This window comes from Morganella morganii H1r, assembly GCF_000633515.1.
Lineage (GTDB): Bacteria > Pseudomonadota > Gammaproteobacteria > Enterobacterales > Enterobacteriaceae > Morganella > Morganella morganii_B.
On the sequence record NZ_AYMP01000014.1, the window covers coordinates 1 to 115,343 of the forward strand.

Annotated in this window: 99 protein-coding genes and 1 riboswitch (1 of these 100 running past the window's edge); of the genes, 50 read left to right on the forward strand and 49 right to left on the reverse strand. The window is 50.8% G+C overall.

What is annotated here, in order from left to right:
• The first annotated feature begins 122 nt into the window (after positions 1–122).
• The 4 genes from U868_RS25455 to U868_RS0107030 are packed head-to-tail and all read left to right on the forward strand — an operon-like array spanning position 123 to position 2,552.
• Positions 123–383: a PAAR domain-containing protein gene (locus U868_RS25455; RefSeq protein WP_029990819.1), complete on the forward strand. Its 261-nt coding sequence runs from the start codon at positions 123–125 to the stop codon at positions 381–383.
• 2 nt (positions 384–385) lie between these two features.
• Positions 386–1,219 carry a TagK domain-containing protein gene (locus tag U868_RS0107020; protein ID WP_025152675.1) on the forward strand — a complete coding sequence of 278 codons (834 nt, stop codon included), beginning with the start codon at positions 386–388 and terminating at the stop codon, positions 1,217–1,219.
• A gap of 18 nt (positions 1,220–1,237) precedes the next feature.
• A complete protein-coding gene (locus U868_RS0107025) occupies positions 1,238–2,068 on the forward strand; it encodes a type VI secretion system accessory protein TagJ (RefSeq protein ID WP_025152676.1) in 831 nt (276 codons plus the stop codon).
• A complete protein-coding gene (locus tag U868_RS0107030; RefSeq protein ID WP_025152677.1) occupies positions 2,058–2,552 on the forward strand; it encodes a type VI secretion system baseplate subunit TssE in 495 nt (164 codons plus the stop codon). Before U868_RS0107025 ends, U868_RS0107030 begins: the two co-directional genes overlap by 11 nt.
• A gap of 44 nt (positions 2,553–2,596) precedes the next feature.
• Here the strand turns inward: U868_RS0107030 and U868_RS23510 are convergent, their stop codons facing one another.
• Positions 2,597–3,427, reverse strand: coding sequence for an FkbM family methyltransferase (locus tag U868_RS23510; RefSeq protein WP_025152678.1), 831 nt, complete (start codon positions 3,425–3,427; stop codon positions 2,597–2,599).
• Between the two features lie 552 nt (positions 3,428–3,979).
• Here U868_RS23510 and U868_RS0107040 point away from each other — a divergent pair.
• The 10 genes from U868_RS0107040 to U868_RS0107090 all read left to right on the forward strand — a co-directional run bounded on the left by U868_RS0107040 (position 3,980) and on the right by U868_RS0107090 (position 16,699).
• Positions 3,980–5,386, forward strand: coding sequence for a hypothetical protein (locus U868_RS0107040; protein WP_025152679.1), 1,407 nt, complete (start codon positions 3,980–3,982; stop codon positions 5,384–5,386).
• 425 nt (positions 5,387–5,811) lie between these two features.
• Positions 5,812–7,173 (forward strand): nucleobase:cation symporter-2 family protein, encoded by a 1,362-nt coding sequence (locus U868_RS0107050; protein ID WP_025152680.1) that lies wholly within the window; start codon positions 5,812–5,814, stop codon positions 7,171–7,173.
• Between the two features lie 139 nt (positions 7,174–7,312).
• Positions 7,313–9,205: a bifunctional glutathionylspermidine amidase/synthase gene (gene gss / locus U868_RS0107055; RefSeq protein WP_025152681.1), complete on the forward strand. Its 1,893-nt coding sequence runs from the start codon at positions 7,313–7,315 to the stop codon at positions 9,203–9,205.
• A 201-nt stretch (positions 9,206–9,406) separates the two neighbouring features.
• Positions 9,407–9,655: a type B 50S ribosomal protein L31 gene (locus U868_RS0107060; protein ID WP_024474782.1), complete on the forward strand. Its 249-nt coding sequence runs from the start codon at positions 9,407–9,409 to the stop codon at positions 9,653–9,655.
• A gap of 18 nt (positions 9,656–9,673) precedes the next feature.
• Positions 9,674–9,799 carry a type B 50S ribosomal protein L36 gene (gene ykgO, locus U868_RS0107065; protein WP_004237696.1) on the forward strand — a complete coding sequence of 42 codons (126 nt, stop codon included), beginning with the start codon at positions 9,674–9,676 and terminating at the stop codon, positions 9,797–9,799.
• Positions 9,800–9,801: 2 nt separating this feature from the next.
• On the forward strand, positions 9,802–10,446 hold the full coding sequence (gene zinT / locus U868_RS0107070) for a metal-binding protein ZinT (RefSeq protein ID WP_025152682.1): 645 nt from the start codon (positions 9,802–9,804) through the stop codon (positions 10,444–10,446).
• Positions 10,447–11,015: 569 nt separating this feature from the next.
• The gene (locus U868_RS0107075) at positions 11,016–12,107 is read left to right on the forward strand and encodes a PfkB family carbohydrate kinase (RefSeq protein WP_004237698.1); all 1,092 of its coding nucleotides are present in this window, start codon (positions 11,016–11,018) and stop codon (positions 12,105–12,107) included.
• Positions 12,104–13,036, forward strand: a complete 933-nt coding sequence (locus U868_RS0107080; RefSeq protein ID WP_025152683.1) for a pseudouridine-5'-phosphate glycosidase — start codon at positions 12,104–12,106, stop codon at positions 13,034–13,036. Before U868_RS0107075 ends, U868_RS0107080 begins: the two co-directional genes overlap by 4 nt.
• 129 nt (positions 13,037–13,165) lie before the next feature.
• Positions 13,166–14,428 carry a NupC/NupG family nucleoside CNT transporter gene (locus U868_RS0107085; protein WP_025152684.1) on the forward strand — a complete coding sequence of 421 codons (1,263 nt, stop codon included), beginning with the start codon at positions 13,166–13,168 and terminating at the stop codon, positions 14,426–14,428.
• Positions 14,429–14,734: 306 nt separating this feature from the next.
• Positions 14,735–16,699 (forward strand): FAD-dependent oxidoreductase, encoded by a 1,965-nt coding sequence (locus U868_RS0107090; RefSeq protein ID WP_025152685.1) that lies wholly within the window; start codon positions 14,735–14,737, stop codon positions 16,697–16,699.
• Positions 16,700–16,772: 73 nt separating this feature from the next.
• Here the strand turns inward: U868_RS0107090 and U868_RS0107095 are convergent, their stop codons facing one another.
• The 11 genes from U868_RS0107095 to kbaZ all read right to left on the reverse strand — a co-directional run bounded on the left by U868_RS0107095 (position 16,773) and on the right by kbaZ (position 30,095).
• Complete coding sequence (locus U868_RS0107095) at positions 16,773–18,254, reverse strand: nucleobase:cation symporter-2 family protein (RefSeq protein ID WP_025152686.1); 1,482 nt, start codon at positions 18,252–18,254, stop codon at positions 16,773–16,775.
• Between the two features lie 1,628 nt (positions 18,255–19,882).
• Positions 19,883–21,055 carry a MalY/PatB family protein gene (locus U868_RS0107110; RefSeq protein ID WP_025152687.1) on the reverse strand — a complete coding sequence of 391 codons (1,173 nt, stop codon included), beginning with the start codon at positions 21,053–21,055 and terminating at the stop codon, positions 19,883–19,885.
• 12 nt (positions 21,056–21,067) lie between these two features.
• Complete coding sequence (malX, locus tag U868_RS0107115) at positions 21,068–22,639, reverse strand: maltose/glucose-specific PTS transporter subunit IIBC (RefSeq protein WP_025152688.1); 1,572 nt, start codon at positions 22,637–22,639, stop codon at positions 21,068–21,070.
• 138 nt (positions 22,640–22,777) lie between these two features.
• Positions 22,778–23,635, reverse strand: a complete 858-nt coding sequence (gene kbaY, locus U868_RS0107120) for a tagatose-bisphosphate aldolase subunit KbaY (protein ID WP_025152689.1) — start codon at positions 23,633–23,635, stop codon at positions 22,778–22,780.
• Between the two features lie 2 nt (positions 23,636–23,637).
• The gene (locus U868_RS0107125; protein WP_025152690.1) at positions 23,638–24,807 is read right to left on the reverse strand and encodes an SIS domain-containing protein; all 1,170 of its coding nucleotides are present in this window, start codon (positions 24,805–24,807) and stop codon (positions 23,638–23,640) included.
• Between the two features lie 283 nt (positions 24,808–25,090).
• Complete coding sequence (gene nagA / locus U868_RS0107130; protein WP_025152691.1) at positions 25,091–26,230, reverse strand: N-acetylglucosamine-6-phosphate deacetylase; 1,140 nt, start codon at positions 26,228–26,230, stop codon at positions 25,091–25,093.
• Positions 26,227–26,661, reverse strand: a complete 435-nt coding sequence (gene agaF, locus U868_RS0107135) for a PTS galactosamine/N-acetylgalactosamine transporter subunit IIA (protein WP_024474789.1) — start codon at positions 26,659–26,661, stop codon at positions 26,227–26,229. Before agaF ends, nagA begins: the two co-directional genes overlap by 4 nt.
• Positions 26,662–26,676: 15 nt before the next feature.
• Positions 26,677–27,552, reverse strand: a complete 876-nt coding sequence (agaE, locus tag U868_RS0107140) for a PTS N-acetylgalactosamine transporter subunit IID (protein WP_025152692.1) — start codon at positions 27,550–27,552, stop codon at positions 26,677–26,679.
• Positions 27,542–28,321 carry a PTS N-acetylgalactosamine transporter subunit IIC gene (gene agaW / locus U868_RS0107145; protein WP_004237713.1) on the reverse strand — a complete coding sequence of 260 codons (780 nt, stop codon included), beginning with the start codon at positions 28,319–28,321 and terminating at the stop codon, positions 27,542–27,544. The genes agaE and agaW overlap by 11 nt, the downstream gene beginning before the upstream one ends.
• 10 nt (positions 28,322–28,331) lie before the next feature.
• A complete protein-coding gene (agaV, locus tag U868_RS0107150) occupies positions 28,332–28,805 on the reverse strand; it encodes a PTS N-acetylgalactosamine transporter subunit IIB (RefSeq protein ID WP_025152693.1) in 474 nt (157 codons plus the stop codon).
• A 15-nt stretch (positions 28,806–28,820) separates the two neighbouring features.
• The gene (gene kbaZ, locus U868_RS0107155; protein ID WP_025152694.1) at positions 28,821–30,095 is read right to left on the reverse strand and encodes a tagatose-bisphosphate aldolase subunit KbaZ; all 1,275 of its coding nucleotides are present in this window, start codon (positions 30,093–30,095) and stop codon (positions 28,821–28,823) included.
• A gap of 259 nt (positions 30,096–30,354) precedes the next feature.
• Between kbaZ and U868_RS0107160 the strand changes: the two genes are divergently transcribed.
• A complete protein-coding gene (locus U868_RS0107160; RefSeq protein ID WP_025152695.1) occupies positions 30,355–31,164 on the forward strand; it encodes a DeoR family transcriptional regulator in 810 nt (269 codons plus the stop codon).
• Positions 31,165–31,249: 85 nt separating this feature from the next.
• On the opposite strand, the gene U868_RS0107165 is transcribed toward U868_RS0107160, so the two are convergent.
• Positions 31,250–32,899 carry an alpha-keto acid decarboxylase family protein gene (locus U868_RS0107165; protein WP_025152696.1) on the reverse strand — a complete coding sequence of 550 codons (1,650 nt, stop codon included), beginning with the start codon at positions 32,897–32,899 and terminating at the stop codon, positions 31,250–31,252.
• Between the two features lie 138 nt (positions 32,900–33,037).
• Between U868_RS0107165 and U868_RS0107170 the strand changes: the two genes are divergently transcribed.
• Positions 33,038–33,946, forward strand: coding sequence for a LysR family transcriptional regulator (locus U868_RS0107170; protein WP_025152697.1), 909 nt, complete (start codon positions 33,038–33,040; stop codon positions 33,944–33,946).
• Between the two features lie 4 nt (positions 33,947–33,950).
• On the opposite strand, the gene U868_RS0107175 is transcribed toward U868_RS0107170, so the two are convergent.
• From U868_RS0107175 to U868_RS0107200, 6 genes are all read right to left on the reverse strand, one after another.
• A complete protein-coding gene (locus U868_RS0107175) occupies positions 33,951–34,517 on the reverse strand; it encodes a DUF2786 domain-containing protein (protein ID WP_025152698.1) in 567 nt (188 codons plus the stop codon).
• Positions 34,518–34,722: 205 nt separating this feature from the next.
• Positions 34,723–35,685 carry a substrate-binding domain-containing protein gene (locus U868_RS0107180; protein WP_240182697.1) on the reverse strand — a complete coding sequence of 321 codons (963 nt, stop codon included), beginning with the start codon at positions 35,683–35,685 and terminating at the stop codon, positions 34,723–34,725.
• A gap of 266 nt (positions 35,686–35,951) precedes the next feature.
• Positions 35,952–36,992 (reverse strand): ABC transporter permease, encoded by a 1,041-nt coding sequence (locus U868_RS0107185; protein ID WP_025152700.1) that lies wholly within the window; start codon positions 36,990–36,992, stop codon positions 35,952–35,954.
• A gap of 40 nt (positions 36,993–37,032) precedes the next feature.
• The gene (locus U868_RS0107190) at positions 37,033–38,532 is read right to left on the reverse strand and encodes a sugar ABC transporter ATP-binding protein (protein WP_025152701.1); all 1,500 of its coding nucleotides are present in this window, start codon (positions 38,530–38,532) and stop codon (positions 37,033–37,035) included.
• Complete coding sequence (gene xylB / locus U868_RS0107195) at positions 38,529–40,040, reverse strand: xylulokinase (protein WP_025152702.1); 1,512 nt, start codon at positions 40,038–40,040, stop codon at positions 38,529–38,531. Before xylB ends, U868_RS0107190 begins: the two co-directional genes overlap by 4 nt.
• 3 nt (positions 40,041–40,043) lie before the next feature.
• On the reverse strand, positions 40,044–41,081 hold the full coding sequence (locus tag U868_RS0107200; protein ID WP_025152703.1) for an NAD(P)-dependent alcohol dehydrogenase: 1,038 nt from the start codon (positions 41,079–41,081) through the stop codon (positions 40,044–40,046).
• A gap of 211 nt (positions 41,082–41,292) precedes the next feature.
• Here U868_RS0107200 and U868_RS0107205 point away from each other — a divergent pair, with 211 nt between their 5' ends.
• Together U868_RS0107205 and U868_RS0107210 are read left to right on the forward strand one after the other, a co-directional pair.
• A complete protein-coding gene (locus U868_RS0107205) occupies positions 41,293–41,838 on the forward strand; it encodes a D-lyxose/D-mannose family sugar isomerase (RefSeq protein WP_025152704.1) in 546 nt (181 codons plus the stop codon).
• A gap of 112 nt (positions 41,839–41,950) precedes the next feature.
• Positions 41,951–42,952, forward strand: a complete 1,002-nt coding sequence (locus U868_RS0107210) for a LacI family DNA-binding transcriptional regulator (RefSeq protein WP_025152705.1) — start codon at positions 41,951–41,953, stop codon at positions 42,950–42,952.
• Positions 42,953–43,423: 471 nt separating this feature from the next.
• On the opposite strand, the gene U868_RS0107215 is transcribed toward U868_RS0107210, so the two are convergent.
• The 7 genes from U868_RS0107215 to U868_RS0107240 all read right to left on the reverse strand — a co-directional run bounded on the left by U868_RS0107215 (position 43,424) and on the right by U868_RS0107240 (position 49,943).
• Entirely contained in the window at positions 43,424–43,852 is a 429-nt protein-coding gene (locus U868_RS0107215) for a hypothetical protein (protein ID WP_025152706.1), read from the reverse strand.
• Entirely contained in the window at positions 43,846–44,214 is a 369-nt protein-coding gene (locus U868_RS25685) for a peptidoglycan recognition protein family protein (protein WP_240182686.1), read from the reverse strand. Before U868_RS25685 ends, U868_RS0107215 begins: the two co-directional genes overlap by 7 nt.
• On the reverse strand, positions 44,151–44,369 hold the full coding sequence (locus U868_RS26330; protein ID WP_205275493.1) for a peptidoglycan recognition protein family protein: 219 nt from the start codon (positions 44,367–44,369) through the stop codon (positions 44,151–44,153). Before U868_RS26330 ends, U868_RS25685 begins: the two co-directional genes overlap by 64 nt.
• Before the next feature lie 226 nt (positions 44,370–44,595).
• Positions 44,596–44,904, reverse strand: coding sequence for a hypothetical protein (locus U868_RS0107225; protein ID WP_025152707.1), 309 nt, complete (start codon positions 44,902–44,904; stop codon positions 44,596–44,598).
• 83 nt (positions 44,905–44,987) lie between these two features.
• Positions 44,988–46,112, reverse strand: a complete 1,125-nt coding sequence (locus U868_RS0107230; RefSeq protein ID WP_025152708.1) for an ABC transporter permease — start codon at positions 46,110–46,112, stop codon at positions 44,988–44,990.
• A 1-nt stretch (position 46,113) separates the two neighbouring features.
• On the reverse strand, positions 46,114–48,873 hold the full coding sequence (rbbA, locus tag U868_RS0107235) for a ribosome-associated ATPase/putative transporter RbbA (RefSeq protein WP_025152709.1): 2,760 nt from the start codon (positions 48,871–48,873) through the stop codon (positions 46,114–46,116).
• Complete coding sequence (locus tag U868_RS0107240; RefSeq protein WP_025152710.1) at positions 48,870–49,943, reverse strand: HlyD family secretion protein; 1,074 nt, start codon at positions 49,941–49,943, stop codon at positions 48,870–48,872. The genes rbbA and U868_RS0107240 overlap by 4 nt, the downstream gene beginning before the upstream one ends.
• A gap of 677 nt (positions 49,944–50,620) precedes the next feature.
• Between U868_RS0107240 and U868_RS0107250 the strand changes: the two genes are divergently transcribed.
• From U868_RS0107250 to U868_RS0107265, 4 genes are all read left to right on the forward strand, one after another.
• Positions 50,621–51,616 (forward strand): HlyD family secretion protein, encoded by a 996-nt coding sequence (locus U868_RS0107250; RefSeq protein WP_025152711.1) that lies wholly within the window; start codon positions 50,621–50,623, stop codon positions 51,614–51,616.
• Between the two features lie 67 nt (positions 51,617–51,683).
• A complete protein-coding gene (locus U868_RS0107255; RefSeq protein ID WP_240182687.1) occupies positions 51,684–53,882 on the forward strand; it encodes an ABC transporter permease in 2,199 nt (732 codons plus the stop codon).
• Positions 53,883–54,023: 141 nt separating this feature from the next.
• Entirely contained in the window at positions 54,024–55,343 is a 1,320-nt protein-coding gene (gene rimO, locus U868_RS0107260) for a 30S ribosomal protein S12 methylthiotransferase RimO (protein WP_025152713.1), read from the forward strand.
• Entirely contained in the window at positions 55,340–56,326 is a 987-nt protein-coding gene (locus tag U868_RS0107265; RefSeq protein WP_025152714.1) for a sugar-binding transcriptional regulator, read from the forward strand. Before rimO ends, U868_RS0107265 begins: the two co-directional genes overlap by 4 nt.
• Before the next feature lie 54 nt (positions 56,327–56,380).
• On the opposite strand, the gene U868_RS0107270 is transcribed toward U868_RS0107265, so the two are convergent.
• The 4 genes from U868_RS0107270 to mtnK form a co-directional block, all read right to left on the reverse strand.
• Positions 56,381–56,737, reverse strand: a complete 357-nt coding sequence (locus tag U868_RS0107270; RefSeq protein ID WP_025152715.1) for a hypothetical protein — start codon at positions 56,735–56,737, stop codon at positions 56,381–56,383.
• Between the two features lie 125 nt (positions 56,738–56,862).
• Complete coding sequence (locus U868_RS0107275) at positions 56,863–57,510, reverse strand: L-fuculose-phosphate aldolase (RefSeq protein ID WP_025152716.1); 648 nt, start codon at positions 57,508–57,510, stop codon at positions 56,863–56,865.
• A 2-nt stretch (positions 57,511–57,512) separates the two neighbouring features.
• Complete coding sequence (gene mtnA, locus U868_RS0107280; RefSeq protein ID WP_025152717.1) at positions 57,513–58,622, reverse strand: S-methyl-5-thioribose-1-phosphate isomerase; 1,110 nt, start codon at positions 58,620–58,622, stop codon at positions 57,513–57,515.
• Positions 58,623–58,648: 26 nt separating this feature from the next.
• Complete coding sequence (gene mtnK / locus U868_RS0107285) at positions 58,649–59,914, reverse strand: S-methyl-5-thioribose kinase (RefSeq protein ID WP_025152718.1); 1,266 nt, start codon at positions 59,912–59,914, stop codon at positions 58,649–58,651.
• Positions 59,915–60,412: 498 nt separating this feature from the next.
• Here mtnK and U868_RS0107290 point away from each other — a divergent pair, with 498 nt between their 5' ends.
• The 9 genes from U868_RS0107290 to tehB all read left to right on the forward strand — a co-directional run bounded on the left by U868_RS0107290 (position 60,413) and on the right by tehB (position 69,721).
• Positions 60,413–60,631, forward strand: a complete 219-nt coding sequence (locus U868_RS0107290) for a helix-turn-helix domain-containing protein (RefSeq protein WP_025152719.1) — start codon at positions 60,413–60,415, stop codon at positions 60,629–60,631.
• A 116-nt stretch (positions 60,632–60,747) separates the two neighbouring features.
• Entirely contained in the window at positions 60,748–61,596 is an 849-nt protein-coding gene (locus tag U868_RS0107295; protein WP_025152720.1) for a glycosyltransferase family A protein, read from the forward strand.
• A gap of 803 nt (positions 61,597–62,399) precedes the next feature.
• Positions 62,400–62,951, forward strand: coding sequence for a cytochrome b (locus tag U868_RS0107310; protein ID WP_025152722.1), 552 nt, complete (start codon positions 62,400–62,402; stop codon positions 62,949–62,951).
• Positions 62,952–62,990: 39 nt separating this feature from the next.
• Positions 62,991–63,566 (forward strand): YceI family protein, encoded by a 576-nt coding sequence (locus U868_RS0107315; protein WP_025152723.1) that lies wholly within the window; start codon positions 62,991–62,993, stop codon positions 63,564–63,566.
• A gap of 105 nt (positions 63,567–63,671) precedes the next feature.
• Positions 63,672–64,442 carry a hypothetical protein gene (locus tag U868_RS0107320; protein ID WP_025152724.1) on the forward strand — a complete coding sequence of 257 codons (771 nt, stop codon included), beginning with the start codon at positions 63,672–63,674 and terminating at the stop codon, positions 64,440–64,442.
• A gap of 467 nt (positions 64,443–64,909) precedes the next feature.
• The gene (locus U868_RS0107325; RefSeq protein WP_025152725.1) at positions 64,910–66,100 is read left to right on the forward strand and encodes an EmrA/EmrK family multidrug efflux transporter periplasmic adaptor subunit; all 1,191 of its coding nucleotides are present in this window, start codon (positions 64,910–64,912) and stop codon (positions 66,098–66,100) included.
• 75 nt (positions 66,101–66,175) lie between these two features.
• Positions 66,176–67,636: a DHA2 family efflux MFS transporter permease subunit gene (locus U868_RS0107330; RefSeq protein WP_045137874.1), complete on the forward strand. Its 1,461-nt coding sequence runs from the start codon at positions 66,176–66,178 to the stop codon at positions 67,634–67,636.
• A gap of 72 nt (positions 67,637–67,708) precedes the next feature.
• Positions 67,709–68,788, forward strand: a complete 1,080-nt coding sequence (locus U868_RS0107335; protein ID WP_025152727.1) for a linear amide C-N hydrolase — start codon at positions 67,709–67,711, stop codon at positions 68,786–68,788.
• A gap of 69 nt (positions 68,789–68,857) precedes the next feature.
• Complete coding sequence (gene tehB, locus U868_RS0107340) at positions 68,858–69,721, forward strand: SAM-dependent methyltransferase TehB (protein WP_025152728.1); 864 nt, start codon at positions 68,858–68,860, stop codon at positions 69,719–69,721.
• A 6-nt stretch (positions 69,722–69,727) separates the two neighbouring features.
• On the opposite strand, the gene clcA is transcribed toward tehB, so the two are convergent.
• Positions 69,728–71,128 (reverse strand): H(+)/Cl(-) exchange transporter ClcA, encoded by a 1,401-nt coding sequence (clcA, locus tag U868_RS0107345; protein ID WP_025152729.1) that lies wholly within the window; start codon positions 71,126–71,128, stop codon positions 69,728–69,730.
• 216 nt (positions 71,129–71,344) lie between these two features.
• On the opposite strand from clcA, the gene U868_RS0107350 reads away from it, so the two are divergent.
• Entirely contained in the window at positions 71,345–72,724 is a 1,380-nt protein-coding gene (locus tag U868_RS0107350) for an alanine/glycine:cation symporter family protein (protein WP_025152730.1), read from the forward strand.
• A 69-nt stretch (positions 72,725–72,793) separates the two neighbouring features.
• Here U868_RS0107350 and U868_RS0107355 read toward each other — a convergent pair whose 3' ends face one another.
• The 5 genes from U868_RS0107355 to U868_RS0107375 form a co-directional block, all read right to left on the reverse strand.
• Positions 72,794–73,951 carry an ABC transporter substrate-binding protein gene (locus tag U868_RS0107355; RefSeq protein WP_025152731.1) on the reverse strand — a complete coding sequence of 386 codons (1,158 nt, stop codon included), beginning with the start codon at positions 73,949–73,951 and terminating at the stop codon, positions 72,794–72,796.
• Between the two features lie 15 nt (positions 73,952–73,966).
• Positions 73,967–76,108, reverse strand: coding sequence for a TonB-dependent receptor family protein (locus tag U868_RS0107360; RefSeq protein WP_025152732.1), 2,142 nt, complete (start codon positions 76,106–76,108; stop codon positions 73,967–73,969).
• 235 nt (positions 76,109–76,343) lie between these two features.
• On the reverse strand, positions 76,344–76,754 hold the full coding sequence (locus U868_RS0107365) for a hypothetical protein (protein WP_025152733.1): 411 nt from the start codon (positions 76,752–76,754) through the stop codon (positions 76,344–76,346).
• A 29-nt stretch (positions 76,755–76,783) separates the two neighbouring features.
• Positions 76,784–77,218 (reverse strand): hypothetical protein, encoded by a 435-nt coding sequence (locus U868_RS0107370; RefSeq protein WP_025152734.1) that lies wholly within the window; start codon positions 77,216–77,218, stop codon positions 76,784–76,786.
• Complete coding sequence (locus U868_RS0107375) at positions 77,212–77,829, reverse strand: peptidoglycan recognition protein family protein (protein WP_036411573.1); 618 nt, start codon at positions 77,827–77,829, stop codon at positions 77,212–77,214. Before U868_RS0107375 ends, U868_RS0107370 begins: the two co-directional genes overlap by 7 nt.
• Before the next feature lie 247 nt (positions 77,830–78,076).
• On the opposite strand from U868_RS0107375, the gene hcp reads away from it, so the two are divergent.
• From hcp to U868_RS0107395, 4 genes are all read left to right on the forward strand, one after another.
• Positions 78,077–79,729 (forward strand): hydroxylamine reductase, encoded by a 1,653-nt coding sequence (gene hcp / locus U868_RS0107380; RefSeq protein ID WP_025152736.1) that lies wholly within the window; start codon positions 78,077–78,079, stop codon positions 79,727–79,729.
• A 65-nt stretch (positions 79,730–79,794) separates the two neighbouring features.
• Complete coding sequence (gene hcr, locus U868_RS0107385) at positions 79,795–80,802, forward strand: NADH oxidoreductase (RefSeq protein ID WP_025152737.1); 1,008 nt, start codon at positions 79,795–79,797, stop codon at positions 80,800–80,802.
• A 127-nt stretch (positions 80,803–80,929) separates the two neighbouring features.
• A complete protein-coding gene (locus U868_RS0107390) occupies positions 80,930–81,319 on the forward strand; it encodes a nuclear transport factor 2 family protein (RefSeq protein WP_025152738.1) in 390 nt (129 codons plus the stop codon).
• An 87-nt stretch (positions 81,320–81,406) separates the two neighbouring features.
• Positions 81,407–81,579: riboswitch (M-box (ykoK) riboswitch) on the forward strand.
• Positions 81,580–81,654: 75 nt separating this feature from the next.
• On the forward strand, positions 81,655–82,716 hold the full coding sequence (locus U868_RS0107395) for a magnesium transporter (RefSeq protein WP_025152739.1): 1,062 nt from the start codon (positions 81,655–81,657) through the stop codon (positions 82,714–82,716).
• Here U868_RS0107395 and U868_RS0107400 read toward each other — a convergent pair.
• On the reverse strand, positions 82,697–83,248 hold the full coding sequence (locus tag U868_RS0107400; RefSeq protein ID WP_025152740.1) for a SprT family zinc-dependent metalloprotease: 552 nt from the start codon (positions 83,246–83,248) through the stop codon (positions 82,697–82,699). The two genes, U868_RS0107395 and U868_RS0107400, sit on opposite strands and share 20 nt — an antisense overlap.
• Before the next feature lie 109 nt (positions 83,249–83,357).
• Here U868_RS0107400 and U868_RS0107405 point away from each other — a divergent pair, with 109 nt between their 5' ends.
• Genes U868_RS0107405 through U868_RS0107415 form a run of 3 tightly spaced genes read left to right on the forward strand, consistent with a single transcriptional unit; the run spans position 83,358 to position 84,522 of the window.
• Positions 83,358–83,675 carry an ArsR/SmtB family transcription factor gene (locus U868_RS0107405; protein WP_025152741.1) on the forward strand — a complete coding sequence of 106 codons (318 nt, stop codon included), beginning with the start codon at positions 83,358–83,360 and terminating at the stop codon, positions 83,673–83,675.
• Position 83,676: 1 nt separating this feature from the next.
• Positions 83,677–84,087, forward strand: a complete 411-nt coding sequence (locus tag U868_RS0107410; RefSeq protein WP_025152742.1) for a YeeE/YedE family protein — start codon at positions 83,677–83,679, stop codon at positions 84,085–84,087.
• 9 nt (positions 84,088–84,096) lie between these two features.
• A complete protein-coding gene (locus U868_RS0107415) occupies positions 84,097–84,522 on the forward strand; it encodes a DUF6691 family protein (protein ID WP_025152743.1) in 426 nt (141 codons plus the stop codon).
• 75 nt (positions 84,523–84,597) lie between these two features.
• Here U868_RS0107415 and metK read toward each other — a convergent pair whose 3' ends face one another.
• Positions 84,598–85,752, reverse strand: coding sequence for a methionine adenosyltransferase (metK, locus tag U868_RS0107420; RefSeq protein WP_025152744.1), 1,155 nt, complete (start codon positions 85,750–85,752; stop codon positions 84,598–84,600).
• Between the two features lie 667 nt (positions 85,753–86,419).
• On the opposite strand from metK, the gene speA reads away from it, so the two are divergent.
• The 3 genes from speA to U868_RS0107440 all read left to right on the forward strand — a co-directional run bounded on the left by speA (position 86,420) and on the right by U868_RS0107440 (position 90,283).
• Positions 86,420–88,324, forward strand: coding sequence for a biosynthetic arginine decarboxylase (speA, locus tag U868_RS0107430; RefSeq protein ID WP_025152746.1), 1,905 nt, complete (start codon positions 86,420–86,422; stop codon positions 88,322–88,324).
• Positions 88,325–88,399: 75 nt separating this feature from the next.
• The gene (gene speB, locus U868_RS0107435) at positions 88,400–89,323 is read left to right on the forward strand and encodes an agmatinase (protein ID WP_025152747.1); all 924 of its coding nucleotides are present in this window, start codon (positions 88,400–88,402) and stop codon (positions 89,321–89,323) included.
• Positions 89,324–89,503: 180 nt separating this feature from the next.
• Positions 89,504–90,283, forward strand: coding sequence for an acetoin reductase (locus tag U868_RS0107440; RefSeq protein ID WP_025152748.1), 780 nt, complete (start codon positions 89,504–89,506; stop codon positions 90,281–90,283).
• 255 nt (positions 90,284–90,538) lie between these two features.
• Here the strand turns inward: U868_RS0107440 and U868_RS0107450 are convergent, their stop codons facing one another.
• The gene (locus U868_RS0107450) at positions 90,539–93,205 is read right to left on the reverse strand and encodes a M66 family metalloprotease (protein WP_025152749.1); all 2,667 of its coding nucleotides are present in this window, start codon (positions 93,203–93,205) and stop codon (positions 90,539–90,541) included.
• A 536-nt stretch (positions 93,206–93,741) separates the two neighbouring features.
• Positions 93,742–95,160 carry a PLP-dependent aminotransferase family protein gene (locus tag U868_RS0107455; protein WP_025152750.1) on the reverse strand — a complete coding sequence of 473 codons (1,419 nt, stop codon included), beginning with the start codon at positions 95,158–95,160 and terminating at the stop codon, positions 93,742–93,744.
• A gap of 99 nt (positions 95,161–95,259) precedes the next feature.
• Between U868_RS0107455 and U868_RS0107460 the strand changes: the two genes are divergently transcribed.
• The gene (locus U868_RS0107460; protein WP_004237785.1) at positions 95,260–95,754 is read left to right on the forward strand and encodes a YbaK/EbsC family protein; all 495 of its coding nucleotides are present in this window, start codon (positions 95,260–95,262) and stop codon (positions 95,752–95,754) included.
• A gap of 21 nt (positions 95,755–95,775) precedes the next feature.
• Positions 95,776–96,324: a GNAT family N-acetyltransferase gene (locus tag U868_RS0107465; protein WP_025152751.1), complete on the forward strand. Its 549-nt coding sequence runs from the start codon at positions 95,776–95,778 to the stop codon at positions 96,322–96,324.
• A gap of 73 nt (positions 96,325–96,397) precedes the next feature.
• Here U868_RS0107465 and fabV read toward each other — a convergent pair whose 3' ends face one another.
• The gene (gene fabV / locus U868_RS0107470) at positions 96,398–97,597 is read right to left on the reverse strand and encodes an enoyl-ACP reductase FabV (RefSeq protein WP_025152752.1); all 1,200 of its coding nucleotides are present in this window, start codon (positions 97,595–97,597) and stop codon (positions 96,398–96,400) included.
• A gap of 234 nt (positions 97,598–97,831) precedes the next feature.
• On the opposite strand from fabV, the gene U868_RS23520 reads away from it, so the two are divergent.
• Positions 97,832–98,290, forward strand: a complete 459-nt coding sequence (locus U868_RS23520; RefSeq protein WP_025152753.1) for a DUF6122 family protein — start codon at positions 97,832–97,834, stop codon at positions 98,288–98,290.
• Here U868_RS23520 and U868_RS0107480 read toward each other — a convergent pair.
• The 8 genes from U868_RS0107480 to leuA form a co-directional block, all read right to left on the reverse strand.
• The gene (locus U868_RS0107480) at positions 98,238–99,164 is read right to left on the reverse strand and encodes a hypothetical protein (protein WP_025152754.1); all 927 of its coding nucleotides are present in this window, start codon (positions 99,162–99,164) and stop codon (positions 98,238–98,240) included. The genes U868_RS23520 and U868_RS0107480 overlap by 53 nt on opposite strands.
• Positions 99,165–99,386: 222 nt before the next feature.
• Positions 99,387–100,637, reverse strand: coding sequence for a bifunctional glucose-1-phosphatase/inositol phosphatase (gene agp, locus U868_RS0107485; RefSeq protein ID WP_025152755.1), 1,251 nt, complete (start codon positions 100,635–100,637; stop codon positions 99,387–99,389).
• A gap of 89 nt (positions 100,638–100,726) precedes the next feature.
• Positions 100,727–101,413, reverse strand: coding sequence for a DNA mismatch repair endonuclease MutH (gene mutH, locus U868_RS0107490; protein WP_025152756.1), 687 nt, complete (start codon positions 101,411–101,413; stop codon positions 100,727–100,729).
• A gap of 560 nt (positions 101,414–101,973) precedes the next feature.
• Positions 101,974–103,638, reverse strand: coding sequence for an HTH-type transcriptional regulator SgrR (gene sgrR, locus U868_RS0107495; protein ID WP_025152757.1), 1,665 nt, complete (start codon positions 103,636–103,638; stop codon positions 101,974–101,976).
• A gap of 264 nt (positions 103,639–103,902) precedes the next feature.
• On the reverse strand, positions 103,903–104,505 hold the full coding sequence (gene leuD, locus U868_RS0107500) for a 3-isopropylmalate dehydratase small subunit (RefSeq protein WP_025152758.1): 603 nt from the start codon (positions 104,503–104,505) through the stop codon (positions 103,903–103,905).
• An 11-nt stretch (positions 104,506–104,516) separates the two neighbouring features.
• The gene (gene leuC, locus U868_RS0107505; protein ID WP_025152759.1) at positions 104,517–105,929 is read right to left on the reverse strand and encodes a 3-isopropylmalate dehydratase large subunit; all 1,413 of its coding nucleotides are present in this window, start codon (positions 105,927–105,929) and stop codon (positions 104,517–104,519) included.
• A gap of 1 nt (position 105,930) precedes the next feature.
• Positions 105,931–107,022, reverse strand: a complete 1,092-nt coding sequence (gene leuB / locus U868_RS0107510; protein WP_025152760.1) for a 3-isopropylmalate dehydrogenase — start codon at positions 107,020–107,022, stop codon at positions 105,931–105,933.
• Positions 107,023–107,024: 2 nt separating this feature from the next.
• Positions 107,025–108,638: a 2-isopropylmalate synthase gene (gene leuA / locus U868_RS0107515; RefSeq protein WP_025152761.1), complete on the reverse strand. Its 1,614-nt coding sequence runs from the start codon at positions 108,636–108,638 to the stop codon at positions 107,025–107,027.
• Positions 108,639–109,500: 862 nt separating this feature from the next.
• Between leuA and leuO the strand changes: the two genes are divergently transcribed.
• The 5 genes from leuO to cra form a co-directional block, all read left to right on the forward strand.
• Positions 109,501–110,448, forward strand: coding sequence for a transcriptional regulator LeuO (leuO, locus tag U868_RS0107525; protein WP_025152762.1), 948 nt, complete (start codon positions 109,501–109,503; stop codon positions 110,446–110,448).
• Between the two features lie 210 nt (positions 110,449–110,658).
• Positions 110,659–112,467, forward strand: coding sequence for an AMP-dependent synthetase/ligase (locus U868_RS0107530; protein ID WP_025152763.1), 1,809 nt, complete (start codon positions 110,659–110,661; stop codon positions 112,465–112,467).
• A gap of 286 nt (positions 112,468–112,753) precedes the next feature.
• On the forward strand, positions 112,754–114,475 hold the full coding sequence (ilvI, locus tag U868_RS0107540; protein WP_025152765.1) for an acetolactate synthase 3 large subunit: 1,722 nt from the start codon (positions 112,754–112,756) through the stop codon (positions 114,473–114,475).
• Positions 114,476–114,477: 2 nt separating this feature from the next.
• Entirely contained in the window at positions 114,478–114,969 is a 492-nt protein-coding gene (gene ilvN / locus U868_RS0107545) for an acetolactate synthase small subunit (protein WP_025152766.1), read from the forward strand.
• An 83-nt stretch (positions 114,970–115,052) separates the two neighbouring features.
• Positions 115,053–115,343: the start of a catabolite repressor/activator gene (cra, locus tag U868_RS0107550; protein WP_025152767.1), read on the forward strand. It continues 714 nt past the right edge of the window; 291 of the gene's 1,005 nt are visible here — the first part of the coding sequence; it begins with the start codon at positions 115,053–115,055; its stop codon lies beyond the right edge, outside the window.

Consider the following 115,343-nt stretch of genomic DNA (forward strand, 5'->3'; position numbering starts at 1 on the left):
GAACCGACGACACCGGAACCAACGACACCGGAACCGACGACGACTCCGATTATTACCGGGGAGCCTTGAGTTACCACAGCCCCTCAGGGGGCTGTATCAGATAGTGGATATAAGGAGACAATATGTTACCAGCAGCAAGAATGGGCGACTTAGCCTGCCATTGCGGTGTGGTGGAACTGGGTTCATGTAACGTGTTTACCAACTGTATCCCGCAAACCTTCCTGGGGGCGCCGGTATGTTGTGCTATTCATGTTAAAAGTTGCATATGCACCGCATCCTGTACCGTCTTTGTCAATAATATCCCGGCGGCACGCGCCGGGGATTGTGGTGGCTGCGGGACAGTGGTATCAACGGGTTCATGTAATGTATTTATCGGCCCCTAATCATGCTATTGCATTTTAACTGGCCGACCCGTAAAGGGTCGGTCAAACTGACAGAGCTGAACACCATCGATAATCCGGTGGTGATTAATGCGTTTACTGCGGATGTTACATTACATGCCGGTGAATCGCAGGATACCGATGTTCTGTTTTATTACACCAACACCGGTCCTGTTTTGCAGAATATCTGCCGAGAACTGGTTTGCGTAGTCAATAAACAGCAGGTCGCATTTGGTTCAAAAATCCGGCTGATATACGGTTCTGCCATTCAGATTGGTCATTTTTCACTGACCTTTGTCGCGGCGGAAAATAATCAGTCAGCATCAGTTATAGAAGCATTAACAGAACTGACACCGACAAAGGTTGATTTCACTAATCTTGAAATTAATGAAATATTACCGCAGGGTGCGGGATTTATTTCCATAGAATATGCCGCAGAAGAGAGCAGAAAAAGCGGTGATGAATTAAAAAAACTGGAAATAGAGTATAAAAAGTTCCTGTTATGGGGGGAAATTGATTCCCCGCAAACTGAAAATCATGCAGTCACTGAAGAGGCAAAATTATCTGCCGCGGATGATGACGGCAGTTTTGATTCACTCTGTGAGCAGATAAAAGATCTGAATCTGACAGAGTGTATTTTTGAAACGTCGGCATTTATGGATCGTGTCTGGCGTGAATTGTCCACAATGGAAGAAGTTGATTTAACACAGGACGAGCATGAGGTCTATGACATTCTGAGAATGCTGGCGCCGAACGGAATTATTCCGTATGCAAAAGACTCTGTTTCCTCACTTGTTTCAAAGGAACTTTATAAATTAGGCTTAGACAGCCGTTTATAATCACTTAAGGATTTTTACATGGCCACAACACAAAAACTCTCCGATATTCTTGCCAACTCATCGCTGGATGAATTTTTTGATGACACTCTCAATAAGGTAAAACAGAAGCCGAACGACTTAGTTATTCGTGAGACTTTATTTAAATTGTGTTGCCTGAAAGGTTACTGGGAAAAGGCAATGGTTCAGCTGGAAACCTGGTCATTAATTGATGGTCAGGATGATGACCGTCAGCTTGAGTTGTATAAAAACCTGGTATTCAGTGAAATTCTGCGCGAAGAGATCCTGAAAGGAAAACGTGAGCCGATGACATTACAGCAGGAATTACCTGAATGGATGAAATCGGTCTGGGAAGCCAATAAATTACTGATTGAGAATAAGCCGGATAAATCGGAGGCACTGCGCTTACAGGCATTTGAAAATGCCCCGGCAGCCGGCGGCAACGGTGAGAAAATCGGTGATTTTGCCTGGATGGCAGATAATGACAGCCGCCTGGGACCTATCTGTGAATTTATTGTCGCCGGCGGCTACCGCTGGGTACCGTTTGCGGATATTGAAACTATCAATATTGTTAAACCGCGGGATTTACTGGATCTGGTTTGGATTCATGCCCAGGTTAAAGTAAAAAATGATATTTTTTACGGCTATATTCCGGCCCGTTATCCTGTCCGTGATACAGACAGTGACAAAATTAAGCTGGGTTTTGAAACACAATGGGAGCAGGTATCAGAATATTTCCTGACAGGGAAAGGCGGAAAAATGGTCATTACTGACCAGGGAGAATATCCGTTATCTGAACTGAATAAGGTTTCCATGACAATGGCCGGTGCTGAAACTGAACATGCAGGATAATAAAAAGCAATATATGCCTGCATTGCTTGACCGGCTGATTGATGATCATCCGAAAGAGCGGCGTGAGCCTGCCGATAAATTCTATTTCGATTCACGCAAAATGCGTGAGGTGATATTGCGTGATCTCCTGACGATTTTCAGTACTGAAAATACAGAAGGTGAATTACAGCGTTACAGCAAATCACCGGTTGTCGACTCAGTCATTAATTATGGTATTGCGCCGTTAACCGGCGTCTATGCCAGACAGCTGAGCTGGGAACAGGTTGAGGAGAAGTTGCGCCGGGCTATTCTGCGTTTTGAAAGCCGGGTTATTCCTGACTCTCTGATTATTACGCCGCTGGCGGGAAAAGATCAGTATGCGCAGTATGGTATTATTGTTTTTGAAATAAGAACACTGGTTTACTGGGATCCTTATCCGCTGGATCTGCGTATCAAAGGTTCTTATGATATGGAAACTCAGCAGGTTAGTCTGAATTACCGCTGAAATAAGAAGGAAGCATCAGCTTCCTTTTTATTTTTCAATGCAGATCAGAGGCTTAAAAAATCCATACCAAACTGTGATGTCTCACGTTTTACAATATAACCGTTTGGTGTCATTACCAGTTTTCCGCCTTCATTGTTTTTATGCTGAGCAACAAAGAAATTCTCTATCTGAAGCAACTCATACCCCATTTCATCCTGTAATAAAGAAAAAAGGTGTTTATTTTTCTCTATGGTGGATTTCATATAGTCGCCCCATGTGGTGAAAATAATGTAAGGGTAACCGGATGCCTGTATCCATTTTCTGCCGCCTTTCAGAACCTCCAGTTCCAGGCCCTGGGCATCGATTTTAATCAGGCTGGCATGTGGCATATTCAGTGTATCCAGTGTATTGATTGTCCTTTTTTCTGTGGGAAATTCTGAGCCGCAGCGTTGCTCCAGGAAGATGGTTTTATCCAGGGAGACGGCACCGAGGTTATTGTCGGTACACGGATCCGGTACCGGGACATCGATTTCACCATCATAATCGCCAAGGGCGGAGTTAAAGGTATAACAGTTTTTCAGTTTATTCAGATAGATATTACCACAGAGCTGATTATAGACCTGACGCTGAGGCTCAAAGGAATAAACAATACCATTACGGTGCTGAAAATAATGGCCCACCGGGATTGTCCAGGAGCCGAGGTTGGCACCAATATCATAAATAACCGGTGCCGCCGAAAATTCCAGCAGGCGCTGACTGATATTGATTGAGGTTGCATTCCAGAGTTCTCCGCCGCGTAATATACCACTGATGTAATCGGGGCCGGAAGTCAGCAGGAACCGGTGGTCACCGCGGGTTGTACAGATTTCAAATTCAGATAATTTTTTATTTTCCATAATGTTATCGCCCGGATATTCAGAGGGTAATGAGATTTCTGTTCAGAAATTTATTATTCAGAATGCTATCACTATATCAGAGAGAATAAAAATGGCTTACAGACGGCAGACGGATTATAAGATAAGTCCTGATAATGTTACTTTTTAAAAATAGACATTGTCTTTTGTTTGTAGTGTTATATTCCGGCGGTATGATTTAGGAGAGTAAATTTTTATTTTTAATACATCTGCATGTTATTTTTTATTGTTGGTGAAAATATAATTTTCATGCGTGAGAGTGTCAGGTTTTATATTTAAGAATAATCGGAATGTTCAAAGAGTAAAACATTATTCAATTCACGTTATATTGTCGGTAATATTAATGCCATTGTTATTGCAGACCGTTATTGTGAACCATCGTCAGATATCCGGTATTTATCTCATTTTATGTTCATTTTTCATTTCCGGATAATGATGCAGGGTAATTTCTGAGTCAGGGATTAAGCAGAATTTATTGTTCTGAAATAGGTTCGGTGAGCACCTGCTTCATTTTATATACAGGAGTTATGTAATATGCCTATCGTTATCGGTGTTGTTGATAAAGCAACGCGCGTGACAAAAAAAGCAGTAACCTCAGTCAAAGACGGGGTTAATGTGCTGAAAGCCGTTCCGGGAGTGGATTATGTGCTGGTCGATAAACAAACCGGAACAGCACCGCAGAAAGCGATCATGATCCGCGACGGTAATAACCTGAAATTATTTCTGATGGGTGAAGAAGATCCGTCGGTGGTCATTGAGGATTATTATCTGGTTCCCGGCCAGATTATCGGCGAAGCCGCGGATAAACAGGTGCATGACTACACGCCGCAATCTGCGGTGGAGCATGACAATATCGGCAGTATGGCCGATAAACAGGCGGCGGTTCAGCAGCCGGGAGAAAAACTGCTGGCGCCGATTACCTGGGAATCTTCCGGTTTGAGCTGGGAAGTGCTGACCTTTCTGGGGCTGGCAGTCGCCGGAGGAACTGCTGCGGTAATCGCCAAAAATAATAATTCAGATGATGATCATAAAAATAATGATTCATCCGCTGATAACAAAGATAACGGCAATACCAATGCCGGTGAGAAAGATAACGGAAATACCGGTACTGATGATACCGGCAACGGCAATGCCGGTACGGATGATAAAGGCAACAGTAACGCCGGAACAGAAAACAGCGCTGGCGGTAACACGGGTACAGACAATAAAGGTAACAGCAATACCGGAACAGAAAACACCGGAACAGAGACCGGCGGTAACAGTCACACCGGTTCGGATGAGCAGGGTAACAATAATACCGGCACAGATGATAACGGTAATACTGTGGCGGATGATCAGGAGAGTACAGATGTGCCGGCTGATATTACCGCGATTGCCGCCATTGATGATGTTGCGGATTCTGCCGGGGCTGATCCTGAAAACCTGTCAGCAATGACACCGGTGTTGACCGGCCATCTGAACAGTGCCCCGGCGGAAGGCCAGGTGGTGGTAATCTCCCGTGATGGTCATGTGGCGGGGTATGCCACGGTGGAGAGTGACGGTAAATGGACATTCAATGATACCACCGTCGATTTTGAGCAGGGACAGACTTACCATTACACCGCGCGTGTTGAAGGTAATGGTGTGAGCGGCGCGGAATCTGATCCGTTCAGCATTCACTATGACACCACCGGTCAGCACGATGGAACAGATATGTCTGCGTTGCCGGGGTCTGAAGATGCAGCTGCACTGGCTGCCACCGGGCTGCTCTCCGGTCATGACGGCTCCGTGAACCTGGACAAACTGCTGAGTCAGTTACCGGAACAGGATATCCCGGCGGAAAGCCACAATGCGGCGGTCAGCACAGCAGATTATCTGCAGCCGTCTGCGGAATTTACCGCGCATGAGATGGTGCACCCGGAACTGGTGTCACTGACCGAAACGCAGACCACACTGTTCTGATCTGCTGAACTATCTGCCAAACGGGCTGCCTGTCATCATGACCGGCGGCCCGTTTTGTTATACGGAGCCGGAAACGCCCGGTGATACGCCGCTATCAATGTGATAACCGGAATTATTAAATTGAGAAGGCAATCGATTGTCACGGCGTATGGCCTGAAAAATGACATCTTACAAGTGTCATAAAAATGCGGCAGGTATCTCGTTTTCAGCGGGAAAATACCTGAAAAAACCGGAAACCGGTCACGAAACACAGCATTTATGCTGACAGAAAATCGCGCTGGTCTGAATTTTGCTCAATCGTTTAAATGATGAACCGATACCCGGGCCGGGTTCGTCATCATAGTGAGACACCCTGACGCCAGGGGTCATTTTCCGAGATCTTCGAATCGAAGCCGGGGAGCCCCGGTTGTAAGGGAGTCTGTTTCATGAGCAATCATAGTGTGGATCAAGCACAGGAACCGGTTAAGCCCGTTATTGACGAAGTTGAAGAAATATTGCCCGCGGGAAAACTGATGATGCTGGGATTACAGCATGTGCTGGTGATGTATGCCGGAGCGGTGGCGGTTCCGCTGGTTATCGGTGACCGGCTGGGGCTGAGCAAGGAAGTGGTGACACTGCTTATCAGTTCGGATCTGTTTTGCTGTGGTATCGTGACACTGTTGCAGTGTATCGGTATCGGAAAATTTGCCGGTATCCGTCTGCCGGTGATTATGTCTGTGACGTTCGCGGCAGTGACACCGATGCTGGCCATCGGTGCCAACCCGGATATCGGCCTGATGGGGATTTTCGGCGCCACCATTGCGGCGGGGGTGCTGACAACGCTGATAGTCCCGCTGATGGGAAAACTGATGCCGCTTTTCCCCAATATGGTTACCGGTATTGTGATCACCTCTATCGGACTGAGTATTATGCAGGTGGGGATCGACTGGGCCGCCGGCGGTAAAGGTAACCCGGAATATGGTCACCCGCTCTACCTCGGTATTTCATTTGCGGTTCTGCTGTCTATCCTGTTTATCACCAAATTCTGTAAGGGTTTTCTCTGTAATATCTCGGTATTACTGGGGATTATCTTTGGCTTTGTACTATCGCTGATGTGCAATGAGGTCAGTTTTGACGGTTATGCGGATGCCCCCTGGTTTAAACTGGTTACCCCGATGGCGCTGGGTACACCAACGTTTGAGCCGATCTCCATTATCACCCTCAGCGTGGTGCTGCTGATTGTCTTTATTGAATCGATGGGGATGTTTCTGGCGCTCGGGGAAATCGTCGGCCGCCCGGTCGGAAAAGATGACATTGTACGCGGGCTGCGGGTAGACGGGATCGGGACAGTTATCGGCGGTCTGTTCAACAGTTTCCCGCATACCTCATTTTCCCAGAACGTCGGGCTGGTGGGGGTGACAAAAGTTCACAGCCGCTGGGTGTGTGTGGTCTCCGGATTTATCCTGATTATCTTTGGTCTGCTGCCGAAAATGGCGGTGGTGATCGCCTCTATTCCGCAGTTTGTGCTCGGCGGGGCGGGGCTGGTGATGTTCGGCATGGTGCTGGCGACAGGGATCCGCATTCTGTCCCGTGTTGATTACAGCGGTAATAATTACAACCTCTATATTGTGGCGATAAGCCTGGGCATCGGGCTGACGCCGACACTCTCCGGTAATTTCTTTGCCAAACTGCCGATGTTCTTACAGCCGCTGCTGCACAGCGGGATCCTGCTGGCAACGGTCAGCGCGGTGATCCTCAACCTGTTCTTTAACGGTTATCATCCTAAAAAGGAAAGTCCGGCAACGTGATGTGAATCACTAAGCATTACCCGGGGGCTGATTGACACCGATGCAGAAAAGCATCGGTGTTTTTTTATGGACGGGCGTATACTGAATTATCAGTAAGCACAATTATTGGCAACCTAAATCATATCAGTAAGGCCGTACTATGAGTGGAATCATCACGGAGCATGAACCTTTCGGCACATTACTGGGCTATGCGCCCGGCGGTGTGGCTATCTATTCCTCTGACTACGATACCATCACGGAAGCAGAGAAAGAGGATGATATTTCCTTCCGCAGTTATATCGGAAATGAATATATGGGATACAAATGGCAGTGTGTGGAATTTGCCCGCCGCTTCCTGTATCTCAATTACGGTGTGGTGTTTACCGATGTCGGTATGGCGTATGAGATTTTTTCCCTGCGTTTTCTGCGTCATGTGGTGGATGACAGCATTCTGCCGCTGCGGGCGTTTAAAAATGGCTGTCAGCAGGCACCGGTAGCCGGGGCATTGCTTATCTGGCAGGAGGGAGGAGAGTTTAAACGCACCGGTCATGTGGCGGTGATAACCCAGGTGTGTGCGGATAAAGTCCGGATTGTTGAACAGAATGTCATTCATCATAAACTGCCGCGCGGTCAGCAATGGACCCGTGAGCTGCCGATGCATGTCAAAGACGGTTATTACACCCTGTCCGATACGTTCCCGGATACGCAGATCCTCGGCTGGATGATCCAGACAATTGATGATGAGTATGCGTGGACCGAACCGGCGGTGAACCCGGCGCTGATGACACTGCATGCCGCCCGCCTGGACGAGAAAGCCGATTTCACCGGTAAATGGCTGGATGAGTCGGATCCGATGGAAAAAGCCTATGTCAAAGCGAATCACGGTCACAATCTGAATGCGGATCCGCACGAGTATTTCACCATTTCGGAAACCGCCGAAAATGCCCTGATGCAGGCGACCAACGAAGTTCATCTGATGTATCTGCATGCCACCGAAAAAGTGCTGAAAGATGATAATCTGCTGAAATTATTTAATATCCCGGAAATCCTCTGGCCGAGACTGCGGCTCTCCTGGCAAAACCGCCGTCACGATATGGTAACCGGCAGACTGGATTTCTGCATGGATGAGCGCGGGCTGAAGGTGTATGAATACAATGCAGATTCAGCTTCCTGCCATGCGGAAACCGGGCGGATTATTGAAAAATGGGCGAAACAGGGCGGGCTGACAGAAGGCCGGGATCCGGGGGAACGCCTGTCAGACATGCTGGCCGATATCTGGAAGCATACCTCGGCCAAGCCGTTTATCCATATCATGCAGGATAAAGACAGCGAAGAGGATTATCATGCCCTCAATATGGCGCAGGCCATCACGGCGGCAGGGTACGGATACCGGATCATTCACGGGCTGGATGAACTGAGCTGGAACGAAAGCGGACAGGTCATCGACGGCGAAGGGCGTGTGCTCAAATGTGTCTGGAAAACCTGGGCGTGGGAAACGGCGCTGGAACAACTGCGTCAGGAAAGCGAAAGCGACCGGACATACTCCGCGCTGCCTATCCGTACCGGCCATCCGCGCCATGAAGATGATGTGCGGCTGATTGATGTGCTGCTGCGTCCGGAAATCCGTGTATTTGAACCACTGTGGACGGTGATCCCGGGCAACAAAGCGATTCTGCCGATCCTGTGGTCGCTGTTCCCGCATCATCCATATCTGCTGGATACGGAGTTTGAACTCAGTGATGAACTGCGGCAGACCGGTTACGCGGTTAAACCGATCGCCGGACGCTGCGGCAGCAATATCGGGCTGGTGGATCACCGTGATGAAGTGCTGGATGAAACCTGCGGCCGTTTCGGTGAGCAGGAAAACGTCTATCAGCAGCTCTGGTGTTTACCGAAAGTGGCAGGCCGCTATATCCAGATGTGCACCTTTACGGTCGGTGGTCACTACGGTGGTGTCTGTCTGCGCTCAGATCCGTCTCTGGTTATCAAAAAAGAGAGTGATATTGAGCCGCTGCGGGTACTGGAGGATAAGGACTTTCTGGCAGAGAACTGATTTCTTACTGTGATACTTTTCCCGGGCAGCCCCCGTATTCACCGGTGGCTGCCCGTTTTTATATCCTTTTGATCTGATTTATATTTCCTTTCTTTCCGCGAACGCACTCCTTTCCCGTATAAAAATCAGGGTTAAAAAACAGTGGTCAACCGCAATAAAAATCATTATTGTTATATTATAACATAACAAAATGAGGCAACCATGAAACCCGATATTCATCCGGATTACCGGACTGTCATCTTCCACGACACCGCCGCAGACGTGTATTTCAAAGTCGGATCCACCATCAGAACGGAAAGAACCATTGAGTTTGAAGGGCAGACTTATCCTTATGTCACTCTGGATGTCTCATCTCATTCTCACCCGTTCTATACCGGCAAACAGAAAACACACTCTCAGGAAGGGAATGTGGCCCGTTTTACCAAGCGTTTCGGGCGTTTTGTCCATTAAAAGAAGAGGAAAAAACCGATGCAGGTATTAAGTTCACTGAAAAGTGCGAAACAGCGCCATCCGGACTGTAAAATTGTCCGCCGTCGCGGCCGTATTTATGTGATTTGTAAGTCCAATCCGCGTTTTAAAGCCGTACAGGGGTGATTATGACAGTTAAATCAGTTCTCCCGTTATTGTTACTGGCGGGATTATTCAGCGGTGCGGCAGCGGCACACGGACACCACCACGACAAACCGCAGACAGAAGCACAGCGCAAGGCCGCAGAAGGGATTTTTGCGGATAAGGATGTCAAAGACCGGCAGCTGAGTGACTGGGACGGAGTCTGGCAGTCTGTTGCACCCTATCTGGCCAGCGGCGGGCTGGACCCGGTGATGCAGGCGAAAGCCGCGAAGAACGGCGATAAAACTGCAGAAGAGTATCGCGCTTATTATACAAAGGGATATAAAACCGATGTGGATATGATTGGTATTGAAAATAATATCATCGAATTCCATCGCGGGGATAAGGTGGATCAGTGTGAGTATCAGTATGCCGGTTACCGGATCCTGAATTACACCTCCGGCAAGAAAGGGGCGCGTTATCTGTTTGAGTGCAAAGATAAAAATAGTCATGCACCGAAATATATCCAGTTCAGCGACCATATCATTGCGCCGGAAAAAGCAGGTCATTTCCACCTGTATATGGGCAATGAATCCCAGGAGGCTCTGCTGACTCAACTGGATAACTGGCCGACGTATTACCCTTATACGATGAGCGGAAAAGATATTGTTCACGACATGCTGCACCACTGACAGCAAAGCGGCACAGCACTATAAAACCGGCAGCCCGGAAACAGATAGTGTTTCCGGGCTGTTTTGTTATTTCATTAACAAATTAATATAAAACTTGATTAATCGTGTCAGTTCAAAATAAAATAAGAATAAGCGATTCAGCTAATCAGTTTAAACAGATTTACCACAATAAACACCCGATGTTTTCTGGTTTTATTCCGGACTGATTTATTTGATATCAATCACAGTATGTATGTAACGATAAAACAGATATTTCAATATTATTATTCTAAGATCATGAAAACAAACACATGTTTGATGATATGACAACCAGTGCATAACAGATTGATAGATATGAAAATTATTTTTAATTAAATCCTCTATTTTTGAAGGTTATTATTTTGTGTTTTTTATTTTATTTTTGAAGATATAAAAAACATGATCTCCTTCCGGTTTTTCTGCTGAAAACTCATACCCTGCATTTTACGATCATGACTCAAATTCCGGTGAAATCTTTATTTCAGCGCTTTACTTTGTCGCGGGCAAAAAATAAAACAAGCACATGTTTAATAACTAACAAGTGTCCGCTTATGACCAGTCGAGAAAAACAAATCCTTCAGATCCTCCGGCGTGACCCGCTCATTCCGCAGCAGGAACTGGCCGGCGTATTAGGTATCAGCCGCTCTGCGGTGGCCGGACATATCATGAATCTGATGAATAAAGGCTACATCAAGGGTAAGGGATACATCCTCTCCGAGCACCGCTATGTGGTGACTGTCGGTTCAGCCAATATGGATGTTTGTGGTTATTCTGACCTGAATCTGGTGTATGAAGATTCTAATCCCGGTCACATTAAATGTTCACCCGGCGGGGTCGGACGCAATATTGCCCAGAATATTGCCCTGCTGGGCTGCGAATCTCATTTTATCTCTGTTATCGGTGATGATTTCTACGGTAACACTCTGTATGAGCAGGCAAAACTGGCCGGTGTGAATGTCAGTAATCTGCATCGTCTGCACGGGGAAACCACGTCAACCTATCTGTCACTGCTGGATCCGCAGGGTGAAATGATCACTGCCATCAATGACATGCGCATCCTGGAAAAACTGACCCCGGCGCTGCTGGCGACTTCCCGCGACCTGATCCGGCACGCCGGTGTGCTGGTGGCGGACTGCAATCTGTCAGAAGGCGCGCTGGAGTGGCTGTTTACCAATGCGGGCAATGTCCCGGTCTTTGTCGATACCGTTTCCGCGTTCAAAGCAAACAAAATCAAGCCGTGGCTCAGCCATATCCACACCCTGAAACCGAACCGCTTTGAGGCGGAAATTCTCACCGGTATCAAAGTGGAGAATAAACAGGATGTGGTACGTGCCGCCAATGCTCTGCATGAGCAGGGTGTGCAGCGCATTGCCCTGAGTATGGGCGGCGAAGGTGTTTATTACAGCGAGGCAGGCGGCGAAAACGGCTGGTCGAAGCCGTTCAGTGTCCACATTGTCAATGTGACCGGTGCCGGTGACGCCATGATGGCAGGCCTCGCCCGCTGCTGGCTCGAAGGCGAGCCGCTGTCACAGAGTATCCGTTTTTCCCAGGGCTGCTCCGCCCTGACGCTCGCCAGCGAGCTGACAAATAATCCCGGTCTGTCAAAAGACAGTGTTCACAAACTAATGGAATCACAAGCATGAAAACTCAACAACTGAACGCAGAATATCTGGATATTTCCCCTGAGGTTGCACAGGCGCTCGCGGAGAAAAAGCCGGTTGTGGCACTGGAATCCACCATTATTTCTCACGGCATGCCGTATCCGGACAACGTGAAAATGGCACTGGAAGTTGAACAGCGTATCCGTGACAACGGTGCGATCCCGGCGACGATTGCGGTGATTAACGGCCGCATGAAAGCAGGCCTGTCTCATGATGAGATTGAGATGCTCGGCAAAGAAGGCCACAAGGTGATGAAAGTGAGCCGCCGCGACCTGCCGTTTGTGATAGCCCAGGGTATCCACGGTGCGACGACCGTTGCCTCCACCATGATTATCGCGGAAATGGCCGGGATTGCTGTTTTTGCCACCGGCGGGATCGGCGGTGTGCATCGCGGCGCGGAACACACCTTTGATATCTCAGCGGATTTACAGGAACTGGCACAAACCAATGTCGCGGTTGTCTGCGCGGGTGCCAAATCTATCCTGGATCTGGGGCTGACCACCGAGTACCTGGAAACTTACGGTGTACCGGTTGTCGGTTATCAGACGGATAAATTACCGGCATTCTTCTGCCGTGAAAGCGAATTCCCGGTCACTATCCGCATGGAAACCCCGGAAAATGTGGCAAAAGCACTGCACGCCAAGTGGGCGACCGGCCTGAACGGCGGCATGGTAATTGCCAACCCGATCCCGCATGAGTTCGCCATGCCGGAAGAAACCATCAACAGCGCGATCGCACAGGCAGTACGCGAAGCGGACGAGCAGGGCATTAACGGCAAAGCAAGCACACCGTTCCTGCTGGCCCGTGTGGCAGAGCTGACCGGCGGTAACAGCGTGAACTCCAACATTGAACTGGTCTTTAATAACGCGAAACTGGCTGCCCGTATCGCCTCCGCTTATCAGCAACTGTAAGCGGCTGACCGGTAACCGGTCATAACAACGGATGAAATACCAGACCCGGTAAGGTGCTGATCTCACAATCAGCCTTTACCGGGCATTGCAGCATACAACTGATGAGTATAATAACCACGGGGCCGGATTATGGATTTATTACGGAGTTTGGCGGGGATCGGCGTTTTATTACTGATAGCATTTATCTTTTCGGTGAATAAGCGGAAAATCAGTCTGCGCACTGTCGGCGCGGCACTGCTGTTACAGGTGGCACTCGGTGCCATCATGCTGTATATCCCGGCGGGGAAATGGTTTATTCAGACCATCGCATCGGGCGTGAACAATGTTATTGCCTACAGTGATGCGGGCAGTTCCTTTATTTTCGGCAGCCTGGTCGGCCCGAAAATGGATGTGTTATTTGACGGCGCCGGGTTTATCTTTGCATTCCGCGTTTTACCGGCCATTATCTTTATCACTTCTCTGATCGCGATTTTGTATTACCTCGGCATTATGCGCTGGGTGATCAACATTCTGGCGTATGTCTTCCAGAAGACCATGAAAATCAGCAAGATCGAATCCTTTGCGGCAGTAACCACTATTTTCCTCGGTCAGAATGAGTTACCGGCGGTACTGAAACCCTTTGTCAGCCGGATGAATAACAATGAATTATTCACCGTGATTTGCAGCGGTATGGCTTCCATCGCCGGGTCAATGCTGGTGGGTTACGCCGGGCTGGGCGTACCGATTGAATATCTGCTGGCGGCGTCTCTGATGGCGATCCCGGGCGGGATCCTGTTTGCGCGGATGTTAAGTCCGGCGACACAGGAATCCACCGTGGAATTCACGGAAATCTCTTTCAGTGAAAAACGCCCTGCCAGTATTATTGAGGCGGCAGCGGGCGGGGCAATGCTCGGGCTGAAAATTGCCGTTGGTGTGGCAACGGTGGTGCTGGCGTTTGTGGCCCTGATTGCCCTGATTAACGGGCTGATTGGCGGCCTCGGCGGCGTTATGGGTTTTGAGGGCGTCAGCCTGCAAAGCCTGTTCGGCTATATTTTTTCACCACTGGCGTATCTGATGGGGGTGAGCAGTGAGCACATTGCGCTGGCGGGCAGCCTGATCGGCGAAAAACTGGCGATCAACGAGTTCGTGGCCTATGTGGATTTCTCCCCGCATTTACATGACGGCACGCTGGATGCCAAAACGATTGCGGTGATCTCTTTTGCCTTATGCGGTTTTGCCAACTTCGGCTCGATTGCGGTGGTGGTCGGGGCGTTCAGTGCGGTTGCACCGGAGCGGGCACCGGATATCGCCCGTGTCGGGATCCGCGCACTGCTGGCAGCGACATTATCCAACCTGATGAGTGCCACTATTGCCGGATTGTTTATCGGCCTGGCCGTGGCGCCGGGTGTCTGACCGGTTCAGATGATTGCCCGGTACTCACTCACAGCCGCTTTCTTTAACGGAAGCGGCTGTTACCAGCTGATACGATTCAATTTTTTTTATTCCGCTTAAGACCGTGTCAGGTCAAAAAAACAAATCCCGCTCCCCGTTAAAGTAAAAAAAATCCGGTAGCCCTGTTGCGTGTGTGTTATTGCCTTCCTGCATCCGCAGAATTTGACCCGCCCCGCAAAATGACCATAAAACAGACTACGATGGGCCGAATGTGCCCGGTTATTGCATGGTTACCAATACCGAAAACCCGGAAAGCGATAGGTGAACATGAACAAATGTATAGTTACGGACAGCCGGAAATGCATCGGATGTCACGCCTGCGAAATTGCCTGCGTTGTCGCGCATAATGATCACCACTGGCCACATGACAGCCGTGATTACGCCCCCCGTATCCGCGTCATGTTCAAAGAGAGTGACAGCCTCGCTGTCACCTGCCGCCAGTGTGAAGACGCCCCCTGTGCCGCTGCCTGCCCGGTGGATGCTCTGTATATGGCGGACAATATTGTCAAACTGGATCAGGAAAAATGTATCGGCTGTAAAAGCTGTGTGCTGGTCTGTCCGTTCGGGGCGATGGAAATGGTGATGACGTTCGATCACTCGCACGAACTGGCGCAGAAATGCGATTTATGTGATACCACCGGCGGGTCGCCCGCGTGTGTGGCTAACTGCCCGACCAGTGCGCTCAGCATCCTGGATGAACATAAACTGGTGATCCTGCGCAATGACCGCCTGATGCGGGCGGCCACCGGTGCATACAATCAGGCGCGTCAGTCGGAAATCCGTTTTGAGATCCTCAAACGTCCGCCGCGTGAAGGGACAAAGAAACAGAGTGCGGCTCTGCGTAAAAATCATTTCGGCGAAATTTATATCGGGCTGAATGAACAGTGTGCCGGTTATGAAAGTGAGCGCTGTCTGTACTGTTCACAAAAGGCAATGTGTAATATGTCATGCCCGCTGCATAACGCGATTCCGGATTTTGTCCGTCTGGTGCGCGAAGGCAAAATTATTGAGGCGGCGGAGCTGAGTAACTCCACCAGCTCACTGCCGGAAATCTGCGGCCGTGTCTGCCCGCAGGACAGATTGTGCGAAAGCCGCTGTACGCTGCGTAACCACGGCGGCGCGGTCACTGTCGGGAATATTGAACGCTATATCACGGATACCGCCTTTGAGATGGGCTGGCGTCCGTCCGTGGCGGAGGATGTGGTTCCGCGCCCGGAACGTGTCGCGATTATCGGTGCCGGGCCAGCCGGACTGGGCTGTGCGGATGTGCTGACCCGTGCCGGGGTGAAGGCCGAGGTGTTTGAGCGCCATCCGGAAATCGGCGGATTGCTGACCTTCGGGATCCCGCCGTTCAAGCTGGACAAACAGCTGATGGCACAGCGGCGGCAGATTTTCACGGATATGGGGATCACCTTCCGCCTGAACTGTGAGGTCGGTAAAGATATCCCGTTCAGCCGTCTGATGAGTGAGTATGACGCGGTACTGCTGGGTGTCGGCACCTACGGTATGATGAAAGCCGGGCTGGAGCATGAGGATTCCCCGGGCGTGGTGCAGGCGCTGCCGTTCCTGATCGCCAGTACCCGCGACGTGATGGGGCTGCCGGTGGCGGATGAATACCCGTGGATTGATGCGGAAGGGAAAAAAGTGGTGGTACTCGGCGGCGGTGATACCGCAATGGACTGTGTCCGTACTGCTGTCCGCCGTGGTGCTGAGAGTGTTATCTGCGCCTACCGCCGTGATGAGGCGAGTATGCCGGGCTCGAAGAAAGAGGTCATCAACGCCCGTGAAGAGGGTGTGGAATTCCTCTATAACGTACAGCCGCAGTTTATTGACCGCACTGAGCAGGGGGCGGTCAGCGGTATTGGGCTTATCCGCACGCAACTCGGTGAACCGGGGCCGGATGGCCGCCGCCGTCCGAAACCGGTGGAAGGGTCTGAATTTATCCTTGATGCGGATGTGCTGATTATGGCGTTCGGCTTTCAGTCTCATCCGATGCCGTGGCTCAGTGGTTATAATGTTCAGCTGGATAAATGGGGACAGATTAAAACCGGCGGCAACGGTCGTATGAGTAATCAGACCACCAACCCGAAAATTTTTGCTTCCGGTGATGCGGTGCACGGCGCGGATCTGGTGGTCACCGCTATGGCTGCCGGTCGTCAGGCCGCCCGCGAGATGCTGAGTATGTTCGATGAACAGGCACAGGCACCGCAGGCGATGGTCAGTAACGCATAACGGAGAGCCATAAAAACAAAACCGCGATAATGATTATTATCGCGGTTTTTTTACGGGCAAAAATCAGAGGGGGTCAGATAACACGTTTGTTCTCCGCACTCATGGCCATATCCGGCAGGTCACGCTCTGTATCCGGGATATCCGGCATTGCCCCGAGCTCCTCTGCCGGCATATCCGGCTCTTCCTCATTGGCTGCACCACGCGGTTGTCCGACCGGGATCAGCAGATTCAGAATAATCGCCGTCAGACCGCCGACACAAATCGGGTTCTCGGCAAGGATATATAAAGACGGCGGCAGAATACTGAAGATCTGCGGATCATAAGAAACCCCCAGCCCGAGACCCAGGGATGTTGCCACAATCAGGGTTTCGCGGCGGCGCAGGCCGTTGGAGATAATAATGCGCAGCCCGGCAATGGCGATCATGGAGAACATCAGTGTCATTGCCCCGCCCAGTACCGGTGCCGGAATGGTGGTAAAGAACCAGCCGATACCCGGGAACAGGCCGAGGAACACCAGGATAACAGCAATAAAGCGCCCGATATAACTGGAGGCCACACCGGTCATCTGGATCACACCGTTGTTCTGGGCAAAGGTGGTCAGCGGCAGTGAGCCGAGAGCTGACGCGATAACGGACACCACACCATCCGCCATCACACCGCCTTTCAGCCGGTTCTGGTACACCTCACCGTTAATCGGCTGATTGGATACCATGGCTGTCGCTGTCAGGTTGCCGACCGCTTCCAGCACGCTGAGCATATAAATAATGGCGACCACCAGGAAGTGGGTGAAATTAAATGAGAAGCCGAATTTAAACGGCACCGGTACCGTAATAAACGCAGTGTTCTGATAAGTGCTGAAATCCACCAGTCCGAGGAACAGTGAAGCAATGTAGCCCGCCACCAGGGCAATGGCGATCCCGCCCATCCGCAGCAGCGGACTTTTGCAGCAGTTAAAACCAATCACCACCAGCAGGACCAGTAATCCCACACCGATATTTTCATAGTTGCCGTATGTACCGGCCGATTTGGCGGAGAAACCGCCGCCGAAGTCGATAATCCCGACCTTGATAAGGCTCAGACCGATCATCAGCACCACCACGCCGCTGACAGTCGGGGTGATTATCCGGCGCAGATAAGGCAGCACAAAAGAGGAACCGACAACCAGGAAAGCACCGGCAAAAGAGACGCCGAGCAGAGAGGACAAAATCAGTTCTTCATGGATCCCGTCACTGCGCATGGCGGTACCGATGGCAATCATGGCAGTCACAAATGAGAAATTGACGGACTGAATAGATAACAGGCCGGAGCCCATCGGCCCGTAGCGGTGAACCTGTATCCAGGTACCGATGCCGGAGGCAATCATCACCATAGAAACCAGATAGGCTGTGGTATCGGCGGATAAATCCAGGGCTTTACCCACAATCAGGGCAGGCATCACCATCGGAACAAACAGGGCCAATAAATGGGTTACCGCACCAAGAAGGGCCTGGAAAAACGGGGGCTTGTCGTCCAGCTGATAGATTAGATCAGAGGTTGGATGATTGAGATCTGACATCCTTCTCTCCTTTATAATAAATGGAATGAGAGGTCATACGTCGGCCTCAGCGGATCGTTTGGTACAGGGAATAAAGCAATAACTGAACCAGCGGCGCGACAAAGAAATAAAAATGTGAGAGATCTCTTAAATCATCTGCGATTTGTGAAATGTATCACCGGGATTTGCGAAGGGCTTTCCGCTACGGTCAGCCGGACCGATAAAAAGCAGTGTGAACAGCGTTTGTGCAGTATGAGAATGATATCATCTCATTTTGATAATGAAACGGCAGTGATAATGGTATCCCCCGGAACCCTGTGCAGGAAAGGGGACGGGTAATTCAGGCATTCTGCGGAGTGGCTATTCCGCTAATGACACTTTCTTTAAATAAGATATTTCCATTTTTCGCTAATGGAATTATATTAGGAATTAGTTTATTAAATAATATATACCAATTAAGAATGTACAATTATCTTAAATAAACGGACAAAGGTAAAAATGGATTACGTAATAACACGTGCGATCATCATCTAAATTAATATTTACTTGTTGTTTTTTTGTTACCGGACAGCCTTATTCTTGTTTATTACAAAAAAAATCCGACAGATATAAAATGTAAAATATAAAATATATTAGTGTGTTATGTGTCTTTTGATAAAGAGGTTGTTTATTCATCATATGAGTATTATCCTAAAAACACAGAAGCAGCATAAGAAAAAATTCGGTCTTAAATTTCATCAAAGTAATCATATGACATGCTTGCCCGGATTTTTTATCTTTATAATGCATTAATACGTTATTTAATCCCGTGTTTGTATTGATGGTTGTTTTTTTATGTCATAAACGGAAGAAGAAGAATTACTAATAAAAGGAATAACGATGAAAAAAATACGCTATTTACATATAAAGCTAATCCATTTCTTATTGACGCTATATTTTATGATGATAATCTTTATCGCAATAAGGAACTGAGTTATGTTTGTTATATGTAAGGAAAATACAGACCTTGTTTTAAATTGAGTCTTTTCTTATTGGCCTTTGAATGTTTTAAATGTAGATTGAAGGTGTGTTCACGTTATTACTCTCAATTTTAATGAAATACCGAAGTGTTGTTTTATAATTTCATGTCTGACATGAACTGTGAATTAATATTCAGATATACCCCTGAAAATATTAAAAAATGCAGTTGTTACAGATGTTTCTTATAACAGGATTGTTATAAGTTAATATACCCGCAAGGATGCGAATATAACCTGACTGATACGTTATTATCTTAAAAAATAAAGGAATTATTTTTTAATGATTTAGCGGGATAACGGATATATCCCTCAGGGACATAAACGGATGTTACCGGACAAGGTTGCCGGTGTAAACGGACTTACCACACGGATGTATTATCAGGGAGCCTGTATTTTATCACCACAGGTAATAAACGGATTTACCCCGGGAAGGGGACGGTAAACGGAATTTACCGTTACACGGAAGTAAGAGCGGACAGGTGTCATGCCCCGATGCTCTGATGAAAATGGATTTTCACTGTAGTACGCATGACAAATCAAAGTAGTTAAGTGTTGTCAGTACAAGGTAAAACATCGGTAATTATGGCGACCCTGTTGACGGAATACAGCAAGGTCGCCAATTTTTTTCTGTTACCGGGCGTTTTTCAGACGGTTTACCGCTTCCGCCAGCAGTGCGCGCGGCGTACCGAAGTTAATCCGCAGATACTGTTCACCATCCGCCACATAATGACTGCCATCCTCAACCACCACGCCGGTCTGCCGGGCATAATTCAGTGTCAGATCCGTCGCTGTGCGTCCGGTGGCGCTGATATTAACCCAGGCGAGGTAAGAGGACTCCGGCTGCATCATCTGCCAGTCCGGGAAATGTGCCGCCACGGCCTGTGTCAGATAATCCGCATTGCCTCTCAGATAACGGTTCAGCTCATCCAGCCAGTCAGTGCCGTTGTTGTAAGCCTCAATAATGCCCCATACGCCGAACAGGTTAGGAGATGTAATCGAATTTTTCTCAAGCTGCCGGCGGAACTGTGCCCGCAGTGCCGGGTCCGGAATGATGCTGTAAGAAGTTTTCAGCCCGCCGAGGTTAAAGGCTTTGTTCGGCGAGGTCAGCAGGATCAGATTCTCCGGTGCCGCACATCCCGGGCGCAGACAGCCGGTGAAGCTGCCGTACAGCACATGTTCCGCATGCACTTCATCGATCACCAGCAGCACGCCGTATTGCAGACACAAATCTGAGACCTGTTTGATCTCCGCTGCTGTCCAGATACGCCCGGACGGATTATGCGGCGAGCAGAACAGCCAGACTTTCGGCCGGTGTTCGCGCATTTGCGCCTCAATATGCTCAAAATCAAGATGATAGCGGTTATCCCGTGCCACCAGCGGGTTGGTCAGTACCGTCACATTCTGCCGGGTCACCGCATGGGCAAACGGGTCATACACCGGTGTGTTCATCATCACGCAGTCACCGGGCTGACAAAATGCCTGCACCAGGTAGTGCAGGGTGGAAACGGTGCCGTAACTGAGTGTCACCCACTCCGGCTGAACTGTGACCTGATGACGCTCTGCCTGGAAGCGGACCACCGCATCGTAAAATTCATCAAAGCACCAGGTGTAGCCGAAGGTACCGTGTTGTGCCACCTGCGTGAACCGCTCAATTACTGCGGGCGGGGATTTGAAATCCATATCCGCTATCCACAGCGGAATGAAATCCTGCGGGACATCCCCGAAACGGGAACAGACATACTGATGATCCCATTTCCGGCAGCGGTCACTTTTGCGCTCAATTATTTCATCAAAATCGTACATGCTCAGTTCCTGTTAAATTAAGGCTTCAATGCCGGATTTCACACTCTGCACCTGCGGGCCGATAATCACCTGGACACTGTGGGCATCCAGTACCACCACAGAGAGAGCTCCGGCTTCTTTCAGGGTTTTCTGATCCACCTTATCCATATCTTTCACCACCAGACGCAGACGGGTGATACAGTTATCCAGCGAATCAATATTCTCTTTGCCGCCGAGCGCGGTGAGGATCAGGTTGTGATCGTATTTGGCTTTGCCGCGTGCTTTTGTATTGGCTTTCACTGCCTGTTCCGCGCCGTCAGCGGCATCTTCACGGCCCGGCGTTTTGACATCATGCTTCAGAATGTACCAGCGGAAGACAAAGAAGTAGATAGCGAACCAGATAATCCCGACCGGGAACACCAGATACCATTTGGTGGCTGTTCCCTGCATGATGCCGAAGATCAGCAGATCCAGAATCCCGCCGTCAGTGTTCCCGATAGTCACGCCGAGCAGTGCCATCACCAGCAGGGCAAGACCGGACATAATAATGTGGAAGATATAGAGCACCGGCGCGATAAACAGGAACAGAAACTCAATCGGCTCGGAAATCCCTGTGACCACGGAAACCAGTACTCCGGACAGTAATAACCCTTTGATCACCGGACGGTTCTCCGGTTTTGCGGTGCGGTAGATAGCGTAAGCCACCGCCGGCAGACCAAAGATAAAGGTCGGCATAAAGCCCTGGGACAGGAACGCGGTGACATGCGGGCTGAACGGCAGACCGGCCTTCAGTTCGGCATAGAAAATATTCAGGGCTCCGGCGACTTCATTGCCGTCAACAAATTCCGTGCCCCCGGCCGGGGTAAAGCGCACCATTGCCAGCAGAATATGGTGCAGCCCGAATGGCTTGAGCAGCAGCACGCCGACACCGTACAGGAACGGGCCGAAAACATCGGTACTCTGAATGATATGGCCGATCCCGGCAATGCCCATGGCGACATATTCCCACAGGAACGGGATCGCGAGGCCGACCAGTGACATTGTCAGCGCGGTGATAATCGGTACAAAACGGATGCCGCCGAAAAACGCAAAAGCATCATGCAGAACGGTATCCTGGAAACGCTCATGCAGAAAATAGGTGATAACGCCGACCACAATCCCGCCCAGCACACCCATTTCGAGGGTCTGGATCCCCAGCACCACAGACTGCCCGACCTGTTTCATCATCGCCGGGTCGGCAAGCTGGTGGGTGACGGTCAGGTAATAATTGATGCTCATGTTCATCAGCATATAGCCGACAAACCCGGCAAAGGCACCGACCGCCTTGTTACGGTTTGCCAGCCCGAACGGAATGGCCATGGCAAACATCACCGGCAGATAGGTAAAAGCAAAGCCGCCGACCATTGCCATAAAACCAAAGGTCAGCTGGACAAATTCATTGCCGAGAAACGGAAAACTGCTGATCGCGGAAGGACTGGTGACCGAACTGCCTATCCCGAGTAATAGCCCCATGAAAGCCAGTAATGAGACGGGAAACATAAAGGTTTTCCCGAGACTTTGAAAAAATTCCCAGAGTTTGGATTTAAACGACTTTTCCTGCGACATCGTAGGGTACTCCTCAGCTTCTTTATAATTTATTGGTTAAGGGGTGTTACGGAACAGTCTTTTTTATTGTTGTTTTTTTATTATTTTTCGCAGATGAAAAAGGCGGCACTGCGGGGGAACACAGTGCCGCCTGACGGGTTACAGAAGCTGACCTTCCGCACCACAGACTCTGATTTTATCGCGGACAACCGCTTTCATGGCATCCATACCGACCCGCATGTAATAGCGCGGATCGTTGCCGTCCGGATTTTCCGCAAACCAGGCGCGCACCGCCCCGGCAAAGGCAATTTTCAGCTCGGTGGCGACATTGACTTTGCACACCCCCAGCTCAATGGTGCGGCGGACATCCGCATCCGGCACATCACTCGCGCCGTGCAGCACCAGCGGGATATCCGTGATGCTGCGGATTTTTTCCAGCCGTGCAAAATCAATTTTCGGACGGCTGGTATACAGGCCGTGAGCGGTACCGATAGCCACCGCCAGACTGTCGATGCCGGTCAGCTGCGCAAAACGGCGCGCTTCATCCGGGGAGGTCAGAAAGGCACTTTCCGCATCCACATCCATATCATCCTCGACACCGCCGAGACGGCCGAGTTCCGCTTCCACGCTGCAATCCTGACTGTGGCAGAAATCCACCACGGATTTGACCAGCGCGACATTCTCCTCAAACGGGAAATGACTGCCGTCGATCATGGCACTGCGCACCCCCTGGCCGACTTTGGTGCGGATATCGTCAAGGGTTTCGTGATGGTCAAGATGCAGCGCGACCGGCATGGAAAACGAGCGGGAATACGCATCACACAGCGCATAGATTTCCGGGAAACTGATGTGTTTAAAGGTGCCCGGCGTGCCTGCCAGAATTACCGGTGCCCGCAGTTCCGCACAGGCTTCCAGAATGGCCTGAATCGTTTCGGCATTATGAATATTAAACGCCGGAACTGCATAGCCGTTGGTCTGTGCATGTGTGAGCAGATATTTGGTTGAGATGATCCCCATGATTACGCTCCTGTATTCTGGTTATTGAAGGGGTGAATAATCACGCCCTGAACAACGCGGTTAACGGTTCCGCTGGCAGACGGGGTATCCGGTGTGATCCCGGTTCTGACAGACTGACTGAGGGCAAATAACTGTGCATACGGCAGAAAACAGAACAGCAGTTCTGTATCGCTGAGGGCATCACCGGCAGGCAGATAACAGTGTGTCCCGGCGCTGATGACGTCATCCGGCAGATCGGCTATTGCGACCACCTGTCCGGCGATCCGGTCACGGCGCAGTTCGGTCAGCAGATCCAAGTCATACTGACGGGTGTAAGGCTGGTTTGAGATGTACACAACCACCAGGGTATCACCGTCGACCAGCGATTTCGGGCCGTGGCGGAAGCCGGCAGGGGTGTCATAAAAGGCGGCGATTTGCCCGGCGGTCAGTTCCAGCAGTTTGAGGGCGGATTCCCGCGCCAGTCCCTGGAAGCTGCCGCTGCCGAGGTAAACCACGCGCTTAAAGGTATCATTGCCCGGCAGAATTTGTCTGCTGCTGCCATGCGCGGCGAGAATATCCCGTGCCCGCTGCGCCACAACGGCAAAACGTTCTGTGCTGAAGGTCTGCGGGGCGAGGGTGGCGAGACAGCTGCACATCATTGACGTGATGCTGCTGGTCATGGCAAAGGCTTTGTCATTGGTCTGCGGCGGCATCAGCAGGGCAAAACCGTTATCACTGCCCTGTACACGCTGATACAGATGCCCCTCTTTATTACAGGTGATCACCAGATGAGAACAGCGGGCAACACACTGATTAGCAAGATCAAACGCGGCAACGCTTTCCGGGCTGTTACCGGAGCGGGCGAAGGAAACCAGCAGTACCGGCTGTTGTTCCGGCAGATAATCCGCCGGATTGGTCACGATGTCGGTTGTCGGGATAGCAGTGACGCTTTTGCCGGTCAGGCGGCGCAGTACGGGAGAAATCATCTCGCCGATAAAGGCGGAGGTTCCGGCACCGGTCAGAATGATGCGCAGGTTGTCCTGAGCCAGCAGCGGCGCGAGAAAGGCATCCAGCTGTGCGCGTTGTGAGTCGATTGAGTGTAATGCACTCATCCAGCAATCAGGTTGCTGGCGGATCTCCGTTTCCGTCCAGGTGGAATAGCGGGGTGTGGCGGCAGAAAGAGGGTCGTGCATAGCTTCATCCTTTACATGACGTTCAGCCGAAAGTGAAATGAATCAAAAGATCACCCGATCCGTCATTATCTTTCGGTTGGTTTCGTTTTGAGGTTTCATTTCAATTTACAGGAAGGGAAACGAAGGATCAATGCAGTAATGAAAAGAAAACGAAAAGTGTGATTTACGCCACAAGTGAAATGATTAAGCTGTTGTTTATTAGCTGGTTATATAAAAATACCCGGCGGATAAGCATAAGGAAAAGAAAGGTGCGGAGAGTACCGCACCTCAGAATGAAAGAAAATCAGCGTACCGGCTGCCCGTGGATCCAGGTTTGTGTTACCCGCCAGTCACTGTTCAGGTCATTGAAGTGCGCCCGTTTTCCGGGGGAGATACTGCCGTGTGTTGCGGTGATCCCCAGCAGTTGTGACGGTTGCAGAGAGGCCATGCGGATGGCGGTTTCCGGCAGCGTACCGGTATCACTGATCATCCGGCTGACCGCGTCATCCAGTGCCAGGGTGCTGCCGGCGAGGCCGCCGGAGGCGGTCCAGACAATGCCTGCTTTCATCGTGACATCATGACCGCAGATATCATATATGCCGTCCGGCTGCCCGGCAGCCCGCATGGCATCGGTGATCAGTACCGTGCGGTGTGCGGCACACTGACAGACAATCCGCATCACTGCCGGGTGGACGTGATGCCCGTCAGCGATAAGCTCCAGCCAGGCGCGCGGGTCGGATAATCCGGCTCCCGCCATGCCCGGTTCGCGGTGATGCAGGCCGGTCATGCCGTTGAAACAGTGAACCAGCCCGTCAGCCCCGGCATCAAGTGCCGCCAGGGTCTGCTCATACGTGGCGGCACTGTGGCCGAGCATCACATTCAGCCCGCGCTGTTTCAGGTGGCGGATGGCATTGAGTGCGTCCGGTTTTTCCGGTGCCAGCGCGACGACTTTCAGTGTGCCCTGCGCATCGGCAATCAGGGTATCCAGCTCACTGATCTGCAACTCACGGAACAGTTCCGGCGGGTGCGCGCCTTTATTCTGCGGCGTGAAATACGGCCCTTCCAGATAACTGCCGAGCACTTCCGCCACCGGCTCTGTGGTGGTCTGCTGCTGACAGTAGCGGGCGATCCGCGCAAGGGTGCTGCGCAGATCCGGCAACGGGGCGGTCACCGTGGTGGCGAGCCACGCGGCGACTCCCTGTTGTGCCTTGAAAGCGGCAATGGTTTTCAGTGCCTGCGGGTTATCATCCATCACATCCATACCCTGTCCGCCGTGGACATGGGTATCGATGTAGGCGGGGCAGAGCTGCTCCGCATCAAACTGTGTGTCTTTTGCCGCCAGCGGCGTGATAGCGGTAATGATGCCGTCTGACACCGCCACCGCCTGGTTTTCCCGCCAGCCGTATTCTGTCAGCACCCGGCGGGCGCGGATTTGCTGAATCATATGCCTTCATCCTCCGTTTCACAGCAGCGTTCACGCTGTAATTCATCCGTCAGGCTGGTTAATCCGCGATGTCCGCAGGCCAGTGCTTCACGGCGGAAATCCGCCGGAGAGAGAGAATCCCGCTCCAGTGCCATTTCCAGCAGCAGCTGCAGATTGGTACCGGTGATCACTTCGCGGTCTTCCCGGCCCTGTGACAGGGTGGCCGCCACGCGGAACGGGGTACCGCCGAGGATATCGGTCAGGAAAATCACGCTGTCGCAGTGTGACATCAGTGCCAGTGCGGCTTCCAGTTCCTGTGTCAGACGGGCGGTGGTGGATTCCGCCGGAAAATCAACCGCCGCGAAATCCTCCTGCTCCCCGATAATCTGTAACATGGCTTTTTCCAGTCCGGAGGCAAAGCCCCCGTGACCACATAAAATAATTCCCGGCATCAGTTGCTCCTTTTATTACAGGAAATGGGCGAATTTACCGATAATACCCAGCGCCACGGTCAGTACAATCAGGCGCAGCGGGCTCCAGCCACGGCGCACCAGCCAGAACATTGACAGCGTGTATACCAGCGGCAGGAAAGCAGGCATCAGCTTATCAATCACATCACTCTGTAATTTCACCACCGCATCACCGGCGGTGATTTCCAGTGTGGTTGAGAGCCGTACATACGTTGCCACCAGCGCGCCGATCACGGTCATCCCGACAATCGAGGCCGCATGGCCGACTTTTTTGGTATTGGCTTTGATAAGCGGAATGGCGGCAACCCCCATCCGGTAAGCATAGTGCGCCAGGCCGAAACGCAGCCCGAAATGGACAACGTTAAACATTACCAGGAACACCACAGCACCGAGAATCGAGCCCTGCAAGGCGAGGCTGGCACCGATACCGCCGCAGATAGGCAGCAGGGTCAGCCAGAACATGGCATCACCGATCCCGCCCAGCGGTGCACCGACAGCAATTTTGGTACTCTGAATACTGTTCACGTCCTGTTTGGAACGTTCCATTGCCAGGATGATGCCGATAACAAAGGTCACCAGGAAAGGGTGGGTATTGAAGAACCCCATATGGCCTTTCATGGAGCGCGCCAGATCACGCGGATTGGTGTGGATTTTTTTCAGTGCGGGCAGTAAACCGTACAGCCAGCCCGCCGCCTGCATCCGCTCATAGTTAAAGGATGCCTGTAACAGCAGGGAGCGCCACGCGACCCGGTTGATGTCTTTGTGGGTCAGTTCCGCACCGGTGCTCTGATCTTCATACACGTTCTGGTTACAGTCTGCCGGCAGTAAGGTTTCCGCTTCTGCGGCAGATGAATGATTTTTTTCAGATGCCATCTTCAAATTCCTCGTGTGACGGTTGTGCCGGTTCGCTTTCTGCCGGTTTGCGGACAAAATCGATCATTGCCATCGCCAGTGCGGCGGCGGCGATGGCCAGAACCGGCAGCTGAAGCCAGGCGGCGCCGACAAATCCCAGTATGAAATAAGGAATGTAGGCATTTTTCATCATGATTTTCAGCAGAACGGCAAACCCGATGGCAGGCATAATGCCGCCCGCGACACCCAGGCCGTCAATTAAGCGTGCAGGGAGTACGTCAATCAGGGTTTTGGCGTGATCCGCCCCGAAATAGATCGGCAGGAAGGCACAGAGAAAATAGAATGTACCGAGCGCCAGCAGTGCGAGGTAGTTGATGCGCTCAATTCCCCGGGTATCCGCATTGGCAGCCATTTTGTCACAGCGGGACATCACACCGGACATAACTGAGAACAGGAAGGTGATCCCCATCTGCACTGCCACGGCAAACGGTACCGCGACGCCGACCGCCACTTCCGGTTTGACCCCGGTGGAGATAGCAAACGCCGTACCGACAATGGTACCGATAATCACGTTCGGCGGCTGGGCACCGGCCAGCGGCGCGAGTCCCATCCAGACCAGTTCCAGTGTCCCGCCGGTCAGGATCCCGGTATTGAGATCCCCGAGGATCAGGCCGACCACCGGCCCCAGCACCACCGGACGGTGAATGTGGGTGAGCCCGTTAAACAGATCCAATCCGGCAATAAAGGCTACCAGCCCGAGAGCGATAGCTTGTAACAGACTGATTTCCATACATGTATCCTCAGAGCAGTTTAAACAGATCCTGCGCCGGTTCTGTCGGTACGCCCTGGATATAACAGGCGACACCGGCCTCGTTAAGCCCGCGGAATGCGGCGATATCCGCCTCATCCACAGACACTGTTTTGGCAATCTGACGTTTTCCTTCGCTATAGTGAATATTGCCGACGTTAATGCGTTCCACCGGAACACCGCCTTTCACCAGGGTCAGAAAATCTGCCGGGGTTTTGCAGACCAGCAGAATTTTCTGGCGGTCAGCGGCTTTATGAATATTGTCGATCACTTTCTGCAGCGGCCAGAAACGCACGGCAATCCCTTCCGTCAGCACCATTTCCATCAGGTTCTGCTGTAACGGATCTTCCGCCACCTCATCATTGGCAACCAGCACCAGGTTGGCACCGGCAAATCCCACCCACTGAACACCAACCTGTCCGTGGATTAATCGTTCATCAATACGACTTAACACAATATTTGGCATGGCTGTTTCTCGCTCTTATCGGCAGGCATCGTGATAGTGACGCAGCACAGTCTGAATGTGTGCGATGATTAATTCGTCCGGCGCGGCAGAGATTGTTCCGGCACGTACCAGCGGGTACTGTAACGGCAGATACTGGCTAATCAGCGGCAGCGGGATCGCCGTTTCTGTCAGGTTTTCCAGCAGACGGGATACCGCCGCGCTGATGGTCTCATCCGGCCAGTAATAGCGGATGCGATCAGAATAGCTGTAGCTGCGGGCAAGGCGGCGGGTCTGCTCATCACCGGTGTAATAACTCTGCCAGTAACCCGGTTGTTTCAGCATGACATCTTCCAGCACCCGGCGCAGCCCGGAACGTGCCGCCGGGGCAACCAGCTCATCTTCAATACCGGCGAGAGCATACAGCGCTTCACGCAGGGCGAAGGTCAGGCCGGGGCCGACTTTCAGAATCGCAAAGTGATCATCCACCAGCTGACTGAGCGCCTGCGGGGTCTGGTAATCGGTGGAATGCGCCTCGTACACCAGGTGGTCATGATGCGTAATCATCTCACTCAGTGCGCGGGCTTTTTCAGGCCGGTAATCAATGACATTGTTGTGATCAAATTCCACGCCCGGCTGCACCACCAGCCCGGTAATGCGCGGCCAGATATCTGTGAGCTGATGCTGCGTAAATGCGTTCTGATGTGCGGCAATAGTGGCGGACGCGGCCTGCGGTGTGGTGACCGCCAGCTCATTCAGCTCTTCGTGAGCCCCGCCCGGCACCGGCACTTCCGTACCAATCACATACACCAGGTCGCGGACGCCGAAATGTTTTTCACAGGTTTCTTCTGCAATGACCGCCAGGCGGGCGGCACGCTGTGCGACGATTTCATCCGTCAGCGGTACCAGATCACCGGCACAGGACATACTGCAGTCGAGGTGAATTTTTTTGAATCCGGCGGCAACATACGTGCGGATCAGCTCATCGGCTTTTGCCATTGCTTCTTCAGCCGGTTCATTCTGCCAGCGGTTCGGCCCGAGGTGGTCGCCGCCGAGGATCAGGTCTTCGCGGGAAAAGTGATGTTCATCGGCGAGTGTCCACATAAAATCACGGAAATCTGCCGGGGTCATGCCGGTATAACCGCCGAACTGATCGACCTGATTGGAGGTTGCTTCAACCAGTAACGGTGTTTGTTGTCCACGGGCAAAACATACCGCTGCTTTCAGAACATACGGATGGGCAGAACAGACAGCATAAATCCCTGTTTTCTCACCCCGTTTGTGACGGGCAACGATATCAGTTAAAAGTTTCACTTTCCTCTCCTTACAGCCGGATGTGGTTTGTTTTTGTTTCGATGTCTGAATAACATACTGCTATACAGAAAAAAGAAAACAAAATGAAAGGTTGTGAAATCCGGATCTTCATCACAAAAGAAATATAATGAAAGTGTTTGTTCCCGGGTAATCCGGGGTTCACCCTTTTTATGGGCTTGCATTCTGTACAAAGAAAAGCGTTAATATGCCAAACGAAATGAAACGAAAGATTTTTTAAATGAATGTTAAGGATAAAATCATGAACAGTCCGGATGCCGGGACGGATAACCGGGTGATGGGAACGAGTGAGCGGCGTGAGCATATCATCCAGCTTCTGCGCGCCCACGGCAGTGTTCAGGTTAATGCGCTGTCGCAGCAGTTCCGTGTTTCCACAGTGACTATCCGCAATGATCTCGCTTTCCTTGAAAAACAGGGGATCGCGGTGCGTGCTTATGGCGGCGCACTGATTTGTGAGGGCGTTTCACCGGTCAGCGAACCGTCGCTGGAAGATAAAAGCACCCGCCACACGACCATCAAACGCGATATTGCGGCGGTAGCAGCCGACCTTATCCGGCCGGGGCTGCGTGTGATTCTGGATTCCGGCACCACGACCTGTGAAATTGCCCGTCAGCTGCGCCACCATCAGGACACGATTGTGATGACCAACGGCATGAATGTGGCGAATGCCCTGCTGGACGCGCCGGGCGTGGAGTTGCTGATGACCGGCGGTCAGCTGCGGCGTCAGTCGCTCTCTTTTTACGGCGATCAGGCGGAGCAGTCATTACAGAATTATCACTTTGATATGCTGTTTCTCGGGGTGGATGCGATTGATCTTGAGCGCGGCATCAGCACGCATAATGAAGATGAGGCGCGTCTGAACCGGCGGATGTGTGAAGTGGCCGGGCATATTGTGGTGGTGACGGATTCCAGTAAATTTAACAGCTCCAGCCTGCATAAAATAATCGATACCCAGCGTATTGATACCATTATTACCGATGACGGTATTCCCGAAGAAAGCCTGACCGGATTGCGCCGGATCGGTACAGAAGTGATTCTGGTGAAGGGATAACAAAAAACAGGGGGTATCTGTCCGTATGCTATCCGGCGCAATCCGGTACAGGCTAATCCGGGGCTGCATCCGGATTGCCGGTGGGTTAAAACGAGTACAGTGTTGCCACGGATTCACCGAGTTTTTTTGCCAGGCCGGAGGCGGCATAGCGCTCTGTAATGATTTCAATATATGCGGCGCGGTCACCGGTTTCCGCTTCCCGGATTGCCTCATCCAGTTCCGCGCAGGTGGTAACGCGGCGGCAATACCAGTTATCGCATCCCAGTGCCTGCGGCAGTTGCGCGTAACGCCACTGCGGCAGGTCGTTATAAACAGCTTCCGGGTCTTTGCACAGCAGGCGCTCAATGAGATAGCCGTCATTATTCAGCACAAAAATAAGCGGTTTCAGACCAAAACGGCCAAACTGACTGATTTCCTGGGCGGTCAGCTGGTGTGAGCCTTCGCCGGTGATCAAGATCAGTCTGCGGTCAGGCGCCGCAACGGCTGCGCCAAAGGCCGCAGGTGTTGCCCAGCCGATAGATCCCCATAACGTCTGGTTATGGAATTGTGCCCCTTCCGGCAGCAGCGCAAACCCTAATCCCATTGAAACCGTGCCGGTTTCAGCGATGATAATGTCGTCTTTTCTGAACATTTGCTCAAAACGGGGATACAGATACGGCGGGGTAATATTACCGGCAGCGTCAGCTACCGGTTTACCCAGCCCCGTGGCAGCCGGAATATGACATTCCCGGTGCGGCAGTACGGCGGTCAGGGCAGGCAGCACATCCCGCATATACACATTCTGATACACCGCTGAGCCGATGCGGACATGATCCGCCATAATGCTGATCCGTTTTTCCGGTGCGATATCAGCGGTAAAACTGCCGGTGTTAAAGTCTGTCATCACCGCGCCGATACCCAGCACACAGTCACTGTTTTCAACAAATTCCCTGACCTGCGGATTCATCAGCTGACCGTTATACATCCCGGCGTAATGCGGGTCGGATTCACTGATGATGGCTTTATCCATAAACATGGTGGCGTACGGCAGTCCGGTCTGGCGGATTAGCGCCTGTACGTCATCAATCAGTCCGGAACGTGCGGCCAGCATGCCCGGCAGAATACAGGCAGACGGGCTGTCCGTCAGTTTTGCCCTGATCGCGGCAACTGCCTCCGTGAGCGCGGTTTTGTCACTGACCGGTTGTGCCGGTGCGGTAAGGTGTTCCGGCATCTGAACCGGCTGTGTGGCGTAATCAAACGGGAAGCCCATATAGACCGGACGGCGCTCACGCAGCGCGGCAGCAATCAGGCGTTCTGTCTCCGCTACACAGTTCTCCGGGGTCATAACGGCATGGGCACAGGAAAGGCGCTGTCCCAGCTCATAGAACAGGCTGAAATTACCATCGCCCAGAGTGTGATGCACCAGACGGCCACGCTTCTGCACACCGCTGGCGGGCATGCCGACCAGATGAAAGACCGGCAGATTTTCTGCATACGATCCGGCAATACCGTTAATAGCACTCAGTTCCCCGACCCCGAATGTGGTGGAGAGGGCCGCCATGCCGTTAACCCGCGCATAGCCGTCAGCCGCATAGGCGGCGTTCAGTTCGTTACAGTTACCCATCCATTGCATTGTCCGGCTTTCGCAGACAGCGTCTTCAACCGGGAAAGCGAAATCTCCCGCAACGCCAAAGACATGGCGGATGCCTAAGTCCTGTAAGCGGCCCAGTACATGTTCGATGACGGTTTTTGTCATGATGTTCTCCGGTAATACAGTGGCTGATTTATCAGCTTTAAATGATTAACAATATGAATGAGTTTTAGCGGGAATTACGGTAAACAGGAAATGGTTTATACTCATCGGGGCTATAACAAAAGGTAATAGGTGACAGGCATGGATATACGGACATTGCGCTACTTTACGGAAGTGGTGCAGCTTAACGGGTTCAGCCGGGCGGCGGATGCCCTGTTTGTGACACAACCGGCCATCAGCCGCAGTATTCTCCGCCTGGAGGATGAACTGGGATTTACCCTGCTGACCCGCGAACCGGATGGCGTCAGTCTGACAGATGAGGGCGCGGTGCTGTTTGAACACGCAACCCGCATCCTGGCGCAATTTAACAGTATGAACAAAGCGTTACAGGATAAATCCGGCCCGCTGACCGGTACCCTGAATGTCGGATTACCGCCGGTTATCGCCTCAACCTATTTTGCCGGGATCATTATGGCGTTCAGTACCCGTCATCCGCAGGCGGAACTGAAGATTTTTGAACTCGGAACAGAGCAGATGTCTGAGGCCATGGCGGAAGGCAGTGTCGAAACGGCGGCGGTGATGCTGCCGTTTGATGATACCCGCTTTGATTTACAGCGCTTTGCAACGGATCGTCTGATGCTGCTGGTGAGTACCCGGTACCGGCTGGCAGAGAGTGAGCAGGTGAGCTTCCGTGAATTAACGGATGAAAAATTTGTCCTGTTCTCCGACGATTTCCGTATCAATGAACTTATCCGCAACGCCTGCGGTATTTATCATTACAAACCGGCGGTGGCAGGCAGGAGTAACCATCTGGATCTGATCATGGCGATGGTCAGTGCCGGGGTCGGCGTAACACTGCTGCCGGAAAGTATGTGGCGCGCTCACCGGACAGACGGGCTGGCGGCGGTCAGTGTGGCGGACCCGGTGCTCTCTTATGATCTCGCGCTGGCTAATGTGAAAGGGTATCAGAGCCGCAGTTGTCTGGCATGGAATACACTGGCGCGGGAAATTCTCGGTATTTCGTGTGTCACCGGTGCTGATCCCGGCTGACCATTTACTGTAAATACAGGATATACAGCACAAATAACAGCAGGATGATGAAAATCAGTGCCGGGCCGGTGACGCGCGATCTGACCGGGCGCGGCTCCTTTTCCGGCGGACGGCGCGGCTGAGCCGGCGGTACCGGCGGAGTCACGGTTTCAGGTTCAGGTTCAGGGCCGGGGGCGGGTGGCATATCATGACCGGATTGCTGCGCCCTGCGTTTTTCCAGCTCGCGCAGTGCCTGCTGTTCCCGTTCTCTCTGCTGTTTCCGTTGCTGTTGCTGCTCTGCCACTTTCTGAAATGCCCGCAGCCGCTCCTCTTCCTGCTGTTGCAGTCGTGTCATTTCCCGGTGCTGCTCTTCCGGGGTCAGCGGGCGGGGCGGTGTTTTTCTGCGGGGTGGTGCTGGCGGCGGCGGAGAGGGTTCTGCGGAATAGATATCAGATAACTCAAGGCGGTATTTTTTCATGAAGATCCGCGCTTTTGAAAAGGCGTTCGCGGCTTCATTCTCATTACCGGCATTTTCGGCAAGAGACATCAGCTTTCTGACTTTTTCAACCGCCTTTTCTCTGTCATCCATCATTTCTTATCACGTATTTATCCGGCAGATACGACTATCATACGGTGAATCAGAGTGAGGGAAAGAGTGAAAAACGGCGTTACAGGATATTCAGTGGTTCATGCCGCGTTCCGGACATGATTTTTTTGAATGGTATATAAAACCGCCTGAACAGGGAAGATTACGGATAAAAAAACGCCGCCTTCACAAGAAGACGGCGGGAGTGTATTTATTGACGGGCATCCAGTAACTGCTGTGCGTTTTCTTTGGTGACCTGAGTCCACGGAATCGCGTAACGTTTGTCTTTACCGTTATTCCATTTCAGCTGGTCAGCATACTGAACCCAGATTTGGGACTGTGGCTCGTATTTATCACCTTTGACCGCTTTCATCGCCAGGTCGATAGAACCCTGCATCTGTGCATTCGCGTCCTGGAGGATGGAGACCATTTCGCCCTCCTGAACAGAGCGGATAGCATCAGATACGCCGTCAACACCGGCAATGGCGAAATCATTGACATTCAGACCGGCAGATTTGATTGCTTCAATCGCACCCAGTGCCATTTCGTCGTTCTGAGCGATGACACCACCGATTTTACCACGGTGTTTCTGCAACCAGTTTTCCATCAGCGGCATCGCTTCCGCGCGTGACCAGTTAGCGGTTTTGCGTTCCAGCACTTTCACTTTACCCGGACCACATTCCGCAATCGCTTTGTCATTACCTTCGCCGCGCTGAATTTCACCGCTGCCGCCTTTCGGCCCTTCGATAATCACCACGTTACCTTCACAGTTCATTTTTGCCAGAACCGCTTTGGCTTCCATATAACCGCCGAGGACATCATCAGATACCACTTCTGCGGTCATTTTGTCGGTGTTCAGACGGGCGTTGGTGACGATAACCGGGATTTTGGCGTCATTTGCCATGGTGACCACGTCGATATTCGCTTCATAATCCATCGGGTTGATGATGATAGCGTCGGCTTTGGTCTGGATTGCGGTTTCCGCCTGGTTGTTCTGAACCATCGGGTCATAACGGCCATCATAAACTGTGATGATCGCTTCACCGTTTTTTACAGCCGGATGCTCTTTTGCGGATTTTTCCATTAACTGGACAAATTCAGCTTTCATGCCGTACATCAGAACGGCAATTTTCACCGGGTTGTCCTGTGCCGCAAATGCCTGTCCGCCCATCATCAGGGCTGTCAGTGCAGCGATTTTGGTCAGTTTTTTCATGGTCATTCCTTCATTGTGTAGGGTATTATTTTTTTGCTGTTTTCGTCTTTTTTTTACGCTTCATCCTTCAGCCTGTGGTGGTGTTGGCTGCGTTCAGCCTTCCGGATCACATACTGATGTATGCTCCCCGGAATTCTTCACTTGCCGCCTTGCCACAAACCGAATGATATTGCGTAAACGCTTCATGCAGAATGTGGCAGGCTGAAAGAATCCGCGCGGTACTGCCATCAGTCACGGCGTTGCTTACGTGACGGATCCAAAAGTACGGCGATAACAATTAATGCGCCTTTGATAATCTGCTGGTAATACGACTGCACGCCCAGCAGGTCGAGACCGTTATTCATCACACCGATAATTAACACACCGAACAGGGTGCCGACTAAGGTACCCACGCCACCGGCCATACTGGTGCCGCCGATAACCACCGCAGCGATCGCATCCAGCTCGTAGGCGCTGCCTGCACTGGTTTGTGCTGACCCGGTACGGGCGGTCAGAATCAGACCCGCAATACCGGCTAATGCGCCGCACAGGGTGTAAACCAGCACTTTAATTTTAATCACGCTGATTCCGGAGGTTCTGGCACTTTTCGGGTTGCCGCCGACGGCATACACATAGCGGCCGAAGGTGGTTTTATTGAGTAAAATCCAGGCGAGAATAAAGATAACGGCCAGGATCACCACCGGTACCGGGATATCCAGGATATAGCCGTTACCCAGCCAGCGGAAATCACTGTTGAGCTGGGAAACCGGGTTACCGTCAGTGGTCAGCAGAGTCAGACCGCGTGCCGCAGACAGCATCCCCATGGTGACGATAAACGGCTGAAGGTTGAATTTCGCCAGAATCGTCCCGTTAAGCAGACCACAAATGATACCGATGCCGAGTGCGATAATCATCGGGATCATCACGGCATTGGCGGTATCACCGATAGCCAGACCGGTATTGCTGGTGGCAAACCGCGCTGCCACAATGCCGCTCAGAGCCAGCACCGAACCGACAGAGAGGTCAACACCGGCGGTGATGATGACGAAGGTCATCCCGATGGCGAGAATACCGTTGATGGAAATCTGACGCAGGATAATCAGCATGTTGTCCTGACTCAGAAAGTAGTTATTGGTCCATTCGCCGCGGGCGACCTGAACTTCACCGACAACCGCCACAATCAGACACAGCACAAAGAACGCCAGAATGATGCCGTATTTGTGCATATTTTTCTTGTTACGGGCGATAAATGAGACCCCTGGTGCGGGTGCAGTATTTGTTGTATTCATGGTCACTTCTCTTTATTCATGCATACGTTGGCGGGTAAAATCACACCGCAAGTTTCATTAAATCAGTCTGGGTGGCAGTGGCGGCGGTCAGCTCTCCGGCGATCCGTCCGTCACGGAAAACAATAATCCTGTCACTCATCCCGATAATTTCCGACAGCTCAGAAGAGACCATCACAATGCCTTTGCCCTGTAAGGCGAACTCAGACATAAACTTATAAATTTCTTTTTTGGCACCGACATCCACGCCGCGTGTCGGCTCATCGAGCAGCATCACATCCGGCTCGATCAGCGCCCAGCGCCCCAGAACCACTTTCTGCTGGTTACCTCCGCTGAGGTTCCCGACCAGCTGATCCGCATCCGGGGTTTTGACATTGAACAGTGTGATCATATCGTCCGCGCGGGCGCGCTCTTTGCGGTCATGAATAAAGCCGCCGGTGCTGATGGCGCCAAATGAGGCGATATTGATGTTTTCATTGATGGAGCGGCCCAGCATCAGTCCGGTATCTTTGCGGTCTTCCGTGACATAGGCTATCCCGGCATTAATGGAATCTTTCGGGCTGTGTTTGTCGAGGAAGCGGTCACCAATCTGAATGGTGCCTTTATCGGCGTGTTCGATGCCGAAAATCAGGTCGAGGAACTCAGAACGACCGGAACCGACCAGCCCGTAAATCCCCAGAATTTCACCTTTTTTCAGTGTCAGGCTGATGTCCTGCACCTGGTCATCACGGGAGAGATCCCGGATTTCCATAATGGTTTCATCTGTCGGCTCATTAAATTTGGCAAATTCGTCTTTGATTTCACGGCCGATAATCAGCTCAATCAGCTTTTCACGGGTGATGCCTGTCAGCGGGCCGTCGGTAATAAAGGTACCGTCACGGAAAATGGTGAAGGTATCGGCTATCTGAAAAATCTCGGACAGGCGGTGTGAGACATAAATAATGCCTTTACCTTTTTCCGTCAGGCGGTTGATGACATCAAAAATCTTCTGCGCATCTTCCTCACCGATAGCGGAGGTCGGTTCATCCATAATGATGATATCCGCATCCGCGTGGGAGAGGGCTTTGGCGATTTCGACCAGTTGCTGTTCCGCCACACTCAGGTTGCGCATTTTTTCTGACGGGGAAATATCAAAATGCAGATCTGTCAGTAGTTCAGCGGTCTGGCGGTTGAGCTGTTTAAAATCGACAAAACCAAACCGGCGCGGTTCACGCCCCAGCCAGATATTTTCCGCCACGGTCAGGTCAGGAATGGAACTCAGCTCCTGCTGAACAATGGCGATACCGGCGTGCAGGGCTTCTATCGGCTGATGAAACTCACAGCGTTTGCCTTTGACATAGATTTCCCCCGCATCCGGACGGATAAAACCCATCAGGATGCTCAGGAACGTGGATTTACCGGCACCATTCCCGCCGCACAGGGCGTGAATGGAACCTCTCTTCAGTGAAAACTGCGCGTTCTTCAGTGCAACAACCTGACCAAAGGCTTTGCGCACCCCTTCAACCCGCAGTAATTCCTCATTGTCAGCGACAGTGGCTGTCATACGGTGACCTCCGGGTATTCTGATGTCAGTAAAGCAAGGTAGTTCTGATACAGAGATTCATAAACCGCCACATTCGCCGGATCCGGCTGTGTGCGGCTGCTGTCATCCAGCTGCACAAAGCGGTCGCAGAGAGCGGCCAGTTGTGCTTCCGGTGCGCTGTCTGCGCTGAGGGTGTCACACCAGATAGCCTGAACCGCCGCACCGAGTGCTGCCGCTTCCTGGTTGGTGACGCACACCACCGGTGCTGCCATGATATCTGCAACAATCTGCCGCCATTTCACGCTGCGGGCACCACCGCCGGTCAGACGGATTTCATCTGTGGAAATGCCCTGCTGACGGAACAGATCAATACCGAAGCGCAGCCCGTAAGTGGCACTTTCCACCACGGCCAGGCTCAGGTTCTGCGGAGTCAGGTTGCTGCCGTCCATATTGTGAAGGCTGGCGCGGGCTTCGGGTAACTGAGGTACGCGCTCACCATTAAAGAACGGCAGCATAATAAGGCCGCCCGCACCGGGTTTACTGCGGTTCAGTGCATCATTAAAGGCCTGAATATCCATGCCTAATAATGACTGAACCGTGGTGGTGGCGGAGGTGACATTCATGGTGCAAATCAATGGCAGCCAGCCGTTGCTGGAGGAGCAGAACCCGGCGATCATCGCGGAATCCGCCACAACCGGTTGTTCAGCAAAGGTAAACAGCGTACCGGAGGTGCCGAGGCTCATGGTGGTGATGCCCGGACGGATATTACCGGTGCCGATGGCGGCCATCATGTTATCGCCGCCGCCGGATGCCACGCGGGTGTCCGGGGAAATGCCGAGCTTCTCCGCGATCGCCGGACGAACCGTGCCGATGATTTGCTCTGCGCGCACCAGCGGCGGCAGCGCCTGCCATAAGCGGCCTTCCGGATCGATAAGATCAGCGGCGGTCTTATCCCACTCACGGGTACGGATATTGAGCAGCCCGGTCCCGGAGGCATCACCGTACTCGGCACAGGCCTGTCCGGTGAGCCAGAAATTCAGGTAATCATGCGGCAGCAGCACATAACGCAGCTGTTGCCACAGTTCCGGGTGCTGCTGTTTAAAGCGGATAATTTTTGACACGGTATAGCCGGTCTGCGGTAACACACCCAGACGGTCAAGCGCGGCCTGTCCGCCGCCCAGTGCATCAATAAACCACTGATTTTCCGCACTGGTCGAGGTATCACACCACAGCTTGGCAGGCGCAAGTACCGTACCGTCATGACTGACCGGCACGAAACCGTGCTGCTGACCGGAAACGGCAAGGGCGCGGATATCCCGCCCGTCAATTCCGGCGTTTTTGCTCGCCTGAGCAAACGCGGTTTGCAGCGCATCAGTCCACCAGACGGCTTCCTGTTCACGGCTCCCGTCTGATTCGCTGATCATCGGGTGAGGGGCTGAGCCCTCACCCAGAATACGCGCGGTCCGGTTATCGGCAATAATGACCTTGGTGCTTTGTGTTCCGCAGTCAATACCGGCATAGAGCGTCATGGTTTACTCCATTTCCAGCACAATTTTCACGTCAGTCGCACGGCCTTCGGCTGCACGCTCATAGGCTTCGACACTGTCTTTGAACTTGTAAGTTGCGGACAGCAGCGGGGCCACATTCAGTTTGCCGGAACTCAGCAGACGGATGGTGCGCGGGTACATATTGGCGTAGCGGAAAATCGTTTTGAAGGTCACTTCTTTCGCCTGTGCCGCCACGATATCCAGCGGTGCCGGGTCGATTGGCATACCGACGAGAACGACGGTACCGCCGGGGGCGATATGATCAGATATGGAGGCAATAACCGGTTTCGCGCCGCTGCACTCAAACAGGACGTTCACACCTTCGCCGCCGGTCAGCTCACGGACTTTATCCGCCAGTGCCTGCTGGTCTTTGCTGTTTACCGCATGCAGACCCTGATATTTCTCAGCCACTTTCAGTTTTTCATCAAACACATCACAGATGATGACATCCGAACAGCCGCCGGCCAGTGCACACAGCGCAGTAATGATACCGATGGTCCCGGCACCGATAACCAGACCGATATCGCCCGGTTTGATCCCGGCTTTGGTCGCGGACTGCATACCGATTGCCAGTGGCTCAACCATTGCGCCCTGGGCAAAAGAAACGTTATCCGGCAGTTTAAAGGTGAAGGCGGCAGGGTGGATCACGCTTTCACGCAGGCAGCCGTCGATCGGCGGGGTTGCCCAGAAACGAACAGCAGGATCAAGGTTATAGATACCGGCACGGGATTGCGGGGATTGCAGATCCGGAATACCCGGCTCCATGCACACGCGATCACCGACTTTCAGGTGTTTCACATTTTTACCGGCAGCAGTGATCACACCGGACGCTTCGTGACCCAGCACCATCGGTGCCTCAACCACGAACGGCCCGATACGGCCATGCTGGTAATAGTGAACATCGCTGCCGCAGATGCCGACGGTGTGGATTTTAATCTCAACATCGTCGTCGCCAAGTACTTCATTACTCTGCCAATCCTGAATGGCGATTTTCCCTGCTTTCTCTAATACTAATGCCTTCATGATCATTTCCTTTCATTAAAATGATATCGATATCATTACTATGATGCGGATAATAGAGCAATGTTTATTATAATTATGTGATGATGGTTAAACTTTTATTAAATAAAGTCTGATCTACTCATGTAGTATTGGGTAAAGAGTCTTTCAGGTCACATTTTTGCTGTCTGTGGCAAGGCTATAATGATAACGATATCATTCAGGAGAGAGGCAGATGAATAAACAGCCGTACATCGCGGAATCACTGGCGGTTCTGGAACTGGCACATATCGTTCTGACAGAAGCGGAAAAGCAGCATATTGAAATTGCACACTTTAATCTGCCGGATTACCCGCGTTCGGGTCTGCAACTGCTCACTTACTGTAACAGTCCGCTGTACTGCGCCAAAGAGCTGGTTCTCTTTGCTGATCAGACCTGTCCGGAGCACCGCCATCCGCCGTACAAAGACCGGCCGGGCAAGCAGGAAACCTTCCGTTGCCGCTGGGGTGAGGTGTATCTGTTTGTCGATGATCCCGCGCTGACACTGAATCAGGATGCACAAGGCAATCCGGTCTGCTGCCCGCCGCAGGGGGATGAGGAATGGTACACCTGTGATCGCTTTATTCTGCTGCGCCCGGGAGAGCAGTACACCATTATGCCGGATACCCGCCACTGGTTTAAAGCCGGGCCGCAGGGCGCGGTGGTGTCGGAGTTCTCCACAGAAAACACCGATGAATACGACATTTTTACCGATCCGCGGATAAAAAGACTCGCGTGTTAAAAAGTTGTTGATCCCGGTTTAAGTAATAAAAAGCGTGTTTTTCACGTGACTGAATCGATTTAGATGATATTATAATGGTATAAAATGATACGTTGCTGCTAAGGAGAGAAAATTGGCGGAACCCCGGACACAGAAAGTCACACTGGAAAATGTGGCCGCTATTGCGAATGTCAGTAAGATCACCGCATCCCGCGCATTTTCACAGCCGGATAAGGTTCACCCGGAAACTCTCAGGCGTATTCTCGATGCTGCAGATAAAATCGGTTATGTGGTGAATGCGGCGGCACGCAGCCTGCGCGCGAAATCTACCCGTACCATCGGCATTGTCAGCCCTGACATGAGCAACCCGTTTTTCGGCGGGCTGGCCAAGCGCATCACCCTGGAAGCCTATAACGCCGGGTATGACACCCTGATGTTTGACTCCTATGAATCCCGTGAAAATGAAGCACGTATCATTGATAAGCTGATTGGTTACAACGTGGATGCCATCATCCTGTCCGTTGTCTCTGCCGAACGGGTTTACCGCCCCGCATACATGAAACAGCTGGAACTGCTCAATATTCCGGTGATCCTGGTTGACCGTGAGCTGGATGCCAAGGCATGCAGCGGCGTTTACATCGATAACCTCGATTGCGGATTGCAGGCAGGGCGCTATCTGCTGTCACAAAAAGCCGATAACGTGGTGATTATCTCCGGCCCGGAAGATTCCAATGTGGCTCAGGATCGCGTAACCGGTATGGTGGCCGGTCTGCACGGCCAGGTCAGCAGCGTCAATGTGCTGCATGCGGACTTCCTGATGGATGAAGCCTTTAAAGTCACCGACCATTACCTGAAATACCATCCCGCGCCGGATTATTTTGTCGGCTGTAATAATCAGATTTCACTGGGGATTATCAAAGCCTGTATCCGCCACAATCTGATCCCGCAAAAAGATGTCTCGCTGTTCAGTATCGATGAAGTCTCTCATGCCGATATCTACGGATTCAATTTTCCGTGCATTTCTCATGACCTTCAGGAAATTGCCTGGCAGGCGATCAATATGGCAGTGCGGCGGGCGACGGATCGCAGCGCCCCGGCGAGCAAGGTGGTTGTGCGCGGTCTCCTCAAATCTTAATCCGCGTCATCCTTCCGCCTGTGGCGGCGTTGGCTTCGCTCGTCCACCCCGGTCACATACTGATGTATGCTCCCGGGGATGTCCTCATTTCACCACCTTGCCACAGACGAAATGATTTAGCGGATCTGCGCCATCCTCCACTCTGTGGCTGTGTTGGCTGCGCTCAGAATTCCGGGTCACATACTGGATATGCTCCCCGGAATTCTTCCCTTGCCGCCCTACCACAAACCGCATGATTTAGCAGATTAATTTTTCTGTTTTTGACAGAGTTGAAGTACACAGGGGATTAACCGGCAAAAAAGGAAAGCGTAAAGCGCCGGGGATGGCGCGATCCGAGCGAACAAGGACGTGTCAGCGTCTTTCCGCCTTGCCGGTTATCCCGCGGCCCGGGTTTGAAAGAAGATGGTTTTATTCTTTCCGGTTTTGCCGGTTATCCCACGCCGCCCGGGTTTGAAATAGGATGGTTTGAGACTAACAGCCCGGCTCCGGTTCATCACTTAACCCGTATGTACAGGCATTAGGGTCTTCCCATTTGTTATTTCGGTAGAGAAAATCAACAGAGCTGCCATCATTGAAAATGACATATCCATAACCACTTGACTGTATCGTCCATTTACCGGATGTTCCATCTTTAAATTCAACATATCCGGTTGATATACAAGCTGAATAATACTCATGCATCCAACTGTTTTCTTTTGATTCTTCTGCGTGTGTAAAGTAAGTGATGATTTGTTCTTTGGTCGGAAGAAATTTTTTGCAGGTGTCAATTTCATATTTATCATTATGATTCTGATAAACAGCACCTGTTTTATAAATATTAATTTTATTTAGTTCCTTTGCCTTTAGTGGATTAGAAAAAAAACAAATCAACAGGAATAAAATATATACTTTATTTACCATGATGCGGTGCTCGCTTCAGTTTTATTTTTTCTGGCAACATCAGGATGTTTGTATACTTCGGATGCGGAAATATCCAGAGTTTCTAATAGCTCAGATACAAGCCACTTAAGTGCTGAGTTTTGTTGATTGTTTACTGTTTCATATACAGGGTCTTGGTCATTCTCTTTTTGAGCTTTACCCACAATTTCAATTCCAATGCTGTCAACGTTGGCGGGGTAACGCTCAGGAAATGGTTTTATTTTTTCAATATCGGAAAAACCTTTAGCTGTCAGTTTTTTTTCTAAATCAGCCATCCTTTTTAATTCAGCAGGCTCACATTTTTTGTGACAAGGCATCTTGACTTCATTTTTCCAACATGCCATGTTATTTTCAGTAGTGATGCAGTTTGATAAATAGTACCGTCTCTATCTATTAAAAAATGAGCGCCGTTAGACTTAGGATGACTATAACTATTAAAAACATGACTTGCCTCAGGGGTATCTGTTTGGTGAACAATAATACCATTAATTTTGTCCATTCTCCCTTGTTCAATATTATTAAATATTTTAATTTTAATGCGATTTTATTTAACTAATCCATTGTCATCTATATAAAGCATATGTGTTACTCCTGTAATATGGCGATTTCCAGTTTTTATCATATTGCTATAATTAAAAATACGGGATAAATCTGTAACTTTTTATGTAAGCAATAAACGCCAGATATACTTTCTGTGGTTAGTATTTTTTCTTGGTGAATTATCACTATTTCTTCAATAACGACAATGCCAAATCCAGTACCGCAGCACTTTGCAGATCCCAAAACATATCCGGATCGATACAGGCCAGCGGTTTTCCGGCAGCTGCCGCGCTTTGCTGACACTCGCGCAGGTGATGGCGGGACTGAGGGGCGAGCAGAGCGGCGTCATACTCTGCCGCGCATTCGCGGTAATCAAAAACAGAACGGCACTCAATGCTGGCATCAATACCGCGTACCTGTGCCTCATCACGCATTTTTTGCGCCAGCATCTGCGGGGAAATCCCCGTATCACTCATCAGCAGAATGTTAATCATATCCGTATCCCTGCATTATCCGTTATTCACTGAACTGACAGCCTATAATGCCCCCGTCGCCTGCGGCATCGGAATTGACCGGGTTATGCCATCGCACTGATGGTTTTGCGGAAGCGTAACAGCGCGGCACCGAAAAACGCCCCGCCGATGATGATCAGATAAATAAACTGCGGCCAGACGATCAGAAAATCCGCGCCCCGGTAAAGAATCGCCTGTGCCAGACTGACAAAGTGTGTCGTCGGCATGGTCTGCATAATATCCTGCACAAACTGCGGCATACTTTCCCGTGAGGTCATCCCGCCCGACAACATATTCAGCGGCAGCAGCACCATAATCATCAGCAGCCCGAATTGCGGCATCGAACGGGCGAGCGTCCCCATAAAGATACCAATAGAAGTGGTGGCAAACAGACTCAGCGCCACCCCGCACATAAACAGCGCAATTGAACCCTCTATCGGCACCTGTAACAGAAAGCGGACAATCAGCAGCAGTGAGCCGAGTGAGGCAAGCAGCACCACCAGTCCCATCGACCATACTTTGGACATCATGATCTCAAACGGTGTCACCGGCATCACCAGCAGATGCTCAATTGTGCCGTGCTCCCGCTCACGGATCAGTGCCGCCCCGGTCAGGACAATCGACAGCATCGTGATATTGTTGATAATCGCCATCACCGACCCGAACCACATCTGATTCAGGTTCGGGTTAAAACGGGCGCGGATATCCAGATCCACCGGCAACACAGTGTTTTGCCGGTTTTTAGCCAGAAAAGTATTCACCTCCCCGGTAACAATATTCTGAATATAACTGTTGCCGAGAAACGCCTGGCTCATGCGGGTGGCATCGACGTTCAGCTGAATGGCGGGGCGGCGTCCGGCCAGCACATCACGCTGAAAGTCCGGCGGAATATCCATGGTAAACGTGTAGGTGCCGCTGTCCATCAGGCCGTCCATCTGACTGATATCAATATCCGCCGGGGCCAGAAAATAGGGTTCGTAAAAGCTGTTGATAATGCGCTCGCTGAGCTGAGAGCGATCCTGATCCGCAATCGCAATCGGCGCCAGATGCAGTGAGCCGGACGTTACCGTGGCGGAGGAATAGATGGATACCGTGAAGGCAAACACAATCAGCGCCAGCATCGCTTTATCCCGCATCAGGCTGCGCAACTCTTTCATGCCGAGATAAATAATATTCTTCAGTGTCCGCATGTTATCCCTCCTGCTTTTTCAGGAAAAAGATGCTGCATCCGAGAACAACCGGAATCGTGATCAGCAGCGGAATAAAGGCCTGATACAGATCGATAAACCCCAGTCCCTTGGAGAAGGTTCCCCGGGTGATGGTCAGAAAATAGGAGGTCGGATAGATATGCCCTATCCAGTAACCCATACCTTCCAGTGATGAAACCGGGTCAATCATGCCGGAAAATTGGGTGGCCGGGATCAGCGTGATAATCGCGGTCCCGAAAATTGCGGCAATCTGGCTCTTCATAAAGCACGAGATCAGCAGCCCCATGCTGGTGGCAATGGTGATATAGCAGAATGCAGCAAGTGTCACCGTCAGCAGACTGCCCTTGAACGGCACCCCGAATACCCAGACGGAAAGAGCGCAGAGCAGGAAAAAGTTAAACATCCCCAGCACGATATAAGGCACCTGTTTGCCGATCAGAAACTCTGTTTTGGTCACCGGGGTGACATAAAGGTTGATAATCGACCCCAGCTCTTTCTCCCGCACCACACTCAGGGCGCTGAGCATTGCCGGTATCATCATCAGCAGCAGCGGGATCACCGCCGGAACGATAGCCGGCAGGCTTTTCACATCCGGGTTATAACGGTAGCGGGTTTCGATATCTATCGCAGAGCGCAGCGGGTTGGCCACCGGCTGTTTTGACGCCATGCGGGTCAGCCAGTTGAGATGCATGGCCTGCACATAACCACGCACCGTTTCTGCCCGGTTCGGCATCGCGCCGTCCACCCAGACCCCCAGTTTCACATCATGGCCTTTGGCGATATCACGGGCAAAATCCGGCGGAATTTCAATCGCCACCGCGATTTCCCCGGCGCGCATCCGGTGCTCCATATCATCATAATTTTGCAGCGGCGGCTGTTCGATAAAGTAACGGGAACCGGAGAGATCCTGCACATAGTTCTGGCTGGTGGTGGTCTGGTCGCGATCGAGCACGGCAAAACGCAGATTTTCCACATCCATACTGATGCCGTAACCCATAATAAACATCAGGATCACGGTACCGAGCAGCGCCAGTGTCAGCCGCACCGGGTCGCGGCGCAGTTCCAGTCCTTCACGCAGACTGTAACTGAACAGACGGCGCAGACTGAAACGGCGTTTCAGTGCGGTGGCGGCCGCTTCGCCGCTGTCGGCAGGTAATTCCGGTGCTTCCGGCGGCGGGGCATCATCCTCAATCCCCGAGGCTTTTTTCAGATAATCAATAAAGACGGCTTCGAGGGTATCAAATTTGCTGTTGGCGACCAGATGTTCCGGGGTATCCGTCACCAGTACTTTCCCGGCGTGCATCAGCGACATGCGGTCACAGCGGGCGGCCTCATTCATAAAGTGAGTGGATATAAAAATCGTCACGCCGTCTTTGCGTGATAAATCCACCATCAGATCCCAGAACATATCGCGGGCGATCGGATCAACGCCGGATGTTGGCTCATCGAGGATCAGCATTTCCGGGCGGTGAATCACTGCCACGGCGAGGGAAAGACGCTGACGTATCCCGAGCGGTAACCCCTCCGGCATGGCATCGGCGACGTCCGTCAGTTTAAAGCGTGTCATCATTTCATCAACACGCTCATCAATGTCATTTTCCGGCACATGGAACAGCTTGGCGTGTAATACCAGGTTCTGTAAAACCGTCAGTTCACTGTAGAGGGAGAACGCCTGCGACATATAGCCGACCCGCATCCGCGTATTCAAATCTTTCGGATCGACTTCCTGGCCAAACAACCACGCCTTGCCTTCCGTGGCCTGCAACAACCCGGTGAGCATTTTCATGGTGGTGGATTTGCCGCAGCCGTTGGAGCCGAGGAAACCAAAGATTTCTCCTTTCGGGATGCGGAAACTGACGTGGTCAACGGCGGTGAAACTGCCGAAACGCATGGTCAGATCCTGCGCCTCGATAGCAATCTCTTCATTATCCTGCGTTTTGCGCGGCGGGATCACCACCGCTTTGTGATCTTTGCGTTTTTCTTCCGGCAGCAGAGCGATAAAAGCGGCTTCCAGCTCGTCAGTCTGTGTCTGTGCTTTCAGTTCACGGGCGTGTCCTGTTGCCAGGACTTTGCCGTCGTCCATTGCGACCAGGTGATCAAACCGTTCCGCCTCTTCCATATAGGCCGTCGCTACCAGCACACTCATATTCTGCTGGCGTTCGCGGATGCGGTCGATAAGCTCCCAGAACTGAGCGCGGGAGAGGGGGTCAACGCCGGTGGTCGGTTCGTCGAGGATCAGCAGTTCGGGGTCATGGATCAGGGCGCAGCATAATCCGAGTTTCTGCTTCATCCCGCCGGAGAGTTTTCCCGCCGGGCGGTCGCGGAACGGGGCGAGTCCGGTACTGGCGAGGAGATCGTCAATCCGCAGACGGCGTTCTTCCTCAGACTGACCGAACAGTCGCCCGAAAAAATCCACGTTTTCAAACACCGACAGGGTGTGATAGAGGTTTTTCCCCAGTCCCTGCGGCATATAGGCAATACGCGGACACACCGCGCGGCGGTGCTCTTCTTCGCGGATATCACCGCCCAGTACAATCACATTACCCTGCTGCACTTTGCGGGCACCGGCAATCAGGGAAATCAGGGTGGATTTCCCGACACCGTCCGGCCCGATCAGCCCCACCATCTGCCGGGCGGGGATGTTCAGCGTGATATCATCAAGGGCGCACACATCACCGTAATGATGCGTAACCTGTTCCAGGGTGACGATTGCGGTGTCAGAATGCTGTTTTGATGATGTCATTGAGGTAATTTCACCTCCAGGTCAGCCGGCCAGTCCTGCTTTGGATCCAGCCGGATATAAGCGCGTCCCGGCAGACCGGTTTTCACATATTCCAGATGTTTTTCCAGCAGTTCGGGGGTGATACGGGCACGAACGCGGAACATCAGTTTCTGGCGTTCATTATCCGTTTCCACCGTTTTCGGGGTGAACTGCGCGACACTGGCGACATACGAGGTTTTCGCCGGGATCACCAGATCGGGAGCGGCATCAAGAATAATATGCACGTCGCTGCCGATGCCTGCCTGTCCGGCCTGTTCGGTCGGCAGGAAGAAAGTCATATAGACATCGCTGAGATCGACCATATTCACCACGCGGCCACCGGCACCGAGCACTTCACCCGGTTCGGCAACCCGGTACTGGACACGGCCGTTGCGCGGCGCTTTCAGCTGACTGTCATCCAGATCCGCTTCAATCCGGTGTTGTGTTGCCAGGGCGGCATCCACTTTGGTCTGCGCCTGGATAATACCGGACTGTGCGGCATCAATCGCGGCGGAAGCCGCTGCCACCTGAGCCTTCGCCGCTTCCGCGGCAGCACGGGCACCCTGCACAACGGCCAGGTCATCATCCACCTGCTGAACAGATACCGCGTTGGTTCTCACCAGCGCCTGTGAACGGGTCAGACGTTTCTGTGCTGCGGTCAGTTCTGCGGTGCGCTGACGTACCATGGCCTCTGCGGCGGCTTTCTCACTTTTCCGCTGAGCCAGTGCTGAGCGCGAGGAAATCACATTACTGTCCGCCTGGCGGTACTGCGCCTGAGCCTCACTGAGCTGCGCCTCCAGTGTCCGGGTATCCATCTGCGCCAGCACATCCCCGGCGCGGACAAAATCCCCCTCTCTGACATTGATGGTACTGATACGTCCGGCGGTTTTGGTTGAGATATCAATTTCCGTTGCCTCGATCCGTCCGTTGCTCTGCGCGAACCCTTCAGGCAACCCGGGGCTTTGCAGCATGTGGTACAGATAGCCGCCGCCGGCAAGGACAATGATCAGGATGAGATAAAAAATCCACGTTTTACGTTTTGATTTTTGCATAGATACGGTGATTACCCTTCTTATGGAAAATAATGAGATAAGCACAACAGCCGCATTTCAATATCAGGTTATCAAATAATGATGCTTTTAATTTTCAGAACGGTGACATTAAATGCTGACAGGGAAAGCATAACCGGATCAGCAGGATAAAGCTGCCGTCTGTATCACATTCACTGTAAACGGCAGGATACAGCGTCCGGAAAACTGCACGAATTGCACCGGTTTTTCTCTGCCGTAAACACATGAAGGCGAGTTCAGGAAGCTAAGGGCGGAAAGCTGATTCAGCAGATTATTGCTGAATCAGGGTGATGTCATTATGTAATTAATTGTAACCAAAGAATTCAGGGAATATAATATGTGACGGATTGGTCTGAGCCGGGATTTTTTTATCAGGTAATACAATTAAATCTTATAATCTGATTTGAACAGGAAGCAAACATATAGTCAGGAGGCGAAATTACCGGCTTCAGTTCAGTAACAGGTTATAGTGATAAATCAATATAATAAGTTAGTGCTCAGTAATTATATTAAAAATATTAATGTATTCAATATGCTGAAGAAACGTATAATGAAGAGGTTTTGTTGCAGTCATAATAGTTCTTTCATTGAAAGAAGAAGATGTTATTGAAATAATGGAAAGCTAAAGAAAACAGCCGGAGCCTGAGGATGGAAATAGTATGACGATAAAGAATAAAAAAATAAAGATAGCCATACTTATCGTTATAATAATGGTGTTATCTGCCGGTTTTATTTTATCTCATTCCGCTGAACATGAGATCTTAGAAGGCATTGTTGATACAGATGAAATTAATATCACCAGTAAAGTGACGGCAAGAGTTGATAGTCTGCATGTCAGGGAAGGAGACAGCATCCGTAACGGGCAGGCCTTAGTCAGTTTGTATGACAGGCAAACCACTGAGAATGCCCTGCAAACCAAAGAAGCATTAGCTGCTGCTGTAGCCAGTCAGGAAAAGGCATATAACGGGGAGCGTTCAGAATATATTGAGTCATTAAAAGCTAACTGGATAAGTGCTCAGGCAGATGAGAAAAACGTAAAGTTAACCACGGATCGGGTAGTAAAACTCTATGAAAAGAGTAAAGCTGTCTCTGCTCAGGAACGTGATGATGCTATTGCCAGATATAAAATTGCCGGGCAGAAAACAAATGCTGCCTATGAGCAATATATGCAAGCCAAACGGGGTAACAGAGCGGAGGACATCCGCATTGCTGATGCTAATGTAAATGCAGCCAGGGCCGCGTTTGAATCTGCTGACTCCCTGGTCAGAGAGCTGAGTGTTCATTCAAAAAATGACGGAGAAATTGCCAAACGCTTTGCTAATCAGGGGGAACTTGTTTCTGCCGGTACACCTATATTCAGTATGATTGATTTAAATAATCTTTGGGTAACCGTCAATTTACGGGAAGATCGTTTTAACGCATTAAAAATAGGTGATGTGATTGAAGGAAAGATCCCCGCACTGAAAGATAAAACTGTTAAATTTCAGGTGTTTTTTATTAACCCCAAAGGCAATTTTGCCACATGGCGGGCAACTCGTCAGTCAAGCGGTTATGACGTCAGAACATTTGAAGTACGGTTACATCCGGTGAATAAGACAGAAGGAATGCGCCCGGGTATGTCTGTTATTTTTGATTGGCCTGCCGGTAATGACTAATAATACTGTATCGGGCTTTTCAGCCTCATTGACAGATGAAATTAATTTCATCTGTCATGATCGCTACATGAAAATTTTACTGTTTATTGTGCCGGTGTTTTTATTAACTTTTGTCAGCGCGATGTTCAGTTCAGGTGTGCCTGAGAAAATACCGGTAGCACTGGTGGATTACGACCATTCATCATTGAGCCGGGAAATAATCAGGAATATTGATGCATCGAAGAGTATTGAGTTAACAGAAATACCGGAAAATGTTGCTCAGGCCCAACGCCTGATGAAAAGCATGAAAATTTATGCTTTTATAGAGATCCCCCGTGGTGCATCCGGATCGACTATCCGTCAGGATGATAATAAGGTCATCATTCGTTATAACGGACAGTTCAGGTCAACGGGGAACGCTGCGTTTATCGGGTTGCAGGCAGCGGTAAATGATGCCTTTAGCTCACTTAATAACAGGAAATCATTGGGTGCTGAGCATAAAGGTACGGGCAGCTCAGTGCCAAATATACAAGTCGTCAGTATCAGCAATCCGCAAAATAGCTATGAAAGATTCCTGACGCCAATCGCAATACCGGTGTTACTGAGTATAGTCCTGAGCAGCGCTGTCATTTGCGCGATAGGACGTTTTTTTGAAGAAGGTAAGCTCTGCGCCGGCTGGATGAAGAAAAGCAGAATCTACTTATCAATTCAGATTGTTTCCCGTTGTTTACCCTATATCACTATCATTTTTCTGTGGAACTTACTATTTAACGTCTGGCAAACAGCGGGGCGGGGCTGGCCGATTTTAGGTAATTCATGGTTATTAATACTGGCGATATTTATGCTGTGTCTTCTCACTGCGTCTGTTGCTGTTATGTTTATTTCAATAACGCGAAATATACTTACGGCATTAAGTATCTCAACGGTATATACCAGTGCTGCATTAACCTACTCTGATGGTACGCTGTCCATTTTGAATGCCAATGGCTGGGCTAAATTCTGGAGTAACTTTCAGCCATTTACGCATTATTACCGCATACAGTTAGAGCAGGTCAATCTTGGCAGTGATATCACAACAAGCTTGTATCAGTTTGGTATTTTGTCACTCTATATCATCATACCTTTAGCAGTCTCTTTTATGCTGCTGGGGAAACATAAGTATAAGCAACAGCCGGTAACGTTTCAGGAAAATGTAAAATTTGATGGTATTAAACAAAGCTTTATCAGTACTCTCACATCAATAAAAAAATCTCAGCCTATATTTTCAACGGCAATTATGTCATTGATTCTTTACAGTATTTTCTATCCAAGTGCTTATAAGGCACAGATTAACCTCAAACTTCCCGTTGCGGTGGTCGATTTTGATCAATCATCATTGTCACGTAACCTGATAGATAATCTGAAAACTACCCGTGAGATTGATGTTACCCGGGTTGATAGTTCCCCGTCTGAGGCATCAAATTTATTACGCAACAGAAAAGTTTCCGCAGTGATAACTATTGATAAAGATTTTAAAAATAATCTTATCAGAGGAGGAGACGCAGGGATCGATGTTCACCTGTCAGGCGGTTATATGGCTGTAGCTGCCGATTTAAGAGCGGCGGTGATTAATGCAATAAGCGCTACGACAGATGTTAACAGATTAACACCTAAAGCCACTGATAATATTATTTCCCTTCCGCTCTATAATCCCACACTGGGATACGAATCTTTTATTATGCCGCTGGTGTTTATTATCATACTTCAGCAAACACTGATTTTTGCCGGTTCTATGCTTATCGCATTACGCAATAGCGTCGGTTTAACTAATATTAACGTATCACAGTTTACCGGAACATTTCTGGGCTTGTTTATCGTTGGTTTTTCCGGCGCAATTTTTGTGTTTGGCTGGGTTTATTACTTACAAGGCTATCCCAATGAAGGCAATATGTTTTTACAGCTTTGGCTGATTGTTCTGTTTTCTGCGGCAGTAAGCTCAATGAGTATGTTGATTGGTAGTTTTCTGGATAACATTAACCGTCCGATGCAGATCCTGTCGGCTACGTCGATGGTTATTTTTTATGCATCAGGTGCCTCATTTCCTACATTTAATATGCCGGGCTGGGTTGTGAAAACGATGGAAATTTTTCCATCAAGTACAATGATAAGCGGGTTTACTATGCTGAACTCTCAGGGGGCTGGTATTTATGAGTTGGTGCCCGTAATCATAAAAATATCGTTGTTAGCCATTATATTATTTTTACTTGCTATGTACCGTCTGGTTTGGCGGAAATCAAAAGCCGCCTGATATTACATCGTACTGATGATTCAGATAGCTGAGGTTCCCGGGCTGCGCTTTTATCGTGCTGACCGGGCGTCATCTTGCATATGAATAAAGTTTTGGCATCCTGTATACTTCATGTTTCCTCAATTAAAGATTATATAATAAATGGCAAAGATTGGATTTTTATCATTAGGCTGCCCGAAAAACCTGGTGGATTCCGAGCGCATTCTGACTGAACTGCGTACGGATGGTTACCAGATCGTGCCGAGCTATAATGATGCTGATGTAGTGATCGTTAATACCTGCGGTTTTATTGACAGTGCTGTGCAGGAGTCTCTGGAAGCAATCGGCGAGGCACTGGCGGAAAACGGTAAAGTGATCGTGACCGGATGTCTGGGTGCAAAAGAAGACCAGATCCGTGAAGTTCACCCTAAAGTACTGGAAATCACCGGTCCGCACAGTTATGAACAGGTGCTGGCGAGTGTCCGTAAATATGTGCCGAAACCGGTGCATGATCCGTTCACCAGCCTGGTGCCGGATCAGGGCGTGAAACTGACACCGCGCCATTATGCGTATCTGAAAATTTCAGAAGGGTGTAATCACCGCTGCACATTCTGTATTATCCCGTCCATGCGCGGCGATCTGGACAGCCGTCCGGTCGGTGAGGTGCTGAGTGAAGCACAGCGTCTGGTTGAAGCCGGTGTGAAAGAGCTGCTGGTGATCTCCCAGGATACCTCTGCCTATGGCGCCGATATCAAACACCGCACCGGTTTCCGTGACGGTCTGCCGGTGAAAACCAGCATGATCGGCCTGTGTGAGCAGTTATCCCAGCTCGGCGTTTGGGTGCGTCTGCATTATGTGTATCCGTATCCGCATGTGGATGATGTGATCCCGCTGATGGCGGAAGGCAAAATTCTGCCGTATCTGGATATTCCGTTGCAGCACGCCAGCCCGCGTATTCTGAAACTGATGAAACGCCCGGGGGCTGTTGAGCGCACACTGGAGCGTATTAAACGCTGGCGTGAAATTTGTCCGGAGCTGACGCTGCGTTCCACCTTTATTGTCGGCTTCCCGGGGGAAACCGAAGAAGATTTTCAGATGCTGCTGGACTTCCTGAGCGAAGCCCGTCTGGATCGTGTCGGCTGCTTTAAATACAGCCCGGTGGAAGGGGCACATGCCAACGAATTACCGGATCAGGTGCCGGAAGAGATCAAAGAAGAGCGCTATCACCGCTTTATGCAGTTACAGCAGCAGATCTCCGCAGAGCGACTGGCCGGGAAAGTCGGGCGCACACTGCCGGTGATCATTGATGAAGTCGATGAAGAAGAGGGCGCCGTCGGCCGCAGTATGGCTGATGCACCGGAAATCGACGGCATGGTATATCTCAACGGTGAATTTGATGTGCAGCCGGGGGATATTGTCATGGTGAATATTGAACATGCCGATGAGTATGATCTCTGGGGCAGTGTGGTGCGCAACGCATGACAAACAGTGACAACCGCCTGACCGGACGTCTGATGTTCGGCAATGATCCGGTTCTGCAGGCCGCATGGCTCTATTATCAGTCCGGCCTCAGTCAGACGGAAGTGGCTGATGTGATGGGCATTTCCCGCGTCACCGTGGTGAAATACCTGCAAACGGCCCGGGAAAACGGAGTGGTGCATATCAGTCTGGATATGGCGCGTTACAGCCGCATTGATATGGCGTTGTCACTGAAACAGAAGTTTAATCTGACCAATGTGCTGGTGGTGCCGGACAGCCCGGTTGCGGAGGCGGCAGCGGATTCCGCCCGCCGCCGGGAAAATATGGCACAGGCGGCCGGGGTATATCTCAGTCAGGTGACTGAGGACGGGGATGTGCTCGGCGTCGCCTGGGGGCGGACAATTCACCATATGGCGAAGTGTCTGACACCGAAAGTCATCCGCAATATGACGGTGTTACAGATGCTCGGTTCCGTGCCGTCGCAGCCGGACTTCACCACCGTGGAATCTTCCTCGCTGATCGCCGGAAAGTTCGGCGGTGAGTGTGCGTATCTGCATGTGCCCGCGATTGTCAGTTCTGCGGAGCTGGCAGATGCACTGCGCCGTGAGCCTATCATTCAGGCAAACTTTGCTCAGCTGGATCGCTGTACCAAAGCGCTGTTCGTGGCCGGTAATGTCACAGAGGAGAACCCGCTGATCCGCGCCGGCGTGATCACGGCGGAGGAAATGACCGATTTCCGCCGCAAAGGCGCGGTCGGGGTTATCTGCGGGCGTTTTTATGATCAGACGGGTGAGCCGCTGGATACACATACGGATGCCCGCATCCTCGGTATCCGGTTGCCGCAGTTGCGGAATATCGCACGGCGGATCTTTATCGCTACCGGTGAACACAATATCGCCGCCACCCGCGGGGCACTGCGCGGGGGATATGTTTCTGATCTGATTGTTGATCCGCTGATTGCGGCACACCTGTTGTCAGATAAATAAGTGCAAAAACCGCCGGAAGGCGGTTTTTCTACATAAGAGTATCATTATTGCCGGTTACTGCTTTTCCGCTGCCGCTTTTTCTTCCGGTGTGCGGGTATCTCCCTTACCGTTATTCAGCAGCTGAATAGCGCAGTCCATATATTTATCCGCACCGGCCTGAATTATCTCGTGGTTAAATGCAACAGCCGGTGCGCTGTCCTGCAATGCGGTCACATTGATATCACCGTTAAACTGCTTATTTAAATCCACCTCACCTTCAATCTTTACATAGTAAGCGATGCCATCCGGCAGATAGCGCCCGCACTCTTCAATGCTTTTTTCGCTGAATGGCGGGGATTTTTGGGGAGCGGCACATCCTGACAGGAGCAGAAGGGCAGAAGCAAACGCAGCATAACAAATGACTTTTTTCATAAAAACCTTAAATTACAAATACATTAAGATTTTAATTATATTGCAAATGATTATCATTTAAAATAATTAATTACACAGGGTAACCAAAAACGACGCATGGCGCCGTTTTTTGCCGCCGGTAATCACTATTTTCCGGTTTTCAGTCCGTAGGTTTTGAATTTCCCCAGCACCCGCTGCATCTCCTCCGTACTCAGTACCGGTACATCCGGCGTGATGGCGCGGACTTTCAGATACAGCGCGGAGAGTACTTCTATCTCATGCGCCAGCCACAGGGCTTTTTCGAGGTTGACTTCCATCGCCAGCATGCCGTGATGCTGCATAATCAGTGCCTTGCTGGTTTTAATCCCTTCAGCAACAATACCGGCCAGTTCATGTGTGCCGAAGGTGGCATACGGTACACAGGGAACATGGTCGGTTCCGGTTACAGCGACCATATAGTGGATCGCCGGAATGGATTCATTGAGAATGGATACCGCCGCCGTATTCAGGGCGTGATTGTGTATTACCGCGTTCAGCTCAGGACGTGCCTGATAGCAGCTCAGATGAAAGTGCCACTCACTCGACGGGATCTTATCCGCCTCTGCCTGCCCGGTGTTATCCATGCAGACAATGCTGTCAGGGGTGAGTTTTTCATAGGGCACGCCGCTCGGGGTGATCAGCATGCCGTCCTGCCAGCGGGCGCTGACATTACCGGAAGTGCCCTGATTGAGCCCGCTTGCATTCATTTTCAGGCAGGTATCGATAATCTGCTGTGCCAGTTCAGTACGGGTCATGATCACACCTCATACTCAGACGGCCACATCTCCGGGAACATCGCTTTCAGTCCGGCCGGAGAGGCATCACAAATACCGCGTTCGGTGATAAGCCCGGTAACGTACTCCGCCGGAGTGACATCAAAGGCATAGTTGCCGCAACGGGTACCCGCCGGTGCAGTATTCACCCAACTGCGGGTGCCTTCCGGTGTGATGCCGAAAACGTGCGACTGTTCTTCACCGGCACGCTGTTCAATCGGGATCTCTTTTACGCCGTCCCATACGGTGAAATCGAGGGTCGGTGACGGCAGTGCCACATAGAACGGCACATTGTTCGCTTTGGCAGCCAGCGCTTTCAGGTAAGTGCCGATTTTATTGCAGACATCCCCGCGCGCGGTGGTGCGGTCAGTGCCGGTAATACACATATCCACTTCGCCGTGCTGCATCAGGTGTCCCCCGGCGTTATCGGCAATCAGGGTATGCGGTACGCCGTGCGAGCCCAGTTCAAAGGCGGTCAGTCCGCCCTGGTTGCGCGGACGGGTTTCATCCACCCAGACGTGAATGTTAATACCTTCATCATAAGCCTGATAAACCGGTGACAGCGCTGTGCCCCAGTCAACGGTAGCCAGCCAGCCTGCATTACAATGGGTCAGGATATTCACCGGCTCTCCCGGTTTCTTGCGGGCGGCGATGTCGCGGATAACCGTCAGACCGTGTTCGCCGATGCGGTGACAGATTTCCGCATCTTCATCCGCGATTCCGGCGGCAATACGGTAAGCGGCGTCACGGCGCTCAGCTGCAGGGAGTGGTGTCAGGGCACCACAGATTCTGTCCAGCGCCCATTTCAGGTTGATCGCGGTCGGACGGGTGGCAACCAGCACGTCATACGCTTTTTTCAGCGCAGCGTCACTGCTGTCGCGGTGCATGGCCAGCGCCACACCGTAAGCGGCCACGGCACCAATCAGCGGTGCACCGCGTACCCACATATCTTTGATGGCGGTTGCCGCTTCCTCCATTGTTGTCAGTGTGATGATACTGACTTCAAACGGCAGTTTTGTCTGATCAAAAATACAGATATGGGTACCATTGTCTGCGGGCCAGACGGAACGGTAATGTTTTCCGTTAATTTTCATTATATAACCTCGTGTGCAGGTGACGCTTAACAATAAGGAAGAAAGGCTTCGACATCGGCAAAGCTGCGATAGTGACGGGCATTGACAATCAGCTCCCGCGCCAGTTTCAGTGCTTTACGTTCAAGTGCCGCGCGTTTGTCCGCATCAGCAATGGTTTTGAAATCAGCAACACCGGCAAACCCGAGCAGGCGGCGGTTGATCTCCAGCCCGGCATTGACCAGCGTGTCCTGAAACAGCTCTGCGAAAAAACTGTCCTGTGCGGTTTTCAGGAATTTGTCATCAAACATGCCGTCCTGATACAGCTCGCGCGGCCAGGCATCGCCCTGTGATTTTTCTGTCCACAGGCGGCGGAATTCAGTCTCAAAGATGTTCCATGTCTGGCTTATCTGCGACAGCAGCCATTGCTGATAGCGGGCGGTTTCTTCCTCTGTCTCCCGGTGTCCGGGCTGGGAAAACCAGGCCATATATAAGTTACCGGCATAGTTGCCGGTATCAAACGCCATCGGCCCCATAAAACTGAATTCAGGATCAATGACCTGAACAGAGTCAGTGCCGATCATGACGGAGCCGGTGTGCAAATCCCCGTGCAGCAGCGCCTGAGCCTGTGTCATAAATTTGTATTTATAGCGCATGGCGGCCTGCACCATGTCTCTGTCCAGCATCACGGCTTTTGCATCACGATCGAGCTGTGGTGCGGTGTGATTGTTACGCGGGGCCGGGAAGTAAGGTTCGGTAAAAATCAGATCTTCGGTGATTTTGCATAATTCATGGTTGGCAGAAAACTGCGCGGTCAGGGCTTTTTTCTTCTGCGCCGCCATACCGATATCTGACGTATTAAAGAGTGTCCGCGCCATAAACAGGCCGGTTTTTTCCGCCAGCTGAGGGACATACTCTCCGGCAATCAGTGCGTTGCGCAGAATGATATGGCCAGCGAGATATTCCATGGCAAACAGTGCCATGCTTTCATCATAGAAATAGACAGCCGGTACACTGTCCGGCGCGAAACGTTTTTCCTGTAACAGCGCATGGTATTCGAAATAATTACGCTGCAAAGAGAGTTTCCAGGATTCACCGGCAGCACGGACATACGGCAGAGATTGCTTGACCACCAGGATCCGCTCACTGCCTCTGACAATAAACACCAGGTTGAGATTACCGTCACCGACTTCCTCGATCAGCCAGGATTCCGGCGTACCGCCGGGTAAAATGTCACCCGGTAAATGTGAAGACAGGTAAGCGGGCAGGGTGCCACAGGTTTGCGGGGTATATCCGGCCGGGGGGTGCTGCATCATAAGATAACCTCAGAAACGGAGATAAATGGATACATATGTAAATTATAACTATACATATGTATCTTTTCTGTGATTCAACCAACACATAACCGGAAATAGCCTGTTTTAAGTAGATGATAAGGAATAAATGTAAATATTTCTTACGTATTCACACGCAATTATTTTTATGAAATACCGGGGTATATTATTAGCAATGTGTCATTTTTCTATTTTATTCAGAAGAATAATTAATCTTATTAAGACCATTTTTTTATATTAAGTGTGATCGGGTAGGTATTGTTACACTAAATAGGAGTATTGATATTGCAAACAATATCCCTATAAGGTTAAATTTCGTTCACTAAGACGTAAGATGCCGGTTATTCATAACTTTTTATTTTAATTTTTTGTTTTTCATGTAGTTATGAATTCATTGATCCGCAGATTACCTGCGGTGGCAGACGCTTAAAAACGGAATTTTTTGTTACCACGTTGTCAATATAAGTGAAGGAGAATCTTATGGAGACGGAATCTATATATTCCTGTGTCGGAACACGTATTAAAGAAAAGCGGAAATATTTAGGATTAAGCGTTGTCCGGTTAGCGGAAGACATGGGAATAACGCAGCAGCAATTTAACCGTTATGAACGGGGAACAAGCCGGATTAGTATACATTATCTGATGTATCTGGCGGAAATGTTCCATGTTCCGGTGGATTATTTTTTCGATTCGGAATAGTTTATGCCCGCCGGGTAGTGACACCGTATCACCTGTATGTGAGAATAGCCGGCAATTAACTCCGCACTGGTTGCTAATTGCCGGCCGGTCATTTGTGGTACAAGGTCACCGTTATAATGTCACGCGAATTCTTTCGAAAAGTTGCCGATAAGCAACATATAAAACTTACATACATCACCCATTTCTATTGTAATCAGCAGGATATTTCAGAAGTCATCAGTCTGCTCCGGGAATATGAAAAAATGCCGGCATCGGTGCTGGACTATGTCCAGTTTGTGATTGTTGATGACTGCTCCCCGCTTGAATATGACATTCCTGAATTTGATTTGAACCTGACATGGCTGCGGATCACAACGGATATTCCGTGGAATCAGGGCGGCTCCCGCAATCTGGGCGTGACCTATGCGGCATCGGATAAAATTCTGATGACTGACCTGGATCATGTTCTGCCGGTGTCGACATTTACTTACCTGATTAATGCCGCGAATCCTGGCCGGACATTCTATAAACTCTACCGCCGGGATGAGCAGGGGAATATCTGCAAAGGACACTCGAATCTGTTCTTTATGTCCCGTGCCCGTTTTTTCCGTTTTTACGGTTATGATGAAGAATTTTGCGGTCATTATGGCGCAGAAGATTACCGTTTTGTGAAACTGCAGAAATACCACGGTTCCCGTCAGCGCTATCTGCCGAAATCCGTGTATGCCAGGGAGCGGATTGTGGATCGCGATAAGTCCTATCACACACTGGACAGAAGTCTGGAATACAACACGCCGGTTGATAAACGCAAGCATGAGGAAGTCTGCACGTATGGTGCGGAATCCGGTCATTCCCGGTTATTCCTGGATTTTGAGTGGAAAATTCTGCGGTCGGTCTGCCGTACATCACCGGTAGTCCGGGAAAAAAATCCGGGCTGGAAAGCCTGCTGGTGGCTGCGCTGGTTATTTGCGCCGCTGGCAAAATAAAGCAGCATAAAAAAAGCGCCCATCGGGCGCTTCTTTGTATCTGTCTGATTTATCAGAATGCTTTGCTGTTTTTAGCAATAATGGCAGCAGCACGGGTCAGATAAGAAAAGAAAGTTTTGATGCTTTTCATAATAAACTCCTGCTTTTGAGTAAGTGATTAAGCCTGTTTGGCTTTGATAGCGGTACTATACCATTTTTGTGACGAATGTCAAACTTTGCATAAACTTTATTTTAATTGATTAAAATTATTTTTAATTACGGCCGGACTCACGATAACGGATGACAGACAGATATAAAAAAAGCGCCCATCGGGCGCTTTTTTTATATCTGTCTGATTTTAATCAGAATGCTTTGCTGTATTTTGCAATGATAGCAGCAGCACGGGTCAGATTGGAAAAGAAAGTTTTGATGCTTTTCATGATGAACTCCTGCTTTTGAATTAGGTTGGTAAGCTGTTTTGCTTTGATGAATGTATCATAGCATTTATGTGATGTTCGTCAACTTTTTTATCAAAAATATTTTTAAATATTAAAATTATTTTTTGATGATATCCGCCGGATCCCGGTTTTCTCTGTACTTTGGTTATAACCCAGTCCAATTCGGTCTTACAAAATTCCGGCATATGGGATTTTTCCGGTTTAATATTTCAGATTCATGTGTAAATGACAGCTAAATTAATCAGTTATTGATTTAATTTGATTGACTTAAGCAAAATATTTGTCCGATATTGCCGGAAAATTCACGTAAAGTATCCCGCTGTTACTGAAATGTTATCCGTATGGAACAGCAAAGGGTATTTATCAATGCAATGGAAAAATAGCGCACAACGGTACGGGCACCTCTCCGTTCTGCTTCACTGGGGTGTGGCGGTTACCGTTTACGGGATGTTTGCGCTGGGGCTGTGGATGGTTTCGCTGGGATACTATGATGTCTGGTATCACCGTGCTCCGGAGATCCACAAAAGTATCGGGATCCTGCTGTTTATTGTGCTGGCTGTCCGCATGATCTGGCGCTGGATTTCCCCGCCGCCCCCGGCATTAACCACTTACAGCCGGTTTACCCGCATCAGTGCCGCACTGGCGCACTGGCTGCTGTACGGAATGTTGTTTGCCATTCTGATCACCGGCTATTTTATCTCGACGGCAAATGGTCAGGCGGTATCGGTTTTCGGCTGGTTTGATGTACCGGCCACACTGACAGACGGCGCAGGACAGGCAGATACCGCCGGTACGGTTCATCTGTATCTTGCCTGGGCGGTTGTTGTGTTATCGGTGCTGCACGCGCTGGCGGCACTTAAACATCATTTTGTTGATAAAGACGCCACATTAAAACGTATGCTGGGCATGAAACCCTGAACGGGCTGCCCGTAATTTTATTATGACGGAGTGAATATGATGCTGAAGAAAGCACTGGTTGGTTTAAGCGCAGGTATGATGCTGCTGGGTTCCGGTGCGGCAATGGCCGATACCTATAAAATTGACAAAGAAGGACAGCACGCCTTTGTGCAGTTCCGTATTCAGCACCTGGGTTACAGCTGGCTGTACGGGACATTTAAAGATTTCGGCGGTACATTTACCTTTGATAAAGCCGACCCGGCAAAGGATAGCGTGGATGTGACCATTAAAACCGGCAGCCTGGATACCAACCACGCTGAGCGTGATAAACATCTGCGCGGCAGTGAATTCCTGAATACCGAAAAAAATCCGGAAGCAAAATTCGTTTCCACGAAAGTAGAGAAAAAAGGCGATGACTTTATTATCACCGGGGATCTGACCCTGAACGGCGTGACCAATCCGGTGACACTGGATGCAAAACTGACCGGTGAAGGTCAGGATCCGTGGGGTGGTTACCGCGCCGGTTTTGAAGCCACCGGAAAAGTATCACTGAAAAGCTTTAATATCAAAGCGGATCTGGGGCCGAAATCTCAGGATGCGGAACTGATTATTTCCGTTGAAGGCGTAAAAATCTGATTATTTTTTGCAATCTGAATAATTATCGGGGCCCGCAATAGCGGGCCTTATTAATTTGTGTCACTATCACTTTCAGAGAAAACTCAGGGTATCAGAGGAAAGTGTGTGAATAAAAAACTCAGCATATTATTGGTTATTATTATTGCCGTGGTCTTTGCCGGTGCCGGTTATTATATGGGTACCCGGGATAGCGGTTTTTCTGTCACTGCCGTCAGTCAGGACAGAATGACAACGCCAAAATCACTTGAAGCGGAGATGATGTCGGAATCCATGCAGTTTATTGAAGTGGTAGGCAAAATTTCCCCGGAAAAATATAAAGATCTGAAAAGTCAGATCGGGAATTACAGCACCATGACCCGTGAACAGAAAGTGGCATGGATGAATGATATTACCGGGATGACAGCGGTGTTATTAATTGACCGGATCCCGTATGCCTCTGATGATGCACTGAATGCTTTTGCTGCAGCGGTAAAAGATCAGGCGGAAGGTTATCTGGTGAAAGATCCGTCAGGACAGCAGTGCTTTAATAACTTTTTTCCGGCACTGAATAAATTCCCGCAGAATAAAGCGGGGGGAACCTATAATGAAGCGGATATCCGCATGCTGAAAACGGTGAATCTGATTCTGACATCATCACTGGAAAACCGGAATACCGGTCATGTCCCTGCACAGGAGGCATACAGGGTACTGGAGAATGTTTACCGGAAGGTGTCAGCGAAATACGGTGATAAGGTGACATTGCTGAGTGACCTGAATAAAGGCGCGGAAGACCCGGTCATCACCTGCCGGATTGTCGGGGATTTCTATGAGTATTTCACGCAGGAACCCGATAAAGCCGCTGCTGCAGAGGCACTGCGGATGATTTTGTCTCAGTAATATTATGCGGCGGACAGAAGCGAAAATGTGCAAATCGTGCGATTTTTTGTGTCCGGATGAAAAACCAACACATTTCAGTAAAACACGATACTTGATTTAATAATCCGGAAATGTAAACAGAAAATACTCTTATACCCGAAAATGAACCTGACAGGCGAATAATCAGGTTTTTTTTCGCGTATTATTCTTTTATGTATTTGGTATCTGTTGCTGAGAGGGTGGCATTCAGTTTCAAAACAGACAGCGGATATTACTTTGATATCCGCACATTCCGTTATATTCATTTGCTGAGCATCATAAACTGACAAGTAAGTTACATATTTTATGGAGTTCAGCCAATGTTTTGTTTCCGTTTATATGACTTTCAGTTTTCCCCTGTAATATTTCACTTACCGTTACTTTTATAGTGATTCGGGCTATTCTGTGCGCAATATTTTTCGGATTAACTTCATTACCGGGGTATTTTGATGGACAACACATCAGCGCAGTCTTCTGCTGCCCAGCCTGCTGACAAAAAAACATCGTCATCCAGTTCTGCCAAACGCAAAATCTGGCTTGCGGGAACGTCACTACTCTTTATTGTGCTGCTGGCCGGCTATCTTATTTACTGGTTTATGGTACTGCGTTATCAGGAATATACCGATGACGCTTACGTAGTGGGCCTGCAGGTCCCGATCGTCGCACAAACCACCGGTAATGTGACACAGGTGAATTTTGAGAATACCGATCTGGTGCATGCCGGTGATGTGCTGGTGGTGCTGGATAAAACCAATGCCGAACTGGCTTACGCGCAGGCACGTCATGATCTGGCGGCCACGGTTCGCCAGACTCAGGAGCTCTATTTTAACCGCGACCAGCTCGGTGCGGTTATCGCTCAGAAACAAGTGATGCTGAATCAGGCGCAGAATGATTATGCCCGCCGAAGTGTGTTAGGACAGCGGGGGACTATCTCCAAAGAAGATTTACAGCACTCACGCGAAGCGGTTGAAGAGGCGCAGGCATCCCTGAATGCCTCTGTGCAGCAGCTGAATGCCACCAAAGCATTACTGAAAAATACTGCGCTGGCGGATCAGCCTGCGGTATTACAGGCGGCGGATAAAGTCCGCGATGCCTGGATTAGCTTACAGCGCACTGAAATCCGCAGTCCGTATACCGGCTATGTTTCCCGCCGTAATGTGCAGGTCGGGGCTCAGGTCAGCCCGAGTGCCTCGCTGATGGCAATTGTGCCGGTTGAGCCGGTCTGGATTGATGCTAACTTTAAGGAAACGCAGCTCAGCAGTGTGCGGATCGGGCAGCCGGTCACCATTACCAGTGATTTTTACGGCGACAAAGTCATCTTTAACGGCACTGTCGCCGGGCTGGATATGGGTACCGGCAGTGCTTTCTCCCTGCTGCCTGCGCAAAACGCCACCGGTAACTGGATCAAAGTGGTGCAGCGTCTTCCGGTACGGGTAGAGCTTGATCCGCAGCAGGTTGCCAAATATCCGCTGCGTATCGGTCTGTCGATGAACGTGACCATTGAAACCAAAAATACCGACGGTCCGGTGCTGGCGAATGTGCAGCGCGATACCCCGGCCTTTAAGAGTGATGTGCTGATCCCGGATCTGGCTCCGGTCAATGCGGTGATTGCACATATCATTGCCGATAACGCCAGTTAATCCGCGCGGGGCTTTATTGTGGCTAATCAACCGTTAACAGGCATAAAACTGGTCTGGGCGACCATCGCACTGTCGATGGCCACCTTTATGCAGGTGCTGGATTCTACCATTGCCAACGTGGCGATCCCGACCATTTCCGGCGATCTCGGTGCCTCTGTCTCACAGGGCACCTGGGTTATTACCTCGTTCGGGGTATCCAACGCGATTTCCATTGCCATCACCGGCTTTCTGGCAAAACGTTTCGGGGAAGTGCGGGTGTTTATCTGGTCCACCGGGCTGTTTACCCTGACCTCACTGCTGTGCGGGTTGTCAGAAAGCCTGGAAATGCTGATTTTCTTCCGCGTGTTACAGGGCGGGGTGGCCGGGCCGATAATCCCGCTTTCACAAAGCCTGCTGCTGAAAAGTTATCCGCCTGCCAAACAGAATACCGCGCTGGCACTCTGGTCGATGACCATCATTCTGGCGCCGGTGTTCGGGCCGATTATGGGTGGCTATATCAGTGATAATTTCCACTGGGGCTGGATTTTCTTTATCAACGTCCCTATCGGTATTGCGGTGGTGATTGTCAGTCTGATGCTGCTGCGCGGTATGGAATCGAAGGTGACAAAGGTTCCGCTCAATGTGATTGGCTTGTCGCTGCTGGTGGTCGGGATCGGCTGCCTGCAAATTTTGCTGGATAAAGGGAAAGATCTCGGCTGGCTGGAATCGGATGAAATTGTCGCATTGGCGATTATTGCTGCTGTTGCGCTGGTCTTCCTGGTGATCTGGGAGCTGACAGATAAAAACCCGATTGTCGAGCTGTCGCTGTTTAAGTCGCGTAACTTTACCATCGGCACACTGTCGGTCAGTCTGGCGTATATGGTCTATTTCGGCGCGATTGTACTGCTGCCGCAGCTGCTGCAGGAAGTCTACGGCTATACTGCGGAATGGGCGGGGCTGGCGCTGGCACCTATCGGGCTGGTGCCGATACTGATTTCCGCGTTTGTCGGTAAAATCTCCAATGTGGTGGATTTGCGCTGGATTGTAACCTTTAGTTTCGTGGTGTATTCCGTCTGCTTCTACTGGCGCGCTTATACCTTTGAGCCGCAGATGGGGTTCTACGCCTCTGTCTGGCCGCAGCTGGTACAGGGTTTTGCGGTGGCCTGTTTCTTTATGCCGCTTACCACCATCACGCTTTCCGGTCTGCCGCCGGAGAAACTGGCTTCCGCCTCCGCACTGGCCAACTTCTTCCGGACACTGGCAGGCTCTATCGGGACATCGATCACCACCACGCTGTGGAGTCGTCGCGAATCGTTACATCATTCTCAGCTGACGGAATCCATTACCGCGTATAATCCGGAATCGGTACAGATGTATCAGGAGATGGCGCAGCACGGGTTATCAGAAGCGCAGACCTCTGCGTATCTGGCGAAGGAAATCACCGCGCAGGGCCTGATTATCAGTGCCAATGAGATTTTCTGGCTCTCCGGCGGGGTCTTTATCGGATTGATTGTCCTGATCTGGTTTGCCCGGCCGCCGTTTGCCACAAAATCCTGATAAGGACTACAGTAATAAGGAAGGGTAACCGGTAAATCGCCGGTTGCCGGACGTAATGAAAAGGGGTTTTTCATGACATTTAAGCGAATTATACTTGCCGGTGCGGTCGCGTCGGCCACATTACTGACTGCTCAGATTGCTTCTGCCTGCACCCGGCTGGTGTATCTCGGGGATGATGCTCAGGTGATCACCGCCCGGTCAATGGACTGGAAAAGTGATGTCGGTACCAATTTATGGATTTTCCCGCAGGGGATGGCGCGTGATGGTGCCGCCGGGCCGAATTCCGTGAAATGGGTGTCAAAATACGGCAGTGTGGTGGCTTCCGGCTATGATGTTGCCACGACTGACGGTATTAATGAAAAGGGATTGTCCGCAAACCTGCTGTGGCTGGTGGAATCCGTGTATCCGACACCGGAAAGCAACAAACCGACCCTGAGTATCTCGGCCTGGGCACAATATGTGCTGGATAACTACGCAACTGTTGAAGAAGCGGTTACCGCACTGGAAAAAGAGCCGTTTGCGGTCATAACCGATAAAGTACCCGGCGAAGAGCGCCTGGCGACACTGCACCTTTCATTATCTGATGCCTCCGGTGACAGCGCCATTATTGAATATATTGATGGTAAGCAGGTGATTCATCACAGCCGCAAATATCAGGTGATGACCAACTCTCCGGTATTCAGCGAGCAGCTGGCACTGGACAGCTACTGGCAGCAAATCAACGGCACTGTGATGCTGCCGGGCACCAACCGCTCTGCTGACCGTTTTGCGCGCGGGTCTTTCTATATTAATGCGATTCCGAAAGCGACCACGCCGAATAAAGCGGTGGCGTCGGTGTTCAGTGTGATCCGCAATGTATCTGTGCCGTTCGGGCTGAATACCGAAGAGGAGCCGAATATCTCCTCCACCCGCTGGCGCACGGTGGTCGATCACAAACGTCAGATTTATTTCTTTGAATCAGCGCTGACACCGAATGTCTTCTGGGTTGATCTGAAAAAAGTGGATTTCAGCAAAGAAAACGGCAAAGTGAAGAAACTGGATTTGGGGCCGGAACAGCAAAATATTTATTCCGGTGATGTGGCAGGTGATTTCACGGATGCCAAACCGTTTGTCTTTCAGGGGATAAACGAAGTTATCGCCCGTCAGAAATAAAAACCATTTACGCCTCACCGGAAAGGATATAAGATGTATTTAAAATGCATCTTTAAGGTGAGGCGTAAAATGGAAAATGTAGTCTGCTATAAAACCCTGCCGGTCTGGCAAAAAAACACTATCCCGATGGCCTTTATGGATCGCCATAATACGGCGGAAGGTACGTGGGCACAGCTGACTGTTCTGGCGGGTGAGATGGATTTTGTCGTTTTCGGTGACAACGGCGAAGAGACCCGCTACCATTTTGATACCGCACATCAGCCTCCGCGCCTTGATCCACAGGTGTGGCACAAAATTGAATCTGTCAGTGATGATATTTCCTGTCAGCTTGCCTTCTGGTGTCTGCCTGAAGATGAATTCTATAAAATCCACGGACTGACCCGTCCGCATTCTGAAGTCCGTGAACTGGTGACAATGACCAAACCGGGTAAAACACTCGATTTAGGCTCCGGACGCGGGCGCAACAGCTTTTTCCTGGCACAGCTCGGTTATGATGTGACGGCCGCAGATATTAATCCGCAGCATATTCAGGCGATTGAAGATGTGAAAGCCGCAGCCGGGATCAGCAATATCCGCACTCAGGTGTATGACATCAACCAGCATGCGTTACAGGATGATTACGACATCATTATCTCCACAGTCGTGCTGATGTTCCTGAAAAGAGAGAATATTGCCGCGATCATCGCTGATATGCAGGCGCATACCCGCCCGGACGGGTATAACCTGATTGTCTGCCCGGTGGAAACAGAGAATATGCCGTATGACGAACTGCCGTTTGACTGCTTCCTGAAACCGGGCGAGTTATCCGGCTATTATGCGGACTGGGACATTCTGAAATACAACGAAAACCCGGGACATCTGCACCGCACTGATGCGGCGGGCAACCGGATCAGGCTGAATTTCGCCACGCTGATTGCCCGCAAAAAAGCCTGATTAATATTACCCTCGCGGCGCGTCACCGGTTTTTTCCGGCGGCGTGCCGTTCTGCATCAGGATCCGCTCCAGCAGCACTGAATACAGCGGACGCCCGCCCAGATACTGCGCCAGCAGTGTTGCGCCCAGACACGTGATAATCATCGGCAGGATCAGCTGATAGTTATCTGTCATCTCCAGTACCAGCACAATACCGGTCAGCGGTGCGCGGACGGTGGCGGCAAAGAGTGCTCCCATCCCGGCAATGGCAAATGTCGCCGGTTCAATCTGATACTGCGGAAACAACAGCATGGCGGCATAGCCGAAGAAGCTGCCGAACAGTGTGCCGAGTGCGAGTGTCGGTGCGAAGATCCCGCCGGGTGCACCGGAACTGAAGCAGATAACTGTGGTGAGCACGCGGAACAGGAAGATCATCAGAATACCGGTCAGGGAATAGTGCAGCGCGGCAACATCAGGGATCACCGCAAACCCGCCGCCGGTCACCTGCGGCCAGTACAGCCCGGCAATGCCGCATAATCCGCCAATCAGCCCGCCGGTGGCAACAAAACGGGATGTTTTGTCCTGATAAAAGCGGCGGAACTGTGTCTGCATGGTGAGCAGAAAGCGGTTAAACATGACACCAATCACACCGAAAACCATTCCCAGCACCAGATAGAGCCAGAGGGTATTGAGCGGGGCGGCATGGTATTTGCCGATATCCAGAATTGGTGCACCGCTGTTAAAGGTCTGAAAAACAATGCTCGACATGATCACGCCGATAAAAACGGCTTTGATGGAAATCAGGCTGTAACGGAACTGCGGACGCATTTCCTCGATGATAAACAGGATCCCCGCGAGCGGCGCGTTAAATGCGGCGGTCAGACCGGCGGCGGCACCGGTGGCCAGCAATGCGTGGCGGGATTCTTTGTTTTCCACCCCGGCCAGCGCGCTGACCAGTCCGCTGATATTCGCCCCTAATTGTACGGTCGGGCCTTCACGTCCCAGCACCATACCGGAGCCGAGCGTGCCCAGCCCGCCGATAAATTTCACCGGCAGCACCCGCCACCAGCGTACCGGGCGGACATCCTGCAATGCCCCTTCAATTTCCGGGATCCCCGACCCGCCGGATTCCGGCGAAAAACGCCGCACCAGCCAGTAGCCTGACATGGCCAGCAGGGCGGAAACAATAAACATCAGCGGGATCAGAATACCTTTATTTTCTGTCAGTGCAGTCAGCGAGCTGACCCGGTATTCACCGACCCAATTGACCCCGCGTTCAAACAGTACACCGGTAAAACCGGCGAGTGCGCCGACGGCAGCCGCCAGCAGCAGGACAGTAACAGGGGCAAGGTTGCGTTCTTTAAGGCGTTTGAGCACACGATAACGGCGTTTAAGCGTGGCTGTCGTATGCGGTAAAGCATCAGACATGGCTGGACATGATCCATTTCAGATAAAAATTAGTCGCTATTTTAATTCAATTTGTGACAAGTGACACCCTTCACAGATTCAAAAATCCAACGCAAATCCGGACATTTTTTGTTCGCATTCCCGGCATTTTTCCGCTTTAGTAATAAATGATAAATAAATGTTACATATATGTACTGCGTAAAATAAAAAAGTAACAGGGCCGGTCAGGAGGCGTGAATGGATTTGATAACAGAGTGGCTGGGCGCGCTGAACGGCGTGGTGTGGGGAGTGCCGATGCTGGTGGGTATACTGGGTGTCGGGTTATATATGCAGATTCGGCTGGGTTTTTTACCGATACGTAAACTGGGAACCGGGTTCAGATTATTATTTCAGCGCAATGAATCCCGCGGGGAAGGGCAGATCTCCCCGTTTAATGCCCTGATGACCGCATTGTCCGCCACTATCGGTACCGGCAACATCGCCGGTGTGGCAACGGCGGTGGTGATGGGCGGGCCGGGCGCACTGTTCTGGATGTGGATGACGGCGCTGGTCGGTATGGCGACAAAATACTCAGAAGCTGTGCTGGCGGTTCGTTACCGTGAAGTGGATAAGTACGGGCAGTATGTCGGCGGCCCGATGTATTACATCAAAAACGGCCTCGGCCCGAAATGGGTCTGGCTGGGGACACTGTTTGCGGTATTTGGTGCCTGTGCCGGGTTCGGCATCGGGAACACCGTTCAGGCCAACTCGGTGGCAGATGTGCTGGAAAGTAATTTCGGCGTCAACAAATGGGTGACCAGCGTGGCGCTGGTGCTGCTGGTCGGTGCGGTACTGATTGGCGGGATCCGCCGTATCTCCGACGTGGCCGGTAAACTGGTGCCGTTTATGACTGTCGGCTACTTTGGCGCCGGTCTTGTGGTGCTGGCGCTGAATATCAGTGAAATTCCGGCGGCGTTCTCTCTCATTATTACTTCAGCTTTTACACCGGTGGCGGCGCAGGGCGGGTTTGCCGGGGCAACTGTCTGGGCGGCTATCCGTTTCGGGGTGGCGCGCGGCGTGTTCTCCAACGAAGCGGGTCTGGGCAGTGCGCCGATAGCGCATGCTGCCGCGAAAACCCAGAACCCGATCCGTCAGGGACTTATCGCTATGCTCGGCACCTTTATTGACACCATTATTGTCTGTTCGGTGACCGGGCTGACCATTGTCATTATGGGCGGCTGGCTGACAGCGGAAACCGGTGCCACACTGACCGCTTCCTCTTTTAAAGCGGCGATTCCGGGCGGAAACTATATTGTGGCGATTGCACTGACGATTTTTGCCTTCACCACAATCCTCGGCTGGAGTTTCTACGGTGAGAAGTGTGTCCAGTATCTGTTCGGCGTGAAGGCAATTAAGGTTTTCCGTGTGTTGTGGCTGATTGCGTTACCGATTGGTGCCACACAGTCGCTGGAGTTTGTCTGGTTGCTGGCGGATACCCTGAATGCCATGATGGCGATCCCGAACCTGATCGCACTGATCTTATTAAGCCCGGTGGTGTACCGTCTGACACGTGACCATATCCGGGATGTTAACGCAGACAGTATTGATATGGCGAATGAGTTATATCAGAAGAAATAGCGGCGGGACGTGCAGATAACGGGCAGAAAACTGCCCGTTATTTTTCAGATACGGAAACGGATGTGATGATCAGGGTTGCAGCCAGAACAGACCGCTGCCGTCCAGTGCAGTAAAAGTTTTATGCAGCATCAGGCTGTCTGCCTGCGGATCGAGCTCAGGAAACAGTGCCGGATGCAGCATTTTGGCGATAGCTTCCACTGCAATAATATTGAACGGGGTGTCATAGTATTGCTGATACAGTGCCAGTACCTGCTTTTGCTGATACGCGGTGAGATGCTGCAGTTTCGGCCGTGTCATCAGTTTTTCCAGTGCCGGTACTGCCCGCTCTGCAGAGCCGGTATAGCCGAGCGGTACTGAGGCACTGCCTTTGCGGGTATTTTCCCAGTCGGCAACGGTCATCAGATAAAACTGCGGGTCGGCAGCAATAATCTGTTCTTCATTCACTTCACCCCCCATGCCGTTTTTAAACCAGTCGGCCCCGAGGTTATGTCCTCCGGCTGTGGCAACAAACTCCCCGAAGTTACCGTTACCAAAGGTTTTGCAGCAGCTGTTTTCTCCGGCAAGACCCGCCGCCCGTTCGATAAAGACTGTCGGTTTTTTGTCTTCCGGAATGTTTGCAACCCGGGAACGGATAAGATCCAGTCGCTGGCGGTAAAAATCATTAAATGCCGCTGCCTGTTTTTCCTGCCCGAAGACCTGCCCCAAAAGTGCCATGCTCGGCATGGTGTTTTGCAGCGGGTACTGACGAAAATCGATAAATATCACCGGAATGCCACTTTTTTCCAGCAAATCCAGAGTGCCGCTTTCGGTCAGTTTACTTTGCAGTCCGGTATCAAAAATCACCAGATCCGGCTGATAAGTCAGCGCTTTTTCGACACTGAAATCCGATGTGTAGGGATTAGGAAATACCGGAATATCTTTCAGCTGCGGAAACGGCTTTTCATACGCAATGCGCAGATCCGGTGCTTTTTTGGTCAGTGCATCATCCCATGCCGCAATACCTTTCAGCGGTTCAGACGGATGCAGAATATTCAGCGCAACCAGTACCCGGCTGTCTGCCAGCATAATCCGGGAGACCGGGGCATTGACGGTGACTGTCCGCCCGGCAATATCCGTCACCGTGATCGGTGCCGCTGCTGTGCTGAACGGCAACAGTGCCGCGAGTGCGGCACAGAGTGTGATGATAAGCGCCGGAAAACGTCCGGCGGCGTGGAACATGTGCTTCATCATATAAAGTAACCTTTAAAACTTCACGGAAGCCTGCGCAAAGAAGGTGCGCGGCTGCCCGGCGTAAATGCCGTAGTTATTATCTGTCGAGCGGGTAAAACTGGCCTGGTCGAACAGGTTTTTTACCCCGGCGGCAAGTGTCAGATCGGACCATTGCGGGCCGAAGTGATACTCGGCACGGGCATCCCACATCATATAGCCCGGAATTATGCCGTAACGCCCGTCAGCACTGCCTTCGGTAATGTAATTTTTTCCGGTTCCCGGTGACTGCTGTTTTGACTGCGCATAGGTGTTGAGATTCCACACCCAGTTGCCGGTTTCATAGCGGGCACCGGCAGTAAAGAGCTGACGGGAGTAGAACGGCAGATCTTTATCCGCAAAATTACCGCGTTTACTGACTGCTTTGGTGTAGGTATAAGTGCTGTAGATACTGACACCGTCGAGCCATTTCGCTGCTTCACTCAGGTCATAATTCAGCGCCAGCTCCACCCCCTGATGGGTGGTCGCGCCGAGGTTTGTCCAGCCGGTTGAGTTTTCAATGTATTGCAGCTGATCATTGAAATCGATATAGAACAGCGTCATTTCCGCCGAGAGCAGCCCGTCATCAAATCGTGTACCGGCTTCATAGTTATGGGCTTTTTCCGCACTCAGGCCGTTTGCCGGATCATTACCCGCGCCGCCGGTATTAAGCTGGAAATATTGCAGGCTGCCGAATGAGCTGCCGGCGTTGGCAAACAGTTTCCACTGATCATCAATATGATAAATGACCGATAGTGCCGGTAACGGCTCGCTGTAACTTTTGCTGCGGAACTGGTTACGGAAACCGTCATCGAGATGAATTTTTATATTTTCATAACGCAGACCGGGAATAACCGTCCAGTTACCGACATTGATGGTGTCATCGATATAGATGGCATGGGCCTCTGTACCGCCGGAGGTGTGCTGATAGTAATTGTCTGTCTGAGGGCGTGAGCTTTGAGAACCGGTCGGATACCAGCCGGAGCGGTAGGCTTTTTCATCCGCCGTTTCATTCAGATAACGGTAACCCAGGGTGATTTCGTGGGACTGATTATCAAAACGGAACAGTTGTGAATAGCTTGGCTCAATGGCGTAAGCGGTGTAGTGACGCGGATAGGAAACAAGTCGGCTCTTGCCGGCATTCTCTTTTGTTCCTTCGCTTTCAATATAGCTGCCCCGGTAGCTTTTACTGAACCAGGTCAGTAATTCAAACTGTTTATCATCTTCCTGATGGCGGTATTTAAAGGACATATCCTGACGGTTGCCTTCAAAACGGTCAAGCGGGCGGACTGACTGGTAAGGATCGGCTTTGTATTGTGCTTCCGACAGGCCGCCCGGCATCCCGGATTGCGCATGATAATAGTGGAAGTTTGCCAGCAGTTCATCGGTATCGCTGAAGGCGTAACGGGTTTTCAGGATAATGTCATCAATATCGGTATTATCATTATTCTTACGGTAACCCTGACCGTGCAGGCCGGAGTAGAGCAGCAGCGCACCCGCAGAACCGTCTTCTTTTGATCCGCCGACAGAGGCATCGGTCAGGGTTTTCAGCCCGCCGGTGCGCGCGCCCTGTGTTTTGACGGACGCGGAACCGCTGAAGGTTTCCGGAATCGGTTTAGTGACAAAGTTAATCACGCCGCCGACGTTTTGCGGTCCGTAGCGGACGGAGGTGGCACCGCGCATGACGTCAATGCTGCTGATGGAGCCTAACGAGAGTGGTGACATGGATAACTGCGGCTGTCCGTAAGGGGCGGCGGCTAGCGGAATACCATCGAGCAGAATGGTGGAGCGCGGGGAAAGCCGTGCCGGAAGCCCGCGGATACCGACATTAAGTGAAACGTCACTGCCGCCGGTGCCGTTACTGTCCCGCACCTGAACGCCCGGGATACCGCGCAGAGCATCCGCGATGGTTTCCGCCCCGGACTCATCAATTTGTTTTTTGGTTTTGATGGTCCGTGCGCCGCCGTGGTTCAGCAGCGTATCGCTGTTATCAGTGTTATCCAGCCAGTTGCCGACAACGACGAGCGGGGTTTCAGTATCTGCGGTGGCGGCGATACTGCCGCTGCTGATAACAGCGAGTGCGAGTGCCAGCGGCGTGAGGCGGGCAGGGCGGCAGGATGCGTTACAGGAATCAGTCATCACTCAGGTTTCCGTGAGAATTTAGGAAGGCAAATGATAATTACAATCATTACCTGTACGCAATAATTTTTTAACAGAAAGTGACTAAAATGCTGATTTTTTAGCCCGGTATTTGGGGGTTAAATGGCTGTGGTGAAAGCCATTCTTGGTGTGAATGTGACCTTGCTGTTTTAGCGGGGAACGGGCGGTTTTGATGGATTGGTCCGCCCGTTATCCCGGGAGAGGGCAGAATATGTCAGCAATCGGGTTCATCACCGCATAAATAAGAGTCAACCCATTCATTCTTTTCGCGGAACAGGTAGATATAGTTACCATCAGGAAAGCGGATATCACCGGCACCGCTTGATGATATTCGCCATTCACCTGTCTGACCATTTTCAAGTTCAAGACTGCCGTATGAAATACAGGATGAATAATAATCATGATCCCATGACATGTCTGACGATGTTTGTGCTGACCGGAAGTAATTGATCAGTTGTTCTTTATTTGGTGTGAATTTTTTACAGGCATTAACTTCGCCCGCCGGGGGATTTTTTGTGACGGTAATTCCTGAATTTTCTATTTCTATATTTTTTACAGACATAGCATTCATAATAGCCGGCACAAAAAACAGGACAAATAACAGGATATCTCTTTTCTTTACCATAGTGCTGTATCCGCTTTAGTTTACCGCTATTAACATCCGGGATCAGGATTTGGCTCATCACCTAAACCATAAGTGCAGGCATTCGGGTCTTTCCACGCGTTATCTTTATAGAAAAAATAAACGGAACTGCCGTCATTCAGAATGACTGATGCAAGGCCACTTGACTGGAGTGTCCATTTACCGGATTGGCCATCCTTAAACTGAACGCTTCCGTATGAAATGCAGGCAGAGTAATAATCATGTAACCATCTGTTTTCTTTAGATTCTTCTGCGAACTTAAAGAATTTTATGAGTTGTTTTTTCTCCGGGATAAAACTTTTGCACGCTTCTTTTTCATATATATTATTTTCTCCGTCATAAATAGTACCGGATTCAATTATTTCAATATTTTTTACAGACCTGGCCTGAGTCATTACAGGTAATGCAAAAAATATAACGGTGATAATCGCTATTTTTTTTACCATGATGCTGTACTCGCTTCTGTTTTATTCTTTCGTCCCACATCAGGATGCCGGTATATTTCGTCAGAGGAAATGTCTAATGTTTCGATTAACTCAGCGATAAGCCACTTAAGAGATGCATTTTGTTTTGAGTTAACATTTTCATATTCATATGTTTTTTTTCCTTCCTGGCTATACGCGTTACCAACTATTTCAATCCCGATACTATCGATATTGCCGGGATAACGTTCAGGGAATACTCTTGATTTCTCTGTATCAGATATATCTTTAAATTTTTTCCCTATTTCTAAATCAGCCATCTTCTTTAACTCCGAAGGCTCACATTTCTTTGTAATCAGGCAGCGGGATCTCATTTGTCCCACATGCCACGTTGTTTTAAACAACGAAGCCGTCTGATAAATCACGCCTTCTTTATCAATTAAGAAGTGAGCGCCATTACTGCCTGCATGACTGTAACTGTTAAAGACATGTGTTTCAGCAGGCGTACCAGTCTGGTGAACAATAATACCGTTCACTTTATCCATCGGGTCGCGCTCGATTTTACTGAATCGTTTAATGGTAATGCGGTTTGATTTTACTAATCCGTTATCATCAATATATAACATTTTATCCATCCTCTGGTCAGTTTCCTTACCGGTTTATATCACGCCGCCGTATTCCAAACTATCGGACAATCCCTTAGTCAGCATGACATTTAACACATTGTAAATGTTAATCATTCGCGATAGTGATGTGTCGTGCCGGTTAATTTTTGCTTTAGATCAAGCAAAGGAATGATAGTCAGGAAAACCCCTTTTCACCGGTCTGAAATGGCGTATTCTTATGTTGCATATAAAATACAACTTATAAGGAAGCAAGAGCATGTACTGTGTGCAATGTGAACAAACGATGCGTACGCCGGTGGGTAATGGTTGTGCCTATGCCCAGGGCATGTGCGGTAAAACCGCAGAAACATCTGACTTACAGGATCTGCTGGTGGCAGTACTGGAAAGTCTTTCAGCGTGGGCGGTTGCTGCGCGTGAATCAGGTATCATCGATCACGACACAGACAGCTTTGCGCCGCGTGCGTTTTTCTCCACATTAACCAACGTTAACTTCGATTCTGAGCGCATCATCGGTTATGCGCAGGAAGCGATTGTGATGCGTGACAGCCTGATGAAACGCTGCCTGGCGAAAAATCCGGCATTGGTTGTGAATCACCCGTTAGCAAACCTGCAACTGAAGGGCACGGATATTGCGTCACTGGTGAAACAGGCCGATGAATTTGCCCTGAATAAAGATAAGCAGGCTATCGGTGATGATATTCACGGTCTGCGTATGCTCTGCCTGTACGGCCTGAAAGGGGCGGCGGCGTATATGGAGCACGCCCATGTGCTGGGCAAGTACAGTGATGAGATTTACGGCCAGTACCATGAAATCATGGCGTGGCTAGGTACTGATCCGTCTGATATGGGTGAGCTGCTCAGCCAGTCCATGGCGATTGGTATGATGAACTTTAAAATCATGGAAATGCTGGATGCCGGTGAAACCGAAGCTTACGGTCATCCGACGCCGTCTTCCGTGAACGTCCGTCCGGTAGCAGGTAAAGCGATTCTGATCTCCGGTCATGACCTCAAAGATCTGCATATGCTGCTGCAACAGACAGAAGGCACCGGTGTGAATGTTTACACCCACGGTGAAATGCTGCCTGCACACGGCTATCCGGAACTGAAAAAATACAAGCATCTGGTCGGTAACTACGGCAGCGGCTGGCAAAACCAGCAGACTGAGTTTGCCAAATTCCCGGGGCCGATTCTGATGACCTCCAACTGTATCCTGGATCCGAATCCGGGCAGTTATACCGACCGTATCTGGACCCGAAGTATCGTCGGCTGGCCGGGCGCAAAACACCTGACCGGTGATGATTTCAGCGATATTATCGCGCAGGCTCAGGCGATGGACGGCTTCCCGTACAGCGAAATCGAACACCTGATCACCGTTGGTTTCGGCCGTGAAACGCTGCTCAATGCCGCAGATACCGTGATTGACCTGGTGGCGACCGGCAAACTGCGTCATGTGTTCCTCGTCGGCGGTTGCGACGGCAGCCGTGGTGAGCGCAGCTATTACACCGATTTCGCCCGTCAGGTGCCTCAGGACTGCCTGATTATGACCCTGGCCTGCGGTAAATACCGTTTCAACAAACTGGATTTCGGGACTCTGGAAGGATTACCGCGCCTGCTGGATGTCGGTCAGTGCAACGATGCGTATTCCGCGATTATGCTGGCGGTGAAACTGGCTGAGAAACTGGGCTGCGGCGTGAATGATCTGCCGCTGACCCTGGTGCTCTCCTGGTTTGAACAGAAAGCGATTGTGATCCTGCTGACTCTGCTGGCGCTGGGTGTGAAGGATATCTTCACCGGCCCGACCGCACCGGCGTTCCTGACGGACAATCTGCTGAATGTACTGAATGAAAAATTCGGTATGCGTCCTATTACCACTGTTGAAAATGATTTACACGCTGTGTTAGGCGCGTAATTGCTGTAACTGTTAGCACCGGAGAGGGGGACACGCCTTCTCCGGCACGGAGTCAGGAGAGCCCGATGACAATGCCGACGTCTTTATGTCCGAACCGCATGCAGGTCCATTCTGTCAGGCAGGAAACCCCGGATGTGTGGACTATCAATCTGATTAACCACGATTTTTATCAGTATCACGCAGGGCAGTATGCGCTGGTGAGTATCCGCAACAGTGATGAGACACTGCGTGCTTATACCTTATCTTCCACACCGGGACTGAGCCCGTTCCTGAGCCTGACAGTGCGCCGTCTGGATGACGGACAGGGTTCCGGCTGGCTGACCGGCGAGGTGAAACCGGGTGATTACCTGTGGCTGTCTGATGCACAGGGCGAATTTACCTGTGATGCCCGTCCGGCGGAGCGCTATCTGATGCTGGCTGCCGGTTGCGGCGTGACCCCGGTGATGTCGATGACCCGATGGATCCTGCACCGTCAGCCGGAAAGCAGGGTGACGGTGATTTTCAACGTGCGTGATAAACAGCAGGTGATTTTTGCTCAGGAATGGCAGCAGTTGCTGACTGCATTCCCGGCCCGTCTGCGCCTGATCCTGATGGTGGAAAACAGTGATGAGACGGATGAATTATTATCCGGGCGCCTGTCAGAAGAAAAACTGAAGGCACTGATCCCGGATATCGCACAGCACACGGTGATGACCTGTGGTCCGGCGCCGTATATGAAGAATGTGCAGACATTCTGTCAGGCACTGAATGTGGATCCGGGCAGCTTCTTTATGGAGCGTTTCGGGCCGGAGCCGGAAGCAGAAGCCGGAGAGCAGATGGTCACCATGACGATTCAGTCCCCGCTGCGTCAGGTGAAAGTGCCTGTCGGTATGACGCTGCTGGCGGCGATGGAAGCCAACAGTGTGCCGGTGATGGCCGCCTGCCGTGCCGGTGTCTGCGGCAGCTGTAAAACCCGTGTCCGCAGCGGTGAATACACCACCACCAGTACCATGACGCTGACCCCCGAAGAGATTGAGCAGGGTTATGTTCTGGCGTGCAGCTGTCAGATTCAGGGCAATGTTGAATTAGCCTGATTGAGAATCATTCGGTATAATGGCAAAAAAGCGTCGTTTTCAGCGGCGCTTTTCTGTTTTCCGGCGGATAAACGCCGGGTTTCCGCTATGCTGTAAATGTCATCATAATAAAAAAGGATTTTCAGCAATGAATAAGACAGAGTTTGTAACCCGTGCCCTGACTGATGTGCTCGGTGAACATATCGGTGATGAATCCCTGGTTGAACAGTATTTTTCCCGTGATTATGTTCAGGTGGTGAATGGTCAGACAATTGAATTCCCCGCATTTCTTGCCCATCTTAATGCCCTGAAAATGGCAACCCGCAGTATTACCATTGAGATTAAATCCATCGCAGAAGGTGAGTCTTGTGTGCATACTCAGCATATCGCGAAGGCGGAAAAAGTCAGTGGCGAACACGCCGCCTTTGAGGTTTTCGCCTGTTTCCGTCTGGCAGACGGCAAAATTGTCCGCTGTGAGGAAGTGACACGGCAGCTGACCGGTGATGAGAGTGATAACGATCTGGGTTCCCGGACCTGATCGGTAACCTCAATGCTTTCTAAACGAAAGAGTAATAGTCCTCGCCATATAATTTATGAGAGTTATAATTCGCGCCGCATTTAAGGTGCAGTATCTCGTTAGGCGAGGCTCCTATACAAACAAAGGTTGCTGATCTGACGACGTCGAGAGACGCCCAAGATTAGGACAGGTTATATCGAACAGAAGGTATAACCCGAAGTAACTTCCCGCAGTCTGCGGGATACGTTGTATAGTGCTAAAACCGAGACGTGAGATAGCCTACGCATTCTCTCATCTGGTTTCGCCCCTATTGGAGTGCTGTTTGAAGTCCATAACAGACATTAGGGTCACACATCATGAAATTAACCAACTACGAAAAAGCGGACGCGCTGGTCATTTCCGCGCCATCCGTTAATCCGCCACACCACACCGAACGTCCGCAGCGCAGTGATGAAGACGCCGTCAGTGCTTACATGAGTCAGGCGTATATCCGCGTGACCGTGTCAGACACGATTGCTGCCGTCAAACTGACGCTGCGTGAGGAACTGGAGGGTGAGCAGATCCCCACTTATTTATATGTACTGGATGAGGATAATTACCTGAATGGTATCCTGCCGGTCAAAGCCCTGCTGACGGCAGCGGAAGATACGTTTGTCGCCGATGTGATGCGCCAGACCTATTTTTCTGTTTCACCGGAGCAGTCCCGGCACGATGTGTACGAGCTTATCAATAACAGCGGGATTGATACGGTGCCGGTGGTGCAGTTCGGCAAGCTGGCCGGTATTCTGCGTCCGCAGGATATTGCGGAGCTGATTGAGGATGAGAACACGCAGGATGCGGCATTACAGGGCGGTTCCCAGCCGCTGGATGAGCCTTATCTGAGCACCAGCCCGTTCACACTGTGGCGCAAGCGCGCAGTCTGGCTGCTGATGCTGTTCGTGGCGGAAGCGTATACCGGTACGGTGCTCAAGGCATTTGAGGAACAACTGGAAGCGGCTATCTCACTGGCTTTCTTTATCCCGCTGCTGATCGGCACCGGGGGTAACAGCGGTACTCAGATCACCTCAACCCTCGTCCGTGCCATGGCACTCGGGGAAGTGAGTCTGCGTAATATCGGCGCGGTGCTGCGCAAAGAGCTGTCCACGTCACTGCTGGTGGCCCTGACCATGGGATGTGCGGGGATGATCCGCGCCTGGTTCCTGGGGGTCGGGCCGGAAGTGATGATGGTGGTCAGTCTGACACTGGTGTGTATCACGGTCTGGAGTGCGATTGTCTCCTCCATTATTCCGATGGTGCTTAAGCGTCTGAAAGTGGATCCGGCAGTGGTTTCCGCACCGTTTATTGCCACCCTGATTGACGGTACCGGGCTGATTATCTACTTCGAGACAGCCAAGCTGATTATGACTGATCTGGTGTAAGGTCGCCGGGGGATGATATTGCAGCCGCACTGTTATCCCGCACCAGCGTACTTTTACAATGACGGCACAGGTACTGACTTTCCCCGCGCAACACTTTGTTATGGCGGCGGACGGTCAGTTCATGTGCCGTTTTGCATTGGCAGCGGTAGGTGAATGTCCGGCTGCGGACCGAGGTCACATCAAAGCGGTGTGTGCGGATGGCCGGAACACCCAGCACCTCTGTCATCATCCACTGCCATTCCCGCCCGTGCGGCGCAACGCGGCCGAAACGTCGGTAAACCAGCAGATGCGCCAGCTCGTGGGGGACCACATCCTGTATGAATTTATGGCTGTTTTCAGTCAGTAATACCGGATTGAGACGGATTTCCCATTTTTGCAGGCAGGCGCTGCCTGCCGTCGTGCCGCGCTGGCGATAGTTCAGCTCAGGCTCCGGATAATCCGTTCTCAGTACCCGGCAGGCGCGGGTCAGATAATCACGCAGGGTCTGCATGCAGGCCTGTTGTAATGCGGTGGGAACTCGGGTCGGTTTCATAGCCGGAAGCTTAGCGGGACTGACGTAAAGCTGCAACCGTTATCAGTATGTTGTATATATCTCAAAATAATATTATATTTAATTATATAGTGTAGTAAGGAATAAATTTATGACACCAACACAGCTTACCGATATGCAGGAAGCCGCCGAAGGCGTTGCTGCTCTGCTGAAAATACTGGGAAATCCGGATCGTCTGCTGCTGCTCTGCCAGCTGAGCCGGGGCGAATGCAATGTCAGTGAACTGGAGGAGCTGACCGGCATCAATCAGCCGACGTTATCACAGCAACTGACGGTGTTGCGCAATGAAGGACTGGTAAATACCCGGCGTGAGGGAAAACGTATCTATTATTCCGTGGCAGATGAGAAAGTACTGATATTGCTGACCACGCTGTATCAGCTTTATTGTCCTGAAAAAAAAGGAAAATAATATGGTGATTGATAGCGCGGCCTTTACGCCGGTCAGTGCGGCTCTGGGCGGGCTGATGATCGGCATAGCGGTTGCTGTGCTGTTACTGTTTAACGGGCGGATTGCCGGGATCAGCGGGATTTTCGCCAATATGTTCACAAAGCAGAGCGGCTGGCGGGTAGCGTTTATTGCCGGGCTGGCAGGTGCACCGTGGGTTTACAGGTTGTTTGCCGGTCAGCCGGATGTGGTGATCGCGGCGGGTTATCCGCTGCTTATCGCCGCCGGTCTGCTGGTTGGTTTCGGTACGCGGCTGGGTAACGGCTGTACCAGCGGGCACGGTATCTGTGGTATGGCGCGGTTATCAAAACGATCATTTGCGGCTGTGGCGGTGTTTATGGTTACGGCTTTTCTGACGGTCTGGCTGATGAAATAAGGACGAACTATGCCTGTTATCACTGCATTAATCAGCGGGATTTTGTTCGGCCTCGGTTTGCTGGTGGCCGGGATGGGTAACCCGCAGAAGATTCTGGCGTTTCTGGATATCACCGGCAACTGGGATCCTTCACTGCTGATCACCATGGCGGTGGCTATGGCGGTCAGTATGGTTGCCTTTACGGTGGCCAGAAAACGGAAAAAGACGGTATGTGGCACACCGATTGAGTTACCGGCAAACAGTAAAATTGATAAACGGCTGCTGACCGGTGCACTGCTGTTTGGTCTCGGCTGGGGACTGGCGGGAATTTGCCCGGGACCCGGTATTCTGTTATCCGGGATGCTCAGTATCAAAGGGTTGGTATTTACGGCATCAATGATTGCCGGGATGGTGATTTTTGCACTGTATTCATCGTATCAGCGCGGCAAAGCATAGTGAATGACTGTGTTCGGAACGTAAAAAAACCGGCTTTTTTTCAGCCGGTTTTTTGTGCCTGTTAACAACAGGAAATTATTTCAGACCAGCGGCTTCACGCAGCTGTTCTGCTTTGTCGGTTTTTTCCCACGGGAACTGAGGACGCCCGAAGTGACCGTATGCTGCGGTTTCCTGATAAATCGGGTGCAGCAGATCCAGCATCTGAATCAGACCATACGGACGCAGGTCGAAGAACTCGCGCACCAGCAGCGTCAGTTGCTGGTTGGAGACTTTACCGGTACCGAAGGTTTCCACCATGATGGACGTCGGCTCTGCCACGCCAATCGCGTAGGAGACCTGGATTTCACAGCGGTCAGCCAGACCGGCTGCGACAATATTTTTTGCCACATAACGGGCCGCGTAGGCTGCGGAACGGTCAACTTTTGACGGATCCTTACCGGAGAATGCGCCGCCGCCGTGACGTGCCATACCGCCGTAGGTATCGACGATGATTTTACGGCCGGTCAGACCGCAGTCACCCATTGGTCCGCCGATAACAAAACGGCCGGTCGGGTTGATGAAATATTTGGTGGTCGGATCCAGCCATTCTTCCGGCAGAACCGGTTTGATGATCTCTTCCATCACCGCTTCATGCAGATCTTTCTGTGAGATGTCTTCAGCGTGCTGGGTTGACAGCACAACCGCGTCAATCCCGGCGATTTTATTGTCATCATAACGGAAGGTGATCTGGCTTTTCGCATCCGGGCGCAGCCACGGCAGTGTGCCGCTTTTACGTACCTGAGCCTGACGCTCGACCAGACGGTGGGCATAGGTGATCGGTGCCGGCATCAGCACGTCAGTTTCGTTTGAGGCATAACCAAACATCAGACCCTGGTCACCGGCGCCCTGCTCAAGCGGGTCAGCGCGGTCAACGCCCTGGTTAATATCAGCGGATTGTTTACCGATAGCACTGATTACCGCACAGGAATCAGCATCGAAGCCCATGGATGAGCTGGTATAGCCAATCTCACGGACAGTACGGCGCGTGATTTCCTCAATATCAACCCAGGCCTTGGTGGTGATTTCACCACCGACCAGAACCATACCGGTTTTGACATAGGTTTCACAGGCAACACGCGCTTTGGGATCTTGTTTTAAAATCGCATCAAGGACTGCATCCGAAATTTGGTCGGCAATTTTATCCGGGTGTCCTTCAGATACGGACTCAGAAGTGAAAAGATGTGTAGTCATTATTTTTCTCTACCTTAAGTGAAGTGAACTTTCGGTACATTGATGGATGTATTAACTTCTAGACGGCTATTCTAGTGTAAAATTGGCAGCGGTTCCAGAAATTTTATAGTGCTACCGGTTTTTCCGCTGGTTTTTTTCACTTTTAATAATGTGTTACGGGACTGTTTTTATTTTTTACACTCATTCGTCATTTTGATTTTGCATTTTTGTGTCATAACCGGTATAAACTGCGGCCAGTAGCTGTGAATTTTTCTTCAGTTATAAACGGCAGAAACTCTGGTTTTCTGTATGATTCAGGCGGGGGTTACGGTGTGTAATCCTGTGTGGGGGTAAATGGGTTAATGAACCATTATCTGCTGCTTGTTGACGTTCAACAGCCACGTGCTTTACAGCATGTGTCCGCGTCTTTTTCTGTTCTCTCTTCCTCTCTGACTGACACGTGCTCTGCACGGCGTTTTCCGTATCCGCTGCACTCAAACAGACCGGATAACGCAAGCAGGCGGGTCACTCTGCGGTAAGCCCGTAAATCTGTGTCCGGTTTGTGCCGGATGATGTAATCCATTTTGAATTTTTACTTGTCAACAGGACAGATTTATCCCACGGTGAAGGGGGATAGGCGTATGTCAGCCATACAGGTAAGTTTCACTCCAGAATCAGGAGATGACTAATGAATGATAATATCGCGCTGAAGATGCAGCAGACCTATAACATCGCATACTGGGGCGGCAGCTATTACGGTGTGAATGACCTCGGTCATGTCACCGTCTGCCCGAATCCGGAGATGCCGCAGGCCGCCGTTGACCTGGCTGAACTGGTCAACCGTGTGCAGAAAGAGCGGGAACACATCCGTCTGCCTGCATTATTCTGCTTTCCGCAGATTTTGCAGCATCGTCTGCGCTCGATTAATGCCGCGTTCCGCCGTGCCCGCGAATCCTATGGTTACAAAGGTGATTATTTTCTGGTTTACCCGATTAAGGTCAACCAGCAGCGGCGCGTGATTGAAACCCTGGTCAATGCCGGGGAGCCGCTGGGACTGGAAGCCGGTTCCAAAGCCGAGCTGATGGCGGTACTGGCGCACGCGGGGATGACCCGCAGTGTGATCGTCTGCAACGGCTATAAAGACCGTGAATATATCCGTCTTGCCCTGATGGGCGAGAAACTGGGTCACAAAGTGTATCTTGTGATTGAAAAAATGTCGGAAATCGCCGTGGTGCTTGAGGAAGCAAAAAATCTGGATGTGGTACCGCGCCTCGGCGTGCGGGCGCGTCTGGCCTCTCAGGGCTCCGGTAAATGGCAGGCCAGCGGCGGTGAGAAATCCAAGTTCGGTCTGGCGGCCACGCAGGTACTGCAGCTGATTGATATGCTGCGTCAGGCAGACAGTCTGGAGAGTCTGCAGCTGCTGCACTTTCATCTCGGTTCCCAGATGGCGAATATCCGCGATATCGCCACCGGTGTCCGTGAATCCGCCCGTTTCTATGTCGAACTGCATCAGCTGGGTGTCAATATTCAGTGCTTTGATGTCGGCGGCGGCCTCGGGGTGGATTATGAAGGCACCCGTTCGCAGTCTGACTGCTCTGTGAACTACGGGCTGAATGAGTATGCCAATAATGTGATCTGGGCTATCGGTGATGCCTGTGAAGAGCACGGCCTGCCGCACCCGACCGTGATTACCGAATCCGGCCGCGCCCTGACGGCGCACCATACCGTGCTGGTTTCCAACGTGATCGGGGTGGAACGTAACGAGTTCTCCCCGGTGGAAGCGCCTGCTGAAGACGCACCGCGTCCGGTTGCCAGCCTGTGGGAAACCTGGGAAGAGATGCAGACCAAAGGCAATGCCCGCTCTCTGCGTGAATGGCTGCACGACAGCCAGCTCGACCTGCATGATATCCACACCCAGTACGCGCAGGGCATGCTGTCCCTGACCGAACGCGCCTGGGCGGAAGGGCTGTATCTGAATATCTGCCGCCGTATCCAGCAGGATCTCGATCCGGGTAACCGCGCACACCGCCCGATTATCGATGAACTCCAGGAACGTATGGCGGATAAATTCTATGTGAATTTCTCGCTGTTCCAGTCGCTGCCGGATGCGTGGGGGATCGATCAGCTGTTCCCGGTGCTGCCGATCGAAGGGCTGGATAAGCCGCTGGATCGTCGTGCGGTGCTGCTGGATATCACCTGTGACTCCGACGGTATTATCGACCATTATGTGGACGGTGACGGGGTGGCGACCACCATGCCGATGCCGTCTTATGACCCGGAAAATCCGCCGATGATGGGCTTTTTCATGATTGGTGCCTATCAGGAAATTCTCGGCAATATGCATAACCTGTTCGGCGATACCGCCGCACTCGATGTGTATGTCGGTGAAAACGGTCAGGTGCGCTATCTGGAAAGCGAAGAGGGCGATTCCGTGGCGGATATGCTTCAGTATGTGAAGCTGGATCCGAAAATTCTGCTCGAACGCTTCCGTGATCAGGTGAAAGTCTCTGATCTGGATGAAGAGGAGCAAAAGGCCTTTACCGAAGAGTTCGAAAGCGGCCTGTACGGTTACACGTATTTAGAAGACGAATAGCTTAGAAGATGAATAATACCCGGCGGGATACTACGTCCGGCTTTGTGTCAGTAAGACATTGATAAAGGAATCATTATGATTAACAGCACATTAGGTAATCAGACCGACAACTCACTGGTCTCTAATGCGTTTGGTTTTCTCCGCCTGCCGCTGAATTTCCGGCCGTACACCAGTGACGCTGACTGGGTGATCACCGGTGTTCCGTTTGATATGGCGACCTCCGGCCGCGCCGGTTCCCGTCACGGACCGGCAGCAATCCGTCAGATTTCAACCAATCTGGCCTGGGAAGGTAACCGCTGGCCGTGGACATTTGACATGCGCGAGCGCCTGAATGTGGTGGATTGCGGTGATCTGGTGTTCGCGTTCGGTGATGCACAGGACATGAGTGATAAGTTACAGGCGCACACAGAAAAAGTGCTGGCGTCCGGTAAAAAATGTCTCTCTTTCGGGGGGGATCACTTTGTGACGCTGCCGCTGCTGCGCGCGCACGCCAAACATTTCGGTAAGATGGCGCTGGTGCATTTCGATGCACATACCGACACTTACGGCAACGGCAGCAAGTTTGACCATGGCACCATGTTCTATCATGCGCCGAATGAGGGACTGATTGACCCGGCGCATTCTGTGCAGATTGGTATCCGTACCGAGCATGAAACAGACAACGGTTTCACCGTGATTGATGCTGCACAGGTTAATGACCGCACCGTGGATGATGTGATTGCTCAGGTGAAAGCGATTGTCGGTGATATGCCGGTTTATCTGACCTTCGATATCGACTGTCTGGATCCGGCATTTGCCCCGGGAACCGGCACACCGGTTATCGGCGGGCTGACAACGGATCGCGCACTGAAACTGTTGCGCGGCCTTCAGCCGCTGAATATCGTCGGTATGGATCTGGTGGAAGTGGCACCGGCGTATGATCAGTCCGATATCACGGCGCTGGCCGGCGCAACCATTGCACTGGAAATGCTCTATCTCCAGGCCGCCAAAAAAGGCTGAAACCGGTTTCGCCACCGTTAAAACAAAAGACCCGCAGTGCGGGTCTTTTTGCATCTGCCTGTCATAAGCCGGACTATTGCTCATTATGTGCTTACCGGCTTGCAACCCCGGTAAAAACGAGTATGTTTTTAAATGAGTATTAATATCATAACGAAATACCTCACTCATAAGGAGCACATCATGGCACTAACGGGTAAAGTGGTTCTGGTTACCGGCGCTGCACAGGGGATTGGTCGTGGTATTGCACTGCGCTTAGCCAAAGAAGGGGCAGATATCGCGCTGGTGGATCTGAAAGAAGAAGGGCTGGCGAAAGTCAAAAAAGAAGTGGAAGCCCTGGGCCGCAAAGCGGCGGTATTCACCGCGGATATCAGTCAGCGTGACCAGGTTTTTGCGGTTGTCGATAAAGCAGAACAAGCGCTGGGCGGTTTTGATGTTATCGTCAATAACGCCGGTATTGCCCAGGTTAAGGCGATTGAAGATGTCCGTCCGGAGGATATGGATCGTATTTTCCGCATTAACGTCGACGGCACGATGTGGGGAATTCAGGCCGCAGCGGCCAAATTCAAAGCACGCGGACAGAAAGGGAAAATCATTAATGCCTCATCCATTGCCGGGCATGATGGTTTTGCCTTACTCGGCGTCTATTCTGCCACTAAATTTGCGGTCCGCGCACTGACACAGGCAGCGGCCAAAGAGTTCGCCAGCAGCGGGATCACCGTGAACGCTTACTGTCCGGGTATCGTCGGCACGGACATGTGGGTGGAAATTGATGAGCGTTTCTCTGAAATCACCGGTGCACCGAAAGGGGAAACCTACAAAAAATATGTCGACGGTATTGCGCTGGGCCGCGCTCAGACACCGGATGATGTGGCGGCACTGGTTGCCTTCCTGGCCAGCGACGACTCGGATTACATCACCGGCCAGGCGATTCTGACCGATGGCGGTATTGTTTACCGCTAAACTATTGCGTTGATACTGAGAGACATCCGCCGCATGCTGAATGCGGCGGATTTTTTTATGTATACTGATCCGCAGGATAACGCTGCGGGTGACAGTCATGAAATACGATCGGAATGATCTCTGTTTAAGACGATAATTATGTCAGATATAATTGCTGAAGAGCCTGCAGTGGAAACAGAATATCAATTTAACCTTATCATAACTATTTCCGCAGTATAAAAATAATCAACAAACGTAATGCTATGAATTGATAAGTTAATAACCATTAATCGTATACGTTAGATTATCACTGCCAGGATTTATTGATTTTTCCACTGCGACTACACCCCGGATAATAATACGAGCTATTCGCGGCAATCGTTCCCGGTTAACATTAACATGAAACTGGTTCATTTCATTATCTGCAATTCTGAAATTAATTAATGTATGAGTGCTTTTTGTTCCATTTTCATATTCCACTTCCAGATAGCAACTATTATCTTTAATTTCATCTGATTTATATACCATACCAAAAGCAGCGTTCAGGGCCGGGTAAATATAACTCGGCAATTGATTTTCAGGATCATAGTACCCAAGTATTGTAATGACTTTAACACCTTGCTCAAAAGGAATACGCTCAATATATAGCATACTATCGGGAAACCAAGTATAGCCATCAGAAATATAGTGTAAATCAATGTGTTTTTCAGCGGAAAAACTCGTTCCATTCATATGAATTCTAACATCATATACTGATTCCACATGGATTTTTATTACATTACCGTTGTTATTCAGATTAGCAGCCGGGAAATGAATATCTGGTATCCAGCTGTAGTCTTGACAAAGTATAAATAAATAAGGTGAAATGTTAAAATAATTATTGAGTTCCGTACTGGTAATTGATGTTCCATTAGAAACATCAACATCCTTATATTGCTCTAAATCCGGATATTTCATTTTCAACCAAGAACCATTATGGGATAAAAAATACAAATCTGCATTTTTTATTGCGGTAAAACTGCTTCCATTCATATGTAAATCAACACTATATGATGCTGATGTGTTGATTTTAATAATTTTACCATTATTTTCAGAGTCAGATATTGGGAAATATATATTTTTTGCCCATCCTCCATCATAAAGGGAAATGTAAATATAATCATACTCATCAAGGTATTTACTTATGTCACCAGCAGATACATCTATTTCGTTCTTAATGTTAATATATTTAAAGTAAAAGCTTTCAATTATATGGTTATAATCCACCATTTTATTTTTTTTGCTATCCCAAATACTAAATCCGGTTTTTGAATCAGGATTAAATACTGCTTTGCTTTCTAAGCTTTTTTGAATGTAATATAATGAGTATGGCGTATGTAAAGTAAAAACATTATATTTTTCATACATAGGATCACCACCAGCCATAGCATCTTTACCAAGTGAATGCCCTTCAAAAGGAAGAGCGTACTCTCCAACGCCGTAATATTCTAAATAAGTAGGTTGATGGGTAATTTCTTGTCTGAAATTAGGCAGAAAGAAATTTTTATCACAATCCCATCCCCACGTTGAGTTTCGGTGAGTTGGTATTTGATCTACTGAACCATCAAATCCACCAGGATAGTGCCCTAAGCCAAAGTTATGCCCGACTTCATGGCTAAATTCATTTCGTATCGTATCATCTAACGTCACCATGCCACTTCCGCCGGATCCTCCATGGACGACTAAACCGTTTTCATACATTCCAATAGTTGTATGTGCTGTAAATTGAGATACCTTTCCTGCAGGGCTAAGATCTCTGCCTGTTGCATTAATACCATAATTAGCATTATTAATTCCTGATGCGATAAGGGATTTAGCAATTTGTTCCCTCATAATTCCATCATGCCAGCCGCCATTTCCGGGGGCATGTCCCGTAAGTAACCGGCCATCCGGTAACATTACTTCGTCTAAATCAATGGGGTCATATGTATTGACAGTTAATCGGGAGACAGGAATTTGCTGAAAATATTGGCGATGATATTCAGGGTTTTCCTGAAATTCAAAAATTTTACGATGAGGAGTTAGCATACCAATTGCTATCGTATTTAAAATCAATTCATTAGGTGCTTTAATAACCGGGTTATAAATAAAACCAGATTTACCCCCTCTCGAAAATTTAAATTTTATCCCCGGGTACATCACATGATAAGGTACAATCACAGACCATGTATTTCCCATATATTGAATTTCAGATAAAAATTTCCCGGTACTATTATTATCATTTACCTCGTACCATGTCCCTTTATCATTGACAAGAAATATAGATTCTCCTTTCTCAAGGTTTCTTTTTGATGCATTAAATAAAATAGTAATTCCATATGTTGATGTGCATTCAAAAAATACTTTTTTACCAGTATAACTGGTATTATAAAAAAGCTCAAAAGAGGGAGAATGCCCACCATCATAAGTGATTACTTTGATGGAATTATATTCCTTAATAAATTTGTTAAAATAAACTGCGTCTTTAGAATTTTGCAGTTCTTCACTATCATTTAATATGAAATCAAAATGTGAAGGTAATGAAAAATCTGCATCTATTTTCGCATATACTTTTGTACATATCTTTGTTAAGTTATCAGGTGGTAGCATTTCCTCATGAAATAAAATTTCATCATTATGATAAATAGTGAAAAAAATTGGAGATAAACTTAACGAATCAATATGCGGTTTAAACATAATCATTGTTTTTCGATTAGATATGATATCCGGCTGAATATCATCATAAATATATCTCCCTGCCGGAATAATACTATTCTGTACATAATAAACAGTTCCTTCAAGTTCCCCCTGAGTGTCACTGGGGGAACTTATATTATTGAAGTAAGTGATGTTTTCATGTGAGTTCAATTCTGAGTAATTCAATGTTTTCTTTCCTGTCTCTGCAGAGCATTTTTTAAGATTCACTTTGGTTTCCTGATAATTAACTAATTAACAGAATTAAAAAAAACTAAGTTTTATTTTCTTTGTGTCTAAATGAAATTTTTCGTGTGAAAAGGTACTCTTCATTTTCAGATGTTAATCACAGTTTATTTAATCGTTTTTTTGTAAGGAGAGCTTATCTCCCGATAATAAATCCTGTGTTTCATCCACATCATTATACTTCTCTGTTTTGGATTGATTAAAGTATATCGAGACAACAAATATTGTTTGCTATTAACATGATTTGTAATGGTTATTTAGAATATAGAATTTAATGGGTAGTTATCAATTACGATGAAAAAATACAAGTTTTATTATTACAAATAGTAAAATAGCGCCCTCTGATGACGGAAATCCGTCGCCGTGCCAATGGCCTTTCGGTGCGCGGCAGGTGCCGATAATGTTTCTCATGATGTCGCTCCTGACTATCATGAATAAACAGATAATAAGGGCGCGAATCATCAGGGAGTAGTCATGAAAACGGGTTTCACTGTTGCAGAAACAGAACAGTCAGCCCCGGGTTATCCGGTGTGCAGTGATCCCCGGCACCACTGTGCCAGCCGGGCGATGGCATCCTCCACGTCCTTATCACAGCCGAACCCGGCGTTGAGCCGGAAACAGCGGTCGTAGCGGCTGTCAGTGGCAAAGATATGTCCCGGCGCAATGCCAATCCCCTCTGCGCGGGCATTGAGAAACAGTTCCCGCACATTCAGGCTGCCTTCCGGCATGGTGACCCACAGAACATAGCCGCCTTCCGGTTCGGTCACGGTGGTGCCGGGCGGGAACTCCCGCAGCACAACACGGCGGATGTTTTGCACCTGTGCCGCCAGTTCACGGCGCAGGCGGCGCAGATGGGCATCATAGCCGCCGTTACTCAGCAGTTCGCTGATGGCCGCCTGCGGCAGTACCTGAGAGCCCATCGATGAGGTGTATTTGAGGGACGTGATTTTGCGCATGTAATGCTGACTGTGAACCCAGCCGATACGCACACCGGGCGCGATGGTTTTGGAAAATCCGCTGCACAGAATGACATTATGGCTGAATGCCCGCATCGGGAACGGGCGCTGCCCGCCGAATGCCGCGTCACCGAAAGTATCATCCTCAATAATGATCACACCGTTTTCATCCGCCCGGCGGGCTATCTCCGCTTTGACGTCATCCGGAATAGTCTTGCCCAGCGGGTTATTGACGTTGGCGAGTGTCACAAACGCTTTTACCGCTTTGCGGCGGAACAGGGCGGTGAGTTTATCGCAATCCACATATCCGTCTTCACAGGCATCCACTTCAGTCAGCCGCAGATTGAGATTACGCAGCATCTGTAACAGCACAAAGTAACAGGGGGATTCCACTGCCACCGCATCCCCGGGGCTGAGTGTGGCGCGCAGCGCCAGTGATAAGGCTTCAATGCAGCCGTTGGTGATCAGCAGGGTTTCCGGGGTGATATGACAGCCGTAACTGACCGCCCGGCGGGCGATTTCCTCTTTCAGCGGGGCATAGCCGGTGCCTTTGACAGAATCCCCCAGCAGGAATGGTTTGCTGTAGCTGAGCTGACGCATGATAAGACTCAGCTTTCTGACCGGATAAAGCTCCCGGCGGCCGTTAGCCAGATCGAGCCGGACACGGCACTCTTCGCCGACCATCGACATATGCAGTTCAGTCTGTTCATCCAGCGGGGCAAAATCAGCAGTGTGTGTCTCTGTACTGCCGTTTTCCGTTGCGGGCTGAACCGGGGCGACAAAAAAACCGGATTTCGGCCGCGCCACCGCAACATGCTCATCTTCCAGCGTGCGCAGTACTTTCAGGGCGGTGGTCAGGCTGACATTGTACTGCGCGGCCAGAACACGGACGGACGGCAGACGGCTGTCCGGTGGTAAAACGCCCTCACGGACAGCCTGTTTTATCTGATCGGCCATCTGCCGGTAGCGCGGAAGCGGTAGCATCTGTTCTGCCTCATTCTTACGGGTTCTGTGTGTTTCTGTAAGAGTACGTTGAGAGTAAATTATGACGCAAGGGTTTCTCCGGCTGACTGTGAGGTTTATATGACAACATTTGACAAAATCACCCGTTTACTGGATTCACGGGCAGTTTCCTTTGAGGTGATCGAACATCCGGCGGAAGGCCGTTCTGATGCGATAAGTAAAATCCGGGGGAATAAACTGAGCCAGGCGGCAAAAGCCATGGTCTTACAGGTTACCGGCAGCACACCGGATATCCGCTATGTGCTGGCGATTGTGCCGGGTGACTGCAAAGTCAATTTTAAAAACGCCGCGAAACTGGCGGGCGGGAAGAAAGCCTCATTTGCCGCGCCGGAAACGGCACAGGCGCTGACCGGCTGCCCGATGGGAGCGGTTCCGCCGTTCAGCTTTAATGACGAACTGACGCTCTATGTTGATAAGCGCCTGACCGGTGCAGGGCGGGTATTTTTTAATGCCGGTGAACTGGTGAGATCAGTATCTCTGGCAGCGGATGACTATTTCAGTGTGATCGGTCATGATCGCATTGCGGATATTGCGGTACCTCCCGCCGCAGAATAACAATGATAACGGAGAATAACGATGGAATATTGTGTTGCTGAACTGACGGATATGGATCAGGTAAAAGCCTTATTAAAACGTTATCATCTGACCACCATCAGTGATGAAGACAAACCGGACGGCTTTGTCACCACACAGATGAGTGATGAGCAGATGATTGATTTAATTGAAAACGAGCAGGGATTATTTGTCGCCAAACAGGATGGTAAGGTAGTGGCATTTGTGATGGCGGCATCCTGGCAGTACTGGTCACCGTGGCCGCTGTTTGCCCATATGATTGATAAACTGGGTGATTATGAGTTTGCCGGTCAGACACTGACCACAGAGAACTCGTATCAGTACGGCCCGGTCTGTATTGATGCATCTCTGCGCGGTCAGGGCGTACTGGAAGGGCTGTTTGCTTTTGCGCTGGAAAAAATGTCGCAGCGGTTTGATATCCTGGTGACCTTTATCAACAAGGTTAATCCGCGCTCTTATGCCGCGCACACCCGTAAGCTCGGGCTGACGGTGCTGGATGAGTTCGGATTCAATAATAACCATTATTACTGGCTGGTCTGCGAAACACGCTGAACAGTCCGGGAAAAATAAGAAACCCGCCGCAGCCGTTGAATAGTCAGGGCTGCGGCGGGTTTTTCAGTGATGATTAGACTAATTCTTTCACGTCGAAGTTAACTTCACCGCTTAAATCAGCATCATAATCAACGCCATTGAGACCAAAGCCGAATAAACGGAGGAACTCCGCTTTATAACCCTGATAGTCGGTTAATTCGTTGATGTTATCATCTGTCAGCTGCTGCCAGATTTCACGGCAGGTGTTCTGCACATCATCGCGTAATTCCCAGTCATCCAGACGCAGACGCTGTTTTTCATCGGTTTCCGGTGCGGAACCGTTAAACAGTTTGGTGGCAAATAAGCGCTGAGTCTGTTCGATACAGCCTTCGTGAATGCCTTTCTCTTTCATGATCTTAAACACGATAGAGATATATAACGGCATGACCGGAATGGCAGAAGAGGCCTGAGTCACGACAGATTTCAGGACAGCGACATAGGCCGCGCCGCCTTTGGCCTGCAGTTTCTGATTAATCGCCGCCGCTGCGCGATCCAGATCTTCTTTGGCTTTACCTAAGGTACCGTGCCAGTAAATCGGCCATGTTAAATCGGTACCGATATAGGAGTAGGCAACAGACTGTGCATTATCCGCCAGAACACCGGCTTCTTCTAATGCATTCATCCACAGTTCCCAGTCCTGGCCGCCCATCACTTTGACGGTATCTGCGATTTCCTGCTCATTGGCCGGTTCAACAACGGCTTCGATCAGCACGTCTTTGTTGGTATCCAGCGCGACAGATTTGTACGGTTCACCGATAGGTTTCAGGGCAGAGCGGACAATTTCGCCGGTTTCCGGCATTTTGCGGACCGGCGATGCTAGAGAATAAACCACCAGATCGATCTGACCCAAATCCTGTTTAATCAGATCAATAACGGTCTGACGGCATTCATCAGAGAAGGCATCCCCGTTGATGCTTTTTGCATACAGGCCTTCTTCTTTGGCGGCTTTATCAAAAGCCGCTGCGTTGTACCAGCCGGCAGAACCGGTTTTGCTTTCGCTGCCCGGCTTTTCGAAAAATACACCGATAGTTGCTGCACCGCTGCCGAATGCGGCATTGATACGGGAAGCCAGACCGTAACCGGTGGATGCACCAATCACCAGAACCTTTTCAGGGCCGTTTTTCAGTTCGCCGCAGGATTTCACACGGGCGATTTGCTCACGAACATGGGCTTCACAGCCCGCCGGATGAGCGGTAGTGCAGATAAAACCACGAATTTTAGGTTTGATAATCATAGTTATTTTTTCTTGGTAGCCAACAATCAGGGGCTAATATACCTGATCTTCTTCATTTACTTAAGACAATGCGGCGATAAACCCGCAAAGCAGACCAGTTAATTTCCGCTTTGTTATCCGGAATGCGGGGTATTTTATTATTGTGACGGGCTGATCTATTTTCTGCCGGATAGCCGCCGGTATTTCCGTTATGATAGCCGTCATTATAACGGGCAACCCGTCAGCGGAGTTACTGTGGCATTTGACATTTTCCGGAATATCCTGCATTACGGCTGCCATTTTCTGGTACCGGTTCTGTTTGCCCGGCTGTTCTGGCGGCAGCACTGGAAAGCAGCGGCGATGATTATGATTGCCACTATGGTGATGGATGCGGATCACCTGCTGGCGGATCCGATCTTTGACCCGGACAGATGCAGTGTCGGTTTTCATCCGCTTCATACCGTATGGGCGGCGATTGTGTATCTTATTCTGCTGCTGATCCCGTCATGGAAAGTGCGGGCGGTGGCAGTCGGTTGCCTGTTCCATCTGTTTACCGACGGGATAGATTGTTATATGGGCAGCCTGAAACAGGGCACGGAATATGCCGCGGTTCAGGTATTAAAAAACCCGCCGGGGGCGGGTTTTTGTGCGGCTGAGATCATCAGAACGGATTTTTCAGTGCCGGGACCGAGACTTCCGCGCCCGGTAAACTGACTGCCGGGGCTTTGATATCAAGCGTTGGCGCGGAGATTCCCGGAACGGAAACACTCACTTCCGGGGCCGTGATTGACGGTGCGTTAATACCGGCAGACGGCATAGCGGATTCTGCCGCTGATGTTATCTCTTTTTTCACGGATGACATCCGGCTGTTTTCTGCCTGCGGCACCTTTCCGTTACGATCAGCGGAAACCGGTGTGCTTTGTTGTCCCTGCGGTGCGGTTTGTCCGCTTTGTCCCCCGGCGACCGGTTGTGCATCCGGTCTGCGCATCTGCCCGTTATCCGGCCGGAACGGCTCTGCTCCGGTTTCTTTATTGACCATCGTGCCGTCAGACGGTGCGCCGGAGACCATCCCCGGATCATTGTGCGGCTGCCGTTGCGCGACGCTTTCGCGGCTCAGCAGGCGGCCCCGGTTTTCGGTGCTGTCTTCCTCTGTCACCAGGGTATCACTGTCTTTGACCGCGAAGGATTTGCCCCGGTAAGGGAGCAGCAGATACGGTTTGCAGGCATCGGCATTACAGCCGCGATAGCGCACCATACCGTCAATACTCAGCGTGATAATGCCGCCGCCGTTGAGCAGATAATCCCAGGTTTTACCGTCAATGGTCACCGTGCCGCTCATATTGCACGGCGTCTGGCTGTATTCACCGTATGGCAGGGCAATATAGGGTTTGCTCATGGCAATTAATTGCCGCACCTGTTCATCTTTCAGCGTCCATTTATCACAGGCGCCCAGTAATACACCGTCAGAGGAGGGATAAATTATTTTTTCACCGGTATCAACATCGTAGTTTTTCTGACTGCAGCCTGAACTTATTAAGACAGTTGTAATAATAAATAAAGGAACCGGTAATGATTTTAAATATTTCATCGTATTAATGATATCCGTGTATTCAGCCCGGTATATGACCGTTAATTCCCGGACGGGTGCCGATACTGATAAATGAGTAATAAAATACTGTGATGATTTTCAGATTGTCAGATAGTAGCGGCTTACAGAGCCTTTATCTATCAGTGTTATCCGAAGCGTGACAGAGATAGACATAAAAAGCCCGGCGAAGGTAAGCCGGGCGGGAATATGAATATATAATGTTTATTCTGATAAGCTTTCTTTCATTACCTTTTGGAAGGTTTCCCAGCCGCAATAGCCGTTTTTATCAACCGGACAATTTTTCAGTTCCAGGGTGACTTTTTGCGGCGGTGTTTTTAAGGACAGATAACTGTTATTCCGCAGCTGATCAGCAGACTGATAAATATAGTCAATCTTCACATAAGATTTATTATCCGTTTTGTCTGTCCAGCGCTGGAACACTAATTTGCCGCCGATTGGCGTATGTTCATACTGTTGCGGCAACTGATACGGTTTAAATTCCAGGGCGGAGAGCAGGGAGGCGATATTGGAATCATGCCCGGCCAGGAAGGTAAATTTCGCTTCACTGCCCGGTGCGGCGGCGGCAAAGTGCTGATTAATGTAGTTCAGCAGCGGATGTGCCACGTTTTTCGCGATAATGCGCGGGGTAAACAGGGATTCCTGATAGCCGTTTTTCAGGGTATTCAGGGCAGTCCACTGCTCTGGTGTGGTGACTTCACCCCAGGCGACCCGGTCTGCCGGGAAACCTTCATAATATTGCAGGTCGATGGCATCCACGGCGGAGTTCGCCATTTTCAGCGGGCCTTTCACCCCCGGCTCTTTACCGGCCTCAATAATAAAGCTGTTTTTGCCGTCAGCCAGTGAACAGAGTTTATTAGTTTTGCACTGTTCTGAGTCTTTGATATTCAGCACCTTATTCAGTGCCTGATAACCCGGTGCCAGATCCAGCCCTTTATAATGGCTTTCCATTGCCGCGAGGGCAGTCTGTTTAAACTCCGCGCTGTCATTGGTGATGATCGGGTTAAACACCGGATCCATCGTACCGATTTCCGGCTGGTGGTTTACAGTGACGGTACAACCCGGGAAAGCCCCGGCAGTAAAGAACTGCGCGGTGGCGATAGTGCGCTGAAGGCTGTTGGCGTACACATTCAGCTCTTTTTCACCGGTCGGGCACAGGGTGTCCGGCAGCAGTTTGTTCTCATCCAGCCACTCGCGGAAATAGTGTCCCATATAGACTTCCAGCGCACCGCCTTTGGTGGTCAGATAACCGCTCTGCGCATCCCACGCTGGCCAGGTTTTATCGGTAATTTCGGTCAGAATACCGGTATTGACAATCGGTGTGCGCAGGTTGTGGCGGCTCATCACCAGCACCTGTTCCAGTGTCATATCAGCGGCGGAGGTATCAGCAAAAGCGGGCAGGGCGGGCGTCAGTAATGCGGCTGCAAGTGAAAGCGTCAGTAAGGTTTTTTTCATCCGGAACACTCCTGTTGTCATTATTTTCGAACCGGTATTAATGACTGAAGCGATTCATATTTACCGGGAGCGAACTCCCAAAACAGCGATCAACACCGGAAATAGCGCTTAAGTAAGGGGGCAGTGAAATTTTTCTTCAGATAAAAGCCTCTGGGCAGTGTTTGTATCGGTTGTCCGTGCGGGCCGATAGCGTCTGTAAGTGCGCGGCTGTTGGCGGCTTTCGGGCGGATCTGCATCACCTGACCATGACGGGCGGTGATCTGCTCCACTTTCCCCAGCACAATCATATCCATCAGCTCTTCCCAGTCGGCGCGCAGCAGGCGCTCCTCCTCCTCTGACGGTGACCACAGCAGCGGTGAGCCGACACGGCGCTCTGCCAGCGGGATATGACGCGCGCCTTCCACCGGTACCCACAGTACACGGGAAAGTTTATGGCGCACATGACACTCCGCCCAGTTGACGCCGCTGTTGCCGGTCAGCGGGGCGACACAGACAAACGTGGTTTCCAGCGGCACGCCGGATCCATCCACCGGAATGGTTTTCAGTTCCACCCCGAGGTGTGTGAAATCCTGTTCTGCCTTGCTGCCCGCATCCGCGCCCAGCCAGTATTCCAGCAGCATGCCGACCCAGCCTTTATCACGGCGCAGATCCGGCGGCACCGGAATGCCGGCACAACCCGCCAGCTCACCGAAAGTGGCACCGGCAAGGGATTGGGCGCGGCTGAGCAGCTCAGATTCGCTGGCCGGGGGTAACGGCGGCTGAAAAAGTTGTGTCATGTTATATGCTTAAAAATTGAACAGTGTTATCCGGTAAAATAATACATAGGCATGAATGAAAAATAAATATTATCTAATTTATTGATATATAGCTATTAATTTTCGTCGTCACAATAAGTGCAGAAGGTTGTGCACCAGCATCCTCAGACAATAAACAGGATCTTACACTGAGTTATCCACAGCTTTATGGGATAAGTGGAAAACCACCCCACTACTGGTTTGATTTACAGGCTTGACTTCCGTCTGTTTTCGCGTTTCAGCAGGGGTTTTGCTCACGGATAAGTCACAATCTGTGGATAACACCGGGTGTGGTTATTTTTTGTGCTGTGTAAGTCTGTTAAAAAAAATGCCGGTGATTTTTTCGGACAATTCTCTTTTTTTATTTCATCATTGATATGATTTATCAGGGTTTATTTAACAGTTGTGATTTTATCAACAAGGGGCTGTTAAAAACTATACCCCCATTACCCTTGCGTTTTTCACAACTATATCCACAGAAAACGTGAATAAAAGCCGGTTTTTTATCAGAGGGTGTTTATAACTTTACCGTTTTCTGTGAATTAACTGTCCGGCGGGATAAACCAGGCTGATTTAAAATCAAACCAGCCGAAGGTATTCATTTTGACGCCCCGCATACTGCGCTGCCCCTGTAATTCAAGCCAGTGATGGAACAGCGGGAACAGTATTTGCCTGTCAATGAGCTGCTCACACCATGCCGCCAGTGACAGAGAGCGCTGCCGCCATTGCTTCAGCGGCGCATGCAAATCATCCCCCAGGCAGCGGCGCAGCAGCGGCAGCTCGTACAGGGTGGCGAAAACCGAAAAATCGAGCGGCTTATAAAAGTTGGCGGTTGCCAGCCAGAAATCACTGCCACAATCGCCGTTAAACCAGGTATCGTAATCTGTGATGTTAATCGTCAGTTTCACGCCCTGCTCCGCCAGCAGCTGCTGCAATAATTTGCCGATAGCATGGTATTCGTGATGATCCTGATAATAGGTCAGCGTCAGTTCTGTCAGATCCGCCGGTTTTTCGCAGGGCGGGATAAGCTTGCTGTGATGCCAGCGCAGCAGCAGCCCGTAAGCGGGCCACCAGTGGCGCTGGTACAGGGGTTCACAGTGATACAGCAGACTGACCGGGGTCATCAGGCTGTTGAGCCAGCGGCGGATATCGTCCCGCTCTCCTTTTGCCGAGCGCACGTCGTGCAGCAGAAAATAACAGCCTTCTTCCATCCGGCTGTCGAGAGAATCCCGTTCCGGGCCGTCCGCGCCGATATGCAGCGTCGTGCAGACCATTTTTTCTTCCAGCTCCGGCACCACCAGTACAGCAACTTCATCCAGCAGGGCACGGAAGCCGTAATAATGGTCAAAGGCGCGGATCGTCAGTTTGCGGTCATTATTGCAGACCACCTGATACGGGCCGGTGCCGACGGGGTGGCGGGCAAAGTCCGGCAGTTCCTGCCACTCATGGGGCAGAATGGCGGCATGCGGGCTGCCGGTCAGCACCGGGAACCAGCTGTCGGCTTCATTCAGTGTGATATCAACAATGTAAGGCATATCGGAACGGACAGTGCGGATATGGCTGAACAGCGGGTGTGTGTCGCGCAGGCGTTCAAAAGAGGAAATGATATCCACCATCTGCAATTCACGGCCGTGGTGGAAAAATATTGCCGGTCGCAGCCAGAAACGCCACTGTCTGTCGCCGGTCTGCTGCCAGTGATGTGCCAGTGCCGGGATGGCTTCCCCGTTTTCCTCATTTATGGCGGTCAGTCCGTTAAAAATCTGACTCAGTAAATGAACTTCCGAGCGGCGCAGCGGTGAACCGGGCAGCAGATTATAAAAAGGACGGTAATAGACAATGCGCAGCAGGCTTTTCCCCTGCCGGAAGCTGCGCTCAAGCTGGGAGAGCACCATCTGGCGCATCGCGTCCTTATCATTGACCATCGCCACCAGTTTTTCGATATTATCCTGTTCAATCAGCAGTTCGGCGCGGGCGTGCTGCAGGTCCCGTCCGCTTTGCAGAAAACAGAGACGTGAGCGCTTACCCCGTCCGGTTTCCGCCTGCCAGCTGAGCCAGCCCGCTGTCTGCATGCTGCTGAGCAGAGAGCGGACATGACGGCGCGAGCAGTGCAGGATATCGGCGATCTCCTGAAGGGTGGTATCGGTCTCCTGTCCCTGATGATGCTGCCACAGGCGGATAAACTGGTGCTGGAGGCGTGGTGTGCTCATAAAAGAGGAACTCCGGTCGGTTTTCTGTCCATTTTTATTTCCGTATATTACGTCCATACTCAATGTCATTAAAGCAGCTCATGACGTCAGTGTGATACCTGACTCACTCCCGATTCTTGAGTAATGGTGACTTTTACCGCCAGCCGAAAGGCTGGTTTTTTTCTGTCCGGTGATCCGGAAAAAGGGGCGGGGATAAACGGGGAAAAAGCTGCCATCACAAAAGGGGTGATGGCAGGGGTTCAATGGTGGAAATGGATCCGGTTATCAGTTCATAAATGCAGGCAGTTTTTCCTCAAAACAGGAAATCATGTCGTCGTGCTGTAAGGTGAGGCCGATACTGTCGAGGCCGTTCATCATGCAGTGGCGGCGGAAAGTATCAACACTGAACGGGTATTCCAGCTCACCGGCTATCACTTTCTGGTTTTCCAGATCAACAATAATCTGCGCACCTTCTGTTTTCTGTACCCGGTCAAAGAGCGCATCAATTGCGTCTTCGGGTAATTTCACCGGTAATAATTGATTGTTGAATGCGTTGCCGTAAAAAATATCCGCGAAGCTTGGCGCAATCACCACTCTGAAGCCGTAATCTGTTAAGGCCCACGGTGCGTGCTCACGGGAGGAGCCGCAGCCGAAATTTTCCCGTGCCAGCAGAATGGATGCGCCCTGATAACGCGGGGCGTTGAGGACAAAATCCGGGTTCGGCACCTGTCCGTCATCATCGAGAAAACGCCAGTCATTGAATAAATGCTGCCCGAAGCCGGTGCGGGTTACTTTCTGCAAAAACTGTTTCGGGATAATGGCATCGGTATCCACGTTGGCGGCATCCAGCGGTGCGGCAATGCCCTGATGTACAATAAATTTTTCCATGACTCTTTCCCTCAGCGCATCTCAATGGTACGGATATCGGCGAAACTGCCGGTGACAGCGGCTGCAGCAGCCATGGCCGGACTGACCAGGTGAGTACGCCCGCCGCGTCCCTGACGCCCTTCAAAGTTGCGGTTGCTGGTGGAGGCGCAGCGCTCTCCCGGTGCCAGACGGTCATTGTTCATCGCCAGACACATCGAGCAGCCCGGTAAACGCCACTCAAACCCGGCATCGGTGAAGATTTTATCCAGACCTTCCGCTTCTGCCTGTGATTTCACCGGCCCGGAGCCCGGAACCACTATCGCCTGCACTCCCGGCGCAACTTTGCGCCCTTTGGCAACGGCGGCGGCAGCGCGTAAATCTTCAATCCGCGAGTTGGTGCAGGAGCCGATAAACACCTTGTCGATTTTCACATCGGTTAATTTTTTGCCCGGGGTTAAATCCATATACGCCAGGGCTTTTTCCGCCGAGGCTCTCTCCACCGGGTCGGTAAAGCTTTCCGGAGCGGGAATGGTGCGGCTGATATCAATCACCTGACCCGGATTGGTGCCCCAGGTAACCTGCGGGGCGATATCGGCGGCATTGATAATAATTTCCGCGTCATATTTCGCATCCGGATCACTTTTCAGGGTTTGCCAGTAAGCCACGGCTGCATCCCAGTCCGCGCCCTGCGGGGAGAACTGACGGCCTTTCAGATAATCAAAGGTGGTCTGATCCGGGGCAATCATTCCGCCTTTGGCGCCCATCTCGATCGCCATATTACAGACTGTCATCCGGCCTTCCATGGAGAGCGCCTCAATGGCATCGCCGCAGAATTCCGCGATATAACCGGTACCGCCCGCGCTGCCGGTGTGACCGATAATTGCCAGCACAATATCTTTGGCGGTGATACCGGGAGCCACTTTGCCGCGCACTTCAATTTTCAGGGTTTTGGCACGCGCCTGTTTCAGTGTCTGGGTGGCTAACACATGCTCCACTTCTGAGGTGCCGATACCAAAAGCCAGCGAGCCGAACGCACCGTGGGTGGCGGTGTGGGAGTCCCCGCAGACAATGGTCATGCCCGGCAGGGTGATGCCCTGTTCCGGCCCCATCACATGCACGATGCCCTGATACGGATGGTTCAGATCATAGAGACGGACCCCAAAGGCCTCACAGTTTTTGATCAGTTCCTGCATCTGGTTACGGGCCATCTCACCACAGGCATTGATATCTTTGGTCTGCGTGGAGACGTTGTGATCCATGGTGGCGAAGGTTTTTTCCGGTCGGCGTACCGGGCGGTTTTTCGCCCGTAATCCGTCAAATGCCTGCGGTGAGGTCACTTCATGCACCAGGTGGCGGTCGATATACAGGATCGGCGTTTCGTTTGCTTCTTCACGAACCACATGGGCATCATATAATTTCTGATATAAGGTTTTTCCTGTGCTCATCTTAAGCCCCTTCTGTAATCAAACGCGCGATAATGCCGCCCATTTCGTCGGTGGTCACGCTCTTGCCGCTGCCGGCCACGTCGCGGGTGCGGTATCCGGCATTCAGTGCCTGATTCACCGCATTTTCAATGCTGTCTGCCGCCGCATCCTGCCCGCAGCTGAAACGCAGCAACATGGCGGCGGATAAAATCTGTGCCACCGGGTTGGCAATGTTCTGCCCGGCGATATCCGGCGCGGAGCCGCCTGCCGGTTCATACAGACCGAATTTTTTCTCATTCAGGCTGGCGGACGGCAGCATCCCCATGGAGCCGGTGATCATGGCGCACTCGTCGGAGATAATGTCGCCGAACAGGTTGGAGCAGAGGATCACATCAAACTGCGACGGATCTTTCACCATCTGCATGGCGGCGTTATCGATATACATGTGTGACAGTGCGACATCCGGATATTCTTTGGCGATTTCTGTTACCACTTCACGCCATAATACGGAGCTTTGCAGCACATTGGCCTTATCAATCGAGGTCACCTGCCCACGGCGTTTTCGGGCGGAAGCAAAGGCGATACGGGCAATGCGTTCGATTTCAAAACGGTGATACACCTCGGTATCATAAGCACGCTCATATTTACCTTCGCCTTCACGGCCTTTCGGCTGCCCGAAATAGATCCCGCCGGTCAGTTCGCGGACACACAGGATGTCGAATCCGCGTGCGGCGATATCACTGCGCAGCGGGCAGAACGCTTCCAGTGCCGGATAGAGCCGCGCCGGGCGCAGGTTACTGAATAATTTGAAATGTGCCCGCAGCGGGAGCAGCGCACCGCGCTCCGGCTGGGAATCCGGCGGCAGTTTTTCCCATTTCGGGCCGCCGACCGAGCCGAACAGTACCGCATCGGCCTGTTCGCAGCCTTTCAGCGTTGCCGGCGGCAGCGGGTGGCCGTGGTTGTCGATGGCAATGCCGCCGACATCATATTCACTGGTGGTGATGGTCAGGTTAAAGCGGGTGCGCACCGCATCCAGCACTTTAATCGCCTGCGCCATAATTTCAGGGCCGATTCCGTCGCCCGGTAAAACTGCAATATGAAATTGTTCCGACATAATTACACCGCTTCCTTTGTCTCTGTATTGTTGTTATGAGTATCGTTATGAGTATCGTTGTGCATGTTGTTATCTGACTGTATACGCCGTTTTTCTTCTTTTACCTGTCCGGCGCGCCAGATGCTGTTGATAGCATGGATCATGGCCTGGGCGGAGGACTCAACAATATCGGTCGCCAGCCCCATGCCGTGGAATTTACGGCCTTCATACTCCACCACGATATTCACCTGACCCAGCGCGTCTGTTCCCTGACCTTTGGCGGTCAGCTGATAGGCGGCGAGGGTCAGCGGGTAACCCGCGATACGGCGGATAGCCTCATAAGCCGCATCGACCGGGCCGTTCCCCTGGGCGGATTCGGAGATGATCTCATCCCCGGCCTGCATTCTGACGGTTGCTGACGCTTTGACACCGGTACCGGACTGGGTGTTGAGAAACGCCAGCGAGAAGTGTTCCGGCTCCTGATGCTGCTGTTTCATAAACACCAGTGCTTCCAGGTCGTAATCAAAGACCTGACCTTTCTTGTCCGCCAGTTGCAGGAAGTCGGCGTATAATTCATCCAGGTTATAATCATCTTCCTGATAGCCCATTTCCGCCATCCGGTGTTTCACTGCTGCGCGGCCGGAACGGGAGGTCAGGTTGATTAAGTTATCTTTCAGGCCGATGCTGTCCGGCGTCATGATTTCGTAGGTTTCGCGGTTTTTGATCACACCGTCCTGGTGAATACCGGAGGAGTGAGAAAAGGCATTACTGCCGACCACGGCCTTGTTCGGCGGCACCGGGGTGTTGCATAACTGGCTGACCAGCTGGCTGGTGCGGTAAATCTCTTTGTGATTGATCCCGGTGCGTACGCCCAGCATTTTTTCCCGTACTTTAATCGCCATAATCACTTCTTCCAGGGCGCAGTTCCCGGCGCGTTCGCCTAATCCGTTGATCGTGCCTTCAATCTGGCGGGCACCGGCCTGCACGGCGGTGATGGAGTTGGCAACGGACATCCCCAGGTCGTCATGACAGTGGACAGAAATGATGGTTTTGCCGATGTTCGGTACGCGGTTGAATAATTCACTGATAATGCCGCCGAACTGGTACGGCGTGGTGTAACCAACGGTGTCCGGAATATTGACCGTGGTGGCACCGGCGTTAATTGCGGCTTCCACAATACGGCATAAATCATCGATATCGGTGCGCCCGGCGTCTTCGCAGGAGAACTCGACGTCATCGGTAAAGCGGCGGGCATGTTTAATCGAACCGACCGCCATATCGATGATGTCAGCAAAGGTCTTGCGCAGTTTGGTTTTGACGTGAATACCGGAGGTGGCGAGCACCATATGCAGGCGGAAGGCTTCCGCGACTTTCAGGGATTCCGCCGCCGCGTCAATGTCACCGATCACACAGCGGGACAAGGCTGCGATACGGCTGTTTTTGATTTCGCGGGCGATGGTCTGCACCGACTGAAAATCACCGGGTGAGGAGACAGGGAAACCGGCCTCAATAATATCAACCCCCATGCGTTCGAGCTGGAAAGCAATCTGTAACTTCTCTTTGACACTGAGACTGGCCTGTAATGCCTGCTCCCCGTCACGCAGTGTGGTATCAAAAATGATGACGTTATCGCTCATGTTGTGATCCTCTCAGTTATTTCTTGTTCTGTTTTCCGGTTTGCAGGTATAAAAAAACCCGCGACATTGCGCGGGTTTTTCAGGTCTGAGGGAGAAAGTTATGAAGAACTTCCGGCCACGAGCCCGCCACGCGCAGTTAAGGCGATAATTAGCAGGCTGTTTAGGCGGAAAGTGAAAGACATGGTGATAACCTTCTCAGTAAATTCAGTGGCACGGAACACATAGCTTATCCGTGGCGATGTATTATTGATACTGAATATAAAATGGTCTGTCAACCATGCCTTTTCGCCGGAGATACCGGGCGAAGGCGAAAAAAAGGGCAGAAAGCAGATAAACTGACTAATTTATAAAAATTAATCAGCGTTTTCATCTATAAGTCAGCTCAATGATTGGGTTAATATTTTTACAGAATTTTTTTGCAGGGAATCCGAACCGGTTGAGTCGGCAGGGAATAGGGTATCCGGCGGTCAGGTTGCCACCGGTAACCGGTGAGATATTCATTGAACAGTTTATTTATTCTGTTATGTCAGTAAAAAAAATCAGATTTTTTATGCTGACAGATGACAATTTTATTATGAATAAACACAATCTTTGTTTTATTATCTCATTGCATGGAAACTAAATGAATAAAGCAATACAGATGTATTGATTTCATGAATAAGTTGCTTGCTTTAAATATTCAAATAGTATGCATTGTGATGATGATACGCATCCGCGTATTCAGAACCATACAAGGAAGAGACTCAATTATTAATTAGATAATCAATTGAGATAATAGATTTCAATTTTGTATTGATCTGCCGTTTCATCGTGGCGGCAGGTGGCTTATTGAAGTCATTATAATCATTTATTGGAGTTTAAGATGACTGAATACACCTCAGTGGCAGAAGTAAAAAAAGAATCCGGTGAAACACAGCTGCGCAATGTGGATCTTAATCTGCTGACGGTTTTTGATGCGGTTATGCAGATGCAGAATGTCACCCGGGCCGCTGAACTTTTAGGTATGTCACAACCGGCTGTCAGTAATGCGGTGTCAAGACTTAAGGTTATGTTTAATGACGAATTATTTGTTCGTTTCGGCTGGGGAATTCAGCCGACAGCCCGTGCCAAACAGTTGTTTGGTCCGGTCAGGCAGGCATTGCAGCTGGTGCACAATGAACTGCCGGGTGCAGGTTTTGAGCCGAGCAGCAGTGAAAGGGTATTTAATCTGGCTGTTTCCAGTCCGCTGGATATCCGTCTGACAGACAAGATAATTGAACAGGTTAAACTTCACAGTGAAAATATCGATGTCAATATTCAGTCTTATATGAATTCGCATATTGAACATAACCTGAAATATCAGGAAACGGATTTTGCCATCAGTTATAACCGTTTCGATAAACCGGATTACAGTCATCACTTATTATTTAATGATCAATTATCACTGGTCGCCGCCCGTAATCATCCGCGTATACAATATTCAGTAACAGAGAAACAAATTTTTACTGAGCAGCATGCAGTGGTATCGCTTGATTTAATTGATTCATTCAGTTCACCGTATTACGAGAATAATGAATTGCTGCGGGCTATTGTTTATCAGGGAACAAATTTAGTCAGTGTGCTGAATATCGTCTCTAAAACAGAATTAGTGGCGATTGCACCGAAGTGGCTGATTCAGCTCTACGCTCATGTACTGCCGATTCAGGAAGTGCAGTTGCCGTGGGATAAAGTCAGCCGTCCGGCGTTTCTGATCTGGCATGAGGCCTGCACCCGTGATAAAGGACATCAGTGGATGAAGGCACTGCTTACACAGTTCACGCATCATATATAATCGATCATTTATTTGATTTCCCGTACCGGCAGGCAGATTCGCCTGCCGGTGCTTTTTTGTGATCAGGCATATGCAAAGATAACTAAATTTTCTTTTGTTCCCGGGGACAACAGGCTACACTTGCGAAAAAATTAAGCTTACACCTGTAAGCTGAAAATTATTCCACAACGTGAAACCGTGCAGTCTGACGGCTCAGTAAAGGAAACGCGTGTGACAACAACAAATTTGCATCACTATCATTTAGTGACGCGGCTGCAACAGCAGAAACAGCGCCGGGGTGACCAAATCGCACTGCGACAGTGGTGTGAACAGGGTCAGCATATCGATTTTACCTGGCAGCAGGCCGGGACGTTCAGTGAAAATCTGGCGGAAGCCCTGCTGGCTGAAGGGGTTGAGGTTCAGGAAAATGTCGCCATTTTCTCGCACAACAGTGCCCTGTGGACATTAACCGACCTGGCGATTCTCCAGTGCCGCGCCATTGTGGTGCCGCTCTATGCCACCAGCAGTGATGACCAGGCGGCCTATATTCTCAATGATGCGCAGGTGCGCATCCTGTTCGTGGACGGTCAGAAACAGGCGGAAATTGCACTGTCGCTGCCCTCCCTCTGTCCGTCCCTGCAGAAAATCATCATTATGAACCCGGAAAATACGGCGATCCCGTCGCATCCGGCAGTCTGCACACTGCGTCAGTTTATGAACGGTCATAACGGCAGTTATGCCTCAGCGCTGCGTCAGCGCATTGCGGATTGCTCTCTTGATGATCTTTTCACCCTGATTTACACCTCCGGAACCACCGGTGAGCCGAAAGGCGTGATGCTGGATTACCGCAATATGGCAGCCCAGCTTTATCTGCATGATGAACGGCTGACACTGACTGAAAATGATATCTCACTCTGTTTCCTGCCGCTGACGCATGTTTTTGAGCGCGCATGGAGTTTCTATGTGATGCACACCGGCGCACTGAATGTCTATCTCAGTGATACCAATCTGGTGCGCAAAGCCATGGTGTCGGTGAAACCGACCGTGATGTGCGCGGTGCCGCGTTTCTATGAAAAAGTGTTCAGCGGTATTTACGAAAAAGTGGCACAGGCGCCGTGGTATAAACGGGCGTTATTTCACTGGGCGGTGCGCACCGGTAAAAAGATCCTTGATGCACAGCAGCGTGGTGAAAAACAATCGTGGCTGGCTGCGCGGTGTGATCAGTTTGCTCAGAAAAAAGTGCTCGGCAAACTGCGTGATGTGCTCGGCGGTAACGTCCGTTTCTTACCGGCGGCGGGTGCGCGGCTGGATGATGAGATTATCCGCTTTTTCCTCGCCATCGGTATTAACATCAAATACGGCTACGGCATGACAGAAACCTGCGCCACTGTATCCTGCTGGGAAAACAGCGGTTATCAGCTCGGCTCTATCGGTGTGCCGCTGCCGGACGTGGAAGTGCGTATCGGTGAGGAAAATGAGATTCAGGTGCGCGGGCCGGTAGTGATGCGCGGCTATTACAATAAGCCGGAAGAGACCCGCCAGGCCTTTACTGATGATGGCTGGCTGCGGACCGGTGATGCCGGTGCGCTGGATGAGCAGGGCAATCTGTTTATCACTGAACGCCTGAAAGATCTGATGAAAACCTCCAACGGCAAATATATTGCGCCGCAGATGCTGGAAGGCACACTGGGACAGGATCGCTTTATTGAGCATATCGCGGTGGTGGCGGATGCGCGTAAGTTTGTCTCCGCACTGATTGTGCCGTGTTTTGACACTCTGGAAGAGCATGCCCGCGCGCTGAATCTGAAATACCATGACCGGATGGAGCTGCTGAAAAACAGTCAGATTGTGGCGCTGTTTGAAAGCCGTCTGAAAGAGTTGCAGAAAAATATCGCTGCCTTTCATCAGGTCAAACGTTTCACACTGCTGCCGCAGAATTTCTCCATGGAGCTCGGTGAACTGACTCCGACCCTGAAGCTGCGCCGTAAAGTGATCGCTCAGCGCTATCAGCGCGAAATTGAGTCCATGTATACGGACTGATTGATGTCCCTGACGGCACTGCCGGTTTCCTGTGCAGTGCCGTTTTTATATCCCGCCGGTTTTTCCCTTACTCTCAGTGAACTCTGCTTCGTGATCTTCCGCTGCAGGTATGATCATCTGCGGATCATGACATTTCCTTTATTCCTGCGGTTTCCCGCTTTTTGCTTCCCGAAAAACGCATTTGCCAGCACTGTCATTTTATCGTTATGTTAATCCTCAGATAACTAAAAACAGACAAACACATCACTTGCAGTTACAACCCGCAATCACGGGCAGGAGAGCATTTATGGAGAGGTTGACAGGGGCAGAAATGATCGTGCGCTCCTTAATTGATGAGGGCGTGTCACACGTATTCGGCTATCCGGGCGGTGCTGTTCTGGATATTTATGATGCACTGCATACCGTGGGCGGAGTCGGGCATATTCTGGTGCGCCACGAGCAGGCCGCTGTGCATATGGCGGACGGCTATGCCCGCGCAACCGGCAAAACCGGCGTGGTGCTGGTCACTTCCGGCCCGGGGGCGACTAACGCCATTACCGGTATTGCCACTGCGTATATGGATTCGGTGCCGCTGGTGGTATTGTCCGGCCAGGTGGCAAGTGCCCTGATCGGCAACGATGCCTTCCAGGAAGTGGACATGGTGGGGATCTCCCGCCCGGTCGTGAAACACAGCTACCTGGTGCACGATGTTGCAGACATTCCGGCGACCATCAAAAAAGCGTTTTATCTGGCACAAACCGGACGTCCCGGGCCGGTGGTGATTGATTTTCCGAAAGATATTGTCCAGCAGCAGCATGAATACAGCTACCCGTCACGGATCAGTCTGCGCTCGTATAACCCGACCGGAGCCGGTCACAAAGGGCAGATCAAACGCGCCCTGATCACACTGATGCAGGCAAAACGCCCGGTCATGTATATCGGCGGCGGTGCTGTCAGTGCCGGATGCAGCCCGGAAATTTTCACGCTTGCGGATAAACTGCGTCTGCCGGTGGCGCTTTCCCTGATGGGGCTGGGCGCGTTTCCGGGGACTCACCCGCAGTGTGTCGGCATGCTGGGTATGCACGGGACATATGAAGCAAACAATACCATGCATCACAGTGATGTGATTTTTGCCGTCGGTGTCCGTTTCGATGACCGGACCACCAATAACCTGGCGAAATACTGCCCGCAGGCAACGGTCATTCATATTGATGTCGATCCGGCGTCTATCTCCAAAACCGTGGCAGCGGATATTCCGATTGTCGGTGATGCAAAACTGTGTCTCGCACAGATGCTGTTACAGCTGGAATCCCTGACCGATGAGCAGGATCCGGATGCGTTGTGCGACTGGTGGCGGCGGATTGATCAGTGGAAAGCGAAACAGTGTCTGGCCATTGATGAGAGCGGGGAGAAAATCAAGCCGCAGAGCGTGATCCGCACCCTGTGGGAACTGACGGAAGGGAAGGCGTATATCACCTCCGATGTCGGTCAGCATCAGATGTTTGCCGCGCTCTATTACCCGTTTGATGAACCGCGCCGCTGGATCAATTCCGGCGGGCTGGGCACGATGGGCTTCGGGTTACCGGCAGCACTGGGGGTCCGGCTGGCGAAACCGGATGATATGGTGGTGTGTGTCACCGGGGACGGTAGTATTCAGATGAATATTCAGGAACTTTCCACGGCATTACAGTTCGGGCTGCCGGTGCTGGTGCTTAATCTGAACAACCGGTTTCTCGGTATGGTGAAGCAGTGGCAGGACATGGTTTATCACGGCCGTCACTCGCATTCCTATATGGAATCGCTGCCTGATTTTGTCCGTCTGGCCGAGGCTTACGGGCATGCCGGTATCAGTATCAGTGATAAAACCACGCTGCGTGAACAGCTCGCGGAGGCACTGCGTATTGTCCGCGAAGAGAAACGGCTGGTGTTCGCCGATGTGATGGTGGATGAGAAAGAGCATGTTTATCCGATGCAGATCCGCAACGGCGGGATGGATGAAATGTGGTTAAGCAAAACAGAGAGGACCTGATCATGCGCCGGATTTTGTCAATTTTATTAGAAAACGAAACAGGGGCGCTGTCCCGTGTGGCAGGGCTTTTTTCCCAGCGCGGGTATAATATCGAAAGTATCACCGCAGCCCCGACTGATGATCCGTCACTGTTCCGACTGACCATCCAGACCAAAGGCGATGCGCGGGTGCTGGAGCAGATTGAAAAGCAGCTCAACAAGCTGGTGGATGTGTTCCGTGTCACAGAACTGACCTCTGCCACTCACATTGAGCGCGAGGTGATGCTGGTGAAATTACAGGCCGGCGGTTACGGGCGGGATGAGGTCAAACGCAGTACCGATATCTTCCGCGGACAGATTGTCGATGTGACCGCGACGCTCTATACCGTGCAGCTGACCGGCACCAGTGAAAAGCTGGACGCCTTCCTGGATGCGGTGCGCGGCTTCGCGGAAATTGTGGAGATTGCCCGTTCCGGCATCGTCGGGATGTCGCGCGGCGATAAAATAATGCGGTGAAATATTCGCGGTGAAAGGGTAAACTGATCACTCTTCTTATTGGCCCGTTGTTCGGGCCGTTTCCTGATTTGTAAGGGGTTAACGTGAAACTGGATGAAATCGCCCGCCTTGCCGGTGTGTCGCGCACGACGGCCAGTTATGTCATCAACGGAAAAGCAAAACAATATCGTGTGAGTGACAAAACTGTCGAAAAAGTGATGGCGGTGGTTCGTGAACATAATTACCATCCGAATGCGGTGGCTGCCGGTCTGCGTGCAGGCCGTACCCGCTCAATCGGACTGGTGATCCCGGATTTGGAGAACACCAGCTACACCCGCATCGCAAATTATCTGGAGCGCCAGGCGCGCAGCCGGGGTTATCAGCTGCTGATTGCC

Bases quoted from the DNA above. Each gene is read 5' to 3' on its own strand.
- U868_RS25455 (WP_029990819.1), top strand. From the start codon at position 123: ATGTTACCAGCAGCAAGAATGGGCGACTTAGCCTGCCATTGCGGTGTG.
- U868_RS0107020 (WP_025152675.1), top strand. From the start codon at position 386: ATGCTATTGCATTTTAACTGGCCGACCCGTAAAGGGTCGGTCAAACTG.
- U868_RS0107025 (WP_025152676.1), top strand. From the start codon at position 1,238: ATGGCCACAACACAAAAACTCTCCGATATTCTTGCCAACTCATCGCTG.
- U868_RS0107030 (WP_025152677.1), top strand. From the start codon at position 2,058: ATGCAGGATAATAAAAAGCAATATATGCCTGCATTGCTTGACCGGCTG.
- U868_RS23510 (WP_025152678.1), bottom strand. From the start codon at position 3,427: ATGGAAAATAAAAAATTATCTGAATTTGAAATCTGTACAACCCGCGGT.
- U868_RS0107040 (WP_025152679.1), top strand. From the start codon at position 3,980: ATGCCTATCGTTATCGGTGTTGTTGATAAAGCAACGCGCGTGACAAAA.
- U868_RS0107050 (WP_025152680.1), top strand. From the start codon at position 5,812: ATGAGCAATCATAGTGTGGATCAAGCACAGGAACCGGTTAAGCCCGTT.
- gss (WP_025152681.1), top strand. From the start codon at position 7,313: ATGAGTGGAATCATCACGGAGCATGAACCTTTCGGCACATTACTGGGC.
- U868_RS0107060 (WP_024474782.1), top strand. From the start codon at position 9,407: ATGAAACCCGATATTCATCCGGATTACCGGACTGTCATCTTCCACGAC.
- ykgO (WP_004237696.1), top strand. From the start codon at position 9,674: ATGCAGGTATTAAGTTCACTGAAAAGTGCGAAACAGCGCCATCCGGAC.
- zinT (WP_025152682.1), top strand. From the start codon at position 9,802: ATGACAGTTAAATCAGTTCTCCCGTTATTGTTACTGGCGGGATTATTC.
- U868_RS0107075 (WP_004237698.1), top strand. From the start codon at position 11,016: ATGACCAGTCGAGAAAAACAAATCCTTCAGATCCTCCGGCGTGACCCG.
- U868_RS0107080 (WP_025152683.1), top strand. From the start codon at position 12,104: ATGAAAACTCAACAACTGAACGCAGAATATCTGGATATTTCCCCTGAG.
- U868_RS0107085 (WP_025152684.1), top strand. From the start codon at position 13,166: ATGGATTTATTACGGAGTTTGGCGGGGATCGGCGTTTTATTACTGATA.
- U868_RS0107090 (WP_025152685.1), top strand. From the start codon at position 14,735: ATGAACAAATGTATAGTTACGGACAGCCGGAAATGCATCGGATGTCAC.
- U868_RS0107095 (WP_025152686.1), bottom strand. From the start codon at position 18,254: ATGTCAGATCTCAATCATCCAACCTCTGATCTAATCTATCAGCTGGAC.
- U868_RS0107110 (WP_025152687.1), bottom strand. From the start codon at position 21,055: ATGTACGATTTTGATGAAATAATTGAGCGCAAAAGTGACCGCTGCCGG.
- malX (WP_025152688.1), bottom strand. From the start codon at position 22,639: ATGTCGCAGGAAAAGTCGTTTAAATCCAAACTCTGGGAATTTTTTCAA.
- kbaY (WP_025152689.1), bottom strand. From the start codon at position 23,635: ATGGGGATCATCTCAACCAAATATCTGCTCACACATGCACAGACCAAC.
- U868_RS0107125 (WP_025152690.1), bottom strand. From the start codon at position 24,807: ATGCACGACCCTCTTTCTGCCGCCACACCCCGCTATTCCACCTGGACG.
- nagA (WP_025152691.1), bottom strand. From the start codon at position 26,230: ATGATTCAGCAAATCCGCGCCCGCCGGGTGCTGACAGAATACGGCTGG.
- agaF (WP_024474789.1), bottom strand. From the start codon at position 26,661: ATGCCGGGAATTATTTTATGTGGTCACGGGGGCTTTGCCTCCGGACTG.
- agaE (WP_025152692.1), bottom strand. From the start codon at position 27,552: ATGGCATCTGAAAAAAATCATTCATCTGCCGCAGAAGCGGAAACCTTA.
- agaW (WP_004237713.1), bottom strand. From the start codon at position 28,321: ATGGAAATCAGTCTGTTACAAGCTATCGCTCTCGGGCTGGTAGCCTTT.
- agaV (WP_025152693.1), bottom strand. From the start codon at position 28,805: ATGCCAAATATTGTGTTAAGTCGTATTGATGAACGATTAATCCACGGA.
- U868_RS0107160 (WP_025152695.1), top strand. From the start codon at position 30,355: ATGAACAGTCCGGATGCCGGGACGGATAACCGGGTGATGGGAACGAGT.
- U868_RS0107165 (WP_025152696.1), bottom strand. From the start codon at position 32,899: ATGACAAAAACCGTCATCGAACATGTACTGGGCCGCTTACAGGACTTA.
- U868_RS0107170 (WP_025152697.1), top strand. From the start codon at position 33,038: ATGGATATACGGACATTGCGCTACTTTACGGAAGTGGTGCAGCTTAAC.
- U868_RS0107175 (WP_025152698.1), bottom strand. From the start codon at position 34,517: ATGATGGATGACAGAGAAAAGGCGGTTGAAAAAGTCAGAAAGCTGATG.
- U868_RS0107180 (WP_240182697.1), bottom strand. From the start codon at position 35,685: ATGATGGGCGGACAGGCATTTGCGGCACAGGACAACCCGGTGAAAATT.
- U868_RS0107185 (WP_025152700.1), bottom strand. From the start codon at position 36,992: ATGAATACAACAAATACTGCACCCGCACCAGGGGTCTCATTTATCGCC.
- U868_RS0107190 (WP_025152701.1), bottom strand. From the start codon at position 38,532: ATGACAGCCACTGTCGCTGACAATGAGGAATTACTGCGGGTTGAAGGG.
- xylB (WP_025152702.1), bottom strand. From the start codon at position 40,040: ATGACGCTCTATGCCGGTATTGACTGCGGAACACAAAGCACCAAGGTC.
- U868_RS0107200 (WP_025152703.1), bottom strand. From the start codon at position 41,081: ATGAAGGCATTAGTATTAGAGAAAGCAGGGAAAATCGCCATTCAGGAT.
- U868_RS0107205 (WP_025152704.1), top strand. From the start codon at position 41,293: ATGAATAAACAGCCGTACATCGCGGAATCACTGGCGGTTCTGGAACTG.
- U868_RS0107215 (WP_025152706.1), bottom strand. From the start codon at position 43,852: ATGGTAAATAAAGTATATATTTTATTCCTGTTGATTTGTTTTTTTTCT.
- U868_RS25685 (WP_240182686.1), bottom strand. From the start codon at position 44,214: ATGGCATGTTGGAAAAATGAAGTCAAGATGCCTTGTCACAAAAAATGT.
- U868_RS26330 (WP_205275493.1), bottom strand. From the start codon at position 44,369: ATGGACAAAATTAATGGTATTATTGTTCACCAAACAGATACCCCTGAG.
- U868_RS0107225 (WP_025152707.1), bottom strand. From the start codon at position 44,904: ATGATTAACATTCTGCTGATGAGTGATACGGGGATTTCCCCGCAGATG.
- U868_RS0107230 (WP_025152708.1), bottom strand. From the start codon at position 46,112: ATGCGGACACTGAAGAATATTATTTATCTCGGCATGAAAGAGTTGCGC.
- rbbA (WP_025152709.1), bottom strand. From the start codon at position 48,873: ATGACATCATCAAAACAGCATTCTGACACCGCAATCGTCACCCTGGAA.
- U868_RS0107240 (WP_025152710.1), bottom strand. From the start codon at position 49,943: ATGCAAAAATCAAAACGTAAAACGTGGATTTTTTATCTCATCCTGATC.
- U868_RS0107250 (WP_025152711.1), top strand. From the start codon at position 50,621: ATGACGATAAAGAATAAAAAAATAAAGATAGCCATACTTATCGTTATA.
- U868_RS0107255 (WP_240182687.1), top strand. From the start codon at position 51,684: ATGAAAATTTTACTGTTTATTGTGCCGGTGTTTTTATTAACTTTTGTC.
- rimO (WP_025152713.1), top strand. From the start codon at position 54,024: ATGGCAAAGATTGGATTTTTATCATTAGGCTGCCCGAAAAACCTGGTG.
- U868_RS0107265 (WP_025152714.1), top strand. From the start codon at position 55,340: ATGACAAACAGTGACAACCGCCTGACCGGACGTCTGATGTTCGGCAAT.
- U868_RS0107270 (WP_025152715.1), bottom strand. From the start codon at position 56,737: ATGAAAAAAGTCATTTGTTATGCTGCGTTTGCTTCTGCCCTTCTGCTC.
- U868_RS0107275 (WP_025152716.1), bottom strand. From the start codon at position 57,510: ATGACCCGTACTGAACTGGCACAGCAGATTATCGATACCTGCCTGAAA.
- mtnA (WP_025152717.1), bottom strand. From the start codon at position 58,622: ATGAAAATTAACGGAAAACATTACCGTTCCGTCTGGCCCGCAGACAAT.
- mtnK (WP_025152718.1), bottom strand. From the start codon at position 59,914: ATGATGCAGCACCCCCCGGCCGGATATACCCCGCAAACCTGTGGCACC.
- U868_RS0107290 (WP_025152719.1), top strand. From the start codon at position 60,413: ATGGAGACGGAATCTATATATTCCTGTGTCGGAACACGTATTAAAGAA.
- U868_RS0107295 (WP_025152720.1), top strand. From the start codon at position 60,748: ATGTCACGCGAATTCTTTCGAAAAGTTGCCGATAAGCAACATATAAAA.
- U868_RS0107310 (WP_025152722.1), top strand. From the start codon at position 62,400: ATGCAATGGAAAAATAGCGCACAACGGTACGGGCACCTCTCCGTTCTG.
- U868_RS0107315 (WP_025152723.1), top strand. From the start codon at position 62,991: ATGCTGAAGAAAGCACTGGTTGGTTTAAGCGCAGGTATGATGCTGCTG.
- U868_RS0107325 (WP_025152725.1), top strand. From the start codon at position 64,910: ATGGACAACACATCAGCGCAGTCTTCTGCTGCCCAGCCTGCTGACAAA.
- U868_RS0107330 (WP_045137874.1), top strand. From the start codon at position 66,176: ATGGCCACCTTTATGCAGGTGCTGGATTCTACCATTGCCAACGTGGCG.
- U868_RS0107335 (WP_025152727.1), top strand. From the start codon at position 67,709: ATGACATTTAAGCGAATTATACTTGCCGGTGCGGTCGCGTCGGCCACA.
- tehB (WP_025152728.1), top strand. From the start codon at position 68,858: ATGGAAAATGTAGTCTGCTATAAAACCCTGCCGGTCTGGCAAAAAAAC.
- clcA (WP_025152729.1), bottom strand. From the start codon at position 71,128: ATGTCTGATGCTTTACCGCATACGACAGCCACGCTTAAACGCCGTTAT.
- U868_RS0107350 (WP_025152730.1), top strand. From the start codon at position 71,345: ATGGATTTGATAACAGAGTGGCTGGGCGCGCTGAACGGCGTGGTGTGG.
- U868_RS0107355 (WP_025152731.1), bottom strand. From the start codon at position 73,951: ATGAAGCACATGTTCCACGCCGCCGGACGTTTTCCGGCGCTTATCATC.
- U868_RS0107360 (WP_025152732.1), bottom strand. From the start codon at position 76,108: ATGACTGATTCCTGTAACGCATCCTGCCGCCCTGCCCGCCTCACGCCG.
- U868_RS0107365 (WP_025152733.1), bottom strand. From the start codon at position 76,754: ATGGTAAAGAAAAGAGATATCCTGTTATTTGTCCTGTTTTTTGTGCCG.
- U868_RS0107370 (WP_025152734.1), bottom strand. From the start codon at position 77,218: ATGGTAAAAAAAATAGCGATTATCACCGTTATATTTTTTGCATTACCT.
- U868_RS0107375 (WP_036411573.1), bottom strand. From the start codon at position 77,829: ATGGATAAAATGTTATATATTGATGATAACGGATTAGTAAAATCAAAC.
- hcp (WP_025152736.1), top strand. From the start codon at position 78,077: ATGTACTGTGTGCAATGTGAACAAACGATGCGTACGCCGGTGGGTAAT.
- hcr (WP_025152737.1), top strand. From the start codon at position 79,795: ATGACAATGCCGACGTCTTTATGTCCGAACCGCATGCAGGTCCATTCT.
- U868_RS0107390 (WP_025152738.1), top strand. From the start codon at position 80,930: ATGAATAAGACAGAGTTTGTAACCCGTGCCCTGACTGATGTGCTCGGT.
- U868_RS0107395 (WP_025152739.1), top strand. From the start codon at position 81,655: ATGAAATTAACCAACTACGAAAAAGCGGACGCGCTGGTCATTTCCGCG.
- U868_RS0107400 (WP_025152740.1), bottom strand. From the start codon at position 83,248: ATGAAACCGACCCGAGTTCCCACCGCATTACAACAGGCCTGCATGCAG.
- U868_RS0107405 (WP_025152741.1), top strand. From the start codon at position 83,358: ATGACACCAACACAGCTTACCGATATGCAGGAAGCCGCCGAAGGCGTT.
- U868_RS0107410 (WP_025152742.1), top strand. From the start codon at position 83,677: ATGGTGATTGATAGCGCGGCCTTTACGCCGGTCAGTGCGGCTCTGGGC.
- U868_RS0107415 (WP_025152743.1), top strand. From the start codon at position 84,097: ATGCCTGTTATCACTGCATTAATCAGCGGGATTTTGTTCGGCCTCGGT.
- metK (WP_025152744.1), bottom strand. From the start codon at position 85,752: ATGACTACACATCTTTTCACTTCTGAGTCCGTATCTGAAGGACACCCG.
- speA (WP_025152746.1), top strand. From the start codon at position 86,420: ATGAATGATAATATCGCGCTGAAGATGCAGCAGACCTATAACATCGCA.
- speB (WP_025152747.1), top strand. From the start codon at position 88,400: ATGATTAACAGCACATTAGGTAATCAGACCGACAACTCACTGGTCTCT.
- U868_RS0107440 (WP_025152748.1), top strand. From the start codon at position 89,504: ATGGCACTAACGGGTAAAGTGGTTCTGGTTACCGGCGCTGCACAGGGG.
- U868_RS0107455 (WP_025152750.1), bottom strand. From the start codon at position 95,160: ATGCTACCGCTTCCGCGCTACCGGCAGATGGCCGATCAGATAAAACAG.
- U868_RS0107460 (WP_004237785.1), top strand. From the start codon at position 95,260: ATGACAACATTTGACAAAATCACCCGTTTACTGGATTCACGGGCAGTT.
- U868_RS0107465 (WP_025152751.1), top strand. From the start codon at position 95,776: ATGGAATATTGTGTTGCTGAACTGACGGATATGGATCAGGTAAAAGCC.
- fabV (WP_025152752.1), bottom strand. From the start codon at position 97,597: ATGATTATCAAACCTAAAATTCGTGGTTTTATCTGCACTACCGCTCAT.
- U868_RS0107480 (WP_025152754.1), bottom strand. From the start codon at position 99,164: ATGAAATATTTAAAATCATTACCGGTTCCTTTATTTATTATTACAACT.
- agp (WP_025152755.1), bottom strand. From the start codon at position 100,637: ATGAAAAAAACCTTACTGACGCTTTCACTTGCAGCCGCATTACTGACG.
- mutH (WP_025152756.1), bottom strand. From the start codon at position 101,413: ATGACACAACTTTTTCAGCCGCCGTTACCCCCGGCCAGCGAATCTGAG.
- sgrR (WP_025152757.1), bottom strand. From the start codon at position 103,638: ATGAGCACACCACGCCTCCAGCACCAGTTTATCCGCCTGTGGCAGCAT.
- leuD (WP_025152758.1), bottom strand. From the start codon at position 104,505: ATGGAAAAATTTATTGTACATCAGGGCATTGCCGCACCGCTGGATGCC.
- leuC (WP_025152759.1), bottom strand. From the start codon at position 105,929: ATGAGCACAGGAAAAACCTTATATCAGAAATTATATGATGCCCATGTG.
- leuB (WP_025152760.1), bottom strand. From the start codon at position 107,022: ATGTCGGAACAATTTCATATTGCAGTTTTACCGGGCGACGGAATCGGC.
- leuA (WP_025152761.1), bottom strand. From the start codon at position 108,638: ATGAGCGATAACGTCATCATTTTTGATACCACACTGCGTGACGGGGAG.
- leuO (WP_025152762.1), top strand. From the start codon at position 109,501: ATGACTGAATACACCTCAGTGGCAGAAGTAAAAAAAGAATCCGGTGAA.
- ilvI (WP_025152765.1), top strand. From the start codon at position 112,754: ATGGAGAGGTTGACAGGGGCAGAAATGATCGTGCGCTCCTTAATTGAT.
- ilvN (WP_025152766.1), top strand. From the start codon at position 114,478: ATGCGCCGGATTTTGTCAATTTTATTAGAAAACGAAACAGGGGCGCTG.